This is a genomic window from Butyrivibrio sp. MB2005 (assembly GCF_000424285.1).
Taxonomy (GTDB): domain Bacteria; phylum Bacillota; class Clostridia; order Lachnospirales; family Lachnospiraceae; genus Butyrivibrio.
This window is the reverse complement of record NZ_AUJP01000019.1, coordinates 1-105,888: the sequence shown is the minus strand read 5'-3', so window position 1 is coordinate 105,888 and position 105,888 is coordinate 1. Positions and strand designations below refer to the sequence as shown.

87 protein-coding genes are annotated in these 105,888 nt (G+C 42.5%); 6 read left to right on the top strand and 81 right to left on the bottom strand.

Annotation, left to right across the window (positions count from 1 at the left end):
• The 19 genes from G610_RS0111570 to G610_RS0111480 all read right to left on the bottom strand — a co-directional run.
• The coding region (locus G610_RS0111570) for a hypothetical protein (protein WP_026523688.1) at window positions 1–248 on the bottom strand (248 nt) is incomplete at its 3' end.
• Between the two features lie 71 nt (window positions 249–319).
• Window positions 320–913, bottom strand: coding sequence for a VanZ family protein (locus tag G610_RS0111565; RefSeq protein WP_026524927.1), 594 nt, complete (start codon window positions 911–913; stop codon window positions 320–322).
• Between the two features lies 1 nt (window position 914).
• Complete coding sequence (locus tag G610_RS0111560; protein WP_026524926.1) at window positions 915–2,351, bottom strand: FxLYD domain-containing protein; 1,437 nt, start codon at window positions 2,349–2,351, stop codon at window positions 915–917.
• 181 nt (window positions 2,352–2,532) lie between these two features.
• Entirely contained in the window at window positions 2,533–3,207 is a 675-nt protein-coding gene (locus G610_RS0111555) for an HAD hydrolase-like protein (protein WP_026524925.1), read from the bottom strand.
• A 25-nt stretch (window positions 3,208–3,232) separates the two neighbouring features.
• On the bottom strand, window positions 3,233–4,051 hold the full coding sequence (locus tag G610_RS0111550) for a hypothetical protein (protein ID WP_155831017.1): 819 nt from the start codon (window positions 4,049–4,051) through the stop codon (window positions 3,233–3,235).
• 647 nt (window positions 4,052–4,698) lie between these two features.
• The gene (gene sfsA, locus G610_RS0111545) at window positions 4,699–5,364 is read right to left on the bottom strand and encodes a DNA/RNA nuclease SfsA (RefSeq protein ID WP_026524923.1); all 666 of its coding nucleotides are present in this window, start codon (window positions 5,362–5,364) and stop codon (window positions 4,699–4,701) included.
• A 13-nt stretch (window positions 5,365–5,377) separates the two neighbouring features.
• Window positions 5,378–5,542 carry a hypothetical protein gene (locus G610_RS23080; RefSeq protein WP_155831016.1) on the bottom strand — a complete coding sequence of 55 codons (165 nt, stop codon included), beginning with the start codon at window positions 5,540–5,542 and terminating at the stop codon, window positions 5,378–5,380.
• A gap of 9 nt (window positions 5,543–5,551) precedes the next feature.
• Window positions 5,552–7,681: a DUF7309 domain-containing protein gene (locus G610_RS0111540; protein WP_026524922.1), complete on the bottom strand. Its 2,130-nt coding sequence runs from the start codon at window positions 7,679–7,681 to the stop codon at window positions 5,552–5,554.
• Between the two features lie 114 nt (window positions 7,682–7,795).
• Window positions 7,796–8,566 (bottom strand): Fic family protein, encoded by a 771-nt coding sequence (locus tag G610_RS0111535; RefSeq protein ID WP_026524921.1) that lies wholly within the window; start codon window positions 8,564–8,566, stop codon window positions 7,796–7,798.
• Window positions 8,563–10,011: an oligosaccharide flippase family protein gene (locus G610_RS20660; RefSeq protein WP_035797424.1), complete on the bottom strand. Its 1,449-nt coding sequence runs from the start codon at window positions 10,009–10,011 to the stop codon at window positions 8,563–8,565. Before G610_RS20660 ends, G610_RS0111535 begins: the two co-directional genes overlap by 4 nt.
• Complete coding sequence (locus G610_RS0111525; RefSeq protein ID WP_026524920.1) at window positions 10,012–10,896, bottom strand: ATP-grasp fold amidoligase family protein; 885 nt, start codon at window positions 10,894–10,896, stop codon at window positions 10,012–10,014.
• Between the two features lie 65 nt (window positions 10,897–10,961).
• On the bottom strand, window positions 10,962–12,167 hold the full coding sequence (locus G610_RS0111520) for a hypothetical protein (RefSeq protein ID WP_026524919.1): 1,206 nt from the start codon (window positions 12,165–12,167) through the stop codon (window positions 10,962–10,964).
• Complete coding sequence (locus G610_RS0111515) at window positions 12,164–13,201, bottom strand: glycosyltransferase family 2 protein (protein WP_026524918.1); 1,038 nt, start codon at window positions 13,199–13,201, stop codon at window positions 12,164–12,166. Before G610_RS0111515 ends, G610_RS0111520 begins: the two co-directional genes overlap by 4 nt.
• Complete coding sequence (locus tag G610_RS0111510; protein ID WP_026524917.1) at window positions 13,188–14,393, bottom strand: glycosyltransferase family 4 protein; 1,206 nt, start codon at window positions 14,391–14,393, stop codon at window positions 13,188–13,190. The genes G610_RS0111515 and G610_RS0111510 overlap by 14 nt, the downstream gene beginning before the upstream one ends.
• A gap of 11 nt (window positions 14,394–14,404) precedes the next feature.
• Window positions 14,405–15,229 (bottom strand): 6-hydroxymethylpterin diphosphokinase MptE-like protein, encoded by an 825-nt coding sequence (locus tag G610_RS0111505; protein WP_026524916.1) that lies wholly within the window; start codon window positions 15,227–15,229, stop codon window positions 14,405–14,407.
• A gap of 13 nt (window positions 15,230–15,242) precedes the next feature.
• On the bottom strand, window positions 15,243–16,415 hold the full coding sequence (locus G610_RS0111500) for an N-acylneuraminate cytidylyltransferase (protein ID WP_026524915.1): 1,173 nt from the start codon (window positions 16,413–16,415) through the stop codon (window positions 15,243–15,245).
• 27 nt (window positions 16,416–16,442) lie between these two features.
• Window positions 16,443–17,321 carry an N-acetylneuraminate synthase family protein gene (locus G610_RS0111495; RefSeq protein ID WP_026524914.1) on the bottom strand — a complete coding sequence of 293 codons (879 nt, stop codon included), beginning with the start codon at window positions 17,319–17,321 and terminating at the stop codon, window positions 16,443–16,445.
• 531 nt (window positions 17,322–17,852) lie between these two features.
• Window positions 17,853–18,485, bottom strand: a complete 633-nt coding sequence (locus G610_RS22230) for a helix-turn-helix domain-containing protein (protein WP_051197949.1) — start codon at window positions 18,483–18,485, stop codon at window positions 17,853–17,855.
• 69 nt (window positions 18,486–18,554) lie between these two features.
• Window positions 18,555–19,355 (bottom strand): hypothetical protein, encoded by an 801-nt coding sequence (locus tag G610_RS0111480; RefSeq protein WP_026524912.1) that lies wholly within the window; start codon window positions 19,353–19,355, stop codon window positions 18,555–18,557.
• Between the two features lie 348 nt (window positions 19,356–19,703).
• On the opposite strand from G610_RS0111480, the gene G610_RS0111475 reads away from it, so the two are divergent.
• Complete coding sequence (locus G610_RS0111475; protein ID WP_026524911.1) at window positions 19,704–20,825, top strand: hypothetical protein; 1,122 nt, start codon at window positions 19,704–19,706, stop codon at window positions 20,823–20,825.
• A gap of 217 nt (window positions 20,826–21,042) precedes the next feature.
• Here G610_RS0111475 and G610_RS20650 read toward each other — a convergent pair whose 3' ends face one another.
• The 24 genes from G610_RS20650 to G610_RS22220 all read right to left on the bottom strand — a co-directional run bounded on the left by G610_RS20650 (window position 21,043) and on the right by G610_RS22220 (window position 43,992).
• Window positions 21,043–21,576: an NUDIX domain-containing protein gene (locus tag G610_RS20650; protein ID WP_035797422.1), complete on the bottom strand. Its 534-nt coding sequence runs from the start codon at window positions 21,574–21,576 to the stop codon at window positions 21,043–21,045.
• 191 nt (window positions 21,577–21,767) lie between these two features.
• On the bottom strand, window positions 21,768–22,472 hold the full coding sequence (locus G610_RS0111465) for a sugar transferase (protein ID WP_026524910.1): 705 nt from the start codon (window positions 22,470–22,472) through the stop codon (window positions 21,768–21,770).
• Between the two features lie 125 nt (window positions 22,473–22,597).
• The gene (locus G610_RS0111460; RefSeq protein ID WP_026524909.1) at window positions 22,598–23,248 is read right to left on the bottom strand and encodes a hypothetical protein; all 651 of its coding nucleotides are present in this window, start codon (window positions 23,246–23,248) and stop codon (window positions 22,598–22,600) included.
• Window positions 23,249–23,382: 134 nt separating this feature from the next.
• Window positions 23,383–24,096, bottom strand: coding sequence for a class B sortase (locus G610_RS22225; protein WP_196809840.1), 714 nt, complete (start codon window positions 24,094–24,096; stop codon window positions 23,383–23,385).
• A 94-nt stretch (window positions 24,097–24,190) separates the two neighbouring features.
• Entirely contained in the window at window positions 24,191–25,243 is a 1,053-nt protein-coding gene (locus tag G610_RS0111450; RefSeq protein ID WP_026524908.1) for an LCP family protein, read from the bottom strand.
• A 2-nt stretch (window positions 25,244–25,245) separates the two neighbouring features.
• A complete protein-coding gene (locus G610_RS0111445; protein WP_155831014.1) occupies window positions 25,246–25,758 on the bottom strand; it encodes a hypothetical protein in 513 nt (170 codons plus the stop codon).
• Window positions 25,759–25,764: 6 nt separating this feature from the next.
• A complete protein-coding gene (locus G610_RS20640; RefSeq protein ID WP_081667386.1) occupies window positions 25,765–26,619 on the bottom strand; it encodes a polysaccharide biosynthesis tyrosine autokinase in 855 nt (284 codons plus the stop codon).
• Window positions 26,620–26,649: 30 nt separating this feature from the next.
• A complete protein-coding gene (locus G610_RS0111435; RefSeq protein ID WP_026524906.1) occupies window positions 26,650–27,363 on the bottom strand; it encodes a YveK family protein in 714 nt (237 codons plus the stop codon).
• A gap of 23 nt (window positions 27,364–27,386) precedes the next feature.
• Window positions 27,387–28,112: a CpsB/CapC family capsule biosynthesis tyrosine phosphatase gene (locus G610_RS0111430; protein WP_026524905.1), complete on the bottom strand. Its 726-nt coding sequence runs from the start codon at window positions 28,110–28,112 to the stop codon at window positions 27,387–27,389.
• Between the two features lie 158 nt (window positions 28,113–28,270).
• The gene (locus G610_RS0111425; RefSeq protein WP_026524904.1) at window positions 28,271–28,942 is read right to left on the bottom strand and encodes a leucine-rich repeat domain-containing protein; all 672 of its coding nucleotides are present in this window, start codon (window positions 28,940–28,942) and stop codon (window positions 28,271–28,273) included.
• Window positions 28,943–29,093: 151 nt separating this feature from the next.
• Window positions 29,094–29,276, bottom strand: a complete 183-nt coding sequence (locus tag G610_RS0111420; RefSeq protein ID WP_026524903.1) for a DUF4250 domain-containing protein — start codon at window positions 29,274–29,276, stop codon at window positions 29,094–29,096.
• On the bottom strand, window positions 29,276–31,873 hold the full coding sequence (gene clpB, locus G610_RS0111415) for an ATP-dependent chaperone ClpB (RefSeq protein WP_026524902.1): 2,598 nt from the start codon (window positions 31,871–31,873) through the stop codon (window positions 29,276–29,278). Before clpB ends, G610_RS0111420 begins: the two co-directional genes overlap by 1 nt.
• A gap of 188 nt (window positions 31,874–32,061) precedes the next feature.
• Window positions 32,062–32,667, bottom strand: coding sequence for an HdeD family acid-resistance protein (locus tag G610_RS0111410; protein ID WP_026524901.1), 606 nt, complete (start codon window positions 32,665–32,667; stop codon window positions 32,062–32,064).
• 30 nt (window positions 32,668–32,697) lie between these two features.
• Complete coding sequence (yihA, locus tag G610_RS0111405) at window positions 32,698–33,315, bottom strand: ribosome biogenesis GTP-binding protein YihA/YsxC (RefSeq protein ID WP_026524900.1); 618 nt, start codon at window positions 33,313–33,315, stop codon at window positions 32,698–32,700.
• A gap of 70 nt (window positions 33,316–33,385) precedes the next feature.
• A complete protein-coding gene (gene clpX, locus G610_RS0111400) occupies window positions 33,386–34,660 on the bottom strand; it encodes an ATP-dependent Clp protease ATP-binding subunit ClpX (RefSeq protein WP_026524899.1) in 1,275 nt (424 codons plus the stop codon).
• Window position 34,661: 1 nt separating this feature from the next.
• Window positions 34,662–35,267: an ATP-dependent Clp endopeptidase proteolytic subunit ClpP gene (clpP, locus tag G610_RS0111395; protein WP_026524898.1), complete on the bottom strand. Its 606-nt coding sequence runs from the start codon at window positions 35,265–35,267 to the stop codon at window positions 34,662–34,664.
• Window positions 35,268–35,389: 122 nt separating this feature from the next.
• Window positions 35,390–36,838 carry a trigger factor gene (gene tig, locus G610_RS20635; RefSeq protein ID WP_035797420.1) on the bottom strand — a complete coding sequence of 483 codons (1,449 nt, stop codon included), beginning with the start codon at window positions 36,836–36,838 and terminating at the stop codon, window positions 35,390–35,392.
• A 177-nt stretch (window positions 36,839–37,015) separates the two neighbouring features.
• On the bottom strand, window positions 37,016–37,549 hold the full coding sequence (locus tag G610_RS0111385) for a CYTH domain-containing protein (RefSeq protein ID WP_026524897.1): 534 nt from the start codon (window positions 37,547–37,549) through the stop codon (window positions 37,016–37,018).
• A gap of 20 nt (window positions 37,550–37,569) precedes the next feature.
• Window positions 37,570–38,121, bottom strand: a complete 552-nt coding sequence (locus tag G610_RS0111380; RefSeq protein WP_026524896.1) for a DJ-1 family glyoxalase III — start codon at window positions 38,119–38,121, stop codon at window positions 37,570–37,572.
• Between the two features lie 23 nt (window positions 38,122–38,144).
• Window positions 38,145–39,716, bottom strand: coding sequence for an extracellular solute-binding protein (locus tag G610_RS0111375; protein ID WP_026524895.1), 1,572 nt, complete (start codon window positions 39,714–39,716; stop codon window positions 38,145–38,147).
• Between the two features lie 10 nt (window positions 39,717–39,726).
• Complete coding sequence (locus G610_RS0111370) at window positions 39,727–40,770, bottom strand: LacI family DNA-binding transcriptional regulator (protein ID WP_026524894.1); 1,044 nt, start codon at window positions 40,768–40,770, stop codon at window positions 39,727–39,729.
• Complete coding sequence (gene malQ / locus G610_RS0111365; RefSeq protein WP_026524893.1) at window positions 40,763–42,298, bottom strand: 4-alpha-glucanotransferase; 1,536 nt, start codon at window positions 42,296–42,298, stop codon at window positions 40,763–40,765. The genes G610_RS0111370 and malQ overlap by 8 nt, the downstream gene beginning before the upstream one ends.
• A 109-nt stretch (window positions 42,299–42,407) precedes the next feature.
• On the bottom strand, window positions 42,408–43,334 hold the full coding sequence (locus tag G610_RS0111360; protein ID WP_026524892.1) for a carbohydrate kinase family protein: 927 nt from the start codon (window positions 43,332–43,334) through the stop codon (window positions 42,408–42,410).
• A gap of 55 nt (window positions 43,335–43,389) precedes the next feature.
• Complete coding sequence (locus G610_RS22220) at window positions 43,390–43,992, bottom strand: TetR/AcrR family transcriptional regulator (protein WP_051197946.1); 603 nt, start codon at window positions 43,990–43,992, stop codon at window positions 43,390–43,392.
• Window positions 43,993–44,157: 165 nt separating this feature from the next.
• Here G610_RS22220 and G610_RS22215 point away from each other — a divergent pair, with 165 nt between their 5' ends.
• Window positions 44,158–44,502 (top strand): hypothetical protein, encoded by a 345-nt coding sequence (locus G610_RS22215; RefSeq protein WP_051197945.1) that lies wholly within the window; start codon window positions 44,158–44,160, stop codon window positions 44,500–44,502.
• Between the two features lie 63 nt (window positions 44,503–44,565).
• Here the strand turns inward: G610_RS22215 and G610_RS0111345 are convergent, their stop codons facing one another.
• The 6 genes from G610_RS0111345 to G610_RS0111320 form a co-directional block, all read right to left on the bottom strand.
• Window positions 44,566–45,990: a GGDEF domain-containing protein gene (locus G610_RS0111345; RefSeq protein WP_081667382.1), complete on the bottom strand. Its 1,425-nt coding sequence runs from the start codon at window positions 45,988–45,990 to the stop codon at window positions 44,566–44,568.
• 273 nt (window positions 45,991–46,263) lie between these two features.
• The gene (locus tag G610_RS0111340) at window positions 46,264–47,127 is read right to left on the bottom strand and encodes a DUF2225 domain-containing protein (protein WP_026524890.1); all 864 of its coding nucleotides are present in this window, start codon (window positions 47,125–47,127) and stop codon (window positions 46,264–46,266) included.
• Between the two features lie 27 nt (window positions 47,128–47,154).
• Entirely contained in the window at window positions 47,155–48,816 is a 1,662-nt protein-coding gene (locus tag G610_RS0111335) for a glutamine--tRNA ligase/YqeY domain fusion protein (protein WP_026524889.1), read from the bottom strand.
• 126 nt (window positions 48,817–48,942) lie between these two features.
• Window positions 48,943–51,600 (bottom strand): EAL domain-containing protein, encoded by a 2,658-nt coding sequence (locus tag G610_RS0111330; RefSeq protein ID WP_051197944.1) that lies wholly within the window; start codon window positions 51,598–51,600, stop codon window positions 48,943–48,945.
• A 24-nt stretch (window positions 51,601–51,624) separates the two neighbouring features.
• Window positions 51,625–53,079 carry an IMP dehydrogenase gene (gene guaB / locus G610_RS0111325; RefSeq protein WP_026524887.1) on the bottom strand — a complete coding sequence of 485 codons (1,455 nt, stop codon included), beginning with the start codon at window positions 53,077–53,079 and terminating at the stop codon, window positions 51,625–51,627.
• Window positions 53,080–53,099: 20 nt separating this feature from the next.
• The gene (locus tag G610_RS0111320) at window positions 53,100–53,609 is read right to left on the bottom strand and encodes a DUF6106 family protein (RefSeq protein ID WP_242829646.1); all 510 of its coding nucleotides are present in this window, start codon (window positions 53,607–53,609) and stop codon (window positions 53,100–53,102) included.
• A gap of 177 nt (window positions 53,610–53,786) precedes the next feature.
• Between G610_RS0111320 and G610_RS0111315 the strand changes: the two genes are divergently transcribed.
• Complete coding sequence (locus tag G610_RS0111315; RefSeq protein WP_026524885.1) at window positions 53,787–54,560, top strand: hypothetical protein; 774 nt, start codon at window positions 53,787–53,789, stop codon at window positions 54,558–54,560.
• Between the two features lie 94 nt (window positions 54,561–54,654).
• Here the strand turns inward: G610_RS0111315 and G610_RS0111310 are convergent, their stop codons facing one another.
• The 3 genes from G610_RS0111310 to G610_RS0111300 all read right to left on the bottom strand — a co-directional run bounded on the left by G610_RS0111310 (window position 54,655) and on the right by G610_RS0111300 (window position 57,810).
• Window positions 54,655–55,974: an aspartate kinase gene (locus G610_RS0111310; protein WP_026524884.1), complete on the bottom strand. Its 1,320-nt coding sequence runs from the start codon at window positions 55,972–55,974 to the stop codon at window positions 54,655–54,657.
• Window positions 55,975–56,087: 113 nt separating this feature from the next.
• On the bottom strand, window positions 56,088–57,293 hold the full coding sequence (locus G610_RS0111305) for a homoserine dehydrogenase (protein WP_026524883.1): 1,206 nt from the start codon (window positions 57,291–57,293) through the stop codon (window positions 56,088–56,090).
• Window positions 57,294–57,357: 64 nt separating this feature from the next.
• Window positions 57,358–57,810 (bottom strand): ACT domain-containing protein, encoded by a 453-nt coding sequence (locus tag G610_RS0111300; protein WP_026524882.1) that lies wholly within the window; start codon window positions 57,808–57,810, stop codon window positions 57,358–57,360.
• A 240-nt stretch (window positions 57,811–58,050) separates the two neighbouring features.
• Between G610_RS0111300 and dapF the strand changes: the two genes are divergently transcribed.
• Window positions 58,051–58,917, top strand: a complete 867-nt coding sequence (gene dapF, locus G610_RS0111295) for a diaminopimelate epimerase (protein ID WP_026524881.1) — start codon at window positions 58,051–58,053, stop codon at window positions 58,915–58,917.
• On the opposite strand, the gene G610_RS0111290 is transcribed toward dapF, so the two are convergent.
• The 25 genes from G610_RS0111290 to G610_RS0111155 form a co-directional block, all read right to left on the bottom strand.
• Window positions 58,892–60,430: a hypothetical protein gene (locus tag G610_RS0111290; protein WP_026524880.1), complete on the bottom strand. Its 1,539-nt coding sequence runs from the start codon at window positions 60,428–60,430 to the stop codon at window positions 58,892–58,894. The genes dapF and G610_RS0111290 overlap by 26 nt on opposite strands.
• A 188-nt stretch (window positions 60,431–60,618) precedes the next feature.
• A complete protein-coding gene (locus G610_RS0111285) occupies window positions 60,619–61,596 on the bottom strand; it encodes a hypothetical protein (RefSeq protein WP_026524879.1) in 978 nt (325 codons plus the stop codon).
• Between the two features lie 228 nt (window positions 61,597–61,824).
• A complete protein-coding gene (locus G610_RS0111280) occupies window positions 61,825–62,712 on the bottom strand; it encodes a class I SAM-dependent DNA methyltransferase (protein ID WP_026524878.1) in 888 nt (295 codons plus the stop codon).
• Between the two features lie 99 nt (window positions 62,713–62,811).
• Complete coding sequence (locus G610_RS0111275; RefSeq protein WP_026524877.1) at window positions 62,812–63,306, bottom strand: COG2426 family protein; 495 nt, start codon at window positions 63,304–63,306, stop codon at window positions 62,812–62,814.
• A gap of 137 nt (window positions 63,307–63,443) precedes the next feature.
• Entirely contained in the window at window positions 63,444–64,505 is a 1,062-nt protein-coding gene (gene hisC, locus G610_RS0111270) for a histidinol-phosphate transaminase (protein WP_026524876.1), read from the bottom strand.
• 80 nt (window positions 64,506–64,585) lie between these two features.
• Window positions 64,586–66,292, bottom strand: a complete 1,707-nt coding sequence (locus G610_RS0111265; protein ID WP_026524875.1) for a glycosyltransferase family 39 protein — start codon at window positions 66,290–66,292, stop codon at window positions 64,586–64,588.
• Window positions 66,273–67,484, bottom strand: a complete 1,212-nt coding sequence (locus G610_RS20620) for a hypothetical protein (RefSeq protein ID WP_155831013.1) — start codon at window positions 67,482–67,484, stop codon at window positions 66,273–66,275. The genes G610_RS0111265 and G610_RS20620 overlap by 20 nt, the downstream gene beginning before the upstream one ends.
• Window positions 67,485–68,636: 1,152 nt before the next feature.
• A complete protein-coding gene (locus G610_RS23695) occupies window positions 68,637–68,768 on the bottom strand; it encodes a hypothetical protein (protein ID WP_256379774.1) in 132 nt (43 codons plus the stop codon).
• Window positions 68,769–68,886: 118 nt separating this feature from the next.
• Window positions 68,887–69,915 carry a glycosyltransferase gene (locus tag G610_RS20615; RefSeq protein ID WP_035797419.1) on the bottom strand — a complete coding sequence of 343 codons (1,029 nt, stop codon included), beginning with the start codon at window positions 69,913–69,915 and terminating at the stop codon, window positions 68,887–68,889.
• Between the two features lie 218 nt (window positions 69,916–70,133).
• The gene (gene prfB / locus G610_RS0111240) at window positions 70,134–71,276 is read right to left on the bottom strand and encodes a peptide chain release factor 2 (protein ID WP_026524874.1); all 1,143 of its coding nucleotides are present in this window, start codon (window positions 71,274–71,276) and stop codon (window positions 70,134–70,136) included.
• A gap of 145 nt (window positions 71,277–71,421) precedes the next feature.
• The gene (gene secA / locus G610_RS0111235; RefSeq protein WP_026524873.1) at window positions 71,422–73,992 is read right to left on the bottom strand and encodes a preprotein translocase subunit SecA; all 2,571 of its coding nucleotides are present in this window, start codon (window positions 73,990–73,992) and stop codon (window positions 71,422–71,424) included.
• A gap of 198 nt (window positions 73,993–74,190) precedes the next feature.
• Window positions 74,191–75,237 (bottom strand): ABC transporter substrate-binding protein, encoded by a 1,047-nt coding sequence (locus G610_RS0111225; protein WP_026524872.1) that lies wholly within the window; start codon window positions 75,235–75,237, stop codon window positions 74,191–74,193.
• The gene (locus tag G610_RS0111220; RefSeq protein ID WP_026524871.1) at window positions 75,237–76,277 is read right to left on the bottom strand and encodes an ABC transporter permease subunit; all 1,041 of its coding nucleotides are present in this window, start codon (window positions 76,275–76,277) and stop codon (window positions 75,237–75,239) included. The genes G610_RS0111225 and G610_RS0111220 overlap by 1 nt, the downstream gene beginning before the upstream one ends.
• The gene (locus G610_RS0111215) at window positions 76,278–77,360 is read right to left on the bottom strand and encodes an ABC transporter permease (RefSeq protein ID WP_026524870.1); all 1,083 of its coding nucleotides are present in this window, start codon (window positions 77,358–77,360) and stop codon (window positions 76,278–76,280) included.
• Window positions 77,357–78,871, bottom strand: a complete 1,515-nt coding sequence (locus tag G610_RS0111210; RefSeq protein ID WP_026524869.1) for a sugar ABC transporter ATP-binding protein — start codon at window positions 78,869–78,871, stop codon at window positions 77,357–77,359. Before G610_RS0111210 ends, G610_RS0111215 begins: the two co-directional genes overlap by 4 nt.
• Before the next feature lie 105 nt (window positions 78,872–78,976).
• Window positions 78,977–80,077: an ABC transporter substrate-binding protein gene (locus tag G610_RS0111205; protein ID WP_026524868.1), complete on the bottom strand. Its 1,101-nt coding sequence runs from the start codon at window positions 80,075–80,077 to the stop codon at window positions 78,977–78,979.
• 155 nt (window positions 80,078–80,232) lie between these two features.
• Complete coding sequence (locus G610_RS0111200; RefSeq protein WP_026524867.1) at window positions 80,233–81,546, bottom strand: sensor histidine kinase; 1,314 nt, start codon at window positions 81,544–81,546, stop codon at window positions 80,233–80,235.
• A 1-nt stretch (window position 81,547) separates the two neighbouring features.
• Complete coding sequence (locus G610_RS0111195; RefSeq protein ID WP_026524866.1) at window positions 81,548–83,194, bottom strand: response regulator transcription factor; 1,647 nt, start codon at window positions 83,192–83,194, stop codon at window positions 81,548–81,550.
• 64 nt (window positions 83,195–83,258) lie between these two features.
• Window positions 83,259–84,326 carry a butyrate kinase gene (gene buk / locus G610_RS0111190; protein ID WP_035793740.1) on the bottom strand — a complete coding sequence of 356 codons (1,068 nt, stop codon included), beginning with the start codon at window positions 84,324–84,326 and terminating at the stop codon, window positions 83,259–83,261.
• A 264-nt stretch (window positions 84,327–84,590) separates the two neighbouring features.
• The gene (gene ptb, locus G610_RS0111180; protein WP_026496118.1) at window positions 84,591–85,508 is read right to left on the bottom strand and encodes a phosphate butyryltransferase; all 918 of its coding nucleotides are present in this window, start codon (window positions 85,506–85,508) and stop codon (window positions 84,591–84,593) included.
• 139 nt (window positions 85,509–85,647) lie between these two features.
• Window positions 85,648–86,310 (bottom strand): HD-GYP domain-containing protein, encoded by a 663-nt coding sequence (locus G610_RS20610; protein ID WP_051197942.1) that lies wholly within the window; start codon window positions 86,308–86,310, stop codon window positions 85,648–85,650.
• A gap of 26 nt (window positions 86,311–86,336) precedes the next feature.
• A complete protein-coding gene (locus tag G610_RS0111170; RefSeq protein WP_051197941.1) occupies window positions 86,337–86,846 on the bottom strand; it encodes an acyl-CoA thioesterase in 510 nt (169 codons plus the stop codon).
• Between the two features lie 254 nt (window positions 86,847–87,100).
• Window positions 87,101–94,483, bottom strand: a complete 7,383-nt coding sequence (locus G610_RS20605; protein ID WP_035797418.1) for an InlB B-repeat-containing protein — start codon at window positions 94,481–94,483, stop codon at window positions 87,101–87,103.
• A gap of 304 nt (window positions 94,484–94,787) precedes the next feature.
• Window positions 94,788–96,428 carry a diguanylate cyclase gene (locus G610_RS0111160; RefSeq protein ID WP_026524863.1) on the bottom strand — a complete coding sequence of 547 codons (1,641 nt, stop codon included), beginning with the start codon at window positions 96,426–96,428 and terminating at the stop codon, window positions 94,788–94,790.
• Window positions 96,425–97,075 carry a hypothetical protein gene (locus G610_RS0111155; protein WP_155831012.1) on the bottom strand — a complete coding sequence of 217 codons (651 nt, stop codon included), beginning with the start codon at window positions 97,073–97,075 and terminating at the stop codon, window positions 96,425–96,427. Before G610_RS0111155 ends, G610_RS0111160 begins: the two co-directional genes overlap by 4 nt.
• 289 nt (window positions 97,076–97,364) lie before the next feature.
• Between G610_RS0111155 and G610_RS0111150 the strand changes: the two genes are divergently transcribed.
• Window positions 97,365–98,087, top strand: coding sequence for a LytR/AlgR family response regulator transcription factor (locus G610_RS0111150; protein WP_026524861.1), 723 nt, complete (start codon window positions 97,365–97,367; stop codon window positions 98,085–98,087).
• Between the two features lies 1 nt (window position 98,088).
• Here G610_RS0111150 and G610_RS23760 read toward each other — a convergent pair whose 3' ends face one another.
• The 4 genes from G610_RS23760 to G610_RS0111130 are packed head-to-tail and all read right to left on the bottom strand — an operon-like array spanning window position 98,089 to window position 104,211.
• On the bottom strand, window positions 98,089–100,569 hold the full coding sequence (locus G610_RS23760; RefSeq protein ID WP_051197940.1) for an HD domain-containing phosphohydrolase: 2,481 nt from the start codon (window positions 100,567–100,569) through the stop codon (window positions 98,089–98,091).
• 19 nt (window positions 100,570–100,588) lie between these two features.
• A complete protein-coding gene (locus tag G610_RS0111140; RefSeq protein WP_026524860.1) occupies window positions 100,589–100,960 on the bottom strand; it encodes a response regulator in 372 nt (123 codons plus the stop codon).
• Complete coding sequence (locus G610_RS0111135) at window positions 100,953–102,779, bottom strand: response regulator (protein WP_026524859.1); 1,827 nt, start codon at window positions 102,777–102,779, stop codon at window positions 100,953–100,955. Before G610_RS0111135 ends, G610_RS0111140 begins: the two co-directional genes overlap by 8 nt.
• Before the next feature lies 1 nt (window position 102,780).
• A complete protein-coding gene (locus G610_RS0111130; protein ID WP_026524858.1) occupies window positions 102,781–104,211 on the bottom strand; it encodes an ATP-binding response regulator in 1,431 nt (476 codons plus the stop codon).
• A 222-nt stretch (window positions 104,212–104,433) separates the two neighbouring features.
• On the opposite strand from G610_RS0111130, the gene G610_RS0111125 reads away from it, so the two are divergent.
• Window positions 104,434–105,816 carry an IS4 family transposase gene (locus tag G610_RS0111125; protein WP_026524857.1) on the top strand — a complete coding sequence of 461 codons (1,383 nt, stop codon included), beginning with the start codon at window positions 104,434–104,436 and terminating at the stop codon, window positions 105,814–105,816.
• Window positions 105,817–105,888 lie beyond the last annotated feature (72 nt).

Sequence of the window (105,888 nt, the reverse complement as noted above, 5' to 3'; positions counted from 1 at the left end):
TCAACAAGAGATCTGGGCATATCCTTCTGCTCGACATAATACTTGTTCTTTCTTACAAGGCTCTTGAATATCTCCTCATCAATCTGCTCATATATCTCACTGATAAGCCTGCATCCAAGCTTTAACACACGCTCATGAACATCGTTTGAAAGATCTGCTGCATCCTTCTCTCCATCAAGGAGACTTCTGACATTTTTCTCAATCTCCTTGATATCATTCTGAATAAACTGTAGTATACTGTTGTACATGGAAAGCACCGCCTTTTTAGATTTTTGTCGCAAACTCAATCTTAACATGAAGGCTGGTGCTTTTCCTTTTTTTATTTCTCCGAATCTATATTTACCCTAATACATATCCAGTGAATAAATAAAAGAATCAGCCAAATGATATAGCCTATGGCACCTCCCGCGGTATTTGTGATCACATCATCCAGCTCAGCGATTCCAAGCCCAAAGGAATACTGGATGGTCTCAATGCAAAGTGACACTAGCATACATACCGGTATGCAAACGAAGGGTTTACGAAAGGCCTTAAATGCACTGGGCATCAGGATTCCCATAGGAATGAACAGCAGGATATTTTCTATAAAAAACGCCTTGGTGGTAACAGAATGTCCCCAGCTTGACCAAAGCTCCATATTCACCCCGGAATAGGTATCCGCTTCCCTGCTCATCAGCACAATGTAGACAAAAGCGGTCATATAGATCAGCAGCATGAAAACAGCAACTGCATGGTCCATGCCAAGTTTCCGCTCTCTTTTCATAAGCTTGCAAATTAGCGTATACAGCAAATAGACCGCTCCATAAATAAGAGCGATCACAATGCCTGCACTTGCATATTTACTTACGTCACTTATATCTTCAAGGATTCTTATAAAAACATCCTTATTCTCAGCAAAAAATTCCAGAATCATATCATTTAACTACAGTATCCCTGGCATAAATTATGCACTGTACGATATTCGAGCGCTGCTCTCTTGTAAGAACATAGCTTACGCCAAAGCTCTTTGTGGCTCCCGAATAAAAATCTGTGATAGAGTCACGGCATGCTGCAATAGCATTACCTCTTCTATCAAGTGCAATAACTGTAACAGGGATAAAATCTATATTTTTCTCTGTCGCATTTGTAACATTTGCTGACAGAGTAAAATAGCCCTTATTGTTACTTCCATATACTATCTTGTCAATATCGTAGTCTATCTTCGGATCGTCGGCACATTTCTGAACATCCAGCATCGGCATGATGAAATACTCATTCACCTTGTATAAGGAAAGTCCGGGATACACAGGCTTCTCAGGCTCGGCCGCTTCAGACTCTTCTGCATTTGCATCTTCAAGGCCAGTTCCCAGTCCACCATCTTCTGTTGCAGAGTCATCTTCCTCTTCGGCATTTTCAGTATCTTCAGCATTTTCTTCCGTCTCATCCGATGAAGCGGATGCATCTGATTTACTGTCAGCACTTTCGGAGGCCTTATCGTCCTCACTGCTGCCATCACTTGCTGCATCTGCTGCGGCAAGATAAATCTGCGACTTCACAAACTGTGTATCAAGTCTTGCATCATCCAGCTTAGTTCCGCTGTCTTCGCTTGAAGAATCAGATGAACTGCCATCTATCGAGGTTCCTGCATCTGCTCCGCCGTTTTCACCGGACTCAGCATTTTCACTGTTTGCATCGCCGTTATCAACGTCTCTGATTCCAAGAGCCTTTTCAAGCTCATCGATATCAACTGCATTTACATCTTCGCCGTTTTCGATAGTACCCTCAATGGTATCGCCGCTCATGGCATCGAGAACTTCACCGGAAAGGTCACCCTCTTCGATAGTGACACTGTCCTCTTTAGTCTTGATCTGACCGTAAGGCACATAGAAGAATCCCTTTTCACCGGGTGCGATTACATCCGGTACAGCTCTTACATAATCGTAGGAATCCACAACGTTAAGAGTTCTGTCTTCTATATTAAATACTGATCCGCTACCAAGGTACAGATTGCCTGATCCGATATTTTCCACAGTTACAACCGCATGAAAACCTGAGTATGAACCATCATCCTCATAGACGAAGTTTGTGCCTGTTATTCTGTAATCTATGTTTTCTACAGCTGAGCCGCCTGCTGATATAGCATTTGCACCGGTCTCGCCATTTATATTCTCTTCGGTTCCATATCTGAAAATCCAGTTGCCATCACTGTCATAATAAGCAGAGTTATCAAGCTCCTCTTCCTCAGGCGTTTCACTCTCAACGGTCTGGACGATGGGCTTGGGATTATACTTGTTATACATATAATATGCACCAAAAATAAAACCACACACCAGCGTTATTATCAGTGCAAAAGATGTAATTGCGTATTTCATGACATTCCCCTCAGACATAGATTAGTGATAAAAACCACTCTACACATAAAATGGTAGCAAACATCTACATTTATAGCAATGCAAAACACATTTTATTCATATATATATCGGCACATTTTGCTGATATTTAAACCCCATTGAAGAAAATCCTTCAGTATTTGCGGTGGTTTCAGGGCGTTTATTATGCATTCAAAAATGCATAAAGCTCATCCATGCTGTTTACTATGGTAAGAGCGCCGTCTTTTATCATCTGCTCTTTATCTCCAAAGCCCCAACCTACGCAGATTGTGGGAATATCGCACTCCGCTGCGCCAAGGATGTCGTAGGAGGTATCGCCGATCATTACAGTGTTGTGCTTCTCAATAGTTGTAGCATCTGAGCCATCTGTGGCGCTTTCGATTTTCTTCTGAAGATATTTAATAACATCCTCTTTGGTCTCGCGGCTTCCATCCATGGTAGAGCCTGCGATCTCATCAAAATACTTTGTCATATCGAAATGATCAAGAACCTCAAGTGCTGTCTTTTCAGGTTTGGAGGTCGCTACATAGAGCATGAAGCCTTCGCTTTTTAATTTCTGTAAAAGCTCTATCATGCCGGGATAGGGGCTGTTTTCGAACTTTCCAACAGTGTTGTAGCGTTCTCTGTAAACCTTGATAGCTCTTTCTTTTTCGCTTTCCGGTATGCCGCCTCTTACAAGGCTGCCCCCAAGAGGTGGTCCAATAAAAGTCTGCAACAGGCTCTGATCCGGCTGCGGATATCCCATTTTTTCAAAAGCATAGTGAAAACACTTAAAGATGCCCTCCGATGAATCTGTAAGCGTACCGTCTAAATCAAATAGTAAATTCTTGTATTTCATAATCTTATCTGTCCATTTTCCTGCGTTAATTCATGCGATTAAGGAAGTCGTTTATATTAAACTCTTTTCCTGTCCTGTCCTCATAAATCTCATCAAAGCTTCTATTCTGATCCTTCGGATCAAAGTCCACATCTTTGGCGTGTGCTTTCATGGCATCATCATCAGATAAAAGCTCGTAGGCCATGTTGTGAATCACCCACTCGTAGGCCATATCCTCAGCTGTTCTGTAGGATTCCATATCTCTGCCATGAACAGGTTTTTCATCAATCAGAGCCTGACAAATAATAATCATATCACTTTCATTATTAATCTTGTAGGAATTCCTGATTTTCCAGTTATCCGTTATGTACTCAGCGCTGTATTGCTCGCCATCATATGTAAATGTGTAGCTCGCTCCGTTACCATCGACGTCAGTAAGATTTATGTCCGCTGTGGATGTGAGGAGGCCGGATGAAGTCTGGAGGGATTCGTCAGATGACGAAACATTTTCAGTTATGTTAGTTGTTACTGAATCCTCCACTGTCGATGATGCCCCATATGATTCTTCTTCATTCTCTTCTTCATTTATTTCTGCAGAATCCTTTGACTGCACTTCAGCTTCTAATTGTCCGCCCCGCTCTTCGAGCTCAGATTTTTCTCCCTGCTCTGCCTCTCCATAAACTTCAACAGAGACTTCTTTCTCATCCGATTCTGTTTTTACTTCCGCTTCTGCACTCTCATCGCCATTATTCTCACTCTGAATATGCGTCCATAGCTCTGCGTTTTCGTTATTAGCCTGCCTTCCGCAACCGGTGGCTATTATCATTGTTGTTATTACCAACAACTGTACTAATCTTTTTTTCATTACTACTGATTTATCCTTAAATAAAATAAAATATAATGTATCATATCCTGCTGAAAGGCCTTCAAAGTCGGATGTCTTGGACACGTAAATGAAAGTCCAGATGAATGCTACGTGTCGAAGTAGCTAAGTCATCCTGCCATATTCTCAACAAAATCACGCATATGTATGCTTTATGAACTTCTGCGTGTCGATATTTTCCGAAAACGACACGCACCTTATGAGTTTTCTTGGCCTTACGTGTTGGCCTCAAAACTGCTATGAAGCAGAATAAGAAAAAATCTCAAAATGCGTCACCGACTTATATACACTGGCCATTCACTGACACGCATATTGAATCACATGAAGTTATGCGCGTGTCGGAGTTAAGTCCCACGGACACGCATATTAACAACATAAATCCGCATGCGTGCCAAAATCTGCCACAACTGACACGTATAATGCAGCTATGAATCAGTATAGGATACCGAATTTCATCAGAAATTCGGCATCCGTAATGGACCAGGCTTTCACGAAGTGAAAGGCGTGTCTGCGGAACGCAGATTTCCGAACGATTTTTCCTTGTTATCGTTCGGAAAGTCATACGTATCGGATGTAAATATCCTCCGCAAAATCCAAGCTACCAAACCGTCTCTCCCGCAAGATCAAGACTATCTCTCAACCTCTTCCATAATCTCCAGGTTATCCTCAGTGACTCTACATAGATAAAAGATCACCTTAACACCTGCTGCCCTTGCTTCCTCAAAAGCTGCAGCGAACTCAGGATCCGTAGTCATATTTGGTCTCACCTCGGTTATGCCCTCGCCCTGGATAACAAAAGCTACTGCTGCCTGATAACCCTCAGAGATAGCTCCCGCCAGCTCCCTAAGGTGCTTAGCTCCTCGCTCTGTGGGAGCATCAGGAAAATAGCCTACGCCATCTACAAACAGCGTACATCCCTTAACCTCCATCAGGTACTTTTTATCTCCCTTTTCCATATAAAAATCAATTCGGGAATCGCCGTATTTATATTCAGGCTTTACGAAGCTATACTCATTTTTACTAAGCAGCCACTCTCTGACAACAGCATTTGGTGCCTGAGAATCTATATTGATTATTCGGCCATCCTTTTCTACAGCCACAAGATCATAGGGCGTTTTCCTCTCAGGGTTCGATGCCTTTTCCAAAAACACCCTGCATCCAGGGATCAGAAGCTCTCTGCATCTGCCGGTGTTTTTCACATGGACGGTTATTTCCTTACCGTCAAGCATTACCTTGGCTATAAACCTATTTGGGCGGGATATGAATTTCGCCTCAGAAATTGCATTATATCGCATTTAAAATTCTCCGTTACTGATAATACTCCTCCGGAATCTTCATAGATGCTATGTAAAGATCCCTGTCAGTTCTCTCCCATATCTTCCGAACTGTGTCCGTCATTTTCCTAGCATCGCAGACATAGACAAGGGCACTTCCAAGCTTTGAATATGTCGTTCTGTGTAACCGGCATAGCATCCCCCTGCCCTAAAACTTTTTAATCACTTTCTCCATAGCTTTTAACGGACATAGTACTAGCTGAATCCCAAAGTTACTGGTCAGCCACTTCACATCGAGCATACCTTTTTCAACGAGAGATATTACTGTATCTGATGAAAAAGGACAATCCTCCGGAAATTCACAGTCATCGCTTTTTGTAAGTCTCATGCATGTCTTTAGTAGTTTCTTCTCATCCGCATTAAGGAAGCTTACCATCTCATTTGGCTTTCGTATTATCCTGTCAGTAATTATGTCGACCAGAACTTCTTTTTTTGCTCCACTGTTCACCAAAAGCCCCAGCTCCCCGACCATATACTCAAGGGTCTGCTTTTTACACATGGAAACTACATCTCTGGTGCGCTGTGCCCATTCAGAGGTAATGATTATATCTAACTCTTCAAGAGTATCCTCATCAAACTGCCCCTCACCAAATGCATCCAAAACTCTCTGTATTTTCTGCTTCTGAGAAGATAGTTTTTCTTCCTCCGGAACAAGGCCGAAAAAATCTCCATTCATAAAGTTCTCAGCTATCTTACTCTTGGCATAGTCCATGAAATCTGCTTCTGATCTGGAAGCAGCTTCCAACGCTTCATCCATATCCATCCCAAGGAAATTCATCATTTCCTCGATTTCTCTGTCAGTTTCCGGATTGTCTGCATATTCATAAAATTCTGAGACTATTGGCGTATCACCTAATGTAATCTCTATTCCGCATACCTTGCATACATCTGCTATCATGTTTGAAATCATGATATCTTTTACAACTATCGACTTCGGTTTTCCATGTGATAAAATAGCATTTGCCAGAAGATTACAAGCTTCCTCTTCTTTGATCATGGACGGTTCTATCATCATACGGGCAATTATGATTTCATTTTTTCTGGAAGCAATAAGCGCGGTTGGCATAAGAAGCGGTTTTGAGAATTCTTCATCCTGAACTATTCCTCCGCTAATCTGCATATCCAGTTCCCATGTATCGTTATTCTTTTTTGCTTTCTTCAACTTGGTTGTATTGCTATCAACTACCATCTGCGGAGCCACAAATAGTTTTTCCTTCTCAGGTAGCTTCTTTATTCCAAACTCGAAATCTCCACCCTTTGACTCATATGAAAAAATAGTAAAATTGTCTCTGATCTCATTTATATTTTCCTTGCATCTATCGAGAGTCTCCAGCAAAAGAGTCAAAAATTCCGTACATATTCTTACTTCTTTTCCATCAAGTATATATGGTGCAAACCCGGGGGAATACTTATCAAAATAGATATAAGATCTCTTTCCCCGAAACTTAAGTCCAAGCTTCTTAATCAGTTCTTCATGTCCGGGAGACAAATCCTCTTTATCTCCAATCCACATATTTATGCTGTTTTGCCCAAGTATTACATGCGAGTCTTCTATTCCATAATGGTCCGTTAAGACCATTCTTCGCATCTGACTATATCCTTCATCACCAAGATATAGAGAAAATCCGTATTCCATTCCGCCATTACCCATGATAATGAATTCACCAAAAACCTCATCATCAAAACGGATTTCCACAACATCTGAGTTCATCATATAAGTCCAGGGTTTCTTCTTTTTAAACTCAAAAGCAAGTTTGTAAAGCTTCTCCCATTCCTCTTTGGTCGCCTCTTCTCTTGTTCCTGCCGGATAATCTGCCGTTTCATCACTGTCTATTATCTCGAAATACTCATCATAAAAACTGTCATCAGCATATTCATCATCCCAGTCTTCACCCGGATACTGCTCCACCTCTCCAGAGCTTTCTATGACTTTCACAGGAATGAAGCCCTTTTCATCAATAGCATCTTCTACCGTTATAAGGAATGTCCAATCATCGCCATAATCATAGTTCAGTCTGAAAACTGAACCTTTCCTTATTCCTGTTGAATAAAGCTTCACGTTAGTTTTCTTGCCACTCCCAAATTCCGACTTCATTCTCTCATAAACAACGCCATCTATTTCAAAATCATAAAGATGATCGTAATCAAAACCAACAGAATTAAGTATGGCAATACAAAGGTCATCCAGAGTGGACGTTCCGCCAATTTCTATTTTTCTCATCACCCCATGGGTATAATACGCCCCGCCAACAAGCTCTATTTTCAAAATGTATTTCATTACATGTCTCCTCTATTATCTAACCAGTTCTTTGTATACCTCTTTAAGACTATCCCTTGGAACCTGCTTATACACTTATATTGCAAACTCTTATAGTTCCTGCCATATTGCCTCTTATATGCAAATAAACTCCTCACCCTTCGGGCTTGTTCTTGTCCAAGTCTTAACCATCTGTTCCTTTAAAAAGGCAACAAAGCCATCGATCTTGTCAGTATGATCAAATACCTCAAGTGCCATATAATAGGTTTCCTTATCTTCATCAAAAAGTATCACAGGCGGAACATCATTTATCATAAGGATGTAATTAAGAAGCGTCCTGCCGACCCTGCCGTTTCCATCTGCAAAAGCGTGTATCCTCTCAAAGCTGCAGTGAAACCAGGCTGCTGCCTTCAGAACCTTCTCCGCATCATCAAACTGATACCCATTAAGTTCATCACAAATAAATCGAACTTCTTCTGGCACATCCTCCGGCATAACTCCAACAGAAAGCCCTGCGCCATAATAATTCTTCTTATAGGTTCCCGGGCGTTCTCCCTTCTGCCATCTGCTTTCATCATAACAGCCATGGCATAGGATTTCCTGCACATTTAAAATAAGGTTCTCTGATACCTTCTCTCTTGCAAGAATCTTATCTTTCAGAAAAACATAACAAGCTCTCTGATTCTCAGCTTCAAAAAGTGCTCTCAGATCTCCCGTATATCCAACAACCTTACCATTCTCAAATATCTCTCTTGTCTGATGAATTGACACTCCCGCGCCTTCTATCTTGTTGGAGTGGTATGCAAATAAAACCCTGAAATCCCCTAAAAGTACATCAAGGTCTGCTTCTGATTGTATGCTTTTTAATTTCCATTTGGAAAGAATATCTGAGTAAGTAGTTGTCATATTTTTTCCTTTTTAACAGAGTTGTTTCCCTGATAATGTATCTTTATTTTACCAAACCATAATACTCCAAGCACAGCCAGATAAAACAAGCCGCATATCACTATTTTAAACAATAATGAAAGAATGTCATTACCCAGAATAACCGGAGAATAATTACTAAACACCGCATACATCAATACCCCTGCCAAAACAAAGGGCAGCGAATTAATTATGTTTCTGCCAATGTGAGCTTCCTTATAAACACTTACGGCCTGAACAACGCACACCACTATCTCTGCAGCCAGTGTTCCTATCGCTGCACCTACCGAAGCAAAACCGGGAATGAGAATCAAATTCAATATTAGATTCACTGCAGCACCGGTAAAAAGAGATATGACGAAAAGTTTATCTTTCTTCCTTGGAAGAAGAAACTGCGTCCGGATAACATTCGCAAATGCCAAAAACAAGCAGCTTGGCAAAACTATATTAAATAAGGTTATGCATTTTTCAAAGCCTTCGCCAAAGAACAGCGGCACGAACTCTTTCGAAACAGTCATAATCCCGATACAAACGGAAGATGAGATAAACATCGCAAACAAAATCGATTTATCAAAAATACTTTCCGCCTCCGGATTATCATCCCCATGAGAGAGGATATTGGACATCCTTGGCAGCATGACCGTTCCAAGGGCTGTTATAAGAGCCAGCGGGATTTTTATGATATTCTCACAGCTGTGATAGTACCCCAGCTCCAGATCACTGGACATAAGCCCCAGCATTATTTTGTCCATGGTCTTATAAACGCTGACAGCAATAGTTGGCAAAAACAAAACCAGGTTGGGTTTTATGTGAATGATTATGTCCTGATACCCCGGCTTCACATAGTGGATTCGTTTTTTCAGAACAGGTATAGATACAAGCTGGCTGATAAAAAAGCCGCTGCAATAAATAAGTGAATACTTCCATACATCAGCTTCATCTTTAACAAATGCAAATATGCAGGCAGCTGTCAGAACTTTAACCGAAATATCTCTTATGGAAGTAACCTTGAATTCTTCAAGGCCGTAAAGCGCCCATGTAAGGTCGATTCCTCCCGCCAAAACAATCAGCATAAAAATAAAAGACAGTGTTTTGTTCGTAGATAAAAATATGCAGTACATCAAATATATCACAGACATACTGCATCCCATCACAAACTGGAAGGCATAAATCTCAAAAAATGTCTTCGATAATTCATATTGATCATCTTTCACATAAGCAATTGTCCTGTTGCCATAATTGTGCAATCCCAGTCTGATAAAAATATAAAAATAATATGCTACGGAATAAGAAAAAGCATATTTACCCATTCCGTCAGCGTGAAGAACCCTGGTCAGATACGGCAACGTTATCAAAGGAACGACTATACCTGAAAGCTGGAACAATGCATTATATATGAAATTGGATTTTATTCTTTCATTAGCCATTCAAATCCCCGAACCAAGATCCCATTGATCCCCCAAAATCCTATCAAATTCATCAGGCACAAATATGCACAGTCCGCTGGCATTGGTAAATGTCATCTCTCCAAAGTACACCTTGCCCTCTACGTTATAAAAATCAACTCGCACATGAGAAAAACCTTTTGATAAAGTCTCTGCCAGCTCCACCATTTCCCAATACTTATCCGGCGGCGGCAGTTGCTCCTTTATAGGCTTATAATCAGCACGATAATAGGGCATCAGCTTGTAATCCCTATCAAAGAAACCAAGCCTCCCTTCAGAATGGTTGACCGTATAATCAATCATTGTATAAGAGCAAAAAACCTTACCGTCAAAACAAAAAAACTTATAATCAGGAAGATCCTCTTCACCTTCAGGAATCATAAACTTCTCTATATAGATCCTTGGCTTTATTTCTTTGTACTGAAGCTCCATCGTATGATATGCGAAGTTTTTGCCAAGAAATTTCCTGATTTTATTTTTTATATCCTCTTTTGAAATGCTGTTTTTATCGGTAACTATTATGTTAGTACCACTGCCATGATTGGTTTTTATAACATACGTTTCAGGCAAACTATCAAAGTCTATCTCATCAGGACTATCAAAAGGTCCTGCGATCATCGGTATCAGGTATTCCTCTCCGATTTTGTTTTTAATCCAGTCCCGGACCTTTATCTTATCAGTAAGCTCAGTGATAATCTGATCTCTCCTGTTAAGCTTTGCCCATTGCATCTTCTCAGTATATGTCTGAGGATTTTTCAGATTGCAAAAAATCCCCATTCTCTTTTTATATCTATACTGAATGATTGCAGGATACAAAAACTCCGGTAGATGACTCTTCACAAAGTAGTTTATATCGTGTACGTTCATTTTCCGCCTTTTCATTTTTACTTAATAACTTCACAGACAGCAAATACGTTTAAGCGTCGCCTGTTCTAAATAGTTATACGTATTCTATGATTCATCACCTTTAGCGATCTCTGCTCACTCTGACTAAACAGGTATGCAGAAAACGAAATAAGGAAAATATTATTAGCTACAGAAAAAATACCGTTTTCCATAATTCCATAGATACTATAAGCAAACAATATGCTGGCTAGTCTTAAATCACCTGTACCTTCGTAATATTTTATTACAAAAATGTACATACAGCTGAAAATAGCAAAAACAACTACGCCATATCTCAAAACTATTCCCACATAAGAATTATCCAAATAAAATCTATGAATTACACCAACAAATCTTCTATCCTTAACTATCGTGAGAACCTTTTGCCCCCACATGGTTATTCCATAATATCTGATTATTGATCTACACAACGTGAATCTGTGGGATAGCATATTATTCAGTCTTACAAGAAACGAATATTTATTTATGTTCATGTTAGAAAGAATAATACTTCCGGCATTTGCTATTATTGCGCCATAAACCAGACCATTAGAAAAAAATCTTTTTCCAATTCCATATTTTTCTATAAGAGTACATGTAAACATCAGGAATATAAGAAGTATTATACCTATATACGAAGTCTGAGAGTTGGGATATCTATATACGAACCATGCTCCCAGGATGGGCAAAATATAATACACAAGCTTCCTGCTGATATGTCTTTTGGTATACATGAAGCATCCCACAAATTGGAATATTCTCATACCAAGCTGATTAGGATGGGAAAAGCCAAATGAATGTCTAAGGAGCTCATGACGATACAGCGTCACATCAGGCAAAAAGCCCGCCAAACACAAGCCTATCACGAGCGGTATACATACAAGAGAAATCTTAAATGCCAAATTTATGACGAATTCCAAATCAGCGTTCTTGGCTGCCAGAACAAATAGCAAAAAAGACATCATCATTCTATTGTCTGAGTTAATAGTTCCCAGCATTATTGGGATTGAAATCACGGCTATAAATATAATCTGAGCCGAAGTATACTTATGTAAAAATACAATCTCAATCATCAGCAGCACCAGAATCAAGCCGCTCATAAACATATTCAAATCAGGATTTTGAATTTCAAGTCTATTAACCAACACACCATTAATAATCTCTTCTAAATCTGTCGACAAAAGAATTTCTGATGTGTACCAGATAAAAAAGATCACGTAAAAAAAAGATTCAGAAAAGCGTTTCAATTTCATAAAGAGCGCTCCGTTCTTTTCAGATCAAAGTCAAATAGTATTTTTACTAAGAAGAAACAATTACAACGCATCAAATTTGCAGCTATAAGATATTTATGATTTAGTCTCTTATTGGAACAAATTTCCTTGAATTGTAATAATCGTCCCTCCCTAATGCTTTCTAAAATAAGCCTTTTGCCTTCATTAAGCTTATTAGAAACGAGGTAATCTCTCATAGCCCACATTGATCGTTTGGCGCATTCTGCGTGAAAAGTATTATAAATCTCACTATCGCGGTTATATCCAAAATCATTCAAGAACTTCATTCTTTCATGTATAACCGTCTTCTGTATACTCGCTGAATATCCCATTTTATAAGTGCTTATATGATTAACTCTGTAGTTATAAAGCGGAACATCTATATAGGTTACTGCATCAGCCAGCTCAAAGGCATACATGTTAAATACATTGTCCTGCAATCTCTTTAAGTCTATTTTGAACTGTAATTTATTGCTAATCAGGAAACTGCGCCTGTACAATTTCCCCCAAGGAACGCCTATCGCTGTGTAATTAACCTTATTTGGTTGTCCTCTGTCAAAATCCGATATTTGAAGAAGAAAACACTCCTTTTCCTGTCTGTTTTTGGCAACAAAACTGCTTTCAAAGAAATGATTTATTTCCTGTTTCTCACCAACCACGTTGCAACAGCAGCTGATAATATCGCTGCCATCTGCTTTCAACACAAGAGTCTCTATGCAATCATCAGAAAGCCAATCGTCTGAATCAACGAACATAACAAAATCACCGGTGGCAATCTCTATCCCGTAATTTCTTGCTACAGACACACCCTGATTTTGCTGATAATAATAAACGACTTTTGTTTCACCTTCCATAAAGCTTTCACAAATGGATTTGGTATCATCAGTTGAACCATCATCAATTACTATTATCTCTAGATTTTTATATGTCTGGTCCAAAACACTCCGGATGCACTTCTCAATGTATTTCCCATTATTATATGTTGGTATTATTACCGAAACCTTATAATCTGCCATTTATCAGCTCTACATATCTCCCCAGGAATCTCTCTTCACTATACAGATTGGATTGTCTTAGCATACAATTGGTTTTTATTTGGTCGTACCCGTTTCCATCAAGTAAATCAGTCACCTTTGATGAAGAACTGATTTCATCAATGAAAAGTCCACTTTCACCATCCACGATCATCTCTTCATTTCCGCCCACTCTGGTCAATATCGGAACGGCCCCATAGGCCATTGCTTCAAGGGTAGCGAAATCGAATATGGATGTTCTATGAAACATTATATAAAAATGTGAGATGGACAAAATTTTGCATACATCATCATGCCTTAGCTTATCCTTTATCCAAAAGACTTTATCCGATAAATTATTGGAATCAATCTTTTTTGATAATTCACCGGAATAGGCCCCGTCACCTACTATAATCCATAAGAAGTCCTTGCCTCGTTTAGACAGATCCCCTAAGAAATCAGGAATTCTATCGACGCCTTTTTCATAATTTATATTAGATATTGAAGTAAATACCGTCCGTCCATCGATAGCGCCAAGCAATTCCTTTACTTCAGCCGATTCCGTCTCCTGTAGATTATTCTTATCAAAACCGTTGTACAAAATGGCTGCTTCATCCATATACCTGTCACTAAAATTCATACCTTCAACAGCTTTTTTTGCTCCCAATGAGGGAAAACAAATTCTGTCCATACACTCAAACAGTTTTCTCTGAAATGAATCCAAGTACGTTTTATAAATAAATGAATGGCTCTTTTTCATTCCGGCCCATTCGTTGTACAGGGTTCCCTGCTGATGATAAACCAAGTATTTATTTGGCAATTTATATAGCTTATTAAATGCATAAGCAGATTCAACATCGTGAAATATAAATGCATCTTCACTGTTAAATCCGTAGGTCGTATTGGCAAGCGACATCCATTTTTGTGCCCTGCCTAACTTCACCCTATGAAAAACAAGATTCAGCAATCCAATTTGGCTTAACCATTTTCTTAAGGAATTGCTGTTTTCTGCTCTTACATCACTAATATCAAGATCGCTCTCATGACTTATGGTTTTATTCTTGAAAATGCCTATAAGATTATCAAAGGATTTGTATTCATAATTAGCCTTCAGTAATCTATAACATACTCCTGCACTTCCACCGACATTACCTTGATAATTGCGGTATGAGAATATAAAAACCCTTCGGTTCATATCTACACCCTCTACTTGCAAAAAGTCTCAAAATCTGCTGCTTCAAAAACGCCCAGCTTGCCGCCCTTTGAAGCATCCCATATTTTGATGTCATGCGTTTTTGCATAATCTCTATACTGACAGAACTTCGTCCTTGAAACATCCAAATCGCACACATGGGGATTATGCTTCGAAGTATGGACCCCTTCTTTAATACCCTTGGCATGATTTTTACCGTAGCCATAGGAATAATCATGATCCACACCTATAAGTATTATTTCCTTGAACCCCATATACATGGCAAACTCTATACAAAGATGCGTTGTATTAGTTACAAAGCTTGCTTGTTTTTCCAATTCCTCGCAGACATGATCGGATATTGCCTTGCCTCTTACCGCAGAGAATACATATTCCGAGATATAGTAATAGACACCTTCCCTATCAACACGCCTTTTTTCAGGAACTTTACTAAATTCAAAAAAGAATGTTTTTATCGGAAGCTTCAAAAGATTCTCATACTCGCTTGCTATAAATTCTCTGTCATAGCAAAAATAAAAATCCGGTCTCCATTCGGTCTGATCAAACAAGTCATAAATCCTGTTCATGCCAAATGATAATTCTCCGCTTTCTTTTATGGCGTTCAAATTATCAACCGTAAGGCTGGGGCCATTCGCCACTATAAAACAACGCTTTCCCTTATACTTATCCTTCAGGGTAAGTATTTCCTTCCCATAATTGCATGAAAGATAATGACTCTTGGCCTTCTTATGCTTCATAATAAGCAGAGGATATGTCATCACTCTTATTATTCTGTTATTGATTATCAAGCTTGCTATTTTATACTTATTAGTACCCATTACTCCGGCCTCATCAGTCCACCAAAAACCTCTCAATTATCTCACGGACAGCACCATGACCGCCCCTCTTTGTCGATACATAATCCGCCACTTCTATAACTTTTTCTGACGCATCCAAAGGACATGCTGACATACCAGATATCCTAATTGCATCGATATCATTGACATCATCACCTATAAAAAGAATATTTTCTAACGAAATATCAAACTCTCTGCACACTTCAAGAAGCGCTTCTGACTTATCCTTTATGCCCTGCTTAATAAAATTAAGTCCCAGTTTCTTAGCCCGTCTGGCATTTAGTTCTCTGTCCTCACCTGTTATAATGCCTGCGACAAGCCCCTTTTCCATGGCCATCCTAAGCGCCATGCCGTCCTTTGTATTGAACTTCTTTAGTTCATCGCCGTTTTCTGAGTAATACATTCCGCCATCAGTAAGGCATCCGTCACAATCAACAACTATCATTTTTATTTTTGATTTATTGCCGGTTTTCTGTTCTTTTAATCGATTCTGCAAAAGCTTTTCCACGATTAAAAAATCCGTAACCTCATCTATTTCTATGGCAGTTTCTTCCGGCATAATATATGCTCTGACGCATCCTGAAAGCCTATTTTTGCTCTCTAACAATGCCTCTCTTGAAGTGATATAAAATGCTCCGTTTTCCATGAGATATCCATCAAAATCCTGCCTCCTGGGCCGATTTTTGAAGTCATAGTTAGAAGGAATAACAGCATCTACATCGTACTTCCATAAGAATCTTTTTTGCTGTACCAGTGAAATTACACTGTCTGTTCCGGGCTCGTTGAATACGCGCATTCCGCCATCAATATCTTCTCCACGTAATAAAGGCGACGTTGCCTGTACCAAAACAATATTCGTAAAATCAAAATCCTGTGCAAATTCAAGCATCACCGATTCTGTTGATGCTACATCACTTGCATTTTCTTTTGACCTTCCAATCACCTTAAGCTTAGAAAAAAGATCTCTTTCTGAATTGCAAAATTCTTCGACAGCTAACCTTATCTCGTCGCTGTCAGTTGCTACATACACTTCATCAATAAGCTCTGCCTCGCATGCAGCCTTTGATGTCCAATAAACCAATGGCCTTCCGCATAATTCTTTTATATTTTTCTTCGGGATGGATTTGCTCCCACCCCTTACAGGAATAAATGCTACTGTTTTCTCCACTATTTATTTCTCCCACGAACAAAACTTCTACTCTACCCTAAGTTTTTTCCTGACTTTGAGCTCTTCCTCATCAAGTTTCTTTTCTCCATCACCCATCATCCTCTGAATATCGATGCACCTGTGATAAAGCATATACATAGCATTGATCTCCAAGCTTGCCTTTTGGTCAGTTCCCCACATATCATGGGATAACGTAACATGTCGTTCTACTATATCTGCTCCAAGTGTTACAGCTGCCACAGTTGGCTCAAGATTTTGCTCATGACCGCTATAACCAACAACGCAGTTATATCTTTTTTTCAGCGTTTGAATGTATCTTAAATTAAGTCCGTCTATCGGAGCCGGATATACGGAGTTTGTATGCATAAGCGCATAATTACCATCACTATGATCTTCCAGTATCGACACCGCCTTATCGAGCTCGTCCTGGGTACACATTCCAGTTGACATAAGAATTGGCTTACCAGTTTTGCACGCTTCAATAAGTAGTTCATAATTTCCATTCGTCGCAGAAGCTATCTTTATAAACGGAACGTCGTACTGAAGCAAAAATTCAAGACTCGGCATATCCCATGGTGATGCAGTCCAAGCTATTGGTTTGTATTTGCAGTATTGATCGATATAATCATATTCTTCCTGACCAAACTCGATTTTCTTTTTATAATCAAGGTAAGTCATTTCGCCCCAGGGTGTACTTCTGATAACGTTCTTTTGATCATCAGGCACAGCAATGTCCGGGGTTCTTTTCTGGAATTTCACACAGTCCCATCCGATAGCATAAGATGCATCAATGAGCCTCTTGGCAACGTTAATATCGCCATTATGATTGATCCCTATCTCAGAGATAAAATAGAGCTTATTATCTTTTCCTACATATCTGTCACCAAGTTTTATCTGATTTCCCATAAATTCACCCTACGCCAGTTATTTGTATAAATATCAGGTACGCTTTTTTATTGAAAAAAGCGGCATTCACACCTTGGAGCATCCAGGCGCGCTGCCGCTAAACTAATCGTTATGTATGCCCCCAAAAATTAAACTCTTTTCATAAAGTTTATGCACCAAATTTCATTGGTACAAATCATAAGAAAATCCCCATAGAACTAGACATTCTATAGGGATATTATACGCTAAATATGGGCATTTGTCATGGAAATATGCGGTATATTGAACGATAGGAGCCTCGATATACATACTGATAATTTACAACTCAAACAACTCTAAATGATTCTCTATATAACTATATATTTTTTCTCTTATAGTTTTCTTTTGAATAATATCACCGGTTTCATGTTCATGCTTTTGAATGTTATAGATTTCAGTAAAATTCTCTTTCCGAATTATTACAACAGGATCCGAATAAAAAAGCGTTCCCTCCTTTTCCAGTACACAAAGCTCATATCCAAGCATTCTTTTTATTACTATGCACGCCATTTACTACTCCCATTCTGGCAATAATTCTATTTTCTTTTTCCCCCACATATCTAAAAGCTGAGCCCTGTTATCATTAAGCCATTCATCAATAACAGGACGCACATACTCAGAAAAGTCACCTTCGATAAGCCCCTTTTGGATGTCGATTGTTCCTGTAATATCATCATCAATATAATACACTGCAAGCGAAGGCTTTCCTTCAAAATTCGAATCCATAAAAATCTCAATATCGTTGAACTCTGCTATCTTTTCCAAAGAATCGGATTCTTTGCGAATTCCACTATGATGAGCATATTTAGATAGTGTCTTCTTTGCATAGTCAAGAAGATGCTCACGGTCAAGCCATTCCATGTCATTAAACATTTCCAATAGTTCTCGCTCCTTTGTTCCACTTGGAATAACCATAAAATCCACTTCCCTTCCTCTTTTGCTGTCTTCAGTAACTCCTGAAAGAAGGTATTCCGGAGTTACTTCCAGAGCAGCACATATGCACATTATTTTGTCTGATCCGGGATTAGTATTTTTCTTTTTCCAATTACTTATAGTATTGGTTGCAATACCCGTCCTTTTCGAAAACTCGCGCTGAGTCATATTCTTTTCTTCAAGTAAATGAAAAACCCTTTGACCTATTGTCATAAATACCTCCAAATAAATATCGTTAATTGCGAATATTATACTGACAAACTAATGTGCATGCAAGACTGGTCATCCCTCAACCTTAAGCTTCTTCCACGCTTTCGAAATAGTTCTGCTCTTATCCTTCTTGGGCTTTGTGAACTTCAATTTCCCTGCTGATATTTTGCCTGTGACGGTCTGGCGACATTCGGGGCACAGAATCACTACTCTGCCGGTTTTCGGCGTGTACTTGTAGTAGTACTTCTTCTTATCGTGCTTTTTTGTAAAAGGCGAAGTTTTAGCTGTTACCGTCTGTTTCTGTCCGTTACATACTTTGCAGTAACGGGTCTGAGTAATTTTTAATGTTTTGCCACTAATCTGTGCTGCCGTAATGGACCAGTTGCCATACTTATGCTTTCCGGTAGGTGCGATAGCTTCTGCTTTTGTAGCACCGCACATGCTGCAAGTACCTGTCTTAATTCCCTCAACTGCGCAGGTCGCTTTCCTAGTGGTCGTCCATTTGTAGCGGTGATCTATCGCACTCCCCTCTCGCTCTATTGTGGTAAAACCGCAAATTTTACATTCCTTTTCAATTAGCTTTGGTGACATGCAGGTCGCTGCTGTAGTTTTTCTTCTTACCATTTTATGCTCGAGCTTGTCTATGCTTTCGGTCTCTAAGATCTTTTCGCAGTTCTGGCATACTTTGACGCTTTTACCTTCTTTACTGCAGGTTGGTTTTATAAGATCCACCCATTCATAATCTTCGTGGTTGCAGCTTTCTGCACGTACCGTGGACGCTGGCATGACACCTGACCAGAGAAAAATCGCCCCTGAAATAAAACTAACTACAGCCATACGTTTAATCGCGCTGGCTGCCTTTTTGATATTCATTTAAAAATGTTCCTCCTGTTTTCTAATGTATTGTTTCAATTTCGAATAATCCCGGGATTATATCTGCTGCTTGTATAGCAACAGGTAGCGCCAAGAAATGACGCAATAAAAAAGATATCACCTCCGTATCTGCAAGGCAATACCTTTTAAGAAAACCTTAAGAACTCAAAGGGAAAATAAGAATATCTTAAGAATAAATTTGCGACTATCACCTCGAACGTCCTTTTTAATAGTATTTTAATCACGTATTTATATAAAGGACAGAATATTGAAATATAATTAAAATAGCTACAATCGGCTTAGGTTGAGATTCAATATCTTGTCTGCCCCAACAAAAGAGGTGTTTATATGATCAAAAAAGCTTCAAGAGATAATTCTCAAAAACAAATTTGTGTTAATCGCTGTAAAGTAAAAATATGTTTTTCGCCAATTATGGTACTAATACTAAGTCTTGTCATGGTTGTGCTGTCTCCAGCGCATGCAAAGGCAGCCTACACCCCTGATGATGTATACTTTACAACACATAGCACGCAACTCGAATATTCGCAGCCGCAGTATTATGAGATATTGAAAATATACCATGACAGTAGCTTTATCACATACGATTCCATTACTGTAGACAAAAACGCAAAGACGATAACAATTACTAATATCGTTTACGGCGACGGCGGTCTGGGAGATGTATATTTAATGAATCCTGAACGACTAGAGTATTGGACAGTAAAATTTGTAGGTACCAATGAAGTTTCTTTCCTGCATACTCACGGGCTGTGGAATATAGAGCTGGCACCGGGGGCCAAGCTGACTACCAGAAGGGAGGGATTAAAGGTTGAGCATGGTTATGAGGAGGAGGTACATGACGAAAACTTCTCATCGCCAAACACTCTGGTAGGATGGAACGGAAGAGCTATTCTTGTGAATGCCAAGGGGACATATAAAGACAATGATACAGAAAAAGAAATACCTTCAGAAACTCTTGTTACCTGGCAATCAACATCAGACTATCTTAAGAAAACCGAATATCCTTATGCAGTCCTCACTTCAACTACTTCAGGTGGAAATGATGCTCAATCCGGCTCAGACACTAATCCTTCAAATCCTACTGGCGATACAGATAATTCTACAAATCCCGCCGAAGGAACAGATGGCTCTTCTAAACCATCGAATAGCGGTGTAGAGAAACAATCCACCATAGTTAAAAAGGTTTCTTCGGTAAAAACAAAAGCAAAAGGAAATAAAAAGATATCCGTTTCCTGGTCACAACAGAAAAAGGCTAAAAAATTCGAAATACAGATTTCAAGTAATAAGGATTTCAAAAAGGATGTAATTGTAAAGAAATTCTCCAGCAAAAAGAAGGATGCAACCATCAAATGTAAGAAAAAAGGCACAGCGTATGTTCGCATCAGAGCTATAGATAAGTACGGTAAAGTCTCGCCATGGAGTAAGGTAAAAAAGATTGTAGTGAAGTAAGTTTTTTTTGCTACGTTTAGTTTTTTACGATTTCCGGTTTTACTTTGGTCTTGTTTTCTAAAACGGCACGTATATCCTGTTTTCTGATGGATCTGCGTGCCGTTTTTAGTTGAATTTATCGATATTTCGTATATTTTGTTAAATTTCGCTCATAAAGCTTCGCCACACAGACATAGCGCATTTGTGCAGATAGAAATCAAAATCCCCCCAAAAAGCATTACATCCTTCCTATAGCATCCATAAAAATCTCCTCATGATCAAAAGCCAAATCAGACAATGCCAGCACTATATCTCCACAGCTGAGAGTGTAATTGTCGCCATCCTTTGAAATTGTGAACCACTTCGCATCATCAGCGTCGTCGCCGGCGATGGGGCGAACCTCGTTCTCATCGACCTCTGCAAGATAGGCAGCAGATACAGTCCAGTCTCTTGGATCTCGGCCGGGCTTGCTGTAAAGGCCCACCAGAGTAAGTGCCTTGGCATCCATTCGGATTCCCGTCTCCTCCTCAAGCTCACGTGATGCAGTTTCTTCTATTGTCTCGCCCTGCTGCGTAAAGCCACCTGGCAGAGCCCATTTTCCGATATAGGGATGATTTCCTCTTCTGATAAGAAGGATCTTTCTTGCGCCTTCACTTTTGGTAATTATGCAGATATCCGCTGTAAGTGAAGGCTTCTTCCACTTATCCGGATTATAATCCTTTAAATACTCCTCTTCTGTAAGTCCGTTTTTATCTCTTAAAATCTCACTCATAACTTCATAATCCTTTCCCGGAGGCAGTCTCTTTCTTACCTCGCATTTTCCATTCTACCACTTGAAAACCAATCTCAAAATCTCCTGCCCGATATTTATTTGTTAAACAACTGCTAAACTGCGCTAAATAATCCGCTCAGAACGCAAAATCGCCGGGACCATAATTATATGTCCCGGCGGTCTGTCATTTTTTAATAAGCACCTTCTGAATCAAATACTACAGGTATTGTTTTAAGAATCAGCTTTATATCTGTCGCAATACTCATATCGCTTATATACTTAAGATCCAATTCAACCCATTCATCCCATTTAATATTTGCACGTCCGCCTACCTGCCAGTAACAGGTAAGACCCGGTTTAACGATGAGTCTTTGCTTTTCATAAGCATTGCACTCTTCCATCTGGTTTACCAGAATAGGTCTTGGTCCGACAATACTCATATCACCCTTGATGATGTTCAGGAGCTGCGGAAGCTCGTCAATTGAGTACTTTCTAATGAACTTACCAACATGTGTGATTCTGGGGTCATCCTTAATCTTAAATGCATGTCCTGTCTGTTCATTCTGGGCCTGCATGCGCTGGAACTGCGATTCAGCATTCTTGTACATGCTTCGGAACTTGTAAATCTTAAATGGCTTTAAGTCCTTGCCGGCTCTCTCCTGAGTGAAGAACACCGGTCCTCCGTCCTCTAAGAGAATTGCTATGGCTGTTATCAAAAATATGGGAGACAACACAATCAAGGCAAAACTACTGGCTACTACATCGAAAGCCCTCTTTATTCCCTTGTAAATGTTTGCCTTGTGATCATAAACTTCCTGATAGATCAAATTGATGATCTTCCTACCGGAGGCTTCAATGATATCCTGTTCCTGTCTAACTAAAGCGGTATCATTCATATTATTCCCCTCATATGCCGATGTTCCGGCACCTTTCTCTGTAAAGAAAAAGATTAAAAAAACTAACAAAACTTAAAACCAGCTGATTCCTCTTCCATGAGTGGTATCAGTTCACCCTGAACTTCTTAGTTCATCTTGATAAAAGCAAAGGTTCCGGCCTTATTAACGGTCACGATAACATGGCCTTCTCTTACTTCATCAACCTGTACTTCGTTCCATGTGCCATTTGCGCCAAGCTGATAAACCTTGTAGATGTCGCCGTTATGAGCGCCATATACCTTGAAGTCTACCTGTGCCTTGGAAAAACGAACACCGGGAGCATAGGTCTCAACCACGTTCTTTACAGATCCGCCGATCTGAGCAGCCAGGATCTTGGCTGATGAAACCTTGGCACTTGTGGTCTCTCTCATTACGAAAGTAGCCCTTGTCTTAACTCCGCAGATAACCAACTTGCCACCCTGTCCTACAGGAATAACATCGCAAAGTCCGGGAGCATTCATAACTGTGTTGATGAAAGGCGGCTCAGCAACTGTAGTAGAGCTGCTTGTTCCTGATGATGTATTCTTAATTGTAACCTTAGGTGTCTTAGCACTTGTGCCCTTAACGGTTATACGAATGTTGTAATTATTAGTTGTATTGTTCGTATTGTTTGTTGTGTAATAGTTGTACGTGTTATAAGAATTCGTCACCTGATAAGCAGTAGGCGAATTAGCCGCAAGCACCGGCATAGAAAATGTAAATGCTCCCACCAACACTAAAGCTAATATCTTTTTCATAACACTGACCCCTTTCTGCGCTTTCGCGCATAGTACTCATAAGATAACTATGGTTATATTTTATCAAAAATACGATTAGTTCACTACTTAAAAAACAATAAAATATGCATAAACAAGCTATTTATTCAATCAGTTTATTGATAATCCTGCTCCATATCACGGTTTATGGTACCTGCGGCATCGCCGATCATGCATCCTACCACAACCCACTGCTTTGACGGATCCTTTGGATCTACTGTTGTGAGCGTCACCAGGAAGTTCTCAGGGTCAACGCCCTGCTCCCAGCCTTCTCTAATATTTGTAGCTGTTGTCCAGTCCCTCTTCATCTCTGTCAGAAACTGTTCACAGCCCTCATATTCAGTAAAATCATATTTTTCCAAAAGGTTCGTGTTCTCTCTTTGATAGGCTGTCCAAATCTCGTATTCAAGAACATTTCCATCTATGAAAATTGCAAATTTATCATGCTCGTTAAAATACTTCTCATCGGAAAATTTCCAAAGCTCCGAGAACATATCTCCATCGCCTGTGGTCTTCCCATGAATGACCGTATTAAAATCCGTCATATCCATCAGATTCGCGGCGCCAATATATATACCGCCCTTGTCGCTTTCGGAAAAGCCCGTGCAATCATGGTTCTCATAATAGCCATCATCACCATCCACGCTTTGAGCAATAGGATAATCGATATTAGTACCCGGAATATAAATCCATCCAAATATATCCGGATTCTGAGCAATCACACTTTGCACTTCAACGCTTCCATCCGTCGCCGTCTCACCCATGGTGCCGGCAGCTCCCGAATCTGAAGTTCCTGTTTGACTTTTACATGACGTAAGAATAACCGCCATGCTCATACCTATTAGAAATAGTCCCCCGCAGGAAAGCATTCTACACGCTTTCCGTAAATGATATCGGCTCATTTTCTTAAAACCTTAACCTTTTTCACTTAACTTTTTCATAAAAAATGTCTAAAAACTGCTCATACATGGCATCCTGATCCGGGTAGAACTCCTCAAACTGTTCTCCCATCACAGTCTCGCCTTTAAGCAGATAAAAATTATCCATGCTAAAGCTGAATTTTGAAACAGTAGTCACCAGATATGAAAGCTCATCCACAGTCACATCTGTTACCATCTGCTTACTAATCGCATTGTAAATATCGATGGCGATGGTGGGATTACTCTCCGTCGCTTCGATGACCTTGTTTATAAAAGCAACAAGATACTTCTTTTGTCTTGATAATCTCTTGTCGGCAGATCCAAATTCCTTGGTGTCTCTGCCCTGTAAAAATGCAAATGCCTGCTCCCCCTCAAGATGAACAGTCTCGCCTGCCTTAAACTCAAAATCCCTGGTAGTAAAATCATATTCAGGGATTACATCAACGCCGCCCACCGCATCATTTATTGTGGTGATAGCGCTCATATTTATGGCTGCATAGCCATGAATCGGCAGCTCATAGAACAGATTACTTACCGCTCTTTTTTCAAGCTCACAGGACTCCTCAAGACCGTTTCCAAAACCATGCTGCACAGCTATCTGCGCAGGATATGTGGTCACATAATTGCCATAGGCATCATAAATATCCACATCCGTCATGGTGTTTCTGTTAATTCCGATGACTTTCGTAGTCTTGTCGTGAGGATTAAAAACCAAAAGGAACAGAGCATCCGCCTGTCCGCCATTTATCTCGCCGTAGACCTCCTTAACCTCATCATCCATCTTGTCTATTCCCATGATGAGGAAGGTCATTATATCTTCGTTGTAGTCGTATATGGTGCCGTTATGCTTAATCCAGTCATCTTCCCACTTAAGCTCTTCCTCTTCTTCCTTGGTAGGAGCCTCCGTACTTGTGGCCATAGGAGTATTAACCACCTTCTTTGCAAAAAGATTACTTTTGCCAAAGAACTTGGTCAGCTCAAATATGCCAAGTCCGATGAGAACCACCGTAACCACTATGGCCCATATAAGTAAAAACTTATTTATGCGACCCTTCATAGTTAATTCCCCGTAGTCTGCTCCTGTTCACCATCAGTAGAAGCTGCTTCTCCGGAATTCTCTGTCTGACCCTCTGTACCTGCCTCTTCAAGGGAATTCCCGTAGCCTTCCACAGTACCAATTGAAAACATCGACTCATTTTCAGGATAAAGAACCTCTTCCTCCGGAACTATACCCTTAAGATCATTTATGTCCGCAGGAAAAACTCTTGACTGCTTTGTAACATTACCGGACAGATCGCTCACTGCATAGTAAACAACCGCCGTCTCCTGCTCCTCGTCAAGAATGGTTTTCTCAACTACTATGCGACTCGTAAGATCTCCATCCACATCATCTCTGGCCATAACCCCGTTCAAAAGGTCTGCCTCTTTTGTGGATGAATTATAAGTAAGCTCCATAGCCACGAATCGCATCTCCGGCGGAGTCCTGTCCGACATGTTGTAAAACCACATAATAAGCACGGCAAGACCCACGCTTCCTATTGTCAAAAAGAATGCAACTATATTGCTCTTCAACTTTCTTTAGTCCTTTCTGATCACGCCATCGACATAATCCAGTTCATCAAGATCCGCATGCACAGATCCTCTTCTTGGACCTGATCTGTCCAGTCCGCTGGCAGCTGTCTTCCTCTTTGGACTGCCTCCTGTCATAGAATTATCCATACTATCCTTGCCATAGTATCTTCCGTAGTATTTTCCGTAATACTTGCCGTAGTATTTTCCATAATGGCCGTAAACACCGCCGCTCATATCCACCTTGTTCAGCACAGCGCCGATAACCTTGGCACCGGCCTTATCAAGCTGCCCCTTTACCTTCTGGGCAAAGCGATAACTGATGGCATTGTCCTCAACCACCATAATCGTTCCATCACACTGTTTGGCAATAACCGCAGCATCAATTACGCTTCCAAGAGGCGGCGTATCGACAATGATATAGTCAAAAACAGTCTTCATGTTATCGAGAATCTTGCTGAAGATCTCACCGCCCAAAAGCTCACTGGGGTTAGGCGGAATAGGTCCTGAAAAAATAACATACAGGTTTGGCGTATCTGTCTCGCAGATAACATTAGAGAGCTTTTCTCGTCCCACAAGACAATGCGTAAGACCAAGTCTTACAGAGCCTGTCTTATATCTACCGACCATGACAGACTTTCTCATGTCAGCATCTACAAGCACTGTCTTTTTGCCCGCTTCCGCAAAAGCTCTCGCAAGAGCCATGGATACACTGGATTTACCCTCACCTGGAGTACAGCTCGTTACAGAAATAGCTCTCACATCCTGTCCACTGAACTCTACGTTACTTCGCAGTGTCTTATATGCTTCTTTTATCTGATAATTATTTTCAGCCTCGCTGAAATGCAAAGTGGTCTGCTGCATACATTGCTCCTTTAAAAATCGGAAGTTCTATCAGCTCTTCTTTTTCCTCTTCTTGCTGTTCTGATCCTCGGTTATGGCAGGTATCATGGCAAGTGTGGATAGTCCTAAATATGCCTCGATATCATCACTTGATTTGATTGTATCGTCCATAAGATAGCCAAGGATTATAATTGCAGATACCACCAGCACAGCTGCCAGGCCGCCTATCATGCCCCATCTCTTGGCACTTGGGCTGTACTTCTCTGTAGGCATATTTGCAAGCTCTGCTATGTTAATGGCATCAATATCCATAACGTTCTGAATATGTTTGGATGCAACCTCTCGTACGCAGTTGGCTTCCTTCATGGCCATCATGGGGTCCGAATCCCTGACAGTGATGGCAACGATACGTGTATCATCAGGAGTTCCAATGGATACATAATCACTGAACTCGTCATAGTCCATATCAAGATGCAGAGTCTGAATAACCTCCTCAAGAACGTAGCGGCTCTTAATAAGCTGCGCGTAATCCTGAGTCAGCTGTGTAGAAATCTGCACGTCGGAATAGGTAACCGTAGCACCCTCTTCTTTATTCAAAATATAAATCTTAGTGGTGGATGAATATAAAGGAGTAAGCACAAACTTACTGATAAAAAGACACAAAAGTGCAAAGAATACGCCGGAGCTGATGATCAGCCAGGCCTTCCCCAATAAGACTGCGAATAATTCGCCAAGATTAATTTCGATTACGTCGTCTTTTCCCATACACCCCTCAACAGAAAAATTATCTAAATGATCTCATTTCTGAGAACCTTCATCGCGTTATCATGAAAAATCTCTAGCGCATATTTCTCGCCAAGCTTCCCCTCCACATAATCTCTGCAATCAAGAAGATGTGGTGCTCTGGATCCGCTGTCGTGTGCATCTGTGGCAACAAAATGCACCATATGCTTTTTTAATAATTCTCTGGTGAAATGTCTTATACCCAGCCCATATTTCCCCATTACGCTGTTGGCATTCACCTGTATATAAACTCCTATATCAAGAAGTTCATCAACGTATGCTATATGCTTGGCGATATCTGCATATCGCTCCACATGCGCAAGTATCGGAATAAACCCCGCAGACCTTACGCTGTACAATGCATTGCGGATAGTCTTGTACATATCCGTGGGATGAAACTCTATGAGAGCATAATCAGAGCCCGCCAAAGTGGAAGCCCTTCCTCTTTCAAGATCCCTTATTGCATTGTCATTAAAATAAATCTCGTTGCCCGGAAAAAGCTGTACCTTTATGCCACGGTCATGAGCTGCCTGCATCAGTTCCTCAGTATAATCCAAAAGATGCTCCGGACTTACATTGTGATGCATAGGCTTGTAATGCGGCGTAAGTATCATGCCCTTGGTGCCTTCAGACAGTGCGGTCTTAAGCATACTTAGGCTTGTCTCCATATCAGGAGATCCATCATCAACGCCCGGCATTATATGGCAATGTATATCAATCGATGGTACCACGAAAAGAGCTCCCCAAACACAACAGATTGTACTTTCTCATAATTTAGTATACATCATGTGGTTAACGCACGCAATCCCCGAAAGGAGTGGAAATCCCATGATTTCCGACTCTTTCGGGGATTGTTATCTTTAGCTTATATGAAATTACATATCAGACATCAGTCTATTGCTGCAAAGCTTGTAGCCTTAGCACCGCGCTTCTTGAACCATGTAGCATACTTCTTAGCTACACTCTTGCTGGGAGCGTATACCTTAACGTTCTTTACGTTCTTGAAAGCATTAGACTTAACGCCGCTCTTTGTGAGCTTCTTTGATTTAATTTCAAAACTTTCAAGCTTCTTGCAGTTGTAGAATGCTCTCTCTTTGATTGTCTTGAGATTAGGATCCTGAATTACCACTTTCTTAAGATTTGTGCATCCACTGAAAGCAGACGGAGCAATATCTGTGAATCCTAAACCAGCGTTGATCTGTACAGTTTTAATCTTCTTATTGTTCTTGAAAGCACCGTTGCAAATGCCAACTGTGTGGTATACATAGCCATCTTCATCCTTCGGATAAGCCTGGATAATGATTGCAGTTGCACCCTTCTTAGCGCCTACAACCTTACACTCACCAATCTTGCTTTCTGCCTCTTCAGAGCTTTTAGCTGATGACTTCTTTGTTACAATGTATTTTACAACCTGAGCTGCTTCACCGTTGCCGATACCTGTGTTGTAGAATTCAGCGTCCTTGTTGAGCTGAGCCTTAGCCTGCAGCTTTACGCCAAAGCACATAACCAGTGCGATAGCAAAAGTCATAAGCATTAATCCTAATTGTTTCTTCCCCTTCATAGATAATAATCTCCTTTCAGATTTTGAATTGTGTTGTTGGAAAATCTAATCCTCTAGATTATAACATAAAAATTGTTTCGCAAACGATTAATTGTATGAAAATTCATTAGGATGGCAATAATTGTTACTCAATAGCAATAATTCACTTAAATCATTTGAAACTATTCTGCCGGGGATCGTACTTATAACCTATGTTTTCAAGCTTCGATACTATTTCCTGAAGATCACTCTCGCTGATATCAAGTCCGTCAGCAAGAGCGCCAAGATTACTATAATTATCTCGAAGCTGGGTATTTATATAGCTAAGTAGCATAACAGGGTCCTTAGGTATCATTACCGACCATTTGCCTTAACCGGACGAGCAGCAAGGCTTCCTCCTTCCACATAGATTTCTATAGTATCATGAGGCTCTACTCTGTCCTCAAGAATAAGCTTCGCAGATAAGGTCTCAACATACTTCTGAACAAATCTCTTAACAGGTCTTGCACCATAATTGGCATCATAAGCATTCTCTGCAACAAATTCTTCAGCCTCGGGAGTAAGAGCGATACTTATTTCTCTGTCCTCAAGTCTTCTGTTAAGATCAGCCACAATGAGCTTAACGATTCCTCCAATATTCTCTCTTGTAAGAGGCTTAAAGAGAATCATCTCATCAAGGCGGTTTAAGAACTCAGGTCTGAAGTGATCATGGAGGTCATCAAAAACTTCCTCCTCAGCCTCGGCGCTTATAGTGCCATCCTCATTTATTCCATCAAGAAGGTACTGGGCACCGATATTAGATGTCATGATAAGGATGGTGTTCTTGAAATCAACGGTTCTTCCCTGGGAATCAGTAACACGTCCATCATCAAGTATCTGAAGAAGCACATTGAAAACATCAGGATGTGCCTTCTCAACCTCATCAAAGAGGACTACAGCATAGGGCTTTCTACGAACAGCCTCTGTAAGCTGACCGCCTTCCTCGTATCCTACATATCCGGGCGGTGCTCCGATCAGTCTGGATACGCTGTATTTCTCCATGTACTCACTCATATCGATTCTGACGATATTATTCTCATCATCAAAAAGTGCTGCTGCGAGACTCTTTGCAAGCTCTGTCTTACCTACACCTGTAGGTCCAAGGAACATAAAGGAACCAATGGGCTTACCGGGATCCTTGATACCGGCCTTGGATCTCATGATAGCTTCTGCAACCTTGGTAACAGCTTCATCCTGTCCGATGACTCTCTTATGCAGCTCATCCTCAAGGTGAAGAGTTTTATTTCTCTCACTCTCTGTAAGCTTTGCTACAGGGATGCCGGTCCATCTTGATATGATGCTGGCTATCTCCTCATCGGATACATTCTCATGAACAAGAGACAGCTCCTTAGATGAAGCTTTCTGCTCCTCCATCTCCAGTTCCTTTTTCAAAGCAGGAATCGTTCCATACTGAAGCTCACTTGCCTTATCAAAATCATTATTTCTATTTGCAATCTGCAGCTCATTGTTTGCACTTTCGATTTTCTCACGAATGATGGCAAGCTTGTCTACAGTCTCTTTTTCATTCATCCAGCGAGCCTTCTGATTGTCAAAATCATTCTTAAGCTCTGCCAGCTCTTTTTGCAGATTAGCTAGTCTCTCCTTGCTAAGAGAATCATCCTCCTTCTGAAGCGCCTTCTCCTCTATCTGCATCTGCATGATCTTTCTGTTAAGTTCATCCAGTTCTGTAGGCATGGAGTCCATCTCTGTTTTCACAAGAGCGCAGGCTTCATCCACAAGATCAATTGCCTTATCGGGAAGGAATCTGTCTGAAATATATCTGTTACTCAGGGTAGCAGCGCTTACAAGGGCAGAATCCATAATCTTTACGCCATGGTAAACCTCGTATCTCTCCTTAAGTCCTCGGAGGATACTTATAGTATCTTCAACCGTAGGCTCAGACACCATTACAGGCTGGAAACGTCTCTCAAGAGCTGCATCCTTCTCAATATACTGTCTGTACTCATTTAGGGTTGTGGCACCTATGCAGTGAAGCTCACCTCTTGCAAGCATAGGCTTAAGCATATTGCCTGCATCGAGAGCGCCGTCAGTTTTGCCCGCTCCCACAATGGTATGAAGCTCATCTATGAAAAGAATGATCTCACCATCTGACTCTTTTACATCCTGTAATACAGCCTTAAGACGTTCCTCGAATTCACCTCTGTACTTTGCACCTGCAACAAGGGCACCCATATCAAGAGAAAAAATCTTTTTATCCGCAAGAGCCTGTGGAACATCTCCTGCAGCGATTCTCTGTGCAAGAGCCTCCACAACTGCTGTTTTACCAACACCCGGCTCACCAATAAGTACAGGGTTGTTCTTTGTCTTTCTGGAAAGGATTCTAACAACATTCCTAATCTCAGAATCTCGTCCTATTACGGGTTCTAGCTTCTGAGCCTTTGCCTTTGCAACAAGCTCCGTACCGTATTTTTCAAGAGTGTCATAGGTTGCTTCCGGGTTATCGGAAACCACCTTCTGATTACCTCTAACCTCAGAAAGAGCCTGAAGGAATCTTCCTCTGTCGATGCCAAAGGACTGAAGTATGGACTTAATCTCTCTGTTGGGATATTTGATCATGGCAAGAAGAATATGCTCAACAGAAACATACTCATCCCCCATAGCCTTCATCTCATCTTCACTCTTAATAAGAACCTTATTAAGATCAGCCCCCACATAGGTTCTTCCGCCCTGAACCTTGGTGCGCTTTTTAAGAGCATCATCCACACGATTTAAGAAAACATCATTATCAACTCCCATCTTCTCAAGAAGCTTAGGGATAATGCTGTCCTCAATCGTCATCAAACTGTAAAGCAGATGCTCCTGCTCTATCTCCTGATTGCCATAATCAAGAGCTACCTTCTCCATATTCTGGATTGCTTCCACTGATTTCTGTGTAAATCTATCTATCTTCATAACGATCACCTCTGATAAAAAGCGCACATTCTGCGCTTTGTTTTATCTGTTCTATATCATGTATAACATACATATTTCGTAATGTCAACTATTCAAAAAACAACACCAAAATAAAAACGCGATGCGCCAGAAACCGCCGCAGTACCTTGCTGCAGCAGATTTCAATCAGCATCGCGAAGCTCATCATTTCAGCTTTCTTTTTTCTCTGCGGAGTCAACAACTTTGCTCTCTACATCCACAATCTCTTTGCGATTTACCTTGTCCACCTTATGAACTCTTGATACGATCCACAGATTGGAAACTCCGTTGTAGAGGAAAGATGCACCGATGATCTGTACAATATAAGCCATTGATTTTAAAGGATTAAACAGAAGGAATGCCCCTGCACCCACTGTAAGAATGGCGAGAATAAGCGCAAACCACCAGTTACCATAGTGATTTCGCGCAAGACTAAGGGACTCACCAAGATTCATAAGTCCGCTGAACAGCATGATAACTCCTGCGATTACAGGAATGATAGCCTCGAAAAAGTGAGGATTGATGAAAATCCAGATTCCAACAACGGCAATTACTATGCCAAAACCAATAGAACTGTTCTTTGTTAAAACATTCTGATTTTTTGACACGAGGCTTCCGATTATCGAGAGCACTCCCGCTGCTAAAACAACTCCGCCAATAACCTTAGTCAGGAGCGTAAGACTTGCTCCCGGAAGAAAAATAAGAACTACTCCAAGCACTATAAGTGCAATTGCATCAACAAGAAAATTGGTTTTAAGCTTTACAAAAAATTCCATACCCTGCCCCCTAAATATGATTTTTATTTTTTATAAATCTTCCGCCTCCTCAGTGTCTTCGTCTTCACTGAGGATGCTTTCCATAACCTCATATATTTCTTCTCTTCCTGCTTTACTCTGTGCAGAGAAAGGAAGAACAAGACCATCCTCAGGCATACCAAGGACATTCTTTATGGCATTTATATGAGTTTCTATCTGACTCTTTTTTAGCTTGTCGGATTTAGTTGCAATAATGATAGGTGTAAGACCTGAATCCACAATCCAGTCATACATCATCTTATCATTGGCAGAAGGATCATGTCTTATATCTATAAGCAGAAAAATCTGCTTAAGCATGCGGGACTTATGAAGATAATTCTCTATCATTTTGCCCCACTGTTTCTTTACAGATTCCGGTACCTTGGCAAAGCCGTATCCCGGAAGATCCACAAGATAAAACTCATCGTTTATGTTGTAATAGTTTATGGTCTGAGTCTTTCCGGGCTCCTGGCTGACTCTGGCATAATGCTTACGATTCATCAAGCCATTGATAAGTGATGACTTACCCACATTACTTTTGCCTGCAAATGCGAACTCCGGCTTATCATTCTGGGGAAGCTTACTTGTGATTCCTATTACTGTTTCAAGATTTACTTTCTTAATTACCATATATACCTCAGTAAATAATGACTTAAGGCAGGGATGCTATGCACCTCTGCCTATAGTTTTTCCTCTTAATTTATTTTGCAGGTTTAAGTCTCTTAACCTCATCCTTGTAAACGATAAGGGGCTGAGCTGTACCCGATACAGACTCCTCTGTAACGACACATTCCGAGATATTGTCATCGGAAGGAATCTCATACATAACATCCATCATAGCCTTCTCCATGATGGAACGAAGTCCTCTTGCACCTGTCTTTCTCTCATGTGCAAGCTCTGCAATCTTCTCAACTGCATCGCCTTCAAATGTAAGTCTTACATTATCAAAATCAAACAGCTTCTGATACTGCTTAACCAGCGCATTCTTGGGCTCAGTGAGGATTCTTACAAGTGCTTCCTTGTTAAGTCCTTCAAGAGTTACACAGATCGGAACACGACCTACGAACTCAGGGATAAGACCAAACTTGGTAAGATCCTGAGGAGTTACCTCTTTAAGCACCTCGCCGATCTCACGCTCACTCTTGTCAGCGATCTCAGCGTTAAATCCGATTGAGTTGCGGTCAAGTCTTGCTTCAACAATCTTATCAAGGCCGTCAAAAGCTCCGCCGCAAATGAAAAGAATATTGGATGTATCAATCTGAATAAGCTCCTGATGAGGATGCTTACGTCCACCCTGAGGCGGAACACTTGCAGTTGTGCCCTCGATGATCTTAAGCAGTGCCTGCTGTACACCTTCACCTGATACATCTCTTGTGATTGATACGTTCTCGCTCTTCTTGGTGATTTTGTCTATCTCATCGATATAAACGATACCGTACTGAGCTCTCTCTACATCATAATCAGCTGCCTGAATGAGCTTAAGAAGGATATTCTCAACGTCCTCACCCACATAACCTGCCTCTGTAAGAGTGGTTGCATCAGCTATTGCAAAAGGAACATTAATTATCTTGGCAAGGGTCTGCGCCAGATATGTCTTACCTGAACCTGTAGGACCAACCATGATGATGTTACTCTTCTGAAGCTCAACCTCATCATCTACATTGTGTGCCTTAGGTGCAAGTACTCTCTTGTAGTGGTTGTAAACTGAAACAGATAAAACCTTCTTAGCTTCATCCTGTCCGATTACATATTCATCCAAAAAGTTCTTGATCTCTACGGGTTTGAGAAGGTTGATATCACTATCATCATGAGCTATAGGCTCATCCTCAAACTCCTCCTCTATGATGTCTGCGCAGATGTCTACACACTCATCACAGATATAAACTCCTGCAGGTCCTGCAATAAGCTTCTTCACCTGATTCTGTGTCTTATTGCAAAAAGAGCAGCGAATTTCTCCATTGTTCTTTGATGCCATATTACTTATCCTCTTCCTTATCCTTAGGTCTTGACTCTACGATTGAATCGATAAGACCATAGTCGAGCGCTTCCTGAGCTGAAAGCCAGTTGTCACGCTCTGTATCCTGAGCAATCTGCTCATAGGGCTTGCCTGTATTCTCAGCAAGAAGTGTGTTTAACTTCTCTTTTGTACGGATGATGTGCTTAGCAGCAATCTCAATCTCAGTAGCCTGACCCTGAGCTCCGCCAAGGGGCTGATGGATCATGATCTCTGCATTGGGAAGAGCCATACGCTTGCCCTTAGCACCGCCTGCAAGAAGGAATGCGCCCATGCTTGCAGCCATACCGATACAGATTGTGCTAACATCGCACTTGATATAATGCATTGTATCGTAGATAGCCATACCGGATGTGATCTCACCACCGGGGCTGTTGATGTACATGTGAATGTCCTTGCTGGGGTCCTCAGCCTCAAGGAAAAGAAGCTGTGCCACAACAACACTTGCGGAAACAGAATTAACTTCCTCACCCAGGAATACAATTCTCTCCTTTAAAAGTCTTGAATAAATATCGTATGAGCGCTCACCGCGGCTCGTCTGTTCTATGACATAAGGTATTAAACTCATATTCATTGCTCCCTTTTTAATTTTATTTATAAATATACTACACTATTATACCCACAAAGAGTTTATTTAGCAACCACGCAAAAGACCCGGCACATCTGTACCGGGTCCTCTTAAAGGAAACATTATTCCTCATCTGCCTTCTTTGTTGTCTTACGAGTACGCTTCGGCTTCTCCTCTGCTGTCTCGTCGTCCTTCTTAGCTGCAGTCTTACGTGTGCGCTTCGGCTTCTCCTCAGCTTCATCATCGTCCTTCTTAGCTGCTGCCTTCTTTGTTGTCTTCTTAGCAGCTGACTCCTTTGCATTGTCTACAAGGAACTTAGCTGCCTTCTGAACTGCAAGGTCATCCTTAAGAGTCTTGATCTCACGCTCGCCCATGAGCTCCTTAAGCTTCTCAATCTCCATCTTGTACTGATCAGCCATCTTCTTAAGCTCTTCATCAACTTCTTCCTCAGTAGCTTCAAGCTTCTCAGCTGCTGCAACTGCCTCAAGAACAAGTCTTGACTGGATGCGCTCAACAGCCTGGGGCTTAACCTGCTCAAGGAGCTGGTCAACAGTATTGCCTGTGTACTGCATATACTGATTCATATCCATGCCCTGATACTGAAGTCTCTGAGCGAAATCGTTAACGATCTGACGCTGCTGAGTCTCGATCATCTTCTCAGGAAGCTCCATCTCAGAATCCTCGATTACAGCCTTAACAGCCTGATCTTCCTTCTTAGCCTTAGCCTCAGCCTCTTTACGCTCTGTAAGCTTCTTCTTAACGTCTTCTTTATACTCCGCAACTGTCTCAAACTCAGAAACATCGCTTGCAAACTCATCATTAAGCTCAGGAAGCTCTCTTACCTTGATGCTCTTAACTGTGCACTTGAATGTAGCGTCCTTACCTGCAAGATCCTCTGAATGATAATCCTCAGGGAACTTAACGTTAACGTCGCCTTCCTGACCGATTTCAAATCCAACGAGCTGCTCCTCAAAACCGGGAATGAATGAACCTGAACCGATTGTAAGAGGATAATCTGTGCCCTTGCCGCCTTCGAATGCAACACCGTCAACAAATCCCTCGAAATCAAGAGTTACGATATCATCGTTCTGAACCTTACGATCTGTAACCTCGATTGTTCTTGCATTTCTGCTTCTCTCCTGGTCGATCTCAGCATTGATCTCGTCCTCAGTAACATCAAGGTCTGCCTTCTCAACAGATACGCCCTTGTACTTACCAAGCTTAACCTCAGGCTTAAGTGCTACTGTAGCTGTGAAGATGAAAGGCTTGCCTGCCTCGATCTGTGTAACATCGATATCAGGATTGGAAACAACGTCCTCGCCGCACTCATCAACTGCCTTGGGATATTCCTGGTTGATCAGCTCATTAGCTGCATCCTCGAAGAAAATCTCCTTGCCGTACATACGCTCGATCATATGACGGGGAGCCTTACCCTTACGGAATCCAGGGATCTGGATCTTAGACTTCTGCTTGTTGAAAACTTTGTCGATTGCTTTATCAAAGTCAGCTGCTGCAACTTCGATTGTAAGCTTAGCCATGCTCTTCTCGAGCTTTTCTACTGATACGCTCATTAAGTTTACTTCCTCCTATAAATACATATCTGAACTAAAACATAAAAATATTTACACAACTCTTATTGTGCTGTTTTTATCTATGTAAAACGACCTATGCCAAAATCATTAGGCACAATCGCCTAACGATTATAACATAGGTCGGTATCAATTTCCACAACTAATTTTTTACCTGATTTACTCGGTACTCATGTGAGCATTACTGTATCTCACATCTCCCGTGACATCCTCATCAAACCAGTCTGCCGGCTTGTAGGCTGCTGCCGTCTCCTCATCAGGAAACTCTACTTCTGCAAGGATTCGTCCCTCGAACTTCCCTTCAAACACATCAAGTTCTATCTTGAGGGAATCCATTACCTTCTGAAGCTTATCATCCGATGAATCAAAAGCATCTTTATTAATAGGAATAATATATCTCTTTTTTGAAATAACATTTCCGTCTGCTTTTGCCACCAGATGCTCGTAAGAATCTTTATCAAGAGGTAGGTTATATTCTGTCTTCCCTATATCCCCTGACACGGAGGACCCGCCGTCAGCCTTACCAAAATCCTTATGACTTTTGTAGGTCATATAGAAGCGCTCATCCTCACGTCTGACCCTTATTGCGGGAACAACGCTCAGATACCCCTGCTCAATAATATGAACCGGATACTGCTCAAGATCCTTCGGGAGCTCCTTAACCGTGAATTTTCTCTCTATCTCAACGCCCATTACATATCCTCATCAAGAGATCAGAGTTTATATACAACCTTTTTGCCAAGCTCATCTGCAGTTTCCTTGCCGCAGAAGCGCTCTACGATTGCAAGTCCGAAAGCCATGGCTGTACCCATGCCTCTGCTGGTAAGTATGTGACCGTCTACCGTGGTCTCGCTCATCTGAACATCGGCACCCTTAAGCTCGCCCTCAAGTCCCGGGAAAACGCAGGCTTTTTTGCCCTGAAGGAGTCCTGCTCTTCCGAACACTCCCGGAGCTGCGCAGATAGCACTTATGAATTTACCCTTGCTGTCAAAGGCACAGATATTCTCCATAAGCTTTTCTGTATTCTCAAGATTAGTTGTTCCGGGCATTCCTCCGGGAAGAACCAGCATATCCATTGCATCAAAATCAAGGTCATCTATAACCTTATCAGCCTTCACTTCGATTCCATGGGAACCTGTAACCTGAAGTGAATCCGTTACAGATACCATATCTATAGTAAGGCCCGCTCTTCTGCAGAGGTCAACCACAGTAAGAGCCTCTATTTCCTCGAATCCGTTTGCAAGAAAAATTGCTATGTTTGCCATAATTTTGTCCTCCCTTAAAATATCTAGTATTTAATCATTCCATTATCAAAATATGCAGCTCTCTCATCCAGAATCTGTCCAAGTCCATTATCCATGAGCTTTGCTTCCTCGTAGACCCTTTCACCATCAAAATCCAAGGGATTACAGCATATCAGATTATATGCGTATTCAACCAGCATCTTATCAATATTTGTCTGATAATCGGCCTCAGGCTCCAGAAATACATTACTTGTCAGGAAAAAGTAATTGTCCGCGGTACATACATCATAGAATTTCTCAAACCACTCCCTGTCTGCCCAATCGGACCCGTAAGCCCAGGTCGAAACCTGTTTTTCCCTGTCATTTTCAAAAAACAGATTATTAACAATACTGTAGTCAATTGGTGTTCCGGGATATTTATTTTCATTAAGCTCATCGCCTGATAAATCCCTCGGTGCACCCTCATCCGTAAGTGTATGATCCGGCGTAAATGCAACATTCACAGCATTCTCAGTAACCGCAAGCCAATTGAGGTACTTCATTACCGCATCTACCTTGTCCTTACTTCTGTTTGGAACCATGATATAAAGTCCGGTTGAAGGCTCACAGACATTCCTGTATCCGCCATTCGGAAGATCAAAACACATAACAGGATCAAAGCAGATATGACCTTCATTCTTATTCAGTTCAGCAAAAAGACTGAAGGGTGCAGTGTTATCATCCACGAAAAATCCAACCCTGCCGCTCCTTATATCCTCAATGTATTTTTCATTATCTTTATCCGCAGCAAAATCCAGACTTATAAGCCCATCTTTGTAGTACCTGTTAAGCTCCTTAAGTCCTATATTTGCTTCATCTGTAAGAACCAAAAATCTTTCCGAGTAAAGATATGAGTCCCTGGGACTTAGCTCTTCGATAAATGATCCAACAAAACTGTTGTAGGCCTTCTCTGAGTTAACCGTACCGCCCATAGCCCAGGGTATAACGTCATCCACTCCGCCGGGATTCTTTTCTTTCACGGCGTAGAGGTATTTCTCAAGCTCTTCCTTATTAGTAGGCTCATTCATTCCAAGAGCTTCACACCAGTCTCTTCTGACATATGCCACATGCCTTGGCATCACAAAGCCTCTGTGCTTTACGATGGCTGCCTGCAGGTCATTGTACTGTCCCATCTTCTGCAGTTCACCGATGTTCTTCGAAATGTCCTTGCCATAATTCTTATAAGCCTCTGTCAGGTCGGATATCTGTCCCATGCCTGCCAGTTTTCCAAAAAGAGATTTGGAGTAAGAAAAAACTATGTCAGGTGCAGTTCCTTCATCGATCATTTCCTGAACAGTTTCATTGGTATTTTCTCTTTTTATGGCGGTAAAATGAACCTCGACTCCGGTTTCTTTTAAAACCTGTTCCCTTATCCATACTGCCAGCGCATTGTCATCATAACCTACGCCCTCAGCCATATCTCCGCGGTCCCAGACCATGCAGGTAATGTAGTTAGTATTGGCTTCATTGGGATCGAAGGTATCTTCGCCGCCAAAAAGGCCGCAGCCCACGCACGACACTACAAGTACTGCCGCCAATAAAACACTGATGATTTTCTTAATGTAGCTTCCCCTCATAAAAGCCTCATTATTCTACGAAATGCTTGATTGTCGATTCGCCTATAAATAACTCTCCCGGAAAAACGATATGTCTGTGACTGCTCCTGGACTCAATAATGTCAAACAGAAGCTTAACCGTCTCCCTGGAAATCTGATCCAGTGGCTGGCTTATGGTCGTAAGTCTGGGATTGGAATATCTTCCTATCTCCATTCCATCAAAACCGCAAACACTGATATCTTCGGGAACTCTTAGTCCCGCATCCGCTATTGCTCTCATGGCACCTATTGCCAAAAGATCTGTCACGCAGAAAATTGCTGATATATCTTTTCCCGACTCAATAATTCTCTGGGTGGTTCTATAGCCATTCTCCACTGAGAAATGCTCCATGGTCTGATCCACATAAAAAATATTCCCTTCATCAACAGGAATCTTCCTCATGACAAAAGCATCACGATATCCTTCCAGACGAAGGTGTCCGACAGAGCGCCTTCCCATAGCCTCGGTTATTATGGCTATATTGGTGTGCCCAAGATTCATAAGATATTGAGTTATATGTCTTGCTTCAAGTCTGTCATCAACAGAAACCGTAGAATATTCTGCTGTGGAATTTTCTTCAAGGAGAGTAGCGCCTATCGTAGAGAAAACTGCGGGAACTTTAAGTTCCTGCAGCTTTTGCCTTGACTGCTCCGTGCCGCCTCCAAGGAAAATAATTCCCCTTAGTCGCTTTTCATTTTCAAGCTCAAGAGCTACGTCTGCTTCGTCCTCTTCAGCGCCTGCATGTCGAAGGACAAGAGCATAATTCTGCCTGTCTATCTCCTTTTCAAGGATATCGATCATAGGTGTGAAAAAAGGATTGGTTATTCCTTTAATGACAACGCCGATACACTTTGCATCTGTACGCTTCAGGTTTCTGGCACTGTCATTTGGAACATATCCTGTTTCCTTTATAACTGAAAGGACTTTCTCTCTTGTTTTGGCACTTACATCCACATGCCCGTTGATGACGCGGGAGACTGTACTGACGCCGACGCCTGACAGTCTCGCAACATCAACTATAGTAATCTTAGACATTTGCACATCTTCCGTAGGTCTTTGCCATATCCTTCATCTTCTCGGCTAGCTCGGGTGAAAGAGCATCACTCTTCATGCGCCATGTCCAGTTTTTACCAAGAGTGGAAGGAGTGTTGATTCTTGCTTCGCTTCCAAGTTCAAGATAATCCTGCATAGGGATAATGGCTGTATCTGATACGCTCATGAAAGTAGCTCTGATGAATTCCCAGGTCACATTCTTGTTTGACTTAAGGTTCAGATACTTCTTTGCAAAAGCCTTATCTGTTCTCGGAATAGTCTTGTACCATCCAAGTGTTGTGTCGTTATCATGAGTTCCTGTATATACGATACTGTTCTTCACATAGTTGTGAGGCAGATAATCGCTCTCTTCCCTTGCATCAAATGCAAATTGAAGAATCTTCATTCCGGGGAATCCGGTCTTTTTAACAAGGGCAATTACGGAAGGTGTGAGGTATCCAAGATCCTCAGCGATGACTCTGATATTACCAAGTTCCTTCTTCATCACTTCAAAAAGTTTATAGCCGGGTCCCTTTACCCACTCACCGTTCTCAGCTGTGGGATCACCGTAAGGAATTGAATAATACTCATCAAAACCTCTGAAATGATCGATTCTGATAACGTCGTAGAGCTTGTAGCAGCCGCGGATTCTTGAAATCCACCACTTAAAGCCTGTCTCTTCGTGATAGTCCCACTTATAGAGCGGATTACCCCAGAGCTGACCTGTTCTTGAAAAAGCATCGGGCGGGCATCCTGCAACCGCTATCGGAAGATTTTTCTTATCCAGCTGGAAAAGCTTAGGATTTGCCCATGTATCTGCGGAGTCAAATGCCACATAGATCGGGATGTCACCGATAATGTCTATTCCCTTGCTGTTAGCATAAGTCTTAAGCTCAAACCACTGCTTCATGAACAGGAACTGGATGAACTTGTGAAGACCTATCTTATCAGCATATTTCTTCTTTGCTTCATCAAGATCCTTCTTTTTCCTGAGGCGAATTCCCTCTGGCCACTCAACCCAGCTAAGACCGTCGTAGCGCATCTTAAGGGACATATAAAGAGCATAATCCTCTAACCAGTCTGCGTTCTCCTTAACAAAAGCATCGAACTCTTTCTTAAGCTCTGCCTTTGGTTTTTTCTTACTGTTTTCTGAAAGACCGCTGTTCACATAAGCTGTCTCCAAAACAACATAACGGTTCTTGAAAAGACGCTCATAATCAACGTGCTCAGGATCTGTTCCAAAATTAACCTTCTCAAGATCTGCAGCCTTAAGATAGCCCTCCTCGACGAGCTTCTCAAGATCCACAAAATAGGGATTGCCTGCATAGGTTGAGAATGACTGATACGGAGAATCTCCGTAGCTTGTAGGTCCAAGAGGCAGAAGCTGCCAGTAACTCTGACCTGCGTCTGCAAGGAAATCTACATACTCGTATGCTTCCTTGGAAAATGTGCCGATCCCGTACTTTGACGGAAGGCTGAAAATGGGCATAAGCACGCCGCATTTTCTTGTGTTCTTTACTTTCTTTGCCATTTCATTTTGTCCTTCTTATATATGTAAATTTAGTATTACCAAAAATTAGCACGCGAAAACTACGAAGACGCTCTTTAAATTGCCACCTGCCCATGATGACAGCATCTTTTTATAGTCCGTTGTCGCGAATACCCCAGATCAGATTTCTCCACTGCTCCATCTGCTCTGTTGTCATGAAACCTTTGGATGTTCCCATATAACCAATCTTGTAGGATGAGAACAGAAGCGCATTCTTAATAGCATTTACAGAATCGCCTGTCTCCTGATAGTAGTGAAGGAAACATGCAAACAACGCATTACCTGCGCCGACAGTATTAACGATCTCATTAGTTTTAACTGTCTTATAATCAGCGATGAATTCACCTTTTTTATCGAACAGGATAACACCCTTTGAGCCGCGGCCCATGATGATGATCTCTGTTCCGTAGGTCTTACTGATTCCTCTTATGAAATCATAAGGATCCTCTTCAAGCTGATCGTCTGAAAAATAAAGGATAGAAGCTGCATCAAGGAACTCCCTGTTGTACTTCTCCTTCTCTCTGCAGAAATTACGAATATTGACAGCAAGCTTCTTGCCATGCTCGGCAGCTGCCACAGCAAAAGGTCTGCAGAAGTTAGCATTTGCAAGAACCATCATGTCAGCCCATCCTGCAAGCGGAGCAAACATGGACATATCATATACCTTATCACGCAGATCCTTGATGTCCTCAAATATCTGCTTCTGTCTGTCCTTATCATAAAGGATGACACAGTTAGGAGTCTCTTCCATCATCTGTACAACGTAATTCGTTGATAAATGAATCTTGTTTCCGGGCGGATTAAGCTCCTCTACAGACCTGTCACGGCCTATGATGGACATGAATTCAACTTCATCTCCAAGCCATCTGAGTGCAAGGGATTCATTGTAAGCATCTCCTCCAAGACCAGTGTAAATGGAATTGACCTCGGTAGTTAACGGAGCGTAAGTTATCGGAACCTTGTCCACTCTGACAATCGTTTCAACCTGTGTGATACCTGCAACCACAAATTTACCCATTTTGTGCCTCCTTATTGTTCCGGAAAAATCCGGCTAATTGACGCTTCTTCGGTAATCAGTCGTATGTCAAAACTCTTAGCATTTCCAGATATCTGATGACTTCCGCAAGGTAATCATCCGCTCTGAAATCGCCCTCCCTAAACCTGCCTTTCAGCACTCCTTCCTTGGTCATGCTCACTATATTCTCAACCAGCTCATAGTTGGCACTCTGCTTAAATCTTGTTATATCGCCTCTGTCCAGGATGTTTCTGATATTCGCCTCATAAGCCTCTCTTGCAGGGAGTATGGCTGTTGCAGCTTCGGGAGTATCTTCTCTGGCTGCACTGTATAAAAACAGCTGAATGTAAGGATACTGCTTCATACAAGTTGCAAGTACCTTCTCTATTTCCTCCCTAATTGAAAAAAAGTCTGTCTCATCCTTGGAAATACCCGTGTTGATCTCAATATTAATTACACGAGTGCTGTAATCGTAGACGAATTGATATAACCCCAGCTTGGTTTCGAAATAATGAAAAATTAACCCCTTACTAATTCCGGCCATTCTCACTATATCATCAGTGCTCGCATGCATATATCCACCCAAGGCAAAAGCCTTAAGCGCCGCATTGATGATTCGGTCCTGTTTTTCTTTCTTTAAGTCAAAAAACTTTTCGTTCATTGAAAAAGGATCTCCTGTGATTGACCGGCTTAGTCCATTTAAATATAGCATTTTCTGGCATTTTTTTCAACGATTTAATCTCAGGTGCTTTTCTTATCTGACAATTTGTATTAAAATCAATTTATGTTCTGTTGTATTTTTTACAAATCCAAGCAGGGCTACATTATGAAGGGAGAATATATGTCTAAGCATTTTGGAAAAATAGTTCTTTTTGCAGCTGCTGCAGGCGCTGCCGCTGCAGGTGTTTATTATTATCTTACACAGAAGGATTCAGATTTTGATGATGACTTCGATGATTTTGAGGAATTTGATGAAGAGGATCTTGATGATGAGGAGCCTAAGAGTTCCATCGGACGTCACTATGTAAGCCTCAATTCTTCAGCTGCTGAAGAGGATCTTGCAGACGAAGATGATGATTCTGAAGATAGCGAGCCCGTTAAAACAGAAGAGTTCTTCGATGATGAAGACGATGATATAAATGATCTCAAGAAGATGGACGGCGCTCTTTGATTTACCAAATATGAGATTTTTATGACCCGCAGGATTATCTTGATCCCGCGGGTCTTTTTATAGTCATCTGTAACTTCCGTTAACTCTTTTGAACTCTTTCTTATATTCGTACATCCGCTGGTCAGCTCTTTTTAGTACTTCCTCAACTGACTTGTCAAGTAATGGATCAAAGATTGCATGTCCATAAGAAGCCGAGTACCTGTAGTACGGTTCTACTTCCTTATTGCTGTAAGCAGCTGTGAAAGCCTCCTCCATATCATCTACAAGTTCCATCCTGGTATCATAATCAGCATCCTTTAGAATGACAACAAATTCATCCCCGCCAATTCGAAATACCGGCGATCTCTTGAAAGCGTTGCATACAATACTACAACACCCCTTTATATATTCATCGCCCAGCTTGTGGCCATAAGTATCATTCACATACTTAAGATTATTCACGTCAATCATCACGAAGCCAAAACAAAACAGCTTTTTCTTATCAACATCTTCCTGCAACTTAGCTATAGCGCCATTGTAGGCCGTTTTACTGCCAACGGAAGTCAGGGCGTCCTTGTAGGCCGTTTCGCTTATTTCTTCTATCTCATTCTTGGCCCTGTTGAAGTTGGACACATAATAAGCACTGTCCTTAAGCGAAAGAAGCAAAGCGTTATACAGCTCATCTATCTCATTATTCAGATGAATGTTCAGTGATTCGAATCCATTTAAGTTATCGAACCTGTCTTTGTCTGTATCAAACTTAAAGGACTGGATACAGCTTGTCATCTTTTCAAGGGGTCTGAACAGAATTACAGAGAGCAGGATATTTACACCTATGATAACAGCAAGTATTACAACCGTTATTACCACCAACAGCTCAATAATAAACTGGATTCCTTTTCCGTACAGCTCATTGAGAGAGAAATCAACACCCATACTGCACATATAATTACCTTCGCTGTCCATTATCGGCTTGATATACGCAAGGAACGTCACTTCCCGCTCGCCTATCCGATTCTTTTCAAATACACATTCCTGACCGGAAATCATTCGGTCATAGACAGCGGCGGTCTCTTCGCCTGCTAAATAAGTATTTCCAACCGTGGCGCTAGATCCATAGAGCATACTGTCCTCGCCTGTCTCAATCATATCCACGATCACACGACCGTTTAACGGACCATCTTCTTTATCCTTGAAAAACTTATATATGTATATGTGTTTTACATCAAGGTAGCTATCCATAATGAGCTTATAATGCTCAATAAGATCTTTATACTCGTCTAAGGAATAATTATTCTCCATATAATAATCTATCTTCTGGGCATCAAAGTTCTCAGCCATAAGCATAGTTATGCCTTGTGCCATCTTAACGTGCTTCTCCACGTTAATTTCTTCGTATCTCTTATATGAAATACCGATTATCGATGAGCCTAATATCAGAAGGCTCAATATAATGATAGATGGTATGCGGTATTTGAGGCTCATGTATTTTTTCAAAATCCGCTTCATAAAATACCCTCGACTGCTAACTCCCTATGACAATCCCTTTGCCAGTCAAAATAGGCAACTGCTACTATAATTATCTCATTATTTTACATGGATAAAAATTAAAAAAAAGTAAAAAATGTAAAGTCTCTATTGCTTACCAGGACTGGGGTTACAGCATTAAACTAATGTCTGAATCGCAAAAAGAGGATATCGGAATTCCGACATCCTCTTGGATTCTTTTTGTTGTCCGGGCCAAGGTTAACTTAATGATATAATCCCGGTCTTTTCTATGTTTTATGCCTGTGCCGGAGGATTGTTCTTCATATCCTCTGCGATCTTTTCTTTAAGGTCCTTTGCCTTCTCCTTAAGACGGGAGTTAGCTGTTCTTGAAAGGATGATATTTCCTACCATCTTATTGGCCATGTCATAATCCTTGACCTCAAGACCAATGGCAGCCATGAGATAATCGAGTGTAAGCTCATCCATTCCTGCGATTGGCGGAGTCTCGCTCTGTCTTGCAATTACGAAGCCATCAAGAGCCTTCTTAAGAAGATCAAGCTCTTCAGCCTTATTGGCCTTCTGCTTCTCTTCATAGCCCTCTGTAGCCGGATCCATGTGCTCATTCTCACCACGGATAAGCCATGCCATCTTAAGACACAGATAAGCCTTCTCGGAATTCTTGGACTTTTTAACCATAGCAGTAGCAATGGCGAGTTCATATCGCATTCTTGCTTCTTCATAGGTGTAGGTCACCTTGCCAAATTCATGCTTTTTAAAGTTGGCACTGATCTTACCCTTGATCTCATCAATCTGGAACTTGGTCAGATTGCCATAGTACTTGGCAAGTGTGGAATATCCGCAGTTAGGGCAGGTAACTATATCGTACTTGCTGGGATCAATCTCATTGTAGGTATTCCTAAGATCCACATCCTGGCTCTTAACACGTACTTTACCGGATCTGACAGTCTTCGAATCAAATTGAGAATCACAAATAGGACATGTGTACTTCTTATCAAAAAGAAGTGTCTCCTCATTTAAAGGCAGGGCTTGCTTTTTAGGCTCTTCCTTTTTTACCGCCTTCTTTTTAGGATCCTCGTAAAGCTCTTCATCTTCAAGCGCTCCAAGTCCGAATTTCTTAAGTCCATCTAAAAATCCCATTTTGCCACCTCACAAGAAAATAGTATTTTATGCCTTCGGTAATACAAACGAACTCTTTAATGAAACGATGCGGTTAAATACCGGCGCTCCATCTTTGGAATCCTTGCTGTCTACACAGAAGAATCCGTTTCTCACAAACTGGAATTTATCATAAGCCTTAGCTTCCATAAGCTCGGGCTCCAGCTTAGCATTCTCAATAACTGTGATGGAATTGGGGTTTAAGTTAAGTGAACCGTCTTCGTTATAAACGCCCTTTTCCTCATCAATAATGTTCTCATAAAGTCTTACTGTTGCTTCGCCGCACTCCTTTGCTGATACCCAGTGAATTGTTCCCTTCACCTTTCTGCCATCGGGGCTGTCTCCGCCCTTGGTCTCGGGATCGTATGTGCAGTGGATCTCTGTCACATTGCCATCAGCATCCTTCACACAGCCTGTGCAGGTTACGAAGTAAGCGTTCATGAGACGAACCTCGTTGCCGGGGAACAGTCTGAAGTACTTCTTCGGAGGCTCCTCCATGAAGTCTTCACGCTCAATCCAAAGCTCTTTTCCAAAAGGAATCTCTCTGCTTCCAAGCTCCGGTGCTTCCTTGTTGTTCTCGATGGGAAGCATCTCGATCTGTCCTTCCGGATAGTTGTCGATGATAAGCTTAACCGGATCAAGAATAGCCATCATTCTCTTTGCCTTGGGCTTAAGATCCTCTCTGATACAATACTCAAGCATTGCATAATCAGCTGTTGAGTTAGCCTTACTTACACCACAAAGCTCAACGAACTTCTGGATTGATTCAGGAGTAAAGCCGCGGCGTCTAAGAGCAGCTATAGAAACAAGTCTGGGATCATCCCATCCGTCAACTATGCCGTCCTCAACCAGCTTCTTGATGTATCTCTTACCTGTAACCACGTTCTGAAGATAGAGCTTTGCAAACTCGATCTGACGCGGAGGATTCTCATATTCACACTCGATCTTGACCCAGTCATAAAGCGGTCTGTGATCTTCAAACTCAAGTGTGCAGATGGAATGTGTAATTCCCTCTTCTGCATCCTCAATGGGATGTGCGAAATCATACATGGGATAAATACACCACTTATCGCCTGTACGAGCATGTGTCATGTGAGCAACTCTGTAGATGATAGGATCACGCATGTTGATGTTAGGTGATGCCATATCGATCTTTGCTCTAAGTGTCATGGCTCCGTCTTCTACGCTGCCGTTTTTCATTTCTTCAAAAAGACGAAGGTTCTCTTCTACACTTCTGTCTCTGTTAGGATCGTTCTTGCCGGGCTCTGTAAGTGTTCCTCTGTACTCACGCATCTCTTCAGCTGTGAGCTCTGAAACATAAGCCTTGCCCTTCTTAATAAGCTTAACTGCATTCTCATACATCTTGTCGAAATAATCTGATGCATGGAAAAGTCTGTCCTCATAATCAGCCCCAAGCCAGTTAACATCCTCGATGATAGCGTCCATGAATTCGGACTTCTCCTTGGTGGGGTTGGTATCGTCAAATCTCATGTTGAATTTGCCGTTATATTCTTTTGCAAGACCATAGTTTAAAAGTATGCTCTTAGCGTGTCCGATATGTAAAAACCCATTCGGCTCAGGCGGAAATCTTGTGACAACGTGGTCGTAAACGCCCTCCTTTAAATCCTTGTCAATCTCCTGCTCAATAAAATTTCTTGATTCTTCTGACATTTTCTGTAATTCCAATCTAATAAACTTTAATTCGAAACAGCGAAGCCTTATAGTGAGTCTTCGCCGCTTATATTATTTTACCACACAATGCAAGCCTTTTGTACATCATAGCAAAAAGGCCGGCATTCACTTGATATACTTCTTCTCAAATTCAGCTGCATCAAGAGGCTGTGAGAAATACTGTCCCTGCGCAAGAGGAACATTTAAGTCCTTAAGAATGTTAAGCTGCTGCTTTTTCTCAATACCCTCTACGCAGACATCTGCATTAATGGCTCCTGAAAGGTCCATAAGTGACTGAACAAGAGATACTGCATAGCTTTCTTTTCCAAGCTCACTTGTTATGGTCCTGTCGATCTTAACAACGGCAAATGGATATGCCCTAAGTCCGCTTAAGGAACTGTAACCTGTTCCGAAATCATCAAGAGAGAGCATAACTCCCATCTCGCTTATCTTCTCAATGGCACCCTTTGTACGCTCTGTGTTGTTCATAGTAAGAGCTTCGCCCACATCGAGAATCAGCTGATCAGGACCTATGCCTGCTTCTTCAAGAGCTTCTCCGATCTTGGCTGCAATATCCGGCTGCATCAGCTGCACAACGGACATATTTACATGGATCTTCATCTTGCGCTTAAGCTTCTTGCTCCATCTGCCGCACTGCTTGGTGGCTTTTCTAAGGACATACTCTCCTATAGGATTGATAAGTCCAAGGTACTCTGCAAGAGACAAAAACTCTGCGGGGCTTACTGAACCAAGGCTTCTGCTGTCCCATCTGACAAACGCTTCCGCTGCCACAATCTGATCCTTGTCATCTATCTGCAAAATAGGCTGATAATAAACCTCGAACTCATTGCAGCTGTCCTCCACAGCCTTATACATGGCTTTTTCCATATCAAGTCTGCGGATGGTGGATGCATCTATACTCTCAGAATACTGTGATATTCTGTTTTTACCTGACTTCTTGGCTTCATACATGGCGATATCGGATTTGCGGATAAGTTCCTCAACCGTATCTCCTGCAGTAGGGAATTCAACGATACCCATACTCATAGTGCAGTAATAATCGCCATCCTTCAGATACCAGGGTGTCGCAAAGGCTCTCTTTATCTCCTCAAGAATACTGTCGACTCTGTCGTAGCTTTCCGGAGGAACGATGATGACAAACTCATCTCCGCCCATTCTGTAGCAGGAATTCTGTACGCCATCGATAGACTTTATGGCAGCGGAAATATCCTGCAAAAGCACATCGCCGTATTGATGCCCAAGACCGTCGTTTATCTTCTTGAAATCATCAAGGTCAAGGTACATAAGCATACCCTTGGTATTGTTTGTCTTAGCCTGCTCCACATAGGTAACAAGATCTCTCTCACAGCAAAGTCTGTTGTAAAGACCTGTGAGGAAATCGGTATAAGCCTGCTGCTCTATTCTCTTTTGATATATCTTTTTCTCAGTGATCTCATAGATTGCGCAGAGGGAAACAAGCCTTCCGTCAACCCACTTAATCCTGGTGTAATAAAGATCAAACCATCTGTCTTTTGCTTCGTAGTAAATCTCATAATTGCCGCTGTGACTTCTCGGCGGAATGTTTGCTTCAAAAAGATCCTTAAGTGTGTTCTTCTGAAGCTCTTTTGCAAAATGCTTCTTAAGACTTCTGTTTGCAAAAAGCAGCTCATCAGTCTTCATACATCTTACATAGATTGCACTTCCCACGTTATCAAGTACTGCCTCTAAAGAATTAAAGGAGCTGGCAATGGAGTTCCTCTGAATTCTCTTGGTAATGATATTCTGCAGGATCTTGATGGAATCATTTATGAACTTGATATCATTTACGATCCACTCTCTATTCTCTCTGGTCTCTGCAAAGCATGCATAGAAAGGAATCTGTTCTGCTATTACAATTGGAACTGCCACAACGGCATATATTCCAAGGTCCTCAAGCTGTTCCCTCTCACCGGCATTCATAGTGGTACTGCCTGATACAGCAACCATCTGTGAGCTTCCGATGAACCAGCATCTGTCCAGATCATCGGTCTCTTCGAAGACGTTGTATGCGCCTTCAGTCTTCCACTGGACTATGGCATCCATCAGGTGATCTTCCTGATGCATCCTTGCGATAAAAGCATTGCTGATATCGAGGTATTCACAGATTTTCTGCAGGATCTGCAGCATTACGGATTCAATCTCATCATCACTGTCAAGGAGGGATACTATCTCCGTCATTATCTCAGCGCGATGGAAGGAAACCTTGAAATCCTCTGATCTCTTGAAATTCTCTGCTGTAGAAGCTGCTGCCTCATCCTCTGTCTTTTTCGCCCGAACCATGGCAACAGAAGTAATCCTGACAAAATCAAGAGTATTGTAAAATTCCTTTTCAGTTATCATGTGGGGGAAATCGCTTACGGGCTCAATGTCGTACAGATCCGGCTCGTACTCAATATCCTTGAGTACGGCGCAGATAATCCATACTAATCTTGCCTTGCCTTCGACCTTGGCAGCAACAGCAGCAATCCGAAGATTGGGGATCAGTGTGCGCTCAACGGCCTGATCCTCCAAATCACCTTCGGTTACTCTCTGAAAAATGTTTCTGATATGAATATCATCAACAGCTTTTTTTATTGTGGAAACCTCGAGCGGGCTCCCTGAAAAATCGGAGATCTTCTCTCCTGACATATCCAAACAGCATAAATAGACTCCTGCTATGGATGTAAAGGCATCCTGCCATCTCCGGAGTTCTTTATCCCGTATCTTTATTGAATTTGCTGAGTTTTTATGGCCTTCTCGTTCCAAAAAACCCGCCTCCTTGAATATGTATTATTCGTCTACACTGTAGTTAGGCGCTTCTTTTGTAATGTGAATATCATGAGGATGACTCTCTTTGAGTGCAGCGCTTGTCATCTTAATGAACTGACCATTTTCTTTTAACTTATCTATTGTATCACATCCGCAGTAACCCATACCTGAACGAAGTCCGCCGATGAGCTGGAATACTGTATCTTCTACAGTTCCCTTGTATGCTACACGGCCTTCAACGCCCTCGGGAACCAGCTTCTTGGCACCTTCCTGGAAGTATCTGTCCTTAGAGCCGTTCTCCATGGCTGCGATTGATCCCATTCCACGGTAAACCTTATATTTTCTACCCTGGAAAAGCTCGAAATCGCCGGGAGCCTCGTCGCATCCTGCAAACATTGAACCCATCATAACAAGGTTACCGCCTGCAGCGATTGCCTTTGTGATATCTCCTGAGTACTTGATACCACCGTCTGCGATGATCGGGATACCATACTCTTTTGCTACTGAATAGCAGTCCATAATAGCTGTGATCTGAGGAACACCAATACCTGCAACCACACGTGTTGTGCAGATAGATCCGGGTCCGATACCAACCTTAACAGCATCTGCACCGGCTTCGATAAGAGCCTTTGTAGCAGCAGCTGTAGCAACGTTACCAGCGATAACCTGAAGATCCGGGAATTTTTCCTTGATCATACGAAGGCATCTAAGAACGTTCTCTGAATGTCCGTGTGCGGAATCAAGTACAATAACGTCAACCTTGGCATCAACAAGAGCTGCTACACGGTCAAGGCAGTTAGCACTGATACCAACGCCTGCTCCGCAAAGAAGACGTCCCTGATCATCCTTTGCTGAAAGAGGATACTTGATTGTCTTTTCAATATCTTTAATTGTAATAAGTCCTACAAGATTGTAGTCATCATCAACGATAGGAAGCTTCTCCTTCTTGGACTTTGCAAGGATCTGCTTAGCTTCTTCAAGTGTGATACCTGCCTTAGCAGTAACAAGGTTCTCACTTGTCATTACGTCCTTGATCTTCTGATCAAAGTTCTTCTCGAATTTAAGATCACGGTTAGTGATGATACCAACGAGCTTCTTGCCCTCTGTGATCGGAACACCTGAAATTCTGAACTTAGCCATAAGAGCGTCAGCATCAGCAAGTGTATGCTCAGGTGAAAGTGAGAAAGGATCTGTAATAACGCCGTTCTCTGATCTCTTAACCTTATCAACCTCATCGGCCTGAGCCTCGATTGACATGTTCTTGTGAATGATACCGATACCACCCTGTCTTGCCATAGCGATAGCCATGCGGTGCTCAGTAACTGTATCCATACCTGCACTCATCATAGGGATATTAAGTCTCAGTTTCTTGGTAAGCTGTGTGCTTACGTCAATCTCATTAGGTACAACCTGTGAATATGCAGGTACCAAAAGTACGTCGTCAAATGTAATTCCTTCGCCGATAATCTGTCCCATTATTACTCCTCTTTCCTTCCTTAATCTGTAAATACTTTACGTGGTGCCACGTTTTTAACTGCTTCAACCATCTGAGAGTTAGGTTCAAAAATAACCTTTTCTCTGCCGTCATAATACATTGTATATGTAGAATCAGGCTGTTCATTTGTTCCAGATGAAAAATCAAGTGTTCTGTAATTAGTGTTTTTACGATAATCGTCCAGATGATAGGACCTTGAAGGAGCCAGGGCTTCCATCTTATCAGTCTCAAAAACTGCTACCCTTTTTCTCCTGCTCTTGTTAAGAATCTTGTCTACTGTGATCTCTCTCTCACAGTACTGATACTCATACTCAATAGAAGCATTGAGTGATACGAAGTAACCCGCTACAGCAAAAACTATACATGCGATTACGAGCACAATCATGCCGCCCAAAAATCCCATAATAAAAGCGAGAGCTGCCAATGTGAAAAGCACATATTTAAGTACAAGCATTAAAGGTGATGCTTTTCTGGCAACCAGTACTTCTACGTAACTGTTGTCATTCATCATATTGATTTCCTTCCGATTAACTTTTTAAAGGATATGATATATTAACATACAATAACTTGCAATAATAATTATACCTAGAAAAAAGAAAAAAATTAATAAAAAAAATAAGTTTTCTTATAATATTCACAATTTTGTTTTATAATCAAAAAGTTATTATAGGAAAAAAGGAGTTACAAAATGAATATAAATGAAGAAAAAAGAAGCCAGTGGCAGGCTTTGAAGGGCATGGGCTTCAAGGCGCACCTTGAATATTTCTGGGATTACTACAAGATCCACACCTTTGTAGCGATCTTTTCGATAATAATGCTTGTCATGCTTGTTCGTGATATCAGCTCAAATAAGCCCTATGCACTGAATGCCATGTTTGTAAATGCCGCATCCTTTATCGGATCTGACCCCCTGGAAGCAGAATTCGCCGAAGCTCAAGGCATTAATACAGATGAAGAAGAAGTATATATCGATACAACAACTTCTCTCTCAGCTGATGGAGCAGGCGGTCAGATGGATTACACCACCATGGAGAGAATATATGCCATGATAGCCGCAAAAGAACTGGATGTTTTCGCAGCTGACCCTCAGCTTTTTGAGAATTTCACCAAAAACGAGATGTTCCTCGATCTTAGAGATGTTTATTCTGAGGCAGAGCTTGAAGCCCTCGGCGATAAGGTATATTACATAGACTACGCAGAAGTTATTAAAGCCAAAGAAGAAGCTGAAAAGGCTCTCGCAAACGGAGAGATGGTAACTGCGGAAGATGAAGGAAACTATGAATTCGTAAGAAGAGATCCTGCAGAAATGGAGCAGCCTATTCCCATGGGCATCATCCTGGAGGACAGTCAGAAGCTTACAGACTATGAATGTTACATCGGAGTTACACCAATCGCCGGCATAGCTGCCAGCACTGAGCGCCCTGAAGTATCCAAGGCTTTCATCGATTTTCTTTTAAAGTAAAGCGTATTTAAAAAAGATATTAGGCAACAATTAAAATGAGCTTCGCACCATCCACCGAAATGAATGTGCGAAGCTCTTATTTTTTCTTAATCTATTAAAGCTGTGTCATTACGAAGATATCGTAAATGGCCTTTATTGCTTTTTCAAAGTCCTTGCTCTCCACACCGATTATGATGTTAAGCTCGGATGAACCCTGATCGATCATTCGGCAGTTTACGTTTACATGAGCAAGAGCTGAGAAGATTCTTGCTGCTGTTCCGCGCTGTCTCTTCATTCCGCGACCAACTACCGCGATAAGCGCAAGGTCTGATTCAATCTCAAGAAGATCAGGTTTTGCAAGGCGGTGGATCTCCGAAACAACTGCCTGCTCCTTATCAATGAAATCCTCCTGAGCTACGAACACTGTCATTGTGTCGATTCCTGAAGGAACATGTTCAATGGAGATAGCCTGATCCTCAAAGGCCTGAAGAACTCTTCTTACAAATCCAACCTCTGAGTTCATCATGTCCTTATTGATATTCACACAGCAAAAGCCCTTCTTACCTGCGATACCTGTGATTGTGAATTTTGATTTCTTGGCTGTGGATTCTACAATCCATGTACCTGCATCATCAGGTCTGTTGGTATTTCTGATGTTGATCGGAATACCTTCTTTTCTTACAGGGAAAATCGCATCCTCATGAAGAACCGATGCACCCATGTATGCAAGCTCTCGAAGCTCTGTATAAGTGATAGTCTCGATGGGCTGCGGTCTGTCAACGATTCTGGGATCCGCTACAAGGAATCCTGATACATCAGTCCAGTTCTCATAAACATCAGCATGAATAGCTCTTGCAATGATAGAACCTGTGATATCCGATCCTCCTCTTGAGAAGGTCTTTATTTTGCCATCCTCGTAAGCACCGTAGAATCCCGGGATTACTGCATTCTCAACACCCTTAAGTCTCTTAGCGACTCTTCTGTTGGTGATCTCTGCATCAAATGAATCATCATCATCAAAAAGAACAACTTCCTTGGGATCTATAAACTCAAAGCCAAGATAGTTTGCCATCAGAACACCGTTAAGATATTCACCTCTTGATGCAGCGTAGTCTTTTCCGGCTTTTGCCTTAAACTGCTTCTCAATCTCAGCAAACTGATCCTTAAGAGAAAGCTTAAGCTTAAGTCCCTTGATAATCTCATTATATCTGGCCTCGATTGCCGCAAGCTGCTTGGAAAAATCTTTTCCTGCTTCAGCAAGTGCATAGGTCTGATACAACATATCAGTAACCTTCGTGTCGCTATCGCTGCGTTTACCGGGAGCAGAAACTACTACGAATCTTCTCTCTGCATCTGCGTGAATGATCTCTGCGACCTTCTTGAACTGATTGGCATCAGCGCAGGAGCTTCCGCCGAATTTTACTACCTTACTCACTTTTCATAATCTCCTCTCAAAATCCTCATATCATATAAAATCCTGTTTCCCATCAAAAAACAGGATTTCGTAACATCCTTAAATCTACGATTCGGGGATGTTAAAATCATTTCTTACAGTAATCTGATATAACCTTTGACATTGCCGAGTACTGTTAATTTTTCTTCAAATGCTTTTTCAGAAATAACTTCTGTAACAAATGCGAATTCACCGCTTACGCCTGATGCTGTAACTTCCCGGGCACCGGGGAACTGGGCAAGAGCTGCGTCCTTAGCTGCTGCCTCAACTCTTACAAAGAACTGTCTCTCTGCATGCTCGTTGGACTCAACCTGTGCAGGAACATTTCTAAGATTCCAGTCGATGTGCTTGCCCCTGTGCTTTACTATGTCGATCACGTCAGCTACAACAGCAGAAGCTGTGGCTTCCTTGCCGGCGCCTTTTCCATAGTACATAACGTCGCCCAGCATATTTCCGTGAACATCTATTGCATTGAAAACTCCGTTAACGGTAGAGAGCGGATTGTCCGCACCAACCATGAAGGGTGCTACCATTGCGAAGAACTTTCCATTTTTTCTCTCACAGCTTCCAAGGAGCTTAATGGCTCTTCCAAGGCTTCTTGCATATTCGAAATCCTCAGAGCTGATCTTGGTGATTCCTTCTGTATAGATATCCTCGTGCTTAACGAACTGACCGCTCATTATAGAAGCAAGGATAGCTGTCTTTCTGCAGGCATCATGTCCCTCAATATCTGCCTCAGGATTTCTCTCAGCGTAACCCTTTTCCTGAGCAACCTTAAGAACAGAATCGAAATCTGCCTTTTCCTTATCCATCTTGGTAAGGATGTAGTTGGTGGTTCCATTGAGGATACCTCTAATGGAATCAAGTCTCTCATGTCTGATTGAATCATTCATGGAGCGAAGCACCGGGATACCACCTCCGACGCTTGCCTCGAACAGGTAGCTGACATTGTTTTTCTTTGCCAGCTCAACAAGTTCAGGGCCGTGAGCCGCAACCAGCTCTTTATTAGATGTACATACGCTCTTACCTGCTTCAAGTGCTTTCTTTTCAAAAGTAAAAGCAGGCTCGATTCCTCCCATAGTCTCGCAGATTACTTCTACCTCAGGATCATTTAAGATCACATCGATATCATGAACGACTATTGATTCATGCTTATCCCCGGGAAAATCACGAAGATCGAGGATGTATTTAAGCTCAATATCTTCGCCTGCGCTGTCTGCGACCTGCGCACCGTTTGTATCCAAAACATATGCAACACCGCTCCCCACAGTGCCATATCCTAAAACCGCGATCTTTGCCATTACGAATTCCTCCTCTTAAATAAGTCTGTCTGATTAAGTCTGTATAGATAAATTTCCTTCTTCCTTATACTTCGGCGTTTCTACCAATAATCTGCACCCTGTGTACACGAGGCGCGGACTCAAGCTTCATAAGAAGCTCTGCGATGTCTCTGGTAGTAGGTAAAACCTGAATTCCTACCGAGAGAGCCGCAACTCCATTATAAGGTATTGCCTGATGAATTGTCAGTATATTCGCACCACATTCAGAAATTATCCTAAGAACATCTGAGAGAACTCCAAGCTCATCATCCATCTGCAGGTTAAGTGTAAGTGTGGTACCCTGCAAACTGTCATGGAATTCATATATGTCGTCCTTGTATTTGTAAAAAGAACTGCGACTTATACCAAGGCGCTCGGATGCTTCGTTTACAGTCTTACATTTTCCGGTATCAAGAAGCTTCTTGGCTTCGAGAACCTTCAGCAAAACCTCCGGCACCGCCTGTTTTTTCAAAACATAATATCCGGTTTCTTCCTTCATACTACTTCCTCTGAAATAATAAGATTGGCGCTGCGTGTCCAAGTCGCATAAAAACTGAATTTTAGAGTGTTTTTGTACCGCGGACATTTGTGCGCCCTTGAACGATATTATCACAGATCTTTTTCCTTGGCAAGAACTTTAATGAATTAAATCGAAAAAGTTCTTTAAGAGCTTTGACATCACATAAAAAAACTGAGTATAATCACAATATGTTTTAAATTGCATGAATGGAGACAAAATATGCACTTTACTAAAATGCACGGCTGCGGAAACGACTATATTTATATAGACGGCAGCAAAGAAAAAATCGCAAAAGAAGAAAAGCCTGAGCTTGTAAGATACTTAAGCGACAGACATTTTGGCATAGGCGGCGACGGCGTTATTTTCATAAACAAGTTTGAAGATGACCTGGCTGACTTTGAGATGGAGATGTACAATGCTGACGGTTCCTACTCTGAAATGTGCGGAAACGGCATCAGATGCGTCGCTAAGTTCGTCTATGACAAGGGTCTTACCGATAAGACCAGGCTTAAGATCGTAAGCGGCGGCAGGGTCAGAATCCTTGACCTTAAAACCGAGGACAACATCGTTACAAGCGTCAGAGTGAATATGGGTGCACCTATCCTAACGCCTGTTGAGATACCCCTTGCTCTTCCTGATGAGAGGGCTATGAATTCAAGTCAGATTGTAAACTACCCCATCACTGTTATGGACAAGGAATACAATATCACCTGCGTATCAATGGGTAATCCCCACGCAGTCGTTTTCCTGAACAGGGGCATGGATTTAGACTCCCTGGATCTTGAGAAGATCGGACCCAGATTCGAACATCATACATTTTTCCCTAAGGGAATAAATACAGAATTCGTAACAATAGATGACAGAGAAAACGTCCACATGCGTGTGTGGGAGCGCGGAACAGGCGAGACTCTCGCCTGCGGCACAGGATGCTGTGCTACAGTAGTTGCCTGCGTATTAAATGATCACACCTCCGACAATATAACAATTCATGTCAGAGGTGGTGAGATTAAGTGTAAATGGGATCGTGAACAGAACACCGTCTTCATGACAGGTCCTGCCACTACCGTTTTTGAAGGAGACGTTTAAGATATTCAGACAGCGTATTACCGGCCTTTCGGTGTTCGCTGTCTTTTTCTATGCGCTCCATGTACTCATAAAAAGCAAAGGAAAACTGTCTGTGGGCTATGCAAAACGCAGCTGTGGGCACACTGGCTCCGGCGATTATGGTATCGGATTCAGAATGGGACATAACAAGCAGTGTCGAAGGTATGCTGTCTGAAATGAACACTCTGTAGCCCTCATATTTATCGCAAAGCCTTTGAGTCTCTTTTAAATGACAGATGTAATCTTCTGCGCTGTAGATGTACTCTGCAGATCCTATCATATCAGAAAGTGGCAGAGTCATGCCCTTTTCCAGCTCATCCCCGGTCATATTCCTTGAGATAATCTCTGTTATCTTACCGCCGTTTTCAAGGAGCGATGTCATATTCTTTCTCAGCTTCGCTGCCACTTTGATAATTGCGGGATCACCTGCTTTTTCTGCAAGTTTCTTAGCAAGTCCTTCCGGCATTGTCCAGATAGAAGGCAAAGGATTTGACATATAGAACTGTCCGCCTGACACGTCTTCGTTCAGAAGAAGGTCCATAAACACATCCCTGTTCTTTGCAGAAAACATCTTCATAAGCGGTCTGCAAAGTTCAAAGTAGTTGCTGTACTCCTTCTCAAGGGCTGCAACCACATCGGTATTTCTCACAAGGAGATTTACCATATCATCTGTTTTATTCTCAACAGAAGTGGACACAAGGGCAGAATGACCCTGTGCTATAAAAAGTGATCTCCTGTATACTCCATCCCTTAGTTTTGGATAATAATATGGCTCAATTGCCCCTGTTGAATAAAGAGGCATCCATTTTCTTATGGCCTCCATCATCTCCACCAGATCTCTGCTTATGGTGTGGATTATCTGTATGCGGGATCCGTTTTTTAGAAGCTGCAGTAAAAGCATTGCCCATCCCCTTGAAAACTCAGGATTCTCATAGAGCCAGCTCATATCCTCATCAGAATACAAAAACAGCCGAAATGGTTTCTTTTTCATGACAAGCGTCATCAAAAAGCGCTTTACGCCTTCTCTTTTGCCCTGATTCCCGTAAAATGCGTTCATGGGCACTATCTTGTCATCAGGAGCAGTTGTTATGACTGAATCATCAAAAGATATATCAACAGATGGCACCTGTCCCTTACCACTATCAAGCATATTTGTGATATCTGAAATAAGATTTACTACCGGCGCCTGTTCGCTGTTACCGCTCCCCTGCTCAAGCCACTTATACAGGCTGCTTTCGAGGTCCTCCTTATCGATGGGCAGAGCATCGCTTCCAAATATCATCTTGGATACAGCTTCTATCTGGTACGTATCTTTTATATTCCTTGAAAAATATGCGGCAACCTCCCTGGAAAAAGGCTGATTTTTAGGCGTGCCGCGGCTTCCTGACCGGATTCTGCTGATATATGACGGATCGAAGGAAAGAGCCTTTCCCAAAGCTACATTCTTGGTGTTCGTAAGATTCATGAGAAAATCAAGCTTTTCTGAAATGTTCATACTCAATTGCCCCCATAAGACTCTTAAGATATAAAAATATCTTTGATATTTTATATTCTGGCACAAAGCATGACAAAATTCCATTAAGAAAGCATGAATTTTTAATTCCCACGCACGCTCGAAGGACCTGCCCTTTGGAGATAAAGAGCAGGTCCTTCGCTTTACCGTGTAGTCATGAGGGGTGTGGTCTATTTAACTGTATCGATTCCCAGCGCCATTGGTATAAGCTTTTTATAGCTCTCTGTTGCAAAGAACGGCTGTGATACTGCAACAAAGTAATAATATCCGTCTATGACAGCCATATAGCTGTAAATAGCTACTGTAATGCCATTTTGATCCATAGTAATCTCACTGATGTGGAACTTCCTTCCGCCTATCTCCACATCCTCTTTATACACAATATTGGGATACATTCCTTCCATGATTCCCACGAAGAGTTCATGGAGCTGATCCTGGTTCAGGGCTTTGTATTCATCACCACTTAAATCCTCGCATTGAATCAGCATATAAGCCATGGTATCCTTGCTCAGGTTGTAGCTTATCATCTGCTGCTCTTCCTCTACTTCATAGGCTGATGATTCTTTAAATGTATAACTGCCGATCTTCCTCTCTTTATCGTACTTAGGCGTCTCAAATGCATAGTCGCAGTATGAAATTCTGGTCTTATTATCAAGGGTCTCAATTCTGTATGGAGTAGTCATGTACTCATCCTTATACAAAAATGAAATTCCGGGAGCATCATAATCGGTCCATCCGGTGAACTTACCAAACACTCTGATGTCCTTATCTACTATACTGTTCATCAGCTTCTTAAAATTCTCTGTGGGCTTATCGCCGCAGTTTACAACCCAGGCAGTGGTATCATTGGTTACAATAAGGCTTCCGGTGTTTGCTTCATAAAAGAAGGCCTTTCCCTGAATCCAGATATTTTTTCCAACAAGCTTGCCATCGTCATTTACATAGGCTTTGTTGTCCGTGACTTTTTCAAATCCATCGGTAAACATAGGCTCTGCTACTTCTGATTCCGGAATGGACTGCGCAAGCATATCATGTGTAGTGGTCTCTTTTGCAGTCTCCTGATCTGTAGCAGCAGCCCTTGCAGAAACAGGCATCATAGCCAGCATAATTGCAAATATCAGTAGTATGGATAAAATTCTTCTCCTCATAAGCACTCTCCTTTTTAACCACATAATGGGACAGGCTCCCACACCCTTTCTACACTTCATACTTTAATTCTAGCATCGGCAAAAGCGCAAAAAAACACGCAGCAAAGCTCTGTCATTGACAGTTTTTGTCACGTGTTTTTTTAGATATTCTTCATAAATATTACTTTGAAATTTTATTTCTTTAAAGCTCCAAAAATTCGCACTTCTGAATATTTATTTCATTTTCTCTCATGCCTTCCCATGCTCTCTGGCAAGGACATAGATTCTCTCGCTATCCTCAGTGGGTTCTTCGTGAGTATCCGCGTCTATGGCCTTAATAAAGGTCATTCCCGCCTGCTCAACAAAGGCCTTCATCTCGTCAAGCGTATAGCCCCTTTGAAGATGAGTCTCTATGGACCTCTCAAAGAGATCTTCTGCTCCATCCGTCTCCTTTTTCACAAACAGAGTAAGGTCATACTCATTGATATTGGTATCAACGTCGAAAAAGTTCTCCCAGATGAAGCTGCAGTCTTCACGGTTCTCAGCTATGGTCACATCGCCGATAACATCCCTGTACTTATGAAGGGTATTAAAGTCGAATAAGAACAATCCGCCGGGATAAAGGTAGTTATTTACCTTCGTAAAGGCCTTCCTTACCTGTTCATCTTCTATAAGGTAATTGACGCTGTCACACACACTGACAATGGTTCCTGCCGTACAGAAAAGATCCAGCTCGCACATATCCTGTTCAAGATACATGATATCAAGGCCTGCCTTCTCCATCTTCTGACGGGCTATTCCAAGCATGTCACCTGAGTTATCGATGCCAATCATGTCATATCCCAGATTCGCCATCTCCTCTGTAAAGCTGCCGGTTCCGCAGCCAAGCTCCACCACGAGATTTTTTTCCTGAAGAAGCAGCGCCTCTTCTGAATCCTCATCAAGGCTTTCTTCAAGTGTCTCAACACTTTCTATAGTTTCATCTGCGCTGCCATTATCATCTGCGACATTTTTCTTATAAGGCGCAGAAATCCCATATCCCGAAATGAGCTGCGATATATACACAGCCCAGTCGTGATATGGGGTCTCGTCCATAAATTCATCATATACTTTTGCAAAATCGGTATAGGCTTCCATAAGCTGCTCCTACTATAAATGTAATTCTATACCCATTCTAAAGTTTTCACTTAATCAGTGCAACTTCGTAAATTTCATAGATACGAAAGTCTGCACTTATCAGCCGGCAATTCCTGTGATCGCGCTTACGCCAAGGAAGCTTACGATACCCATAATGGTACCTGCAAGAGCAATTCCGCCAATCACAGCAAGGACGCTCTTTTTAAAATCCATATCAAGGATTGATGCCGCCAGTGTGCCTGTCCATGCACCCGTTCCCGGCACAGGGATTCCAACGAATAAGAGGAGTGCCCAGTAAAGACCTTTTCCTGCCTTCTCCTGAAGCTTCAAGCCGCCCTTTTCACCCTTCTCAAGACAGAATGTGAAGAACTTGCCGATTACAGGCTTATCCTTACCCCACTCAAGTACGGTTCTTGCAAAGAAGAAAATAAAAGGCATGGGAATCATATTGCCGATGGCTATAACTATATAAGCAAGTAACAGATTAAACTCCGGATCGGTAGCATTTATACCATGTGCTATCGGAATAGCTCCTCTAAGCTCAAAAAGGGGAACCATTGACCATAAAAATACTATAAGATATTTCTTTAACATTTCAAAAACCTCTCTGTTAATTCATGTGCCGACAAAATAGTCATGCGGCATTCAAAACATTCCAAGGCACAATTTTAACAGAATACTATTATTACATCAAGGCTTTTAGAATTTGCACTACCGGAGAAGATGGCAAATCAACCAACAATTTCAACAAGAGCTTCGATAAGCTTATCCATCTCTTCGTCAGTACCGATACTGATTCGCAGGTAATCGCTTATTCTGTCTGCGTTCCAGTGACGTACATATATGCCTCTCTTTTTCAGCTCTTCAAAAATATCATTACCGGAAACAGTGCTATGTTTTGCGAAGATAAAGTTGCTCTTAGAATCAGGGAAAGTAAATCCAAGCTCAGTAAGCTGCTTTTTAACCCTCTCTCTTGTAGCTATGATTTTTGCGCAGGTATCCTTAAAGTACTTATCATCCTCAACTGCTGCCACTCCAAGCTCCAATGTAGGTCTGTTCATGGTGTACGAGTTGAAGGAGAACTTTACGTCTCTCAAATAGCCTATAAGCTTCTTTGAACCAAAAGCAAAGCCTATGCGCATTCCTGCCATAGCTCTTGATTTGGAGAAGGTCTGAACCACCAGAAGGTTTTCATATTTATCAATGAGAGGCAGGGCGCTCTCCCCGCCAAAATCAATATATGCCTCGTCTACGATTACCACAGAATCAGGGTTTGCAGCAATCACTTTTTCAATTTTGGATACAGGCTCATAGATTCCGACAGGTGCGTTGGGATTGGCGATTATGATGCCGCTGTTAGGATTATTTTCCGGCATGTAATCATCAAAATCTATTGTGAAATCATCGCGTAGCGGGATCTGTTTGTAAGGAACCCTGTAAAGCTCTGCCCACACATCATAGAAAGAATATGTTATATCCGGGAAAAGAATGGGCTTATCGGAATTAAAGAAAGTAAGATAAGCCATAGCAAGTACATCATCCGATCCCACACCCACAAAAATCTGATCTGTCGGAACCTTATAGTACTTTGAAAGGGCATCCACAAGTGTTGCCGCTTCAGGATCCGGATAAAGACGCAGATCCTCATATTTCATGTTTTCAATAAGCTCTGTTACTTTTGGTGCAGGCGGATAAGGACATTCGTTTGTATTGATCTTGATAATGTTTCTGTCCTTTGGCTGCTCCCCCGGAACGTAAGGTGATACCTTCCTGACAAACTTTTCATAACTCATAATGATCTCCTCTTTAAACTATGCCTGGTATATCAAAACCGCGCCTCTTTAAATCACCTCTCGGCAATTCTCTAAAGCCGTCACGCGATATCCCAGAACATATAAACAAGCAGTGAACCTATAAGGCACGCCGCCATTGCTGTATTTACGATAAATTTAACTACTTTTCGTGCTCCCTTGCCACAAACGGTCTGAACATCCACAAAGCCTATGGATGTGAATACCAGACAAGCTGTCATATACCTAAAGTCGCTGCTGCAGGTATAAGGATATTTAAACACATACAGGCAGAAGCTAAGCAGCATGAACACGTATGTAATCCACAGGAAAACACTTCTCTCCATATGGTTAAGGGCTTCCTCTGTGCTGATAACACCCTTTGCGCGCTCCTCATCTGTGGGATATGCAAGGGAATATCTGATCTTTCTTGTCTCCTTTACAAGCTTTTTAAGGTATACCCAAAGGAAAACGATTGTAGTTGCAACAGCAGTAATTATGGAAGCAACATAGGCTATCTGAGCAACCGACAACAGATAGTCGTTCATTCCTGCCGGATAAGCCTCAGCAAAAAGACCTGTCTGGAACAGAATAACCCAGGTATTATGGCTGGCCTCTGCGCTTATGGGATGGAAAGGAAATGCCGCATTCCAATCCGATAAAGCAGGTATTCCGATTATGGACCACACGGAATACGGGCCTGTATACATCACTGACTCATTGGGAATAATTGCAGGTGAAGGTATTCCCGGCTTTTCCCCAAAAAGTACCATGTTACGTACTATATATGACAAACCGATGGGAACACAGATTACTGCAAAAACCACAAACTGAGTGATAATATTTTTTCTTACAAGAAGGTTGCCATCCTTAAATGCATTTACAAGCACGATCAGGAAAATGACTGCTATTGAAAAAGCACAGATAGCGGTATTTAGCTTACTTATCATTCCAAAGCCAAGGGAAAGAGCTATCATCACGATATTTTTGATGTTCTTTTCTCTGATCCATACGAGAGTTCTCCAAATGGTGCAAAGAAGAAGGAGCAGCGCCAGAATATCGTTATTTACTGAACCTGCAAGCACCATCATCCTGGGATGAAATGCAAAGAGCATCATACCCGGAATGACATACTTCTCATTTATATCCGACTCCTTAAGGATTTGCAGCATCACGACCATGCAAAGCCCCGAGTAGATAAGGGTAGGAATCTGAAGGTTCTCAAAAGCGAGCTCTTCAGCCACCCCAAGGAATCTCTGAACCGTAAGCCAAAGAGCCTCAATAATATGATGGAGCGGCGGATGATAATATCCAAAGTATTCATAAGGGTCCATTGTAGGCAAATGGAAAAATTTGTAAATGTACTCAATGTAACCGATATGACCGTTATTTATCTGAGTTGTTCCAAATCCGGTGTAGGTACCACCATCGTTCTGCAAGGTGTTAATGTCAAAGAAAAGAACGTATCCCACACGCATCAGCATTCCAAGCCATATAGTCCAGAGAATACCGCGCTCTGTGGTAAGATTCAGGGTCTTTGATATTGTCCCTGCCTTCTCCTCTGACTTGCGTCTGAATCTGATCCTGCCTGTTGCTTCACAGTAAATGGCTGTAAGGCTCACAAACCCAACCAGGAAAAGAATCATCACCTGCGGCTGCCTTGCGGCAAGACCTCCTGCAATTGAAACCCAGTAATTACCCTGTAATACCGCTGTAATAAGCGCCATCACAAGTATCATAATGACCGACGCTCTTGTGGTCTTTTTATAATCAATACACTGTTTCGACATCAGTAATTTCTCCGTTTTCGTCTATTTTATAGCTCCAAATGGCATGTCCGGGAATCCGGTGCTCTGTCAGGAACCACTTATCTTCTATTTTAAACATATTATAAGGCGTTCCGCCACCCATAAAATATGTTGAATAAATGTCTTCATAATCGCCTGTGGCAAGCCCTTTAAGATCCTTTGTCCTTATCATGGTGGCTGCGTCCTGGCTTCCTGCCACATCCGTCGATACGGTTATGTAATAAAAAGGTGCATCAAATCGCATGGCTGCCATTCCCGCTAGGGAATCAGGAACACTGTAGGTTTCTTTTATTTCAAGCGTGTTCTTATCACACTTTATGATACCCGAGGATGTGCCATCCCCTCTTATTCCGGAAACAAAATAGATATCATTTCCTTCTATATAAAACGATCTTATATATGTTCCACTAAGCTCTGCTATGGTCCTTACCTCAGTAAGGTACATCTTAGTACTGCCCTCTTCATGCCTGAAAACATACATCTCACCTGACATGGAACTCCAGGTGTAAAAGGCCTTTTCTGCTTCATCATAAACCGTGTAATGGGGCCTGTTACCTATCCCTGTAAAGAGCTGCGTGTACTTATATCCATTTTCAGATGGCTCATATACCCTTACTTCGTTTTTCTCTGTATCATCTATTACTATGACCTGTCCATCTCCCGCCATGGTATGGGGCTGACTTAAGTCCGTAGCCAGAGTTTTCCAGCTTAGAAGATCATCTGTCAGGTTATCATTGTAAATAATCTGATTGTGGTAGCAGTCGGCTATAAAGTAGTCGCCGCCTATCTGCCCGATATATGTGGGTACACTTAAGGAATACTCTGCGTTTGCGGCAGGCTCGGAAGCTTCTTCGGTTGTGCTGGCTTCAGTTGTGGTTTGGTCGGAGGTATCTTCGGCTGTGCTGGCTTCGGTTGTGGTTTGGTCGGAGGTATCTTCGGCTGTGCTGGCTTCGGTTGTGGTTTGGTCGGATTCGGAGCTTGTATCCGAGGCGCTTCCAGGCTCCCCTATAGGCTCCGACTCCTTAATGTATCCGTCTGCAGCGTGCCACGCCGGTGCCGGCGTCTCCTGAACAGTTTCTTCTATTTGGTTGTTGCCGGTGAATTTATAGATCAGTGCGCCTGCAATAACTATCCCCACCGCGCCAAGTATTATAGCTAAAGTTTTCCTGGTCACTTTTAACTAAAGTCCTTTCAATAGAAAACGACTTAGGCTTCAGCCCAATGTCGTTTGCTGCGCCGAATTTTGGTCGCTGAAAGCGACATATTTCCTTTCAAAATCTGCGCGCATCCTTGCGGAGCAACTTTAGTAAGCGGCAAATACGTTTGAAGCTTACTACAAGTCTGCTTGATGGTAATTATATACTAGTATTCTGCTTCTGTCATTTAGAGTCGCTGCTCTAATCGGAGAAATATGCGGGCTTAGGTCGTGGGAATGTAAGGTTTTGGATCGTGGGAATGTTAGGCTGCAGGCTACGCCTCTATTTCGGGCTTTTCCTCAGATTCCTCTGCTTGAAACTTCTAAATCCCCTGATCTCTCCTTGCTCCACGCCTCTATTTGAGACGTTTTCCCAATTTCCTCTGCATAAACCTTCTATATTCTCTGACCTCTCCCTGTTCCACGCCTCTATTTTGGGAACTTTCCCGATTTTCTCTGCTTGAACCGTCTTAATTCTCTGGCCTCTCCCTGTTTCACGCCTCTATTTCGGGAACTTTCCCGATTTCCTCTGCTTGAACCTTCCAAATCCGCTGGTCCATCCTTGCTCCACGCCTCTATTTCCGGCTTTTCCCCAAATTTCTCTGCTTGAACCTCCCAAATTCTCTGGCCTCTCCTTACTCCACGCCTCTATTTCGGGCTTTTCCTCAGATTCCTCTGCTTGAAACTTCCAAATCCTCTGCTTGAAACTTCTAAATCAGAAATATTATGTTTCGTACCGGAAGAATACGAAAATGCAGCGTACTTCTAGTATTTGTGTAGCTTCGCAGTAATTTTGTTTTGGTATTACCGCGCACAGCCTAGAATCAAGCTATGTCGCTGCAATCATTCACTATCTTAACCTATTATTGCTGCGCACTTCTCCAAAAAGCCCTCCTGCGCAGTAACTTTGCACTACCATTACCGCGCGAGCGCTATATACAAGCCATGTCGCTGCAATCCATCGCCTTATTAACCAATTATTGCCGCGCACTTCTCCAAAAAGCCCTCCTGTGCGGTAATTCTGCCCTATTATTACTGCGTGTCTCCCCGCAGAGGCCTGCCACGCTGTAATCTCCCTCTTAACTGTTAAATTATCGCGCAATGGCGCAAAAATATCCTTGATCTGCTTGACTACAGAATATCTGCCATGGGATGTCTGTCACCCCCGCAGCCGCCTCGCGGTGCGCAAAGCGCAGGATTGACTGAAATTCCATGGCAGATAAAGTAGTCATAAAGCAGACCAAGGATTAAGGTGATAGCCACAACCGTCATCTTCTTATTTCAAAGTTATTCCTTATATCAAAAAGGTGACCACCTCTAATGAAGTGATCACCATTTTACTCGCCATATTTTTGCATTCAGGCCGCCCTACTCCAGCCTATCACTCGGGCTTTGGAGGCTCCCAGCGGGCAGCTTCCTTCTCGTAATCCTCAGCCTGCTCCAGATTGCCAAGCTCTCTGTAGCACTCAGCAAGCTTCTGCATAGGCATATCACCGCCGTGATGTACGTCCAGAATAGGAGATGTCTCATAGGCTGCATTAAAATACCACACAATAGCTTCGTCGATATCTCCGCGCTTTCTGTAGAATTCTCCAAGCTCGTAGCACATCTCACTGGATGCGATAGTGGTCACATCCTTAAGTGCATACTTAAGAACTCCAAGAACATCATCCTCGATAACTGCTATATGAGTAAGGACGCAGCTTGCTTCCTTAATCTGATCAAGATCTCTTCCTGTATCGATTATGGAATCAGAGAAGAACTTCTTTGCCAGAATGAAATCCTCATTTGTTCCTACCATGTAGAGCTCTCTTGCATAGAGATTGTGAAGTCTCTTGGAAATATAGCTTCCCATGTCCACAGCTCTTCTGAAGGCAGCCAGATCTCTTTCTCCGTGATCCTCTGTGGGATTGTGCTGAATCTCCACCTCGCTGTTGCATACAACGGGATCAAGCTGGATGGTCTCATGGATTGGATCCTGCCAAACAAAGCTTCTTACCCTTCTGAAAAGCTTGGGTCTAAGCTCCCTGTCATAGTTATAAACTGTATTGTGGCTGAGCTGATTGCAATAGTACATCTGAACCACATCGATATCGAGATCATCAATATCTTCTTTCAGCTGTTTGAAACGTTCTCTGTTCTCTTCGTCTATCGTCTCATCCGCATCAGCAGCGTAAATATATTCACATGTAGCCTGTCTAAAGGAAAAATTTCTCGCATCAGAAAAATCGCCGGTCCACGCGAATTTAAAGACCTTCGCGCCGTAGGACTCCGCTATCTCCACTGTCTTATCTGTAGAACCGGTATCCACGATGATCATCTCATCAACCAGATCCTTCACACAGTCCAGACAAGTAGCCAGTTTGTCCTCTTCATCCTTAACGATCATGCATAAACTTACTGTAACCATAATTAACCCCTCATTAAAAATGCTAAAGCTTATACTTCTCGAAATATCGATAAAATTACAAGTATATGTTACCAAATAAGCGTGAATGTGTCAAAAATCACAGCCCGCGCAAACCTGAAATCAAGAGCCGAAAAAAGCGACCACTTTCGTGATCGCTTTAATTCTCAATTCATCTTATATAGTTCTGTCATCAACTAGCCATATTCTTCCTGATGCCATTATTCTGCATCTGTATCGCCAACGGGCTTTCCGCCTGTTGCCAGCCATTTAAGATATGCATTGATGAAGGGATCAAGATCTCCGTCAAGAACGCCGTCTGCGTTAGAAGCCTTGAAACCTGTACGAGTGTCATTAACCATTGTGTAAGGCTGAAGAACGTAGGAACGAATCTGGCTTCCCCATGCGTTATCCATTACCTCACCTCTGATGCCTGCAAGCTTGGCTGCCTGCTCTTCCTGTTTCATAATGAAAAGCTTTGCCTTCAGCATCTGCATAGCCTTGTCCTTGTTCTGGAACTGAGAACGCTCATTCTGACAAGCAACTACAACACCTGTAGGAATATGTGTGATACGTACAGCAGATGATGTCTTATTGATGTGCTGTCCACCGGCACCACTTGAACGGTATGTATCAATTCTAAGGTCATCAGGATTGATGTCGATATCTACATCTTCCTCAATATCAGGCATAATATCACATGAAACGAATGAAGTCTGTCTCTTAGCCTGTGCATTGAAAGGACTGATACGAACAAGTCTGTGAACACCGTGCTCTGACTTAAGAAGTCCGTAAGCATTAGTTCCTGAAATCTGGAATGTAACGGACTTGATTCCTGCTTCATCACCATCGAGATAGTCAAGAACCTCTGTTGTGAAGCCCTTTCTCTCTGCCCATCTGGTGTACATTCTATAAAGCATTGATGCCCAGTCGCATGCCTCTGTTCCGCCGGCACCTGCATTAAGTCTGAGGATTACATCATATTTATCATAAGGTCCGTTCAAAAGATTGCTGATACGGATCTTCTCAAGAGTATCTTCAAACTGATCAAGCTCTTCTCTGATCTCTGCTGCCATATCGTCATCATCAACACCCTCTTCGTTCTGAAGGTCGATGAGATCCATCATATCGTCGTACTGTTTGTGAAGGCCCTCTACCTCTTCAACAAGATCCTGCATGTTCTTAAGGTTTCTTGTCTTCTTATTGGCTTTTTCAGCGTCATCCCAGAAATTAGGTTCTTCCATCTCACGGGATAACTCTTCAATCATTTTCTTCTTTGAATCAAGGTCAAGTGAGGCTGTAATCTCATCAAGAGTACCTCTAAGATTAGAAAGCTCAACCTTCATCTGATCTAAAACTACCATTTTTATATCCTTCCATAAAAAAAGCTTGGACTAATATTCTATTATCCAAGGACAACCTGATCCGGCTGCTTCGCAGCCGCCTTCCCCTAAAAGGGGAAGGCTGTATTTTCACTACCAAGCAAGTAAATTAATTATACACATTCTGTCAAGCCTGTGCTCTTCCGTGGCAGTTCTTGTATTTTTTGCCGCTTCCGCAAGGGCAGGGATCATTGGGATAAACCTTGGCTTCCATGCGCTTCTTGGGCTCTTTTACTGCACTTTCATCTTTGTTTGTGCCGGTTACCTTAGCAACCTGCTCACGCTCTACCTTCTCCTCAATGTGTACATGGAAGAGAAGTCTTACAGTATCTTCCTTGATGTTGCGAGTCATCTCATCGAACATCTCGAAGCCTGCCAGCTTGTACTCAAGCTTAGGATCACGCTGAGCAAAAGCCTGAAGGCCGATACCCTGACGGAGCTGATCCATATCATCAATGTGGTCCATCCACTTTCTGTCGATTACCTTAAGGAGAATTACACGCTCTATCTCACGGATTGTCTCGGGCTCAGGGAACTCAGCCTCCTTCTCCTCGTAAAGCTTAACTGCCTCTTCCTTAAGCTGCTGCTTAAGTCCGTTCTTGGTAAGCTTGGTGATACGTCCGCGGTTGATCTTCTTAAGCGGGATTGTGGGAAGCAGAAGCTCATTGAGCTCTTTGAGATTCCACTCATCTGCATCTGTAACTTCGCCTACAACGGTCTCAACTGACTCTTCAACAATATCTGTGATCATCTTGTAAACAGTATCACGCATGCTGTCGCCGTCAAGAACTCTTCTACGCTCATCATAGATGATCTCACGCTGCTCGTTGTTAACCTGGTCATACTCAAGAAGGTTCTTACGGATACCATAGTTGTTATCCTCGATCTTCTTCTGAGCTGATTCGATAGCCTTGGAAAGAGCCTTGTGCTCGATCTCCTGGCCTTCCGGAATTCCAAGAGAATTAAACATTGAAATAAGTCTCTCAGAACCGAACAATCTAAGGAGGTTATCCTCCAATGAAAGGTAGAACTTGGATTCACCGGGATCTCCCTGACGTCCTGAACGTCCACGGAGCTGGTTATCAATACGTCTACTTTCGTGTCTCTCTGTACCAATGATCTTAAGACCGCCGGCAGCAACTGCCTCATCATCAAGCTTAATATCGGTACCACGACCTGCCATGTTAGTTGCGATTGTAACGGCGCCGTGTTTTCCTGCCTCTGCAACTATCTGAGCTTCCATCTCATGGAACTTGGCATTCAATACGTTATGTGAAATACCGCGCTTTTTAAGGAGCTTACTTACTTCCTCTGAAGACTCGATTGTGATAGTACCGACAAGAACGGGCTGTCCCTTCTCGTGAGCTGCCTGAACAGCATCAGCTACCGCATTGAGCTTCTCCTTCTTGGTCTTGTAAACAGCATCCTGATGGTCAATACGTACAACAGGCTTGTTGGTAGGAATCTCGATAACGTCCATACCGTAAATATCACGGAACTCTCGCTCCTCTGTAAGAGCTGTACCTGTCATACCGCACTTTTTCTCGAATTTATTAAAGAAGTTCTGGAATGTGATGGTTGCAAGAGTCTTGGACTCACGCTTAACCTTAACATGCTCTTTTGCTTCGATAGCCTGATGGAGACCGTCTGAATAACGACGTCCGGGCATTACACGTCCTGTGAACTCATCAACGATGAGAACCTCATCATCTTTTACAATGTAATCGTGATCCTTGAACATGAGGTTGTTAGCACGGAGAGCCAGAATGATATTGTGCTGGATCTCAAGGTTCTCAGGATCTGCAAGGTTATCTATACGGAAGAAATTCTCAACCTTTGCAACACCCTGTGCTGTAAGATTGACAATCTTGTCCTTCTCATTAACTATGAAGTCGCCTGTCTCCTCCTGCTCGATACCCATGATGGCATCCATCTTGGAGAACTCTTCCTGGTCCTCACCACGAGTCATCTGCTTGGCAAGAATATCGCAGGCCTCGTAAAGCTTGGTGGACTTGTCACTCTGACCGGAAATGATAAGAGGTGTACGGGCTTCGTCGATAAGGATTGAGTCTATCTCGTCGATGATAGCGTAATTCAAACCTCTAAGTACGCACTGCTCTTTGTAGATAGCCATGTTGTCACGAAGATAATCGAAACCAAGCTCGTTGTTGGTTACATAAGTGATGTCACAGCCATAAGCTGCCTGTCTCTCCTCACTTGTCATGCTGTTGAGAACAACACCGACTGTAAGGCCGAGGAACTCGTGAACCTTTCCCATCCACTCAGCATCACGCTTTGCAAGATAATCATTGACGGTAACTACATGTACGCCCTTGCCTTCAAGTGCATCAAGATATGAAGGAAGTGTTGCTACAAGTGTCTTACCTTCACCGGTACGCATCTCGGCTATACGACCCTGGTGGAGAATAACGCCACCAATAAGCTGAACGCGGAAGTGTTCCATACCAAGAACTCTGCATGCTGCCTCACGCACTGTTGCGTAGGCCTCAGGCAAAATATCATCAAGTGTCTCGCCGCCCTCAAGTCTCTTCTTGAATTCATCGGTCTTAGCCTTAAGCTCGTCATCAGTGAGCTTCTTCATCTCAGGCTGCAGGCTCTCAATCTTATCTACAGTACTCTGAATACGCTTAAGCTCTCTCTCACTGTGTGTACCGATAATCTTATCAATAATACTCATTTCTTATCGCTCCATAAAAATAATTACGTCTGTATATTCTGTGCATATAAAAAGCAGGAAGCAGTAACATAATACGATTCGCCTCCCGCTCTATAAAGACAAAATCACAAATGACATTGTATCAAATTTAAGTAACTTAATCAACTATGGCCATGGGCAAAATCCCCGTTTCCATAGCGCTCCGCAGAGATGCACGTTTTACTCCGGCTTCTCTACTTCGTATTTCTCGCCGTCTACAACTACACTGATCACGTCTTCTATTGAACTATATATCTTTTCATCCACATAGTTGAATTTCTCAGGGGTGTTGCCACTCTCCAAAGCCTCAATAAGTGCCTTTACCCTGGGCCCGTGAAGGGGATTGCACTCAGCTATGCAGGATATTTTTCCTTCTTTACAATATTCCAGAGACTCTTTGTTTACGCCATCAAAGGATACGACCATTATGTCTCCGTTCATGATATCCCCGCCAACATGACCGCCTGCGCTCTCAATGGCATCAATTGCGCCGATTGCCATATTGTCGTTCTCACAATAAACCACATTGATATTGTCAAATCTTTTTAAAAGTGCGGCCATGACTTCTCTGCCCTTGGCTTCCGTGAAATCGCCGCTGGTCTCTGAGATTATCTCCCAGTGATTCTCCCTTGCTGCATTTGCAAGGCCTCTGGTACGTCCTATCTGGGCTGTGGAGCCCATGGTACCCTGAATGTTTACTATATGAAGCTCTCCCGGAGCAATTCCTCTCTTAATGGTATAGTTCTTAATCCAGGCTGTAAGCTTCTTTGCCTCTAATTCAAAATCAGATCCCACCCAACAGGAATAAAGGCTTTTATCCGCTGTATCAACTCTTCTGTCAACCAGGATTACAGGGATGTTCGCTTCCTTTGCTTCAGATAAAACCGTATCCCAGCCTGTCTCTGTGGCAGGTGCAAGAACAATATAATCAACATCCTGCTGAATAAAAGTCCTTACGGCAGTGATCTGATTGGCCTGTTTCTGCTGACCGTTCTTATATATGAGGTTATAGCCCGCTTCCTTTGTAAAAGCGTTCTGCATCGACTCCGTGTTGGTATTTCTCCAATCGGATTCTGCGCCAAGCTGCGAAAAGCCAACAGTTATCCTGTTGACCTGCGATGCTTCCGTCTCATTTTTATTTTCTTCATTAGCACTGCTGCTCCCGCAGCCGGCAAAAAGTGCCAGCGTAAGGAGCAGCATTGTGGTAACATAAATGGCTTTTTTCATTAGCTTTTAACTGCCTTCTTTTTCTGTGCCATAACAACACTCTGGATCAGCAAGAATACGCAGAGCATAGCTGCTATGGTGATTCCGGTCCACCAAGCCTGATCAAGACCTGCGGACGCAACGATATTCTGAATTGTACTAAGTGACAGAACACCAAAAAGTGTGCCTATGATATTGCCGACACCACCTGTAAGCATCGTACCTCCGATGATGGAGGATGCTATTGCGTTCATTTCCATACCCATGGCATGTGAAGCTGAACCGGATCCAACGTGAAGGAAGTACACATATCCGCCGATTCCCGCAAGAACTGAGCAGATCATGTGTGAGATAAATTTTGTCCTCTGAACGTTAATGCCGAGCATAAGCGCACTCTGCTTGTTTCCGCCTACTGCATAGAAGCTTCTTCCAAGCTTGGTCCATCTGAGCACCACAAACAATAATACCACAATTATCAGCGCTACGATTACACCAATTTCTACATAAGCAGGTACGTAAATGCCTTTTTTATTAACTGTTCCCATTCCGGGCACATAAATTCTCGTAAGCTTAAGAGCTGTGAACTCCTCATCAGCTACGTTGAAGGGAGCTGTGTTTACGATAGTGGTCATACCTCTTGCAAAGAACATACCTGCAAGGGATACGATAAAGGGCTGGATATCAAGGTAAGCAACCAAGAAGCCCTGTACTATACCGTAAGCAACACCGATTCCAAGAGCGATAAGGATAGAACCAAAGATACTACCATCATGATAATCAAGGTACACAGCACAGCACATGGAAACAAGTGCAACAACGCCGCCTACAGAGATATCGATACCGCCGGAGATCATAACCACGCTCATTCCGCAGGCTGTGATGATAAGAGCCGCATTGGAATTGAGGATGTTGAAAAACATCTGAGGCTTTGTAAATCCGCCTCCCTGGAACACTATTGCTCCTATATACATAAGGAAGAAGATTACAATAGTAATCGCCAGGAGGAGGCTTGTATCATTCATTTTGGACAAAAAGCCCTTCTTTTCATTTGCTTCTTTCATTTAAGCCACCCCCTTCTTAGCTGTGGCTTTTTTCACTAAACCACTCATAGACTCTCTTACCTTGGGAGCAGAGAAAACAACAAGGAGGATAACTACTACTGCCTTGTAAGCTGCAAGTGCATCTGAAGAAACATTGAACTTATAAAGGGTAGTTGTCAAAAACTGTATTACATAAGCTCCAAGGATTGAAGCCCACATATTGAACTTACCACCTGAAAGTGCGTTACCGCCAAGTGCAACCGCAAGGATCGCATCCATCTCTATATCCTTTGCAATTACAGAATAGTTGATGGTTGAAAGTCTGCTGACCTTGATAAGAGCTGCAACAGCTACGCAAAGTCCAAGGATTACAAAGCTGAGGAACTTTATAAAGGTAGGATTGATACCGTTAAGTCTTGAAGAACTCTCGTTGATACCAACTGCCTGTGTGTAAAGTCCAAGGTTTGTAAACTTAAGAACAAGTGCGATAACTATAATACAAGCGATAACTATGAAAACTGTTGTCGGAATCGGAATTCCGGGAATAAATCCGCCAAAGTAACCAAACTTCGGGTCAGGAACGATGGGCAGCTCGTTGTTGTTGATCCACGCTGCGATTGATCTTCCAGCCGTGAAAAGTATCAGCGTCGCTATCATGGGCTGTATCTTAAACACCGAGACCAGCATTCCGTTGAAGGCTCCGCAGAGCATACCAACCACGCAGGCTACAAGAAATGCAACGATTACAGGTGCTGCCAGTTCAGTAGGTCTTGAAACACCGCCGCAGAGAACTCTAAGCATTGCAGAACCTGCGATAGCGATTGTAGCTCCGACCGAAATATCCTGTCCGCCTGAAGCAGCAGTTACAAGTGTCATTCCGATTGCAAGAATACCAAGTTCTGAACCGTAGTCCAGGATGGTGATCAGATATCCTGAAAGAACAGGATTACCTGCATTATTTGTTCCCAGTGTTATTTTGAAAAATCCGGGATCATTTATCAGATTTATAACCGACAGCAAAAGAAGCGCTATAACCGGTATAAAGAGCTGATTACTTACGAGCCTTTTAAGAAAGCTCTGCTCATTTTTTTCTATCTTACTCATACCTTACTCTCCCCTGCAATCGTACTCATGATCTTGTTCTGGGTAAGATCACCACCCGACAACTCTCCTACAACCTTGCGGTCTCTCATGACAACAAGCCTTGAGCAGGTTCTCAGCATCTCATCTGTCTCAGATGAAATGAAGGTTACACTCATGCCGTCCTTTGCAAGATCAAGGACAAGCTTCTGGATATCTACCTTGGTTCCTACGTCGATACCTCTTGTAGGCTCATCAAGGATCAGATATTCAGGATGCATAAGCAGCCATCTGGCAAGGATAACCTTCTGCTGATTACCACCGGAAAGTGACTTAATCGGTGTGTCCGCAGAAGCAGTTTTAATGTTTAACTTCTTAATATATTCGTCTGCAAAAGCATAAGCCTGTGCCTTTGAGAAGGGCTTGAAAAATCCCTTAAGCACCTGAAGCGCAAGTATGATGTTATCTCTTACTGAAAGATCCCCAATGATACCATCAACCTTTCTGTCCTCAGGAAGATAAGCAATTCCGTTCTTCATTGCATCAAGGGGCTTGTTAATCTTAACCTCCTTGCCATGCATCTTGACCTTACCGCCAAGAACTCTGTCAGCACCAAAGATAGCACGAACGCACTCGCTTCGGCCTGATCCGAGAAGTCCTGTAAATCCGTTGACCTCTCCTTTTTTGATATAAAAATCGAAGGGCTTAATGCCAGCATCACTCTGAAGCTCGCTTGCTTCAAAGATTTTATCATTTGCATCTGCTCCCTCGTATCCGCCGCTCTCTCCCTTAATATCTGAGAGATCGTCCATCTCCTTGCCAAGCATCTTGGCAACCAGCTGAACTCTGGGCAGATCTTTAATTTCATACTCTCCCACAAGCTGACCGTCTCTGAGAACGGTGATCTTGTCACATACCTCATATACCTGATCAAGGAAGTGTGTTACGAAAATAATTCCAACACCTCTGTTTTTCAGATTTCTCATCAGGTTAAAGAGTTTCTCAACCTCCTGCTCATCAAGAGATGATGTAGGCTCATCCAGAATCAGAACCTCACACTCCATATCAACGGCTCTTGCAATGGCAACCATCTGCTGAACTGCGATTGAGCAGTTGGAAAGCTGCTGCGTTGCCTTGGCAGGGATATCCAGATTCTGAAGGAGCTTGTCAGCGTCTTCATTTATCTTCTTCCAGTTGGTGATGACTCCCTGTGTTCTGCCGATGAACATGTTCTCAGCAACAGTAAGGTTGGGGCAGAGCGTTATTTCCTGATAAACAGTACTGATACCGTTTTTTTGTGCATCCTGAGGTGAATGAATGGCAACCTCACCTTTCCCCTGAAGGCTGATAGTTCCTGAGTCCTTGGAATACACTCCGGTAAGCACCTTGATCAGTGTGGATTTTCCGGCACCGTTTTCGCCCATCAGAGCATGAATCTCACCTTTACCCAGGTTAAAATCCACGTTCTGCAATGCCTTAACGCCCGGAAACGATTTATTTATGCCTCGCATTTCGAGCACTCTGTTTTCTTCCACCGGTTCTACCTCGCTTCTTAAAAAATGCGCGGTGCGGACACTTCTCCGCACCGCGCTGAATAGACTAATTTAAATTGATAACCAAATTGCTACGCATCAATACTATTATATGCCGTAGTTATCAACATCTTCCTGAGTGATTGTGCTTGCATCGAAGCCCTTCTCGTCCATGATGATGGTCTTCTCTGAAAGTGATCCGCCGCTCTCAAGAGTCTTGATGATCTCATCGATGTAGCTTGACTGGAAAGGATTGCACTGTCCATCATAGTTCCAGTTCTGAGCAAGGAGCTCTTCAAGTGCCCACTTGTTGCAGTCAAAGCCCATTACGATAACGTCTTTGCCAACACCGTGTGAGATACCAGCTGCGTCAAGAGCTGCAACTGCACCCTTAGCCATATCGTCGTTCTCAGCATAGATTACGTTGAACTTCTCGCCGGAATCGATAACTGACTGAACGATCTGCTGTGCTTTCTCAGCGTTCCACTCAGCTGTCTGCTGGTTAACGATGTTCCAGTTAGCTTCTGCTGCAACCTTCTCATCAAGAGCGCCGCTGCGTCCCTGCTGAGCTGCTGAACCCATAACACCCTGAAGGTGGATTATGTTGTACTCGTCAAGTCCCTGACCTGCAAGCCATGTAACTGCTGTCTCGCCTTCCTTAGCCATATCTGAAACGATAGAAGCTTCATAGAGGCTGGGATCTGCATCGATTGTACGGTCGAAAAGGATAACCTTGATTCCTGCTGCCTGAGCATCCTGAAGAACTGAATCCCAGCCTGCTGTATCAGCTGCGGAAAGAAGAAGGTAATCTACTTCGTCCTGAATGAATGTCTGAGCTGCTGCGATCTGCTCATCATTCTTTAAGCTGTATGCAAATGATGCATCATAGCCGTTCTCTTTTGTGAATGTAGCCTTGAGGTCAGCATCGTTAGCTGTACGATAGCCGGACTCGTTAGGATCGTTGTTGATGATACCAACCTTGATAAGGTCGCCTGAAGCTGCTGTGTCCTCAGCTGCTGTCTCTTCTGCTGCGGGCTCTTCTGCTGCTTCTTCTGCTGCAGGCTCCTCAGCTGCTGTTTCCTCTGTTGCTGTTTCCTCTGTTGCTGCAGGAGCTTCTGTAGTTGTGCTCTCTGCTGCGCCGCCGCCACATGCCACTAAGCTAAGTGTCATAGCGGATGCCATAATTACTGACAATAACTTTCTTCTCATAACTTTTTCCCTCCAAAAAATATGATGTGAATATTGGGACTTCGTCCCTGTTAGTTAATATTTTAGATTTTTGGAGAAAAAAAGCCATTGAATAAAAAACTTTATAAAGTTGGAATTTTTATCATCTTGAATTGAAAAGTTGAATTTTTTACGATTCAGGTTAAGATTTTCGGCAGACGAACCGTAACTGTGGTTCCAATGCCGTGAATACTCTCGATTTTTATACCGTATTCTTCACCAAATTCCAGACGTATTCTCTCATTTACATTATAAAGACCATAGATCGCCTTTTCATTTTCATCGCTGGAAACAAGACTCTGCTGTACCTGCTGGAGCCTGTCAAAATCCATACCCATTCCATCGTCATGAACCGTTATCACGATATCATCACCGTCGGACTTGCCGTTTACAGTGATCTTTCCGCCTCCCCGCTTATTTTTTATTCCGTGATAAAGCGCATTCTCAACTATGGGCTGAACCGTAATCTTGGGAATCTTGTATTCCCCAATCTCATCCTCAGCATCAATCTCATAGGTAAGAATATCCTGATATCTGATCTGCTGAATCTCCAGATAACTTCTTACGTGCTGAAGCTCCTCTTTTATGGTGACGATTTCCTTACCCTTGTTAAGAGAAGTCCTGAAAAAGTCAGAGAGGCTGCCAACCATCTTAACAACCTGCTTCTGGTTCCCCGCCTCCGCAGACCAAACAATGGCATCAAGGGTGTTATATAAAAAGTGAGGATTTATCTGTGCCTGCAAAAGCTCGAACTCAGCCTTACGAAGCTGCTTCTGCTCTTCTTTTACCTGCTCCTCGATGGGTCTTGTGATGATGACAGGACCAACCAATGATACGAAAACAATACTGACCACTATGAAAATAAAGATACCTATAGAAACCTTTGCCGTGTTAAGGAAAAAGGCACTGGTCTCCTCCTGGGCAGTCTGAAGCTGCTTGTTTTCATAATAGATATACTCGTTGATGGTCTCCTTGATAAGGGACGTAACTATCTGAACGTCGTTCTCCCAGATAGTCATGTTGTCGTCATACTTATCCTCGTAGTTCATGTTGTCTTCGATATGAGCGATGTATCCCTCAAGGTTATCAAGGTATTTCCCTGCGCTCTCTAGACGCTTCACATTGTCCTCAGTATCGGTCATGCCCTCAAGCCTGTGGACAACACCCCTTGCATCCGATATCAGCTGAGGTATCGCAGACTCCTCGGGAGACACATTTCCTACTATTAAAAGATAGGTCTCATAGTCAAACTTTTCCTTGAAGTCCAAACTGAACTCACTGGCTGCAACCACGGAATTAAGCATGTCATTGTAGCGCTCGTTTATGGTCCACAGATTAAAGAACGCATAAAACATGAAAACAATATTGGGAAGAAGCAGTATCAGATAGGAAAGTCTTATCTGGTCCGCAAGGTGTGATTTTGATCTGTTTCTTCTTTTTAGAAACTCCATATCAGCTTACCTCCGGAGAACTTCCGCTTCTGTACTGTGTCGGGGTCATGCCCTGGGTCTTCTTGAAAGTATATGAAAAATAGTGTGGATCCTTATAGCCCACCATAAGTCCTATCTCGTTGCTCTTCTTTGAAGTAGTGACAAGAAGCTCCTTAGCAGCATTCATACGGTAGTCAGTTAAGTACTTGATAAAGGGCTGTCCCGTCTGTGCCTTAAAAATAGCACTTAAGTGATTGGGTGAAAAATTAACGTGAGCTGCCAGCGTATTAAGCGAAAGCTCATCATCTGTGTAATTCTTCTCAATATAGGAGATAACTTCACTTACAACATCGCTGTAACGTCCCTTTGAATCAGCCTCCCTGACAGCAAGCACCTGATTGATGATCCTGCCCATGTACTTCTGAGTCTTCTCCTCATCAGAGAGAATCTCAGGTGTGGGCGTCTCCACCTCTTCACTGAGGTCCTTTCTGGAAATTCCAAGCTCATTCTCAAGGAAATCAGATACGCAAAAATAGAAATCCATTGCCACATACTGTCTGATAAGAGTAGATCTTATGGCGCTTCTGCCCATACCGTTAATGAACTCTTCAACGAAAAACTCAGTCTCAGACTTCTCACCACGTCTTAAAAATTCCTTGATAAGGCGTCTGTCAATGTGCCTTGGATCTATCTCTGACAGGATAACATTGTCGCTTCCGCTCTTAAGAGCTTCTTCCGTGCCAAACAAGAATCCGCTCTCATCTGTCAGATACATATGGGCAAAGGCTCTGCTGGCCCATCCAAAACAGGCAGGAATCTCACTGATCCTGTCAACGCTTCTGCCTACACCGCCAAAATAGCGCACATGTTTATAATCAAACAGAAGCCTTTTCATCTCCTGAATGCAACGCTCAATGCTGCCGCTTAAGGATTCATCATCATCTCCCTTAAACAGCAAAGCTATGCCTTCTATATTTAAATTAAAATAGATAGCGCCGTATTTTTCCGCAATCCTGCGGATTCCCTGCTCAACTTCAACGACGCTTCCTGAATATTCTCTCGCATCACGTTTGCCTGACCATACCCTCAGCATCAAAATGTTATATCTGATGGCGGTAATATCGATTGAAAGCTTCTTGGCATTCTCTAAAAGCTCTGAAAACTCCTTGTTGCCTGTTACGAGATCGCTGAAAAACTCCTGTTTTTCCAGCTCCATACGCTCTTCCATATCCTCTTCGTAACGCTTTTTTGCTTCAACCTCTTCCTGCCTCTCCTCTATCCTCCTGGCTACAGCGTCCACCTCTTTAAGGAGACTCTCACCGCTGATGGGCTTAGAGAGATAGCAGGATACACCTATTCTTATGGCCTCTGTGGCATACTGAAAATCCTCATAACCTGTAAGAAGAATAATCTCTATCCAGGGAAATTCTTCCTTGATCATGCGGCTCAGTGTAAGCCCGTCCATAAAGGGCATCTTAATATCAGTAATGACAATGTCCGGCTTTAACTTCTGTATCATTGAATAAGCAAGCTCCCCATCACCTGCTTCTCCGCAAAACTCATAGCCGTGGGCCTGCCAGTCCACATTGTTTTTTATGCCTTCCCTCACGACAAACTCGTCTTCAACCAAAAATACCTTCATACATTCCTCTTTTGTATAGCTTTTCAAAAAAGCCCCTCCGGTAAGTACCCGGAAGGGCTTATCTTTTCTTAAAATATCAGAACACTAAGTATTACTCGTAAATCTTAGCCTGTTCCTCACCGTTCATTACACGGAGAGCACCCTGTGCAAGAGCAAGAAGCTCATCCTCACCGGGATAAACTGTTACAGGAGCGATGAACTTAACCTTAGCTGATAATCTCTCCATGATAGGAGCATTGTAAGCGATACCGCCTGTAATAATGATCTGATCAACCTTGCCATCAAGGACAGCTGCCATTGATCCGATGTTCTTAGCAAGCTGGAAGATGAATGCATCGATAACAAGCTTAGCCTTCTCATCGCCTTCATCTCTCATCTTAACAACTTCTCTCATGTCGTTGGTGCCAAGCCAAGCATTGAAGCCGCCCTTACCAACTGCCATCTTGCGAACCTCAGCCTCAGAATACTCACCTGAGAAGCAAAGACGGATAAGACCACCTGTAGGAAGTCCGCCTGCACGCTCAGGAGACATAGCGCCGTCACCATCAAGAGCGTTGAATACATCTATGATCTGACCGTTCTTGTGAGCACCTACGGAAACACCGCCGCCAAGGTGAACTACTACAAGATTGATGTCCTCGTACTTTTTGCCGATTTCCTTTGCATATCTTCTGGCAACAGCCTTCTGATTAAGTGCATGGAAAATTGAAACTCTCGGGATCTGAGGAAGACCTGTAACTCTTGCCTCTTCGCAAAGCTCATCAACTACAACGGGATCTACGATATATGAAGGAACACCGATCTCGTCTGCGATCTCTTTTGCAAGAAGTCCGCCAAGGTTACTAGCGTGCTCACCCTGAACACCTGCCTTAAGATCTTTGATAAGTGCATCATTAACTGCGTATGTACCACCGGGAATAGGCTTAACCAGTCCGCCGCGGCCTACGATTACATTGAAGGACTTAACATCCTGATCAGCGCTCTTAAGGAAGTTAAGAATAAGCTCTTTTCTCCATCCAAGCTGATCGATGATGTGGTCGTACTTGGCAATCTCCTCTGTGGGATGGCGGAGAGTCTCCTCCATTGTAAGAGTCTCATCCTCAAAAATACCAAGCTTGGTAGATGTGGAACCCGGATTAATGATTAAACTTTTGATCATAATTGTCTCCTTCTCCCTCATCCGTCACCTACGGTGACACCTTCTCCCCAAGGGGAGAAGGCAAAGCATTCATGTCTTCCCCCTTGGGCAGAAGACAAAGCATTCATGTCTTCCCCCCTTGTTAAGAAGACAAAGCATTCATGCCTTTCCCCCTTGGTAAGAAGGCTAAGCATTCATGTCTTTCCCCCTTGGTAAGAAGGCAAAGCATTCATGCCTTCCCCCTTTGGGGGAAGGTGGCACGAAGTGCCGGATGAGGGCTCATTATTATAAATTTTTCTCTTCTGCTACTACTGCTGCCAGTGCGATAGAGTTGAGCTTAACCTCAACAGAATCGGAACGTGATGTAAGGATAACGGGAGCCTGTGTTCCTGTTAAGATGTTACCGTTTTTAACTGTTGCAAGACGAACGATGGTCTTGTATGTAAGGTTACCTGCGTGAATGTCAGGGAAAAGAAGAATATCAGCATCACCGACAATCTTACGATCCTTAGCGCCAGCCTTGTGCTCAGCTGCTGAAGGATCAATAGCAAGGTCCATGGAAAGAGGTCCGTCAACGATGCAGTTCTTGATCTCGCCGGCTTCGTTAAGGCGTGTAAGCTCTGCTGCCTCAACTGTAACAGGCATCTTATCGTTAACAACTTCTACTGCTGCAAGAGGAGCAACCTTAGGGCACTCAACACCGCAAGCTCTTGCTACGTTAACTGTATATTCAATGATAACCTTTTTATCTTCAAGTGTGGGATAAGGCATGAATGCAACGTCTGTAAGGAAAAGAAGACGGTCGATTCCGGGAATCTCAAATACGCAAACGTGAGAAAGGGGACGACCTGTACGAAGACCAACTTCCTTGTTAAGAACTGACTTAAGGAAAGTCTTGGAATCAAGCTGACCCTTCATATAGATATCAGCCTTGCCGTCGTGTACAAGTGAAACAGCCTTGGTAGCAGCCTCAACTGTATCCTTCACGTCAATGATCTCAAACTGAGAAAGGTCCATGCCCATCTCACCTGCGATTCTCTCAATCTCATCCTTATCACCTACAAGGATTGCATCAGCAATTCCGCGCTCCTTAGCAAGTTTAACAGCCTCAAGAACAGGTTCATCCTGTGCGCATGCAACTGCAAGCTTTTTGGTGCTGGCTGTCTTAAGCTTGGCAAGGATATCATCGAAACTCTTACTCATTATATGTACCTCCTGGATAAAAAAATAAAAATTAGAATCTAAACAAAAAAAGTTCACCGGCGCAAATTATCACGCCGGGTGTTTACTTAAACACCGTATGAATTTTACCACGATGTGCCCTCTTTTTCAATTTTGTTCGTCAATCATCAAACCTTCCGAAAAATTCTTTGATAATATAAGTGGGAACCTCAGAATTCATGACATATTCAGTATCCGCATCTATTATAGACAGAAAAATATTCGCTATCTCAGGGTCAAACTGTGTGCCCCTGCCCTTCTCTATCTCGCTTCTGACCTTTTTCTGCTTCATGACACCCTGATAACATCTCTCAGAGCTCATGGCATCATAAGCATCGGCGATAGCTATGATCCTGGCTTCTTCAGGAATAGCCTCACCCTTGAGACCGTCGGGATATCCGTTGCCGTCATACCTCTCATGATGCCATCGGGCTCCTACTGCAAGACCCGGTATTTCAGTGATATCCTGCAGAATCTTAGCACCAAACATAGGATGCTTTTTCATAAGGGTATATTCTTCATCCATCAGACACTCAGCCTTACTGATAATCTCGTTAGGAATCCCAATCTTACCGATATCATGCATAAGACCCATCTGATAAATCTCAAACTGCTCAGCCCTGCTTTTGCCCATACGCTTGGCGATCTCCATGGAATACAGAGCCACGCGCTCCGAATGATCGTGGGTATAGTGTCCGTTCTCATCGGCAACCTTGGCAAGGGCATGCATCAGCTGATCTGCCAGTTTTTTCTCTCTGTGATATTTTTCCTCGTAATCTATCACTTGAAACCTCTTCTAACTAATAATACTTAAAAACCTTCTTTTCTTCTCTGAACGCGAAGCTCTATTCTCTTCTCAGCTCCCTGCCACTCTGCTCTCTCAGCTTCAGTGCGCACATTCAGACCATAAGGAACCGTGGTGGGTCTTCCGTCCTCATCAACGCAAACCTCTGTAAGATAAGCTCTGTTCACCACATGTCTCATACCTGTGCGAAGGTCCTCAACATAAGTGTCCACTCTTACCTCCATAGAGGTCTTGCCCACATGGGTAATCCTTCCTATCAAAACCACGATGTCGTTGAGCAGTACAGGCTGCTTAAACTGCATATTGTCGATTGCAGCTGTAGTTACAGGAGTACCTGCATGTCTGAGAGCAACCATACCTGCAACCTCATCGATCCAGCGCATAAGCTCTCCGCCAAACATTCTCTCATATCCGTTTATCTGATTATACTGGACCACTCTTGTGATCTCTGTGATGGAATCCTCAACACTTTTATTGGCAATCTGGTGATCAACATGAAAAACTCTGTTATTCATAGCCTACCTCCGTGATTTTTTATACTAGTATTGTACCATGAATAATATTTTTAGGACATAAATTAGAATTTCGCTCGCGAAATTCTCGCGCGCGAGCGGTATTGCGAAGCAATAAATTTCCTTTCCGCGAGCTGCGCATCCTCACGGAGTGTTTTCTATAATACGAGGTTTCCTCGTATTATAGAAAACGGGACCGGCACACTTCAATGTGCCGATCCCATTTTAAGTTTTACTTATTCAGGTTAACGAACGAATTATTCTTCGTCTTCCTTACGCCTTCTACCGGTAACAAGGATTGTTGCTACTGCTCCGGCTGCAATGAGAAGAACGATTACTCTTGAAGCATTGGTGTTATCATCTGTACCACCTCTTCTTGCTCCAAGTACACCGGGCTCTTCCTGCTCTCTCTTTGCTCCAAGAACTGCTGCAGGCTCATCTGCAGGTCTCTTAGCGCCAAGTACCTGTGTATCGTTGTCATCGTCATCATCATTGTCTGCTGCGTTATTGTTGTTGCGGCGACGCTCTCTACGATTATCATCATCGTCATCATCATCGTCGTCATCGTCATCCCTGTTTGTATCAGTAGTTGCTGTTACCTTAAGTTTGCCGTAAACCTTGGTAATCTGGTAGTTGCCAACCTTGGTCTGCTCATTTGCAGGTGCGAAATCAAACTCGTTATCGCACTCACCAACCTCTGTCTGGCTCTTTGTGAAGGTGTATGTAAATGCATCACCCTCTGCAAGCTCAGGACTATTTGTTGCAGACTCCATTCTAAGCGGCTGACCGTCATAAACCTTCTCTGCTGATCCTGATGTAATAGTAATAGGCTTAGGTGTGATCTTGAACTTGCCCTTAATAATTGTCATGTGTTCAACATCGAAGAATTCTGTTACATCAGTAGCATCAGCTCCGGTACCATCCATGATTACAGGTGTTCCTACAAGATCAAGCTCATAAGTATCAACGTCTCTTGCAGTTACTTCTACCCTAAGTCCCTTAGCATAGAATGTAACGCCGTCAATCTCAAAGCTGTGCAGATCTTCTTCAGTAGTAGCATGTGCCTTAAGTCCGAAGAAGCTTGTCAGTCCACCAATAAAGCTGTTAAGAGCCTCAACCATAGGTCTTAGTACTTCCTTAGGTGCCTCACCGGAAATCTTGTAATCAAAATCAGGACCTGTCCAGGTCTTTCCTGAGAACTGCTCTTCTCCGCCGATTGACTCAGCTGTAAGTGTATACAGTCCTGCAGGAGGATTGATCTTCAGATAACCATCTTCAACCATGAAGAATACGCGGTAGTTAGTATCTGTATTAACAAAACGTGTATAGTTTTCTCTCTCATCCATCTGGTCAAGTCCCATAGGATAAGTTCCAACATTCTTTTTGGTTAATACAGGAACAGCGATTGCTCCGTCTTCTTTCTCAAGCTCGCCGATCTTGGTTCCATCAAACTCTACAGATTTATCGATATCATACTTGCTTACTGCGTCCGGTGTATTTGTTGACTGAGCAAACTCTTCATCAAGTCCGATATCAAATCCCTTTACAGAAATTTCCTTGCCGGTCCAGGGATCGCCTTCGCCATTGTTGTGTCCTGTAACTCTAACCACCAGCTCTACAGGATTTATAATGAGCCCGCCATCACTTGTAATAATATAGCTTACTTTATAGTTCTTATTAGAACACTCAAAGCTATCCTCTGTAAGACCCATAGCATAAGGAACATCCTGTACATCTGTACCGGTTGCGATTCCTTCACCATCCTTAAGAATAATCTGTGAAGCATCTATGAGATCGCAATCCTCACCATCCTTCTTAATGCTATCAACTGTGAACTTATCAAGACCTTCGAACTGCTCATCAGCGGTTGACTGCTTTTCTCCACTGTAAAGAGTCTCAAGGATCTCGCCATGAAGTGTTACTACAATACCTTCTACAGGCTTAATCAGGATATAACCGTCTTTGGTCTTACCATCATCACCTTCAACAATCTCGAATTCCACATCTGTGAAATTCTCATTGTTGCACTGGAAGTGATCTTTTGTGAGGTTCATAGGATAAGGATCATCACTTGATTCTGTACCATGTGCCTCAGCCGTTTTACCTTCTGCAAGGACGATATCGGTATCTGCAAGACCTGCTACAGGCTTGTTATCTTCTGTAAGCTTGGATACAACTGCATAACCATTTCCGTTAAATCCGGCAGTCTCGAATTCATCTGTGGACTGCTTGTTACCTGTGTAGTAGGTTTCAACCTGCTCACCCTTGATCTTTACTATTACCTTAGAAGTAATCTTATTGATCTTAAGGTAACCATCCTCAACCTCAATGTCGATATCTAAGCCTTCTTTACCTGCTACAGGAGTTGCTACAAAGTTGTTCTCTGTAAATTTATTCTCGTATGTACCTGCGTCTGTCTTTACCAGAGGATATTTAAGACCTAAATCTACTGAGCTTATTGTAAAGTCACTCTCAGATACTTCATATCCTGTCTCTGCTTCAACAGATTCGATGATCCATCCGTTAGCCCAATTTGCGTTAGGCGCTGTCTTATCTTTAAGATTTGAATCTGCCTGAGACTTCTCTGTTCCATCGTAGTCAGTCTCACACTGCTTACCTCTTACAGTTACAGTAACCTTAATAGGTGAATAAACAACTTTGATAACATTCTTTGATGCGTCTGCATCTATAGTTTCAATTGTATTCTTCTGAACACCCTTCTTATAGCCGCCGGGTCTCTTAGCATTTATTGTTGCATCATCGAGCTGGCCTACGCTACTTCCAACAGTTACATTATCAACTGTTTCTGTACCGATAGGATCTCCTACAGGATTGCCATTAGCATCACCCTTGTAGTACTCGATTGTGTAGGATGTACTCTTAAGTGTATACAGAACCTTGATGACCTGAGGAATGAGTTCTCCATCATCGTTATACTTATTCTCAGTTACTGTATATGATTCAGGATTCTGAACTCCGTCATTATAATTTGCATAATCGCTGCCAAGATATGTCTCTGTCTTGCGTGCATTGAGCTGCTCTTCAGTAAGTCCAAGAACCTGACCCTTTGTGGCATTCTCTACTGTAATGTCAGCATAGTTATTGCCATCCTTGATATGATTTTCTTCATCAAAGGTATCCTTGTAGTACTTAATTGTGTACTGAGGAGCCTGTTCTTCCCATACTGCGAACATTGCCTGATAAGGCATATTCTCATCTGCTGCTACCTGTGATACAACTTTGCCTGTAGCACTATTTAAATGATACTTTCCATCTACATAGTAGAGGTAAGGTGTAAGGTTATCCTGAGACCACTTATCAGTCTGGTCTGTCATGAAAGCATTTGCCTCAGTTGCAGCCTCTGTAGCATCAGTGGATGTACTCATATTAACCTTTGCCCATCCAAGGAATGTATATCCATTGCGTGTAGGAGCTTCCTGTATGCTAACTGCGTCATTGACATTCAGAGGAACATCCTTATCGCCATCCTTCTTTGTTCTGTCAACATGATAAGCCGCGTTACCATCATTCTTAAACCAAGGAATAAATGTAGGTGTAGGATCACCAGGTTCTTTGTACTCTGCGCGAAGCTGAACGGTATAGGTTACATCACCGTCTATCTGAGCAGCAGTTATTACATTACCCTCTTCATCCTTAATCTGTGCATTTTCAACAAGTACAGTAAATGTAGTTCCCGGAAGGACTATGGCATCCTCACCTGTAAGATCTACAAAATCTGTGCCATTCCACTTCTGGACTACCCAGTGTGAGAACAACTTACCTTCAGGAGCCTTCTCTGCAGGCATTGCTGCTACTTCAGCGCTGTCTACATAGATATTGGAATCCTTCTTAATCTTATCTGTATCATTTGTATCCTTGTACAGATACTGAACATTAATTCCCTCTGCACCTTCGATAGTCCTTCTCCACTTAGCATAGAGGTTGAGTTCCTTGGTAATCCATGGACGATTAGCATCTTTATTGACAGCAGTAGCAGGATCGACAATATTGCCATACTTATCCATAACATCTGTCATATGACTGGGATCACGATCCTCTGTAACTACAGTGTCATCAAGATGAGTATCAGAATAATTAAAGAGTGTCAGCTTGCCGCTTGCATCTTTTGTAAACCATCCACCGAATTCATATCCTGTCCTTGTTCCTGAAGGAGCACTGATCTTACCACCGTTCTCAACACGGAATGTCATCTCCTGTGAATCATTATGCCAGTCAAGGGATTCATCACCATCAGCATTTGGATGTAAGAATACACGGTATTCTTTCTGCATCCACTTTGCAAATACTGTGATACCACCAACGGGCATGGTAGTGAACTCATAAGGTACTGTGCAGGAAGCATCAGCATACCATCCGGCAAATACATAGCCCGTCTCTATGGGGCTTGTAGGCTCATATTCTCTTATCGTTTGAGGAATTACAGCGCCTTGCTCAAGCTCTGCACTCTCATGGATAAGACGCTCATCATGGTGTATGCTTACCTTTGTCCTATCGCCATAGTAAAGTCCGTCAAAGAATCTTACTTTGTTAGAAGTACGGTTGTAAACGAAGTTGATATTTAAAACTTCTCTTCCGCTCTCAATGGTAGTCCATCTAAGGTTATTAAAATGCTCACCTGTACCATTTACTTCCCAATTCTGTCCTCTCCAGTCTACAAAGTCAAAACCTGTATACTGATGAGGTGTCTGAGACCTTACTTCATCATTACTGGATCTGGAAATTATATCTTCTGCTTTATAATATTTCTTGCCATTCCATTCCTGGGGATTGGAAACTGTCATTCCATCAGGCACTTCATACCATACATGATACACCCAATTATAGAATTCGTTATATCGAACTATCAGGTAGTTGCCGTTTATATCATTGGTCTTTCCAAGAATCTTGCCGTCAAGGATTGACATTGACCCCTTGATAGTACCTCTTCCGGAACTTGTTGCTTCGGGTTTCAGTTCACATCCGACCATCATGATGAAACTTACAGGTGCATATGATTGAGTACTACCATTTACACGAACGGTCGCTCTGCCAAGCTTATCATAGCTGGGCCACTTTGAAGATATATCCTCTCCGTAATAAGCTTCAAGGATGAAATAGCTACCATTGCCGTCTGTATGAAGGGGATAATCAATTTGAGGCAACTGTCTTACATCATTATACCAGGTCGCAAGACCCGAAAAGTCGGAGCCACTACCGGAATTTGCTGCTACCCTATTGCTACTATCGTATACATAGAACTTTACGTTATACACAATTCTGTCATAGTAGAAGTTAATAACAGAATCACCTTCAGGCTTAATTTTTACCTGCTTTGCTTCTTCATCATTTGCATAAGCATCAGGATAAAGCGCCTTATTCTTTTCGATAGTCTTATTAAGATTTACACTAAAGCCCTTGTAATGTCCAAATTCTTCTGCATTCTTCTTGGGAGAATAAATATAATCCTCATCACCATTATCTTTAAATGTATAAGGAATATTATTTCCTACGTTTGCAGGATCTGCGGGATAATCCGCAGGATCATATACAAATGCATCCTTAAGCTCATATCCTGATCTATCCTTATTCTGCGTCCAGATAACGATTGTATAAGCTGCATTTGTAATCGGTGTCCACTTAGCATATATAATCTTTGTCTTATCAAGAGTGCCTGTGAAGGAGAATGTGTCGCCTTCAACACACTCAGCTGTATTATACCAACCTCCGAATACATAACCGTTGCGCTTCATATCTTCATCAAGGCGCTTGTTATACAAAGGTGTTCCTGTCTTAAAGAACTCGGGCGCGGTATAAGTTGCACCCTTTCCGTTCTCATCATAGATGAGCCATGCGCCAGCAGGTGCATCTACTGCGAAGGTAACATCACCCTTTATAGTTATGGTCTCGTTAGGCTTGAAGGGTTCTGCATCTGTCTGGGAGTACGCATTATCTCCTCTCTTTACGATGTTCTCCTTACCCTCACGAACAAGCCATCCGAGGAACGCGTGACTGTCATCAGCTTCATAACCCATTGTTATCTTATAGGTTGCATATGCAGCTTCACCTTCTGCATTTTCACTTATCTGCACAGTGTCGCTTCCAAGTGAAGTGTCGTTATCTCCAAGATATTTAACAGTATAGCCGTTAACTATAACTGCATAATATGTAACCTTTGTGCCGCCTTCAGAATCAGCATCTTTAACAGCATCCCAATTGTAATTTTCTGTAAAGAGTTTACGTATATCTGCAATGCTAAGACTCTCTGTATCTGCGGTGTAATTCTTCTCAGTAGTCCATCCCTTAAAGCTTGTTCCTGGCTTAAGTTCAAAGGCGGGATCATAGATAACCTGCTCCATGTTGTCACCTTCCTTGACATACATGGAAGCAATGTTAACTTCACCATTCTCTGCTTCCTTATCAACCATTGCAAAATTAACAAGCACACGGGCGTTTTCTTCGCCGGGTCCTACAACAATTGCATAGATTGAGAAATCTTTAGAAGTAAATTGTGCAGTTTCATTCTTGATTGTTGCATCAATAACTTCTGTACTATTGTCATCATCTACGTGTACAAGAGTTGTATTATCTTTCTCGATGGCGGGAGTCTTGATAACTACGCTGATAGCGCACTTAGGCTCAATATCATTGCCATCTGCATCATTAAATGTAATATCTACAGCAACAGCTGTCTGCTTGCTGTTATCAATGTCACTGTTTGCTGCATCCTTAACAGCATCAAGAATCTCAGGATTCTCGACATCAGTTACAAACATATCTGTCTCAGCAGGGAACGCGCCTTCAGGAGCACTTACATTAACGGTAATACCATTCTCGGAAGTCTTCTCGAAATCCTGTGCAGGCATTTCTTCTTCAGGCTCTTCGACCTTTTCTTCCTTAGCCTTGAAGTTAGCTGTGTAAACTGCTTCATTGACGATCTTATCGCCTGCAGGTACGAATGTAGCCTCTTCGCAAACCGGTGTGCCTGCTGCGTCAGTCCAGTTTACAAACTCAAAGCCTTCATTAGCTGTTGCCAAAGCGCCTTCAAATGCAGCGCCTTCTATACTCATATCAACAGTCTCAGCATCCTTGGAAACTGTTCCGCCTTCGCCGGCTACGAATCTGATCGTAACTGCTGTTGCGGGTGTTTCATCTGCAGGTGTCTCTGCTGCAGGCGTCTCGTCCGCCGGAGTCTCTGCTGCGGGAGCGTCTTCTGCAGGTGCCTCTGCGGGTGTTTCGTCCGCCGGAGTCTCTGCTGCAGGTGTCTCATCTGCAGGTGTCTCTTCCGCAGGAGTCTCATCTGCAGGTGTCTCTTCTGCGGGAGTCTCCTCAGGCTGAGCTTCCTCTTCCTGTGCAGGCTGTTCTTCTTCCTGCTGTTCAGGCTGAGGTTCTTCTGCAGGAGCTTCCTCTTCAGGTTCTTCCTGTTCTTCTTCAGGTTCTTCCTGAATCTCCTCTTCTGCAGGAGTTTCCTGCTCAGCGCCGATAGGCTCGGAAAACACAGGGCTGTAATCAACGTCTTCTGCCTGCTCGGGGGCACCTTCATCAGCGCGAACGCCGATACTGTTGTAATCAGAGCCAAAGGTCGTTACAAGCAGTGTCAGTGCCAAAAGCAGTGCAAACTTTCTAGCAATGTTCTTTCTCATAGATATTCCCCCTCTAATGAAAAAAAATTGGGTTTATCAACCTCATGTTACTCTTTAATTATATGAAATTTCTTTTCACTTTTGTTTACGGAAAATGAAATTTTTTATTCAAAACTCGTACTTGACAATACCATTTTTCCGTATCTCGTTTCCATAAAAACCTGCTAACAAATGTCAATAGCGAAACGGCATATTTTTAAGTGTTTTCAATTTCACCATTTTTAAGTATCACAAAAAGAACCCATCAAACAAATTTTTCATTTATTTGATAGGTTCTATTATTTATTACTTTATATAGAAGATATCAGGATATTTCCGCCAGCTTCATCTTCTGTTTTGCCACGTACATTCTGGCATCTGCCCGCTTGAATACAGCCTCTGCATTCTGATCGGTACCTGGCTCATATTTAACCATGCCTTTTGCAATATTTATCTTTTCCCATTCGTTCTTAGTACGTTTATTATGTTTCTCTGCTTCAACATCAAAATCGCGCATCAGCTTGTAGCAATTCTCATAATCATCACCCTGAAGAATAACGACAAACTCATCTCCACCTACTCTGAATACAGGACTTCCCTTGAAAATCCTACAGGTAAGCTTGCAGGCATTTTTCAGATAGATGTTGCCTTTCTCATGCCCATAGGTATCATTTATCTTCTTCAGATTATTGGCATCCATTACTACAATGCCATACTCCTTATCGCCCTCCATCTCATCAAGCTTGGCTACAGCTTCATCATAGGCTGTCTTATTTTTTACACCTGTAAGTGAATCATGAAAAGCCAGAGAATTGAGGTCATCTATATGATGCTTTAGATGATGCACCATTTTTTCGAGGACATGGGTAAGTGCTCCTACCTCATCCTTGGTCTCTTTAGGGAAGGTAACTTCAAGCTCGCCTTCATTGATCTTCTTGGCAACCTCAGCAAGCTCCTTAAGGGGCTCAGTAATTCTTCTTGAAACCATAAGAGTTACGAAGAAGAAAATGAAAAGTACTAATATAGTAGAAATGATAACCTGTCTTACAAGCTTGTTGCTGACAGCATTTATCTCTTTGGTGGGCGCTGTGATCATAAGCCTCATTCCGTTGGCCAAAGTCGTATATGCCATCTGCTTCTGAACATTATGGAAATAGTAGGTCATAAGTTCTTCGCCGTTACTCTCTGCATCAAAGGTCAGGCCTTCGCTGACATCCATCTCGCTCATGAGCGTGCCTTTTTCATAGTTGGGATTATAGTACGCCGTCCCCTTATCGTCTGCCAGGCTGCCGTATCCCGTCTCATAGCATTTAACGTTCTTAACATCCTCTACAATCCCAGAGAAGTCAATATCCACGCCGGCTTCGCCTATCAGGATATCCCCATAATAAAGAGGGATAATATGTGAAATAATCTCTCTGTCAGAAACCGGATCATAAAAAGGATCTATCCATGTGGGCTCTCCTGTTTCAAGAGGCTCATACCACCACGCTATTGAATCTTTATCTCCATTTTCAATAGCAGCTATCATTATGGGCTCTTCGGGAGAAAAAGTCCTTGTATCTTCATCAAACACATAATACAGACCGCCTTCGGATTCAATGATGGCCGGGTTGTAAACAACATAATATGCAATTGTACCGGAAACATTAGCCGCGACATTTGCAAAGATATTTCCAAGCTGTACAGTGTAACTGTCTCTGTAGTCCGCATCACTTGCCAGCTTTTCTACGGAAAAAAGGCGCTCCTCAGCGTAATCAGCAAGAATACTTACCGCTTCTTCAGCGTCGTAAAGTGTCCTGTTGATTGCTGTCGCTTCCTTTGCACAGGTCAGATTCAGAATTTGAGCAGAATCGTACTCACCCACCTGTATCAGATTAAAAACCGCCGACGTGCCTACAACAATAGCGACAATCACTATCGCCACCGTAGTAAGCAGCATTATTTTTTGCTGAATAGATTTCATTTTGCCCTCATTTTGCTACTATCTGTTATGAATAATCCAAAAACTATGAGCATTATAAGAAAAAGAATCCCATAGATAAGAATTTCTACAGAGGTATCCGGCGTGTTACCTTTAATTACGGTATTTCCTGCGCCATCTGCAAGAGGTGTCCCCTCATCCTCGATAACCACTTCCTGACTACTGTCTGTATTAACAGCTATCTCCTTACCCGTAGCCCTGTCGCGCCTTGCGCCAAGGACGTTCTCCTTGGTGTAACTGACTCTGAGAGTCCCGGGTCTTGTCACTACATTTACAAACTGATCCGTAACATTAAGGCCGTTTGGATCATATATTATATAGTCAGTAACAATATTGTTATCTTCTGTATTATCTTCAGGATATGTAACGCTTCCCTCAGCAACTGCTTTATATGTATAACCCTCAGGCAACCCCTGAGCGGTTACGTCTATCTGTTCTCTTAGCGGCGTACCATCATACAATTTCTCTGCACTGGGGGCTGTAAATATCACCATCTCCGTATGTTTTTCCACTGCCCGTACATGAAGCGTATGACTCATACTTTGCCCGAAGAACGCAAAAACTACACATGCCGTGATAGCCATGCGAACAAGCGTAGTAATTACGTTCTTCAAACTATTATTTTCCATCTCCCCATCACCTAAATAAGAATAAAGAGTCGCTTGCGACTCTTTCGCGCACGAGCGGATTGCAAAGCAATAAATACATTTCCGCGAGTTGCGCATAATTGTATTTTATCTCGCAAAGATAAAATACATATTAACTGCTCTTATATTATAATCTGCCAAGATGATAGATTGTTTACGGAAAATGAACAGTTTTGTTCAAAACTCGTACTTGACAATTCAGATTTTTGTGCTCTTGCCCAAATTTTCCGCATGAAATATAATATATTTAATAAAGGAGCGATACTTTCTTATGAGCGAATCTAACACATTAAAAATAGCGGTCTGCGACGATGAACAGGCTCAGCGCAGACAACTTCAGTTTTTGGTCGACAAAATTCTTCCAGGTTCTCAGGTCGACCTTTTTGAATCAGGAGAAGCATTCATTAATGCATTTCGTCCCGGAATATATGATCTTATTTTCATGGATATATTGATGCCCGGAATGGGCGGAGTTGATGCTACTACCAAGATTAGAGCCATCGACGCTTCAGTTCCCATCGCATTTGCTACCTCCAGTCGCGACTATGCAATGGAGGGATATAAAAACAGAGTCATCCGATATCTTATGAAGCCCTTTGATCCCACGGAGGTATCAGAGGTTTTGACCCTTGCCCAGCAGATGAAGGGCGGACAGGGCGGTGTCACTGTGCGTATTAACGGCAAGGACATGACCTTTTCCTATGAAAAGATATGTTATGTGGAGCAGAATACCCACACTATTTTCATGCACATGGCCAACGGAGCGGTGCTTCAGTTCACCGGCAAGCTTGACGATATCGAAGCACAGACTCCTGATGACACTTTCATGCGGACTCACAAGAGCTTTCTTGTTAACATCGCTCATGTAAAGAGCGTGGATAAGGATTTGCAAATGTTTGTCATGAAGGACGGCGATACTGTTCACATTCGCCGCGAGAGTATGCGCGAAGCTGCAAGACTTCTGGCAGATTATGCCATGAATTCCTTAAGCTAAATCACATACTTTCATTAATCATCTGAATAAGAATATCCACAAGAGCCGGATCGAACTGAACTCCCTTGTTTCGCTCCAGCTCTTTTATTATGCGGGTAGGCGGCATAACAGGCGCATAGGGGCGCTCACTTGTCATGGCATCATAGGCATCTGCTATTCCGATTATGCGGGCTTCAATGGGTATCTCATCTCCCACAAGTCCGTCAGGATAGCCTGTTCCGTCATATCTCTCGTGATGCCATCTGGCACCTGTAGCAAGGCCGGGAAGCTCTGATACGTTTCTTAGAATCTCGTAGCCGATTACAGGGTGCTGCCTTACTATCTCAGACTCATCCTCTGTGAGACTGTCAGGCTTTCTTAAGATTTTCTCGGGGATAATAAGTTTTCCTATATCATGCACAAGGGCCATGGAATAAATATCCTTAAGCTCCTCATCGCTTTTACCAAAACGCCTTGCGATCTCAGTTGCGTATTTGGCAACTCGCATGGAACGTCCATTGCCGCTTACTTCCCTTGCATCCACAGTATTTGCCAGAGCGAGAAGTATCTGGAGCGACAGGTTTTTCTGCTCTGCCTGGTCTCTTGCAGATAGTGCAATCTCAGGAATTGCAGAATCCTGCGGCAGTGCGGGAGCAGAACTCTGGTTTTTATACTCATCAAGGCCGCTTCTAAGCTTTTCTGAAAGCTCATCAAAATGGATCTTAAGCTGTCCGTGATCTGAATCAACAGCCTCAGTCCTTCCTTCTTTTATGGCATTTTCAAGAGCAAGAGCCTCATCAGCCAGGGCATTGGCACCGATGGTTCTGGCAGTACTCTTAAGGGCATGAACGGAGATCAGGTAATTATCATAATCCTTTTCATTGCAGAATCCTTCAAGTTCATCACCTTTACCGCTATCTACGAACATCTCAAGCTGTGAGAGATAGAATTCCTCATCATCCATGCAGTAATTAAGTCCCGCCTTGGTATCAAGATCAGTGAATATCTCAGCAAGGCTCCTCTTTTTAGCAGGCGGTGCTGCCGTTTCGAGCTCTCCCTTTTTCTCCTTATAAAACAGATGCTCAAGAGATACTCTCTGCTCGATCAGTTCAAGAGGCATTATATCCGCAAGAAGCTCATAAAGGGTGTTGGCAACAACAGGCTTTGTAAGGTATGCATCAAAACCAAGTTCCTTAAAGCGCTCCTCATCTCCGCGAAGGCCGCCTGCTGTCAGCATTACAACAGGAGATCCGGGGCAAAGCCTCTCTTCACGCATGATACTGAGGGTCTCAACGCCGTCCATAATAGGCATCATGTAGTCCATTATGATAAGGTCATAGTTCTTTTTCCTAAGCTTCATCAGAGCCTTTTGGCCGTCAGCTGCCGTATCTGTGATAACCTCGGTCTTTTTGAGGATCCTGAGAAGAAGGTCCACATTCATGGCATTATCATCCACCACAAGAACAGAAGCTTTAGGCATAATGGGCACCAGAACCTCGTCCGTATCATTATCGATAAGGGATGTGTACTCAAAAAGGCTCTTAATATCAACTTCCTCATCACCGCTCTGGGATATGAGACTTAAGAGGTTATTGAAAAATGCCAGCAGATTCTCTCCTGCGCTCTTTATCTTGGACGCATACTCGGAGGTTAGATTTTCTTTGGTATTTTCCAGGATGAAATTGTTAAAGCCAAGGATTGAGTTGATGGGAGTTCTGATCTCATGGGACATCTGAGAGAGGAACTCACTTTTTACATCATTTGCTTCCTCAGCTCTTCTCCTTGCTTCAAGGGCTTCCTTCTCAGCTTTTTCCAGCTTGGCGATGGTCTTTTCAAGTCTGTGAAAATCGGGAGTCTCCAATGTAAAAAACAGCATCAGCAGCGCCAGCGATGCCGCAAAAAAGGCAAGTGATGCTGATTTAAAGACGAAAATCTGAGCCATGTATACCGTTACAAGCACAACTGTGGAAATCGCCATACTTACAAGCTGCAGCATGGTATAGCTTGATTTGTTAACGGCCACAAACCCCGATGCCAGAATCAGATAGTACAGCGGAATAATGGCAGATGCCACATAGAAAAACATCCCATGAACATAGCCGCCTTCCACGGTATATGAAAAGACGTATCCTGTAAGAACATTTTGAAGAACCAGGAATACCTGCACAACAAATATGGCGAGATTTATCTTGTTAAAAGCAAGCTTTCTCGGATCAACATTTACACAGGCTATAACGTATTCCACATAGGATGCAGACGCCAGCGTGGATGATAATATATTCAGCGAGTGCAGCAGATAATGCGAAAAAACGGACAGCTGCGATCCCATTCCGATGGCTATGCAGGTCAGGGCATCAATAATAGTCGCGATTGTGAGATATGCCGCGAGTTTTCTGAACGCTTTGGTTGATTTCGATGAGTCCGTATAAATGAGATTAACAAATGCACATATTACAAGATCAAAAAATACAGCAGCAATCTCATATCTTGGATCGATTATCATCTTTTTCTTCCCCCGAAATTCATAATGAATACAATGATATGGCAGCTTTTAACATATAAAAGTCCACCGGTTTTTCGAGATAATTGGCAAAGCCTGTTTTTTCAAGGTATTCCTCCCCGGAAAAATCAGAGGAGCTTCCCATGGCAAGGGCAGGCGTTTTGGTGTTTATATCATCCAGTTCTCTTATGGCAGCCAAAAGTCCAAAGGCATCGCCATCCGGCATGCACTCATCAATGAGAATAAGACCAAACTTCTCCTGACTGCAGAGTTTTATGGCCTCCTCATGGCTACTTGCATATTCAAATGTTACGTCATCGATTTTTCCGGCAAGCCCCTTTAAATACATGGTCTCAACAACGGAATCATCCACCGCAAGGATTTTTTTACTCAACGCTCTCACCTATCATACGGATCTGATCTGCCAGTAGATTTTTCTCTGCAACAAAGGATCCGATTCTTTCTCTCATAAGTTCGAATTCACTCTTTTTAAGAAGAACTTCTAGCCTGTCCGCTTTTTTCACAAGACTCTCTGCTCCAAGGAAAACAGCACAGTCTCGCTGCTCTCTGATAAGAGCCCTGCATACCGTGTAATCGCCTTTTCTGATGGCTGCGGAAAGGTCACCCGACACATCGTTTTCAGCAAATGCCGTAAGGAGCTGTCTGTATAAAACTATGTCGTGAAGCAGATGATTTCTTGCATCCGCAACTCTGACAGTGGGAAGTTTTTCCTGCAGTGCTTCCCATTCGCTTATATCAGCTTCTTCGTCCCATCCGCTTTCAGGCATGGGAAGGAATCTCTTCAAAAGGTCCCTTATATTGCTCTCTGTAAAGGGCTTTGTAAGATAAGCAGCAAAGCCTTTCTTTAAATATTTCTCCTCTTCACCCGTTATGGCATTGGCTGTCAGCATGATTACTGGTGTATTCTCGCAAAGCTTTTCATCCCGAAGCTGTGAAAGAGCAGTTACGCCGTCCATTACAGGCATCAGATGATCCATGAAAATGAGATCGTAGTGAAATTTTCTTACCTGAAGGATAGCCTGCTTGCCGTTAGATGCAGTATCAACGGTAAAGCCCATGGGTCTCAGCATTCTGACCATCAGATCCACGTTCATCTCCGCATCGTCAACAACCAGAATCCTTATTCTGGATGCACCGCTTACAACCTTGTGGGATGAGGAACCCGTATCATCCAAAAATGACTGTTCATCAGTGCTCTCTATCAGCTCTGCCATGGAAGGAAGTCTTCTTGGAGATGAACTCTCATTTTCCTCTGATACGAAATTAAGGACGTTTTCAAAAAACACAAGAAGTCTCTTAGCAGATATTTTTACTCTCTGAGTGTACTCTCTGGTACTGTCCTCACCGGTGTCTGCCAGGATCAGGTTACTGTATCCCATAATGGCGTTAACGGGAGTCCTTATCTCGTTGGACATCTGTGCCAGGAATCTACTTTTTGCGCGGCTTGCTTCTGTTGCTCGTATACCGGAGGCTTCAAGCTCTCTCTTGGAAATGGACAATTCTTCCATGGTCCTCATAAGTTTAGAATAATCAGGGGTCTCCAAGGTCAGGAACATGGTAAACAGCGCTGCGGATCCTGCGAAGAAAGTAACCAACAGGTACTGATCCACCAGCATCTGGATTACATACAGCGCAAGAGTGAATGCGAAGGTAAATATCAGCGACAATTTCATGCCAAATGAGTATTTTTCACTGTGACTTAGGATATATATGCCGCCAAATACAATGAAGTACAGCGGATAAATATACACAACAATATTAAAAAACGCCCCGGGCACAAAATGTCTTGCAGCATCGTAGCTATAAACTGTGCCCGTAAAAAGATTCTGTATCAGAAGTACAAAATAGATAAGAAATGCCGTTCTGTTGATAACTGCGCCTCCGGTATTTCTCCACTCAAAGCCGGAATAAGCAGTTACATATTTTACAAACTGATATGATGCCCAGGTTGCCAAAACATAGTTCAGAGTGTTTACTACATACATAATGGCAGGATGAATTACGCCGTCATAGCCAATGCAAATTCCGGCGATAACATCCATTGTCGTTCCCAAAAGCACCAGAATTGAGAAAGCGCGGAACTCCCTGTTTATCTTGGTGTTGTCTCTATATTTGTACCAGAAAAACCCGCATAGGATCACGTCAAAGGGTATTGCTGATAACTCCAGAAAAATGTTATATTTCGTTGCCAATTTATTCTCCCGCTCCCAGTTCCTTGTTCTGTCTGCGTCTAAGTATCTCGGCAGCTTTCTCAACTCTTGAGTCTGCCTCTCTTGCTGACTTATTTCTGCTTGAATTATCGATGGTTTTTACCTTGTCTGCAGGAAGGTACTTTAATAGAACCTCCTCCAGTTCCTTATATAAAACGGGTTTTAGCAGATAGTCGGCAAAACCGCGCTTATCCTGCATCTCCTGAAGTGTTCCACCGGAAAGTGCGATACAGGGCGTGTTCCTGTTTATTCCGGCATGCTCGCCGCTTCTGTCATCACCCTTCTTATCCTTCTTCCATCTGTTTATCCTTTTGCTTTTGCTATCAGAATCCTTACCCCTTATAAGCCTTACCATCTCTTCGCCGTTCATCCCGGGCATTCTAAGATCTATGAAAATAATGTCATATTTTCTCTTATATGCAAGCTCAAGTCCTGTGGTAGCGCTAAGTGCTGAATCCACCTGCATTCTGGTATCTTTTAATAGTTCCTCCATAACAGAGAGGTTCAGATCCGCATCATCCACCACCAGAATCTTCACATTCGGTGCAAGAAACTTAGTGTTATATTTTTCTTTACTTACGATATTCTCGGCATAGAGCTGCTCGAAGTCACCGATTGGACTCATCTTCATAATTTCCTGCTTAATTGCAAAATGGAAATTACTGCCCTCGCCGTATACACTTTCAAGCTCAAGCTTAGAGCCCATAAGTCCGAGGATTTCCTTTACGATGGAAATACCAAGGCCTGTGCCCTCAACATATTTATTTTTCTCCTCCTCTATTCTCTCAAAGGGGCTATAGAGTCTGCCCATATCCTCATTTCTGATACCGATACCTGTATCTCTTACGGATATTTTCAAAAGCATCTGGCTGTTGCCGCGCTCACTGTTTTCATCAAGCATTTCATAGTCAACAGAAAAAGTAATCTCGCCTTCCTCCGTGTACTTAACAGCGTTGGTCAAAAGATTCATGATGCACTGCTTAAGTCTGTCACAGTCGCCGTAGAGGAATCTGGGAGTCTGCTCGTTTACATAGTTTTTAAGTTCAAGGCCTTTGGATGCCGCCCTTGGGCGGATCATCTCAGCCAGCTCTTCTATTACAGCACCAAGGTCGTACTCTGCGGGAAAAAGGCGCATTTTCCCTGCTTGTATTCTGGAATAATCAAGGGAATCATTTATTATGGACAAAAGAGTATTAGCAGCAGATCTGATACTGCTGGCATACTGTCTGAGGGCAGGATCGTTGTACTCACGAAGGATCAGCTCATCATAACCCATAATGGCATTGATGGGCGTTCTGATCTCATGCGCAACGCTGGCAAAATACTCCATCTTGCGTTCCGCTTCAAGCTCAGCATTTTCCTTTTCCTTGCGGAGCTGTTCATAATCCCGCATCCATTTCAGATTAAGTTTCATACCCTCACTCCATTTAGCAACTTTTAGAATTTATATACTCAAACTTCCCACTTGGGAATTGACAGTTGAACCTTGAAAACTCAATAAAAATGCCATCTAAAAAGGCGCAAGCCCAGTATTTGCGGTATAATTGAATTGACGAGAAACAAAAATACTAGCAAATAAGCGAGGTGCGCCATGTCTATTGTATCACATAACCTGAAAACTGACTATTCCGATGAAATGATTCAGAACAATGATCTAAATCGGTCAGTGGATTCCTTCATCTCTAAGTTTGAGGTTGTGAAACACCTTTACAGATGTGGCGCAGGCAAAGCCAGAGGCGTTGCAATAAGTGTCATCTTTACATATCTGCTTAAGCTTGTTTTTATGAACAAGAGCATGTATATGCAAATGCATCAGGGGAAGTTCACTGAGGCATTTTCCAAGAACGCAGTATATCGCTTTCTTGACAATCCAAAGGCCAACTGGCAGAAGTACACAATTGAGCTCTCTGCTGACATAATCAACAACATGCTCAGAGATCTTACCAGCAAGGAGCGTCGTGATGCTTTTGTTATTGATGACAGCCTGTTTGACAGGTCTCGTTCTAAGAATGTTGAGCTTTTATCACGAGTTTTTGATCACTGTGGCAAAGGTTATAAAAAAGGCTTCAGGCTCCTGACACTTGGTTGGTCAGATGGAGCAACTTTCCTTCCGATTGACTTCTGCCTGCTTAGTTCAACAAATGAAAAGAACCGTTTCAACTCAGCAAAAGACTTTGACCACAGAACATTGGCTTATCGCAGACGCGAGCAGTCTCAAACTAAATCTACAGATGTTGTTATGCAGCTTCTTGAAAATGCTGTAAAAGCAGGTCATAGTGCCAAGTATGTTCTGTTCGACAGTTGGTTCTCGGAACCGGTTAACATACAGCGAATCAAGAAGATGGGCCTTGATACCATTGCCATGATTAAGAAGAGTTCCAAAATCAATTATCTTGTTGGGGAAGAAAAGCTTAATGTAAAGCAGATCTACTCACGCAACAGAAAACGTCGCGGCCGCTCCAAATATCTTCTTTCTGTAGATGTGATGCTTGGAAAAGAAGATAAGGTACGTGGTCTTAACCCCATAGAGGCAAAGATTGTTTATGTAAGGAATCGATCCAACAGGAAGGACTGGCTTGCTATAATTTGCACTGACATGAGCCTTTCTGAAGAAGAGATCATTGCTCAATATGGAAAAAGATGGGCCATAGAGGTCTTCTTCAAGACATGCAAGAGTTATCTTCATCTTGTGAAGGAATATCGTGGTCTTTCATTTGATGCAATGTGTGGTCACATAGCTGTTGTTTTCACAAGATACATGATACTTGCGATTAACCGGAGATATTCTGATGACCAGCGTAGTCTCGGTGAGATATTCTTCTTCATGGTTGATGAGATTGCTGACATCACTTTCGATGATTCCATGCAGATCATATTTACTGCACTGTTTGAGGCTATATCAGTTGTGTTCCAGCCTACTGAAGCCAAGATGACTGAGTTCATCAATGCATTCCTCGGCGGGCTTCCCGATTATATGCAGAGCGCCCTTAGCCCCATGCAAGAGGCTCTGACTGCCTGATGTATATTTGACATGGCATCTTTATTGAGTTTTCAAGGGACTAATCCACTTTTACAAGTGGGAAGTTTGAGT

What these genes read in the sequence shown, in the direction of transcription:
- G610_RS0111565 (WP_026524927.1), bottom strand. Translation starts at nt 913, where the DNA reads ATGATTCTGGAATTTTTTGCTGAGAATAAGGATGTTTTTATAAGAATC.
- G610_RS0111560 (WP_026524926.1), bottom strand. Translation starts at nt 2,351, where the DNA reads ATGAAATACGCAATTACATCTTTTGCACTGATAATAACGCTGGTGTGT.
- G610_RS0111555 (WP_026524925.1), bottom strand. Translation starts at nt 3,207, where the DNA reads ATGAAATACAAGAATTTACTATTTGATTTAGACGGTACGCTTACAGAT.
- G610_RS0111550 (WP_155831017.1), bottom strand. Translation starts at nt 4,051, where the DNA reads ATGAAAAAAAGATTAGTACAGTTGTTGGTAATAACAACAATGATAATA.
- sfsA (WP_026524923.1), bottom strand. Translation starts at nt 5,364, where the DNA reads ATGCGATATAATGCAATTTCTGAGGCGAAATTCATATCCCGCCCAAAT.
- G610_RS23080 (WP_155831016.1), bottom strand. Translation starts at nt 5,542, where the DNA reads ATGCTATGCCGGTTACACAGAACGACATATTCAAAGCTTGGAAGTGCC.
- G610_RS0111540 (WP_026524922.1), bottom strand. Translation starts at nt 7,681, where the DNA reads ATGAAATACATTTTGAAAATAGAGCTTGTTGGCGGGGCGTATTATACC.
- G610_RS0111535 (WP_026524921.1), bottom strand. Translation starts at nt 8,566, where the DNA reads ATGACAACTACTTACTCAGATATTCTTTCCAAATGGAAATTAAAAAGC.
- G610_RS20660 (WP_035797424.1), bottom strand. Translation starts at nt 10,011, where the DNA reads ATGGCTAATGAAAGAATAAAATCCAATTTCATATATAATGCATTGTTC.
- G610_RS0111525 (WP_026524920.1), bottom strand. Translation starts at nt 10,896, where the DNA reads ATGAACGTACACGATATAAACTACTTTGTGAAGAGTCATCTACCGGAG.
- G610_RS0111520 (WP_026524919.1), bottom strand. Translation starts at nt 12,167, where the DNA reads ATGAAATTGAAACGCTTTTCTGAATCTTTTTTTTACGTGATCTTTTTT.
- G610_RS0111515 (WP_026524918.1), bottom strand. Translation starts at nt 13,201, where the DNA reads ATGGCAGATTATAAGGTTTCGGTAATAATACCAACATATAATAATGGG.
- G610_RS0111510 (WP_026524917.1), bottom strand. Translation starts at nt 14,393, where the DNA reads ATGAACCGAAGGGTTTTTATATTCTCATACCGCAATTATCAAGGTAAT.
- G610_RS0111505 (WP_026524916.1), bottom strand. Translation starts at nt 15,229, where the DNA reads ATGGGTACTAATAAGTATAAAATAGCAAGCTTGATAATCAATAACAGA.
- G610_RS0111495 (WP_026524914.1), bottom strand. Translation starts at nt 17,321, where the DNA reads ATGGGAAATCAGATAAAACTTGGTGACAGATATGTAGGAAAAGATAAT.
- G610_RS22230 (WP_051197949.1), bottom strand. Translation starts at nt 18,485, where the DNA reads ATGACAATAGGTCAAAGGGTTTTTCATTTACTTGAAGAAAAGAATATG.
- G610_RS0111480 (WP_026524912.1), bottom strand. Translation starts at nt 19,355, where the DNA reads ATGAATATCAAAAAGGCAGCCAGCGCGATTAAACGTATGGCTGTAGTT.
- G610_RS0111475 (WP_026524911.1), top strand. Translation starts at nt 19,704, where the DNA reads ATGATCAAAAAAGCTTCAAGAGATAATTCTCAAAAACAAATTTGTGTT.
- G610_RS20650 (WP_035797422.1), bottom strand. Translation starts at nt 21,576, where the DNA reads ATGAGTGAGATTTTAAGAGATAAAAACGGACTTACAGAAGAGGAGTAT.
- G610_RS0111465 (WP_026524910.1), bottom strand. Translation starts at nt 22,472, where the DNA reads ATGAATGATACCGCTTTAGTTAGACAGGAACAGGATATCATTGAAGCC.
- G610_RS0111460 (WP_026524909.1), bottom strand. Translation starts at nt 23,248, where the DNA reads ATGAAAAAGATATTAGCTTTAGTGTTGGTGGGAGCATTTACATTTTCT.
- G610_RS22225 (WP_196809840.1), bottom strand. Translation starts at nt 24,096, where the DNA reads ATGGCGGTTATTCTTACGTCATGTAAAAGTCAAACAGGAACTTCAGAT.
- G610_RS0111450 (WP_026524908.1), bottom strand. Translation starts at nt 25,243, where the DNA reads ATGAAGGGTCGCATAAATAAGTTTTTACTTATATGGGCCATAGTGGTT.
- G610_RS20640 (WP_081667386.1), bottom strand. Translation starts at nt 26,619, where the DNA reads ATGCAGCAGACCACTTTGCATTTCAGCGAGGCTGAAAATAATTATCAG.
- G610_RS0111435 (WP_026524906.1), bottom strand. Translation starts at nt 27,363, where the DNA reads ATGGGAAAAGACGACGTAATCGAAATTAATCTTGGCGAATTATTCGCA.
- G610_RS0111425 (WP_026524904.1), bottom strand. Translation starts at nt 28,942, where the DNA reads ATGAAGGGGAAGAAACAATTAGGATTAATGCTTATGACTTTTGCTATC.
- G610_RS0111420 (WP_026524903.1), bottom strand. Translation starts at nt 29,276, where the DNA reads ATGATACCTAAGGACCCTGTTATGCTACTTAGCTATATAAATACCCAG.
- clpB (WP_026524902.1), bottom strand. Translation starts at nt 31,873, where the DNA reads ATGAAGATAGATAGATTTACACAGAAATCAGTGGAAGCAATCCAGAAT.
- G610_RS0111410 (WP_026524901.1), bottom strand. Translation starts at nt 32,667, where the DNA reads ATGGAATTTTTTGTAAAGCTTAAAACCAATTTTCTTGTTGATGCAATT.
- yihA (WP_026524900.1), bottom strand. Translation starts at nt 33,315, where the DNA reads ATGGTAATTAAGAAAGTAAATCTTGAAACAGTAATAGGAATCACAAGT.
- clpX (WP_026524899.1), bottom strand. Translation starts at nt 34,660, where the DNA reads ATGGCATCAAAGAACAATGGAGAAATTCGCTGCTCTTTTTGCAATAAG.
- clpP (WP_026524898.1), bottom strand. Translation starts at nt 35,267, where the DNA reads ATGAGTTTAATACCTTATGTCATAGAACAGACGAGCCGCGGTGAGCGC.
- tig (WP_035797420.1), bottom strand. Translation starts at nt 36,838, where the DNA reads ATGAGCGTATCAGTAGAAAAGCTCGAGAAGAGCATGGCTAAGCTTACA.
- G610_RS0111385 (WP_026524897.1), bottom strand. Translation starts at nt 37,549, where the DNA reads ATGGGCGTTGAGATAGAGAGAAAATTCACGGTTAAGGAGCTCCCGAAG.
- G610_RS0111380 (WP_026524896.1), bottom strand. Translation starts at nt 38,121, where the DNA reads ATGGCAAACATAGCAATTTTTCTTGCAAACGGATTCGAGGAAATAGAG.
- G610_RS0111375 (WP_026524895.1), bottom strand. Translation starts at nt 39,716, where the DNA reads ATGAGGGGAAGCTACATTAAGAAAATCATCAGTGTTTTATTGGCGGCA.
- G610_RS0111370 (WP_026524894.1), bottom strand. Translation starts at nt 40,770, where the DNA reads ATGTCTAAGATTACTATAGTTGATGTTGCGAGACTGTCAGGCGTCGGC.
- malQ (WP_026524893.1), bottom strand. Translation starts at nt 42,298, where the DNA reads ATGGCAAAGAAAGTAAAGAACACAAGAAAATGCGGCGTGCTTATGCCC.
- G610_RS0111360 (WP_026524892.1), bottom strand. Translation starts at nt 43,334, where the DNA reads ATGGGTAAATTTGTGGTTGCAGGTATCACACAGGTTGAAACGATTGTC.
- G610_RS22220 (WP_051197946.1), bottom strand. Translation starts at nt 43,992, where the DNA reads ATGAACGAAAAGTTTTTTGACTTAAAGAAAGAAAAACAGGACCGAATC.
- G610_RS22215 (WP_051197945.1), top strand. Translation starts at nt 44,158, where the DNA reads ATGAAGGGAGAATATATGTCTAAGCATTTTGGAAAAATAGTTCTTTTT.
- G610_RS0111345 (WP_081667382.1), bottom strand. Translation starts at nt 45,990, where the DNA reads ATGAAGCGGATTTTGAAAAAATACATGAGCCTCAAATACCGCATACCA.
- G610_RS0111340 (WP_026524890.1), bottom strand. Translation starts at nt 47,127, where the DNA reads ATGGGATTTTTAGATGGACTTAAGAAATTCGGACTTGGAGCGCTTGAA.
- G610_RS0111335 (WP_026524889.1), bottom strand. Translation starts at nt 48,816, where the DNA reads ATGTCAGAAGAATCAAGAAATTTTATTGAGCAGGAGATTGACAAGGAT.
- guaB (WP_026524887.1), bottom strand. Translation starts at nt 53,079, where the DNA reads ATGGGACAGATTATCGGCGAAGGAATTACATTTGACGACGTACTTTTG.
- G610_RS0111320 (WP_242829646.1), bottom strand. Translation starts at nt 53,609, where the DNA reads ATGATGAATGACAACAGTTACGTAGAAGTACTGGTTGCCAGAAAAGCA.
- G610_RS0111315 (WP_026524885.1), top strand. Translation starts at nt 53,787, where the DNA reads ATGAATATAAATGAAGAAAAAAGAAGCCAGTGGCAGGCTTTGAAGGGC.
- G610_RS0111305 (WP_026524883.1), bottom strand. Translation starts at nt 57,293, where the DNA reads ATGGCAAAGATCGCGGTTTTAGGATATGGCACTGTGGGGAGCGGTGTT.
- G610_RS0111300 (WP_026524882.1), bottom strand. Translation starts at nt 57,810, where the DNA reads ATGAAGGAAGAAACCGGATATTATGTTTTGAAAAAACAGGCGGTGCCG.
- dapF (WP_026524881.1), top strand. Translation starts at nt 58,051, where the DNA reads ATGCACTTTACTAAAATGCACGGCTGCGGAAACGACTATATTTATATA.
- G610_RS0111290 (WP_026524880.1), bottom strand. Translation starts at nt 60,430, where the DNA reads ATGAACATTTCAGAAAAGCTTGATTTTCTCATGAATCTTACGAACACC.
- G610_RS0111285 (WP_026524879.1), bottom strand. Translation starts at nt 61,596, where the DNA reads ATGAGGAGAAGAATTTTATCCATACTACTGATATTTGCAATTATGCTG.
- G610_RS0111280 (WP_026524878.1), bottom strand. Translation starts at nt 62,712, where the DNA reads ATGGAAGCCTATACCGATTTTGCAAAAGTATATGATGAATTTATGGAC.
- G610_RS0111275 (WP_026524877.1), bottom strand. Translation starts at nt 63,306, where the DNA reads ATGTTAAAGAAATATCTTATAGTATTTTTATGGTCAATGGTTCCCCTT.
- hisC (WP_026524876.1), bottom strand. Translation starts at nt 64,505, where the DNA reads ATGAGTTATGAAAAGTTTGTCAGGAAGGTATCACCTTACGTTCCGGGG.
- G610_RS0111265 (WP_026524875.1), bottom strand. Translation starts at nt 66,292, where the DNA reads ATGTCGAAACAGTGTATTGATTATAAAAAGACCACAAGAGCGTCGGTC.
- G610_RS20615 (WP_035797419.1), bottom strand. Translation starts at nt 69,915, where the DNA reads ATGGTTACAGTAAGTTTATGCATGATCGTTAAGGATGAAGAGGACAAA.
- prfB (WP_026524874.1), bottom strand. Translation starts at nt 71,276, where the DNA reads ATGGTAGTTTTAGATCAGATGAAGGTTGAGCTTTCTAATCTTAGAGGT.
- secA (WP_026524873.1), bottom strand. Translation starts at nt 73,992, where the DNA reads ATGAGTATTATTGATAAGATTATCGGTACACACAGTGAGAGAGAGCTT.
- G610_RS0111225 (WP_026524872.1), bottom strand. Translation starts at nt 75,237, where the DNA reads ATGAAAAAAGCCATTTATGTTACCACAATGCTGCTCCTTACGCTGGCA.
- G610_RS0111220 (WP_026524871.1), bottom strand. Translation starts at nt 76,277, where the DNA reads ATGAAAGAAGCAAATGAAAAGAAGGGCTTTTTGTCCAAAATGAATGAT.
- G610_RS0111215 (WP_026524870.1), bottom strand. Translation starts at nt 77,360, where the DNA reads ATGAGTAAGATAGAAAAAAATGAGCAGAGCTTTCTTAAAAGGCTCGTA.
- G610_RS0111205 (WP_026524868.1), bottom strand. Translation starts at nt 80,077, where the DNA reads ATGAGAAGAAAGTTATTGTCAGTAATTATGGCATCCGCTATGACACTT.
- G610_RS0111200 (WP_026524867.1), bottom strand. Translation starts at nt 81,546, where the DNA reads ATGGAGTTTCTAAAAAGAAGAAACAGATCAAAATCACACCTTGCGGAC.
- buk (WP_035793740.1), bottom strand. Translation starts at nt 84,326, where the DNA reads ATGATCAAAAGTTTAATCATTAATCCGGGTTCCACATCTACCAAGCTT.
- ptb (WP_026496118.1), bottom strand. Translation starts at nt 85,508, where the DNA reads ATGAGTAAGAGTTTCGATGATATCCTTGCCAAGCTTAAGACAGCCAGC.
- G610_RS0111170 (WP_051197941.1), bottom strand. Translation starts at nt 86,846, where the DNA reads ATGAATAACAGAGTTTTTCATGTTGATCACCAGATTGCCAATAAAAGT.
- G610_RS20605 (WP_035797418.1), bottom strand. Translation starts at nt 94,483, where the DNA reads ATGAGAAAGAACATTGCTAGAAAGTTTGCACTGCTTTTGGCACTGACA.
- G610_RS0111160 (WP_026524863.1), bottom strand. Translation starts at nt 96,428, where the DNA reads ATGAAATCTATTCAGCAAAAAATAATGCTGCTTACTACGGTGGCGATA.
- G610_RS0111155 (WP_155831012.1), bottom strand. Translation starts at nt 97,075, where the DNA reads ATGGAAAATAATAGTTTGAAGAACGTAATTACTACGCTTGTTCGCATG.
- G610_RS0111150 (WP_026524861.1), top strand. Translation starts at nt 97,365, where the DNA reads ATGAGCGAATCTAACACATTAAAAATAGCGGTCTGCGACGATGAACAG.
- G610_RS23760 (WP_051197940.1), bottom strand. Translation starts at nt 100,569, where the DNA reads ATGATAATCGATCCAAGATATGAGATTGCTGCTGTATTTTTTGATCTT.
- G610_RS0111130 (WP_026524858.1), bottom strand. Translation starts at nt 104,211, where the DNA reads ATGAAACTTAATCTGAAATGGATGCGGGATTATGAACAGCTCCGCAAG.
- G610_RS0111125 (WP_026524857.1), top strand. Translation starts at nt 104,434, where the DNA reads ATGATTCAGAACAATGATCTAAATCGGTCAGTGGATTCCTTCATCTCT.